This is a genomic window from Clostridium gasigenes (genome assembly GCF_900104115.1).
Classification (GTDB): Bacteria; Bacillota; Clostridia; order Clostridiales; family Clostridiaceae; genus Clostridium; species Clostridium gasigenes.
In genome coordinates, this window is sequence record NZ_FNJM01000007.1 from 1 (window position 1) to 115343 (window position 115343).

A 115343-nucleotide genomic window follows, 5' to 3' on the forward strand; every position below is an offset into this window, starting at 1 on the left:
TTTTTTCTAACTGTCCTTGACATAGGGACCACTTTATTATAATATTTTATTGCAGTTTTTTTATTTAATAATAGATTATAGTTCTAGTTAATATAATATTAACTAGAATAGATTAAATTATAAAAATATAGTATAATTATGGTATAAATTATAAATAATAGCATTGAAGTGGGATAGGGGAAAACATTTTAAACTAAGTGGGAGGGTTTTATTATTATGTCTAAAAAGTGTGATTTGAAGAATCTTTATGAGACTATACCAGATTTTCACGATACTAAAAAGAGCTATGAAGCTTTTATAGATGCTGTGGAAAAGGATAAAAAGGGAAGAGTGGCATTTTGCCTTGATGATATAGCTTTTGCTATGAAAAGAGCTAAGGATACTGAACTTTTGGTTAACATGCTTGCAGAGGGGGAATTGCCTTTAAGAGTTACTCATAATGACACAAAATTTAATAATGTTATGACAGATGATATTACAGGTGAAGGAATTGTTTTAATAGATTTAGATACATTGATGCCTGGGTTAGCATTATATGACTTTGGCGATGCTATTAGTTTTGGAGCAACAACTGCGTTAGAAGATGAAGCTGATTTATCAAAGGTAAACTTTGATATTAACCTTTATGAACATTTTACAAAAGGATATTTAGAGTCTGCTAAGTACACTCTTACAAAAAACGAAATAGAATATTTACCATTCTCAGCAAAACTTATAGCACTTGAACTTGGAATAAGATTCTTAACTGATCATTTAAATGGGGATAGTTATTTTAAAGTGAATCGAAAAAATCATAACCTAGATAGAACTAGAAACCAATTTAAACTAGTTGCTGACATGGAAGAAAACATGGATGCCATGAAAGCTATAATCCAAAAATATTGTGTAATGGAAACTGTGTAAGAAAATTACTTAATTATATGATATAATACAAAGGCATAAAGACTACAGGTAGAGATAAATTCTTTACAAAAGAGTAGTTAGTTTAAGATTTATTAAGGAGTAGGTTATGAGTAATAAAGTTAGAAAAGCAATTATACCAGCAGCGGGGCTTGGTACTAGATTTTTACCAGCAACAAAGGCTCAACCAAAGGAAATGTTACCTATAGTTGATAAGCCGACTATTCAATATATAATAGAAGAGGCAATAGCTTCAGGAATTGAAGAAATTCTTATTATAACTGGTAGAGGCAAGAAATGTATTGAAGATCATTTTGATAGATCAATTGAGCTTGAAATTGAGCTTGCTAAAGCTGGTAAGGACGACCTTTTAGAAATAGTTAATGATATATCTAATATGGTAGATATTCATTTTATTAGACAAAAGGAACCTAAAGGACTTGGACATGCTATATATTGTGCAAGAGCTTTTGTCGGGGATGAACCTTTTGCAATTCTTTTAGGTGATGATATCGTTTATAATGATGAAAAACCTTGTTTAAAGCAACTTATTGATTGTTACAATGAATATAAAACTACTATTTTAGGTGTACAAACTGTACCAAAAGAACATGTTTCAAGATATGGTATAGTTGAGGGAATTGAAATAGAAGATAGAGTTATGAAAGTTAAAGGTTTAGTTGAAAAACCTAGCATTGAAGAAGCTCCATCAAATGTTGCGATACTTGGAAGATACATAGTTACACCAAAGATATTTGAAATATTAGAAAACACAAAGCCTGGTAAAGGAAATGAAATACAACTTACTGATGCATTATTAACGTTAATTCAAGAAGAAGCAATGTATGCGTATAATTTTGAAGGTAGAAGATATGATGTTGGAGACAAGCAAGGGTTCTTAGAAGCTACTATAGAGTATGCCTTAAGGAAGCCAGAACTTAAAGATGGGTTAGTAGAATATTTGAAAACAATTATATAAATATGATAAACGTTTACTTATTGGGATTTTAGGTATAGTATTAGAAATAGATGAAGATGAGTTTAGCGATATAGAGTTATTAGGGAGAAGATTAGTTATTTTTTCAAGCTCCCTTAGGCATCTTAAGAAACAACTAGCATTGACTAGTTGTTTTTAAAGGTGTCTTAATTTTATTTAAGATATAAATAAACATATTCTATGGAGCTATACTTTTTGAAATTTAAAAAACTAAAGATAATACAGTATAAATAAACTAAAAAAATCCAATAATACAATGGATTATGTTTATTAGAAGCAAAAAGCAGGGGGGCATTAGATAATAAATTTGTTGCTAGTTGAACAGGAGTTAGTATTAAATAACTAAATCAGGGAAACTAAAATTAATAATTGATATTAATATTAATAATAATTAATATTAAATGGGGAGAGATTATAATGAAAATAACAGTTGTGGGTGCGGGTAATGCGGGGACTACTGTAGCAGCAGATTTATCGTTAAAGGGTCATGAAGTAACAATTTTAAAAACTTCTAATAGTTTGCATAATGAAAATTTTAATACTATATTAAATAATGGTTATAAAATAAATTTAATTAGGAATAATGAGTCAAGAGAAGCTAAATTGCATTTAGTTACTACTGATTTTAAAGAGGCATTAGAAGGATCTGAATTGATAATATTATATGTACAAACTAATTATCAAGAAGATGTAATAAAAAGAATGAGTAAATATTTATATAATCAAATTATTTTAATAGAACCTGGATATTTGGCTACTTTATTCTTTTTAAAGGAATGCAAGGACAAGCCTTTAATATATGCAGAAGCGGAAAGTTCACCTATTGATTGTAGGATAACTAAGCCAGGGGAAGTTACTGCTATGTTTGAAAATGTTAGAAATCCTATAGGTATATACCCTAAAAGTAGGACTAAGGAAGCTCTAGAGAAGTTGGAATTGCTACAATATAATTTTATTCCTACAAAAAACATAGTGGAGGCTGCATTGCATAATCCTAATTTAATTGTGCATACAATAGGAGCCTTTATGAGTATTCCAAGAATAGAGTACACAGATGGAAAAGAATATTGGATGTATAAAGAAGTATTTACAAAATCTGTGTGGAATATGGTAAATGGCCTTGATAAGGAAAAAATGGACATAATGGAGACTCTAGGTTGTGAGAGAATATCTTACGTGGAAGCTTGTAAATTTAGAAATTCTTTAATTAGTAATATGGATGCTGAAGCTGTGTTTTTTGATTATGCAAAAAACCATTCTACAAGTGGACCATATACATCTGATTCAAGATATATAACAGAAGATGTACCAGAGGGATTAGTTCTTATGGAATCTTTAGGAAAATACTTAGAAATTGATACTCCAGTATGTACTTCTTTAATAGAACTATCATCAAGTTCTTTAAATAGAGATTTTAGATCTGAGGGTAGAACTATAGAAAGAATAGGAATAGAAAACTTTAAAGCCATATTAGAGATTTAATATATAAGTAAGCTTAAAAAAATAACATTCTGAATATGTAAATAAGCTCTTCACTAAATAAATTAGTGAAGGGCTTATTTTTTCATTTATATAAAAAAAATGTCGAATGACATGAAATATAAACCAATTTTAAAAAACAAAATCAATTCTAAATAAAATTTTAATTTAATTAAATATTATGTAGTTTTAAAATATAAAAATGTAATTTTTTTCTAGACAAGAAAACTATTATAGTATAAAATATAAAAGGTTATATAAAACAGATAGATATATATAGTGGGGGATTTAAATGGTAGATTTAAATGCGAATATTTTAGGGAAAGTGGAATGTCTTGAAGCGGATTATAACTTAGCAATAGAGGCAGTTGAATACGCTTTCAAGAAGGGTGTTAAAGAAATGGTTGTAGCTACAAAGTGTGGCGTGCAAGATGTAGCTGCATCTATAGAAGAAATGGAAATTAGGTTGGATATTTTAAAAAATAAGTTAGAAAAAAATAATATTGATGTGAAACTTTATTTAGCCGAAAGCATCAAATTATCAGAAAGTAATATTAAGGATTGTTTGAATGGAAAATTTGGAAGTATAAATAAATCTAAATATATGCTTATAGATTTGGATGAAACAATGACAAATCAACAAGTTGACATGGTATTTGAGTTAACATTAATAGGAATAGTTCCAATTATAGTTCATCCAGAAAGATGTAAAGAAATAATAGAAAAGATAAGTAGAATAGAAAAACTTAAAGATCTTGGATGTTTATTTGAATTAGATATAAATAGTTTGACTGGTTTATATGGTAAAGAAATTAAACGTATAGCTAAACAATTATTAAGAGCTAAAGTATATAATTTCGTTGCAAGTGAACTAAACGGTCAATTAACTAGAAACACAAGGTATAGTTATTCAGCACTATCTAAATCACAAAAGGATACTTTTAAAGGTAATGGGTTAAAGGTATTAAGAAATGAAGATATAATAAATCATATAGGAACTGCAAAAATTAAAAAGAAATTATTTGCAGTATAAGAATAGCCATTATAATGAAGCAATTAAATAAAAACACTATAAAGTTATTGAATTTCAATAATTTTTATAGTGTTTTTATAATTGTAGTAATATAAATAAATTTTAGTCTTCTAATGAATGGAGGCTAATATTATTTGATTTATATGAGAAAGAATTACATGCCAATTAGTATTTATTTTGCTATATTATAATTAAGATTATAGTACATTTTAAAATAGACTTAATACAAATAGGACAAGATACATAATTAGATAACATAATATAATTGGAAATATAGGACTAAAGTCACATGAATATAAAAACTGAATGACAATATTCGACTTGAAATTAATTTGAAAACTTAATTTTTTAAAATTTAAATAGGTAGATACAAAATAAAAAAACCTTTATATTACATTAAATCAAATTAAATTACATTAATATCGCAAAAAGTCGTTTGGAAGAATGAAGAAGAATGGATACTTGGTTTTTAGAAAGAATTTTAAGTTTAATATAAAAAAAATGTATGATATAATGCTTGTGGTTATAATAAATAATATTTATGAAACTCACCTAATATGAAGATACTTATAATAATGTGTTAAAATTAGTATAAATATATTAAAGAATAGATGAGTTTTATAAAAAAATAGTACAAGCAAAAGAAAAATAAAATTTTAAAAATTTTTTAAACACATTTTAAGTTAGGGGATGAAAACGTGGGAAAAGGTAAAAAAATAAAATGCTTATTATTGATATTAATAGATATATTTTTAATCAATGTAGCTTATTTACTTAGTTTCTATATTAGATATGAATTTAATGTAAGATCGGAACACATTGATATATATATAAAGACATTACCTGTAATTATAACTATTTATGTCGTGTCACTATCGGTTTTTAAAATGTATAAAAGTATGTGGAGAATAGCAGGAATAGATGAAGTAATACATGGTGTAACTGCTTGTGCTTTGGCTGGGGCAACAAATTTTTTATTTATGGAATTATTACCTCATAGAGTTCCAAGAGTTGTAACAATGCTTGCCTGTTTATTTATAATAATATTAATACTTGGATTAAGACTTTCTTATAGAGTTCTTGGAAGACTTATAACATATGTTAATGCATTTAAAACAGATGGAAAAGAAAATGTGCTAATTATAGGGGCTGGGCATTATGCGCAAATTCTTATTGGAGAAATTAGAGGTGCAAAAGCATCACAATATAATTTAATTGGATTAGTTGATGATAATAAAAATAAAATTAATACATACTTAAATGGATTTAAGGTTTTAGGAAATATAAATAACATTTTAGAAATAATATCTAAGAAACATGTAGATTTAGTTCTTATAGCAATTCCAACATTAGATGTTGAAACTAAAAAAGAAATAATAAATATTTGCCAAGAAGCTAAGATTAAAATGAAAATAATGCCAAGTGTAAGTGAACTTCTAGATGAAGAAGTTAAGCTTAATCAAATGAGAGATGTTGATTTAAGAGATTTACTTGGAAGGCCGGAAATTGAACTAGATAAAGATGGTATTAGTGAATATATAAAAGATAAAGTAGTACTAGTAACTGGTGGAGGGGGATCTATAGGGTCAGAACTTTGTAGACAAATGGCGAAATTCTCGCCTAAAAAGTTATTAATATTAGATATATATGAAAATAGTGCTTATGACTTACAAAATGAGTTGACAAGAAATATGAAAGATTTAGATAAAGATGTTTTAATAGCATCTGTAAGAGATAAAAATAGGCTTGAAGAAATATTTAAAACATATAAACCAGAAGTGGTTTTTCATGCAGCAGCACATAAACATGTGCCGTTAATGGAGTTTAACCCACAGGAAGCTATAAAAAACAATGTTGTTGGAACATTGAATTTAGCAGAATGTGCAGATAAATATGGAGTAGAAAGATTTGTACTTATTTCTACAGATAAAGCAGTTAACCCAACAAATGTTATGGGAGCTACTAAACGATTATGTGAAATGATAGTACAAGCATTAAATAACGAAAGTAAAACAGAATTTGTAGCAGTAAGATTTGGAAACGTTCTTGGCAGTAATGGTTCTGTTATACCATTATTTAAAAACCAAATTACAGCTGGTGGTCCAATAACATTAACACATGAAAACATAACAAGATACTTTATGTTAATTCCAGAAGCAGCTCAGCTTGTGCTTCAAGCAGGGGCTTATGCAAATGGAGGAGAAATTTTTGTTTTAGATATGGGGAAACCAGTTAGAATATATGATTTAGCAGAAAACCTTATAAAATTATCGGGCTTCGAGCCACATAAAGATATAAAAATAGAAGTAACTGGACTTAGACCAGGAGAAAAACTATACGAAGAGCTTCTTATGGATGAAGAAGGATTAACACAAACAAAACATGAAAAAATATTCATAGGAAAACCAGGGGGATTTGAAATAGAAACTATTAGAAAGCTAATAGCTGAATTAGAAGAAATAAGTAAAACAGATGATAAGGAAAAATTGAGAGATAAGTTATCGGTTGTAGTACCGACGTACAAAAGAATAAATATATAATTAAAGGGATAAAGGGGGATGACGTAAAGTGAAAAGAGTTTTTGATTTTATTATGAGTATAATAGCAATTATAGTTTTATTGCCAGTAATTTTAGTTGTAGCAATATTAGTAAAAACTACATCCAAAGGACCTATTTTATTTAAACAAAGAAGAATAGGAAAAGATAATGTAGAATTTAATATTTATAAATTTAGAACAATGAGATGCGATACACCAAATGTTGCAACACATTTATTAAATAATACAGATAGCTTTTATACACCAATAGGAAAAGGTCTTAGAAAATTAAGCTTAGATGAATTACCACAATTGTTTAATATATTGAAAGGTGAAATGAGTATAGTTGGACCAAGACCTGCACTGTATAGTCAATATGATTTAAAAGAAGCTAGAAGCTCAAAAGGAATTCATAAGTTAGTCCCAGGTCTTAGTGGATGGGCACAAGTTAATGGTAGAGATACAATAACACTAGAAACAAAGGTGAAGTTTGATAAGGAATATTTAGATAAACAAAGCTTTATTTTTGATTTAAAGATAATATGGTTAACGATATACAGAGTAGTAAAAACAGAAGGGGTTACTGATGGCGTTATAGAAAAAGATGTTATAGAAAAAAAAATTACAGTTACTAGCGGGGAAGCAAGTAATATTACTGAATTATAATAATAGAAAGTATATAAATATAGATGTTTAGGCGGGAATAAGATGAAAATATTAGTTGTAACACAGTATTTTTGGCCGGAAGAATTTAGAATAAACGATATATGTGAAGGTTTAATTGAAAAGGGCCATGAGGTAGAAGTTCTAACGGGAATACCTAATTATCCTTATGGAAAATTTTATGACGGGTATTCATTTTTAAAAAAAGGAAAGAGAGAATATAAAGGAATAAAAATAAAAAGGGTTCCTATAATACCTAGGGGAAAAGATGGATTTATAAAGTTAGCATTAAATTACATGTCCTATACGGTATCAGCAAGCATTGCTACAGCGAGGTTGTTGTTTAATAGGTATGATAGGGTATTTGTTTTTCAATTATCTCCTATAACTTTAGCTATTCCAGGAATTATAATATCAAAAATTAAAAAAATACCATCTACTATATATATACAAGATTTATGGCCAGAAAGCTTATATTGTATAAAAGAAGTTAGTAGCGAGAAGGTTAAATCTATTCTTGATAGATTATGTATGAAAATTTATAATTCATTCGATAATGTATTAATTACATCAAATGGATTTAAGGAAAAGTTAATTGATAGAGGTATGGAAAAAGAAAAGATAACCTATCTACCTCAGTGGGCAGAAGAATTTTATAGAAAAGAAAATGAATATTATAATATGGAATTAGAAAGTGAAGTATTAACAGTAACATTTGCTGGTAATATAGGAAAGGCACAAAGTGTAAGTACAATAATAGAAGCTGCAAAGCTAGCTAAAAATAATAAAAAAATTAAATGGCAAATTATCGGAGATGGAAGTGAATTTGAAAATATAAAAGACTTAGTCAAAAAGTATTCATTAGAAGAAACAGTTTATATATTAGGAAGAAAACCTGCCAAGGATATGCCAATGTATTTTTCAAAGGCTAATGGGTTAATAGTTACACTGGCTAATGAGGATATATTGAAAGCTACTTTGCCTGCAAAGGTTCAATCATATATGGCTTCAGGTAAACCAATAATAGCAGCAATTAGCGGTGAGGGTAACGATGTTATTAAAGAAAGTTGTTGTGGATTAGTTGGTGAAGCTGAAGATTATAGAAAATTATATGAAAATGTTATTGAATTATATAACATGAACTTAGATCAACGGAAAAAACTTGGTGATAATGGAAAGAAGTTTTTTGAAGAAAACTTTACTAGAGAGATATTATTAAATAAATTAAATGAAATTATTAATATATAATAAAGGGAGATATAATATTATGTTTAAAGATAAAATTTTATTAATAACTGGTGGTACAGGTTCTTTTGGAAATGCTGTGCTTGAAAGATTTATAAATACTGGTATAAAGGAAATAAGGGTTTTTTCAAGAGATGAGAAAAAACAAGATGATATGAGAAGAGTTATAAAAAGTGATAAGGTTAAGTATTACATAGGTGATGTTAGAGATTTAGATAGTTTAGATTATGCTATGAAAGGTGTTAACTATGTTTTTCATGCAGCTGCATTAAAACAAGTTCCGTCTTGTGAATTTTATCCTATGGAAGCTGTAAAAACTAATGTAAATGGTTCTGATAATGTGTTTAAATCAGCTTTAAATAACAATGTAGAAAATGTTATATTATTAAGCACTGATAAAGCTGTTTATCCTGTAAATGCAATGGGAATTTCAAAAGCTATGGCAGAAAAAGCTATGATAGCAAGAGCAAGAACAGCAGCAGAAGGCGAAACAGTATTCTGTGGAACTAGATATGGTAATGTAATGGCTTCAAGAGGTTCGGTTATTCCTTTATTTGTTGATTTAATGAGAGAAGGAAAAGATTTAACTGTAACAGATCCAAATATGACTAGATATATGATGTCACTTGAGGAATCTGTAGATTTAGTTTTATATGCTTTTGAACATGGACAGCAAGGAGATATATTTGTTCAAAAAGCACCAGCTTGCACAGTGTTAGAACTTGCAACTGCATTAAAAGAATTATTTAACTCAAAGGTTGGAATAAAGGTAATTGGAGCAAGACACGGGGAAAAGGCTTATGAAACTTTATTAACAAAAGAAGAGTTTGTTAAAGCTGAGGATAGAGGGAATTATTTTAGAATTCCATCAGATAATAGAGGATTAAACTATGCTAAGTATTTTACAGAGGGAAATGAAGAGATAACTTATCAAGAAGAATATAATTCAGATAACACAAACAGAGTAAATGTGGAACAAGTTAAAGAAATGTTATTAAAACTTTCTTATATTCAAGAAGAGTTAGCTAAATTTAATAAAGATGGTTTAATGGAAGTACAAGCAGATAAATTAGTATAAAAAGAGGTGAAGACAATGAGAGTATTAATAACAGGGGCTAATGGATTTATAGGGAAAAACTTAGTTGAAAAGTTTAATGAATTAAAAGACTATGAAATAATTACTATAGATAAAGAAAATTCAAAAGAAGAATTAGTTAATGGTGTATTATCATCAGATTTTATATTTCATTTAGCAGGGGTCAATAGACCTAAAAATGAAAAAGAGTTTTTTGAAGGTAACACAGGGTTAACAGAAGAAATAATAAGTATCTTAAAAGATAATAATAAAAACACACCTATATTAATAACCTCATCTATACAAGCAGATTTAGATAATGCTTATGGGAAAAGTAAAAAAGCTGCAGAAGATGCTCTTTTAAATTATAGTAAAGAAACAGGGGCAAAAGTATTTGTTTATAGATTGCCAAATGTATTTGGTAAATGGTGCAGACCAAATTATAATTCAGCTGTAGCTACTTTCTGTCACAATATAGCTAGAGGAGAAGATGTAGTTATATCTGATCCAAGTATAGAAATGACTTTGGTTTATATAGATGATGTAGTTAGAAACTTAGTTAATACTATGAATAATAGGTCATCTAAATGTGGATATGTTAGTGTAGATACAGACCATAAAATAACATTGGGTGAAATAGTTGACTTACTAAATTCATTTAAAGAAAGCAGAACAAATTTAATGATTCCTAACATGGGTAGCGAAATTACTAAAAAGTTATATAGCACTTATTTAAGCTATCTTCCAGAAGATAAGTTTAGTTATCCATTAAAGATGAATGTTGATAATAGAGGATCATTTACAGAAGTTTTAAAAACTGCTGATAGAGGACAAGTATCTATAAATATATCAAAACCAGGAATAACTAAGGGAAACCATTGGCACAACACAAAAAATGAAAAATTTTTAGTTGTTAGTGGAAATGGAGTTATTAGATTTAGAAAACCAGGTTACGAGGAAATTATAGAATATAGAGTAAGTGGAGAAAAGCTAGAAGTAGTTGATATTCCAGTAGGATATACTCATAGCATAGCAAATGAAGGAAAAGCAGATATGGTAACAATGATGTGGGTTAATGAAGTGTTTAATCCAGAAATACCTGATACAATTTGGTTGGAGGTTTAATTATGAAAAAACTTAAAGTAATGACAATAGTAGGAACAAGACCAGAAATAATAAGACTTGCAGAAACGATTAAAAAGTGCGACGAGTACTTTGAACATATATTAGTTCATACAGGACAAAATTGGGATTATACTTTAAATGATGTGTTTTTTAAGGAGTTAGAGCTAAGAGAACCTAATCATTTCCTTGGTGTTGTAGGAGATGATCTTGGATCAACAATGGGAAATATAATAGCGCAAAGTTATAAAATATTAGCTGAAGAAAAGCCAGAAGCTTTAGTAATATTAGGTGATACTAACAGTTGTTTAGCTGCAATATCAGCTAAAAGACTAAAAATACCTGTATTCCATATGGAAGCTGGAAATAGATGTTTTGATCAAAATGTACCTGAGGAAATAAATAGAAGAATAGTTGATTGCACAAGTGATGTTAACCTAGCTTATACAGAACATGCAAGAAGATATTTATTATCAGAAGGAATGAGAAAAGAATATACTTTTGTAACAGGTTCACCACTTCCAGAAGTGTTCCATAAATATATGGATAAAATTGATGAAAGTAATGTATTAGATACATTAGGATTGGAGAAAGGAAGGTATATTTTAGTAAGTGCTCATAGAGAAGAAAATATTGATAATGATAAAAACTTTGTAAGCTTAACTAATGCATTAAATGAAATAGCAGAAGAGTATAATATGCCAATTATATATTCAACTCATCCAAGAAGTTGGAAGAGAATAGAATCAATGAACATTAAGTTCCACGAAAACATAAAGCAACTTAAACCATTTGGTTTCTATGATTATAATAAACTTCAAAAAGATTCCTTCTGTGTATTATCAGATAGTGGATCACTTGCAGAAGAATCAAACATAATGGGATTTGCCGGAGTATCTATAAGAACAAGTACTGAAAGGCCAGAGGCTGTAGATAAGGGGTCGTTTATAATCGGTGGAATAACATCAGATAGCATAACACAAGCAATGGAAGTAATAACTAGACAAAAAAGACTAGGTGAAGAGATTGTTAAAGTTCATGATTATACTGATATAAATGTAGCTATGAAAGTTGTTAATATTATTCAAGGATATACATCTGTAATTAACAATTTTATATGGAGAAAGTAACTAATATTTTTAGGGGGAAGTCATTGATGAATATAAAGCCATTGGTTAGTGTTATAATACCGTTTTACAATGGTGTTGATTGGTTAATAGAGGCTGTAAATAGCGTATTAAATCAAACATATACAAATTATGAAATATTAATCATAAATGATGGCTCAAAAGAAAATATGGATAGTTTTTTATTAGAGTATGAAGAAAAAATTATTTATATTAAAAAAGAAAATGGTGGACCAGCTTCTGCAAGAAATTTAGGTATAAGAAAGGCAAGGGGGGAATATCTTGCCTTTTTAGATTCAGATGATTTATGGACATCAGATAAATTAGAGTATCAGATTAGTGAAATGATAGAAAAAAATTCATCGTGGAGTCAAACTTCTTATGAGTTATTTGGTAATAGAACTGATGGGAAAAAAGTTAATGCAATATTAGAGCCTAAGTTATTTAATAAAATGTTATTTATATCAAATGGAATTGCAACTCCAACAATAATGATAAAAAAGTCTAGTTTTAATGAAGAAAAACTATTTTTTATGGAAAATAGAAGGTATGGAGAAGATACAGAACTTTGGGTTAGATTATCAAAGAAGAGTGATATATTAAGTGTTGATAGAGTATTAACTAAGGTTAGGATAAGAGGTAGTAATGCTGGATTAACAGTAATAGCTCAACTTCAAAATAGAGCTGAGATATATGATGATATTAAAGGACGAAAAGAAGTTAGTTGTGGATTAATTATAAATTATAAACTTTGTAATATTGTATATAAAATAATAATTTTTATAAAAACAAATATATCTGATAATAAGTATCTTATAGATAGTCTTGCAAAGGTTGGTTATATTATTCCTTATAGTATATTTAAAGTGTATAAGAAAATTTATATAAGAAAGTATAATTAAAATAGAAGAGGGTTATTGAGTATGAAGGTTTTATATTATGGATTAGCATGTGACAAGAAGTACTTTGAAAAGAATTCGAAAAAAACTAATGCTCCATATATTGTGGCACAGCAAATGTTCGAAGTGGCAATGATAGAGCAATTAGAGAAAGATATAGATATAGAGTTAGATTGTAATTATATACTTCAAGATAAAAGTTTTCCAAATTCAGAAAACTTTTATATTAAGAGTAGCATAAAAAAATTAACTGAAAAAACTAATGTTAAGTATCTTTCATATCTAAATTTACCAGGGATTAAATTTATATCTTTATTTGTTTCAACGTTTATTAGATCATTTAAATGGTGTATGAAAAATAGAAGAAATAAAGAAAAGGTGATTTTATCATCAGTAAATTATTTGCCTGTAAGTTATGCCAATATGATAGTTAGTAAAATTTTTGGAGTGAAAAATACATGTATCTTTACTGATACAACATCATTTATAGCTCTAAAAGAACGCATTAGTAAAATGTCTTTTGTTAAAAGAAAAATAATGCCTCTATATATAAGATTAGTGAGTCAAACGGAAACTAACTATGATGGATATGTATTTTTTTCAAAGTATATGGATGAAGCGATAAATTTAAAGAACAAACCGTATTGTGTAATGGAAGGTATTTTCAATTCCAATAATATTAATTATTCTGAGTTAAAAAAAGAAAAGGCGATAATGTATGCTGGGTCATTATTTGAACAGTATGGAATTAAATTATTTTTAGATGCTTTTAAACTAATAGAAGATCCTGATTTGCAACTTTGGATTTTTGGTGGAGGAGAAATGGTAGAGACTATTGAGGATTTATCAAAAGAAGATTCAAGAATAAAGTATATGGGATTTAAATCTAGAGATGAGGTTTTTAATTATGAAAAGAAGGCTACGCTTCTAATAAATACAAGATTTTCTTCAGATTTATATACAAAGATGTCATTCCCATCAAAGACATTTGAATATATGGCATCTGGTACGCCATATTTGACAACTAAAATAGAGGGTATTCCAAGTGAATATTATAAATACTTGTACACGGTTGAAGCTGAAACTTCTGAAGGTGTAAAAGATAGTATTGAAAATATAATAAATAAATCTGAATCTGAATTAAAAGCGTTTGGATTAAATGCTAGAGAATTTATAATAAATAAAAAAAATTCAGAGGTTCAAACAAAGATAGTATCAGATTTTTTAAAGGAAAGAGTAGTCTAAATAGTAGAGTTACTATAGATTTGAAATTATAATAATATTAATGAATAAATCATAAAGCATAAAAGGGAGATAAGAATGGAATTAATTATATTAGGCGTATTTATTTGTTTATTTATAATAACTAATAAAATATGTGAGAAGAAGAGCTTGAGTAAATTAATTGGCAATATGTATTTGTTGTGGTGGTTTGTATGGCTTGAATTATCAATTGATACAAAAAAAGGTACAATGATGGAAGTTAGCAATAAAACATATTGGATTTTAATTATAAATGTTGTAGCATTTATAATTATGTATTTATTAGTAGATAAAAAATACTCAGGTAATAGTATTAATTTATTAAATAAAAAAAAGTCTAAAGATAAGGTAATTAGTAAAAGTAATTGCTTTGATATAAAAACATATCAATCTGGATTTATAGTTTGGATAATTGGAATTTTAATGATGTTTATTCTTATATTTTATTTAAGAAGATATACGGTTTTATTAGATCAATATGGGATGAGTCATGCTAGAATAATAAGGTTTGAATTAGGGTATATGTTAAAATCACCATTTGAATTATTATTTTATAATTATATAATTCAATCAATATTAACGGTTATTTCAATATTAGTTCCTATACATATTATAAATGGGAAATTTAAAAACCCAATAATATATATAGGGATAATTAATGTTTTACTTAACTCTCAAGTTGGAAAAGGAAGAATGATAATTTTTGAATTATTGTTATACTTCATGGTAGCCTTTATAATTTATTTTTATAATGAAATTTGGAAATATGTAAAGAAATATTGGTATATTATAATAATTATTATAGGAATTGGTGGAGCTGGTATGACATTCTTGACATTGGTTAGGCTAAATACTGACTTTGCAAGCATGGAATCAATTAAGGGTAATTTAAAGGAAACATTTGATCAAGTTATACTATACTTTACTGGATCAATTAGGGCATTTGATTATTCTTTGATTAATAATTATAGAGATACCATTATTAGTCAATATGGACATACCTGGGGAGGGGCTACTTTTGCAGGTATTAATGAAGTAATAATTATGTTCTTTAGGGCATTAGGAATGGAGATTTCAACTGTTAATATGGCGATAGGAGCACTGACTCAGCCTGCTATATTTATAGGGGAAAATGTTCAATATAATGCATTTTATTCAGCTGCTTTTAATTATTATATAGATTTTGGAGTTGTTGGAGTTGCATTATTTAGTGGATTATTTGGAGCATTTAGTTCATTACTTATCAAAAAGACAATAAAAACAAAAGATGTATATTATAATATGATTTTAATTTTAAATTTATATATAATTTTATTTTCTTTATTGAGATGGGAGTATCAAGCTCCTTCGACATGGATAACAATTTTAATAATATTAAGCGTTCGTGCTATTCATAAGAAGTATACTTATTATTATGAAACAAATAAGAACGTTAAACATTTGGGAGAAGTAAATAATATTTTTGTTAAAAAGGTATTGTTTGTATATAATTGGCTTTTAGGGCAAAATACAAAAAAAATATAATAAGTTACGTAATATCTAAGCTTTAAATTCAATTAAAGCTTAGATATTAAACTTTAATTGAAAGAGGAGCAAATAGTATGAAAGTAATGTGGGTTTGCAATATGTTATTACCAGAGTTTGCCGAAAAGATAAATGAACCTGTTTTGGCAGGAGGAAGTTGGATGGTTGCACTAGCTAAAGACATGAAAACATGTAACGAGATAGAATTAGTTATTTGCGCCCCGTATAATGGAGATACGATAAAGGATTTGAAAGTTGATAATATCACTTATTATGCAATTCCTAAAAAAAATATGGGTGAATATTGGAGTAGCGTAACAAAAAAAATTAAGCCAGATGTAATACATATACATGGAACTGAGTATGAACACGCTAATATATTAATTAAGTCGTGTCCTAATGAGAGGTATGTAACATCTATACAAGGGTTAACATCCATATATGCTAATCATTATTTAGCTAATCTTCCATATAATGTTGCTAAAAAATATTCTTTTAAAGATATTATAAAAAGAAAAAATATAATTAAAACTCAAAAAGATTGGTTTGAAAATGGTGAAATAGAAAAAGAGATAATTTCAAATGTTAATAATATAATAGGGAGAACTACATGGGATAAGGCTTGTGTACATATGATAAATCCTAAAGCTAAATATTACTATTGTAGTGAAAGTCTAAGAGATTCATTTTATAAAACAAAATGGAGTTATGACGAATGTGAAAAGAATTCAATATTTATTAGCCAAGGAACATATCCAATTAAAGGACTACATATGGCTATAGAGGCATTGCCACAACTAGTTAAGGAGTATCCTGGTGTTAAGATATATGTTGCGGGAAATAATATTAGCAAAGCAGATACTTTTATGGCAAAACTTAAGCGAGGATACTATGGCAGATATATAGAGAAGTTAATAGAAAGTAAGAATTTAAAGGGGAAAATTGTGTTTTTAGGACCTTTAGATGAAAAATCATTTTGTGATAGAATGAAAAAATCACATGTTTTCTTATCAGCATCTAGTATAGAAAATAGTCCTAACTCTGTTGGTGAAGCTATGCTTTTAGGAGTGCCATGTGTATCTTCAAATGTTGGAGGTGTTAGTGATATGGTTAAAGATAAAGAAGAAGGATTTCTTTATCCATTTAATGAAACATATATGATTTCTTATTATGTTGGTAAGATATTTGGGAATAAAGAACTAGCATTAAGTTTATCGGAAAAATCAAAAGAAAAGGGTGAAATTATTTTTGATAGAAAAAATAATTTAGAAACTACAATAAATATATATAAAGAAGTTATTAATAAATAATAGTATCTAATATAATGGAGAAGGTGTATGGGTAATATGAAATTAAAATTTTCAGAAAAAATGAGTAGTTTTTTAAAGAATTCTGGTTGGCTTATAGGTGAAAGAGTTTTTCAAATGATATTTTCTTTAGTTATTGGAGCCATAACAGCAAGGTATTTAGGCCCTGCTAATTATGGTGTCATAAATTATGGTATGTCATATGTGGTTATAGTTGGGGTTGTATGCTCGTTAGGTCTAGATAGTATAGTAATAAGAGAAATAATTAGTGAACCAAAGAAAAGTGGAGAAATAATGGGTACTGTGATGGTAATGAGATTAGTTACAAGCATAGTATCTATAGTGATATTATTCATATTTATCAGAGCAATAGAGCCGAATAATGTAGTATTACAATGGGTATGTTTATTAGAATCAATATCACTTATATTTAAAATGTATGAAATTATAGATTTATGGTTTCAATCAAAATTAAAATCAAAATATTCAGTAATAGCCAAATGTATTGCTACTTTTTCGGTAGGAGTATGGAAAATATTACTGGTTGTTAATAATGCTTCTGTAGAATGGTTTGCATTATCAGTTACTATAGAAGCAATGATTTGCTTTGTATTTATAGGTATATTATATTTAAGAAATAGAGAATACAAGTTTATTTTTAAACTTAGTATAGCTAAAAGACTAATAAAGATGAGTTACCATTTATTATTGGCGAGTTTGATGGTAGTAATATACACTAGAATTGATAAAATAATGTTAGGGATCTATATGTCGGAAGAATCGGTAGGAATATTTTCGGCAGCAGTAGCTATAGCTGATCTATGGATATTTATTCCGTTAGCTGTAATTAATTCAGCAAGACCAATTATTATTGAAAGTAAGAGTATAGATAAAGAAACTTATGAGAAAAGAATTACACAAGTGTACGCATTGGTTATTTATATGGGAATTTTTGCAAGTTTAGCTATATCGATATTTGCAAAATTAGGCGTTACAATTTTATATGGAAAAGATTATATTAAAGCCGTACCACCACTATTAATAATAGTATGGGGAAGTATATTTTCTATATTAGGAGCAGCAAGAGAAGTTTGGATTGTTTGTGAAAATCATAATAAATATTTAAAGTATTTTGCTGGAATGGGTGCGTTAATGAATGTACTTTTAAATTTATTACTAATAAAACCATTTGGTATAATAGGAGTAGCTATAGCAACACTTATTTCTCAATTTGTAGTAGCTATAATTGCACCAGCTTTTTTTAAGGATGTAAGAGTATCACTAAAACATATGTTTAATGCTTTATGTCTTAAAGGTGTATTTGAAAGAAAGTAGTTTTTGAGTAGAGTTATTTAATATATAAATTATGTTATGGAGTTGAAATAAATGAAAGTAACTTTTTTTTCTAATTTCTTAAATCATCATCAGTTACCTTTTTGTAAGGAAATGTATAGATTGCTTGGGGAAGATTTTAAATTTATTGCAACTGAGCCTATAGATGAAGGTAGATTAAAAATGGGATATAGGGATATGAGTAAAGATTATCCTTTCTCTATAAATACATATGATAATGAACAGCTGTATAATCAAGGGATTGCCTTAGGAAATACTAGTGATGTTGTAATAATTGGATCTGCACCAGATAAATTTATAGAGCAGAGATTAAAATATAATAAGCTTACTTTTAGATATTCAGAAAGAATATTTAAAGAAGGTCAATGGGAAATATTAAGACCTAGGGTTATGGGAAGCTTGGTAAAAAAGCATACTATACATTATGGAAAGAATTTATATATGCTTAGTGCAAGTGCGTACACTCCTATTGATTATGCACTTGCTGGAGCATATATTGGGAAAAGTTATAAGTGGGGATATTTCCCCGAAACGAAAATATATAATCCAGAAGAACTATTCAAATTTAAAAAAAATAAAGATGTAGAGATATTATGGGTAGGGAGGTTTCTAGATTGGAAACATCCAGAGAAGGCTATAGAAATTGCAAAATTATTGAAAAATGATGGGATAAATTTTAAATTGAGAATTATTGGAATAGGTGAACTAGAAGATGATTTAAAAGGGCTGCTTAAAAAATATAACATCGAAGATAAGGTTGAATTTTTAGGAAGTATGCCACCTAATAAAGTGAGGGAATATATGGAAAAAGCAAATATATTTCTTTTTACAAGTGACTACAATGAGGGCTGGGGAGCAGTTTTAAACGAGGCTATGAACAGTGGATGTGCAGTTGTAGCTAGTCATGCGATTGGTTCTGTAGGATATTTAATTAAACATAAAGAGAATGGATTAGTCTATAAAGATGATGATTTTGAGGATTTATACAATATTGTAAGGGAATTGGCGATAGATGGCGAATGTTGCAAGTATATTGGTATGAATGCATACAATACTATATTGAATAAATGGAATGCCTCTATATGTGCTAATAATTTTTTAAACCTATCAGAATCATTATTAAATAATAAACAGCTAGTTATAAAAGATGGGCCTTGTAGTAAGGCAAAAATCATACCGCAATCAAGGATGTATGATAATATTATTAATAAGAAGTCTATATAGAGGTTGTATATAAATAATATAGAATTTTATTATTTACAATAAGAGGAGCGTATATATGGTAACCAATGTAGAAGATAAAGTAGATAGTTTCAATAACAGATATAAATGGATTGATGTATTAAAATTCTTGGGAATATTCGCTATATACTTAGGACATTGTGGTGAGGTATCAGGAAAATTATACAAATTTGTTTTTCTATATCATGTACCGTTATTTTTCTTTGTATCAGGTTTTTTTGCACTGAATAATATGAATATGAATATACGTGAATATATTTTAAAGAAGTTTAGACAGTTAATTATTCCATATATGTGTTTTGCTTTGATAAACATAGTTTCCTTTGCAATATTAGAGAATTATGACATAAGTGATATATTACCAATAATTAAGAGTTATGCTTTAGGAATTAGAAATACATTAAGAATGGGATCATTATGGTTTATACCATGTATTTTTATAGTAAATATAATCTATTTTATAATAAATAAAATTTTCAAAAATAAATATATTATATGCATAATTATATTAATGTTATTTATAGCTACTCAAACACTTCTTTCAAATAACCCTCTAGAAGAACCGTCATGGTTCATGAATATAGATAGTGCTATGTATTATATTCTTTACTATGCTCTTGGTAATATATTATTTGAAAAGATTAAATCATTTAGATTTAAAGAATTAACTTTAAGAAGAAAGGGTGTATTTGTGGTAATTACAATAGTAATGTTTATATTTACAGCAGTAACATACTTTATGGGTATATCAGCAATTACAGATTTTTTATGTAATAAATATAATTTTTTCAATTACCTATATTCAAAAAATATTAAAGTAATACATCCTATTTATTTGGTAATGAGCGCACTAATAATAATATATATAAATATTTTAGTTGCATATGGATTAAGAAATATAAGATTATTTCAAACTATAGGATCAAATACACTAGTGCTATGTGGAATAGAAAATGTTATTAAAATATATATTAATACAACGATTATAGTGTTAGGGTCATATATAAATCAAATTAATCCTCTTACCTGTGTTATTTACACGGGAATATCTATATGGGTAGCTAATTATATTGTTGAAAACATTATAAAAAGATACTTTGTAGTTTTAACAGGAAAATAAATTGAATTAATAGGGTTATATATATTAAAATTATAAAAAAGGATGTTGCAAAATAATTTTGCAACATCCTTTTATATAAGGTAAGTATTAACAGAGTATGTTATTTTAATCTTCTTAATAAATTTCTATATTTCATTTTAATGAGCTTCTTTACTGGCATTTTATAATTAGGAAAATCGAATTTTTTAGCACAAGATAATAGTTCAGGAAATTTTCTATGTTTTATGTAATAATCATAAAGCCATAGTATTCCGGTTTCCTTTTCTTGAGGTAAATGCCAAATGTCAACAGCATTATTCATATAGTTAGTTGAGACTAGATAAAAGTCACCGGTCCAGTATCTATATATATATCTATTAGCTCTTATCAATTCATTTTTAAATTCATCAGCTACTATTGATATAAGGAATTCATCACCCAATGTTTTATCTAATTCTATACAATTTTTCATTTTAATATATTCATTATATAATGAAGTGGTGAATCGTAGTAATACTTCTTTATTACCGGCTATAAACTCTCCACCATAATGGTTAATAGGATTAAAATCTGATCCATATTTACTTAAATTATTATAGATTTCCATTCTATGAGGATGAGATATTTTGTGGTCTAGATCATAAAGGACTACTCCGTGTGTACATTCTAACCATAAATCATTAAGTGAATTCACAGTAAACGTATCAGTATCTAACATTAAATAATTATCATAATTAAGATTTTCAACAACATATTTAATAGCCTTTAATTTGAAAAATGCTAGACTCCATGTGAATTCCTTAGGAAGATTGAATTCATCGAAGTCTATCCTTTGAACAATAATATTATTTTGTTCAAATAGATTTTTGTATTTAATAGGTAAATCTATATTGGTCAATAAGCATACGTCGCAGTCTTTATTTTTAGACTTACAAGACACTAAGGATACAAAAGAGTTTTTTATATAAGTTTCAATTTTATTTGATATATTCTCTATTTGTGTGGATGTTTGAAATCCATCCTTAAATGCTAATGCATTGAAAATTAAGTTTCTCATATCGAAGCTCCTTTCTATTTTATATAAATATTTTCATTATTATTTATCGCTAAATATATAATCTCTCATTTGATTAATAGTATCTTTAATATCAAATGTTAAATAATAAATTTCATCAATAGTAGTGCCTTCAGAAGCTCCATCTCTTGGGAATCTTTCTTGTATTAAAGTTCCATTACCTATTCCTAAAACTTTTGTTCCTAGGGATAGTATAGTTGTTGGAGAAAGACTAGTTTGAACATGAGGTAATACATTTGTTAATATTGAATTGTATGATGATGGTGATGTTTTAATTAGCTTGGTAAATAATGATTCTAGAACTGTTCTTTGTCTTTCAGTTCTTTTATAATCTCCGCCATCTGTATATCTAATTCTTGAATATGCAAGTGCTTGAGTTCCATCTAAGTGCTGAGGCCCAGTTGCATATATATTAGGTGAATTAGTACCATTAGCAGTATTATGGGTTGCAATAGAAGCATTTAAGGAATCAAGTTCTTCAGCCATAATTTCAATATCAACTCCACCTATTAAATCTATAACAATTGGAAGTGAAGAAAAATTAACTGTTGCAAAATCTTCTACATTTAAACCAAAGTTTTCATTTATTGTTTTAATTGCTAGCTGAGGACCTCCAAATGCATAAGCATGATTAAGTTTGTCCATTCCGTGGCCGGCTATGTTAACGTAAGAATCTCTCATTAATGATGTTACTTTAAGTTTGCTATGAATAGGGTCTATAGTTACAATCATCATTGAATCTGATCTTCCTGCACCACCGTCTTCAGCATCAACACCAAATAAAGCTATGTTTTTTATATCTGTATAGTTATCATATTTTGAAAATTCATCAGTAGATGAAATTCCTAAATCTTTATTATCTAATTTAACATTATCTAATTTGAAAAATAAACCATATAAGTAACCTCCGCCTATTGCCATAGATGCAATTAATATAGCTAAAAATCCCATTAATATTTTAAAACCTATAGATTTTTTCTTTTTCTTTTTAATATTTTTATTATTAGTCTGTTTAATACGTGACATTGTATACACCTCTTTCATTTAGGATTTTATCATAATAGTATATAAGCTTGCAAATGGAAAGTGAAATTACTGTTAAATATTGAAAAAAACATCCAATAAGTAAAGGCTATAGGATAAATCCTATAGCCTTTACTTATACATATTTGCTAAATTCTAATAATTTTCAATAAACTTATAATTGTTTTATGTAAATCTATAATTAGTTTTGCAAATCGGTAACTAGTTTTCGTAAATAAATTGTTGCATTTGAGTTTTGGTAGCTTCTTCATCAAAGGTTAAGTAGTAAATCCCATTTATAGTCTCACCTTTGGAGAAGTCATCTCTTGGGAATCTATCTTCTATTATTTTAGAACTACCTATTTGTGAAATTGTAGTTCCAAGACTTAAAAGTTCTGATGTTGAAAAGCTAGTCTGTACAAATGGAAGAAAGTCATTTAATAAACTTGGAAATTGTGTTGCAGGAGTATTGTTAACTTTATTAAATACTGCTCCAAGTACAGTTCTGTGCCTTGACGTTCTTTCATAATCTCCTCCAGCTGTATATCTAATTCTTGAATAGGCTAAGGCTAAATCTCCATCTAATAGTTGGGGACCAGCAGAGTCTATGCTAGATGTGCTACCTCTTGATGCTGCGTATTTATTCATAAGTGGAATTTCTTCAGCTGTTAGATTAATAGTTACACCTCCAAGCTTATCTATTATTTTAGGTAAGTTTGAGAAATTAGTTGAAATAAAGTTATCTACATTTATATTAAAGTTTTCATTTAAAGTTTGAAGTGCAAGTGTAGAATTTCCAAAGGCAAAAGCATGGTTTAATTTATCCATACCGTGATCTGGAATATTCACATAACTATCTCTCATTATTGATGATAATTTTAATTTGTTGTGAACAGGGTCTACGGTTAATACCATTATAGAATCTGAACGTCCAAACTCGTTGTCCCCAGCATCGATTCCAAATAGTGCTATGTTAATGATTTTGTCATAAGATGCATATTTAGATAAATTTTCAGTAGTTTCATTAGTTATTCCTATATTGTTTTTATCTAAATCTACTTTATCTAATTTGCTTGATAAATATAGGGAATAAAGTCCGCCTCCAATAAGTGTAACTAATATTATTATTAATAAAGTAATAATTGTTATCTTTAATGGCGATTTTTTCTTTTTATTTCTTTGTGATTTATTCACACTCTCACATCCTTTCAAAAGTGAATTTTACCATTTTAATTTAAATAAGTAAATAATAACAGGAAAATAGTAATATTAAAGTAATTACTATATAGCATGTTTATGAATTATATATTATAATAATTGTTATGATATTATTATTAGATGGTATATAAGGAATGGTAAAATAAATAACTAGTTATTTATTTACGATCCTTAACAACGAAATAGTGGAGGAATTTAATTATGAAAGACTTATATAAGTTAATAGAAGCTAAAAAAGAAAAAATAGCAGTAGTGGGGCTTGGATACGTAGGAATGCCTTTAGCAATAGCATTTGCAAAAAAAGTTGATGTAGTTGGATTTGATATTAATAAGGGGAAAGTAGATAAATATTTAAATGGAATAGATGTAACTAATGAGGTTGGAAATGAAGCTATAAAAACATCAACTGTTGAGTTTACTTGTGATGAAAGTAAACTAGCAGGGTGTAAATTTCATGTAGTAGCTGTTCCTACACCTATTAATGATGATAAAACACCAGATTTAAGACCTGTAATTGGATCAAGTGAATTAGTTGGTAGGAATTTAACTAAGGGTTCAATAGTAGTTTTTGAATCAACAGTTTATCCAGGAGTAACAGAGGAAATTTGTGTTCCGATTTTAGAAAGAGAATCTGGACTAAAATGTGGAATAGATTTTAAGGTTGGATATTCTCCAGAAAGAATTAATCCAGGTGATAAAGTTCATACATTACAAACTATTGTTAAAATAGTTTCAGGTATGGACGATGAAAGTTTAGATACTATAGCAAAAGTTTATGAACTTATAATAGAAGCTGGAGTGTATAGAGCAGAAGGTATAAAAGTAGCAGAAGCTGCTAAAGTTATTGAAAATTCTCAAAGAGATGTTAATATAGCTTTTGTTAATGAATTATCTATGATATTCCATAAAATGGACATTGATACAAAAGCAGTATTAGAAGCTGCAGGAACTAAATGGAACTTCCTTAAGTTTAATCCCGGTTTAGTTGGAGGACACTGTATAGGAGTTGATCCATACTATTTAACTTATAGAGCAGAGCAATTAGGTTACACATCACAAATTATTGCATCTGGAAGAAAAGTAAATGATGGAATGGGTAAATTTATTGCAGAAGAGACTATTAAACAGTTAATAGAAGCAGATAAAAAAATAAAGGGAGCTAGAGTTGGTGTACTTGGAATAACATTTAAGGAAGATTGTCCTGATGTTAGAAATACTAAAGTAACTGATATAATAAGTTCACTTGAAGAATATTCAGTAAACTGCTTAGTTGTAGATCCAATAGCAGAACCTAGTGAAGTTGAAAGAGAATATGGAATAAAAATGACGAAGCTAGAAGATTTAAAAGATTTAGATGCAATTATAGTAGCTGTATCTCATACGGATTACAGAAAAATGCCATTAAGCAATTTATTAGAATTATATAAAGATGAAAATAAAATTATAATAGATGTAAAATCTATAGTAGACAAAAATGAAGCTAAGGAAAACAATATAGCTTATTGGAGTTTATAATACAAGAAAGCACCCTCAAAGTGTAAAAATACCATTAATGGTATTAATTATGCTTTGGGGGTGTAATTTATTACAAGTTTTTAGAAAATTAGTTGAAAAAAGAATATAACATTGGTAAACTATAGAATGAAAAGGTGGTGGGATTGTGTCATTAAATAAAATAAAAAGAATTATATCACAAGTCATAATTGTAGCGATTATGTTACCTAGTGTAAGTGCACTTGCAGATGGTGGACAAGCTGGGGAAAATACCATGGCAAGAATTTTGAAACATGTTAATGGTAGCGCTTATGGTGGAAGTGATAAAAATACTAATTTATATTCGGATGCAGGTCTTACTAATGCAGTTACGTATATTAATCATTCATATGTAGATGATGCACCGATAATTGCAGATAGTGGTAGATCAGCACAAATAGTAGTTTCAGGATATCAAGGGTGGATAAATAAAGATACTAGTGCTAGTGAATACGATATGATTGTTGTGCCAGTTAGCAAGGCAGTTAATCCAAGTTACTATTACTCTGAAAATGGAGAATTAAAGCATTATATTTCTTCGAACTTAACAGGTAGTGGTGGATATTCTATAAGCATAGGACGAGCACCTACTTATTTACAAGCAGGTGTTAAATATTTAAGTTATGATGGTGTATATTTCTATGATGGAAGTAATATTCAAAATGGATTAAATAATTTAATAAATGATTATAAAAGAGGTGGAAGAGGAAATGCTATAAATGCAGGAAATCCACAGTACACTTATTATAATTATTTACCATTTAGAAGCAAAACTGTTTATTCAGCAGATGAGCTTAATAGATTTATAGATAACAATACAGCTGGAAATTCAAAACTTAGAGGAATCGGAGGAGCACTTAAAGATGCAGAACAAAAATATGGGGTTAATGCCATATTAACTTTAGGTGTTGCAATGAATGAATCTGGAAAGGGTATGTCAGCTATATCTCAGAGTAAAAATAATCTTTTTGGAATAAAGGCTTTTGACTCTGATGTAAGTGGAGCAAGTTCTTTTGCTAGCCCATCTGAATCTGTTTATGAATTTGCTAAAAATTATATCTCAAGAGGATATGCAGATCCAGTAGATTGGAGATATTTTGGTGGGTTCTTAGGAAATAAGAAACATGGTTCAAATGTGAAATATGCTTCAGATCCTTTCTGGGGTGAAAAAGCAGCTCAGCATACATTTGCTGTAGAAAAATATTTATCAGGTTCAGTAAATAGCTTAAGAGATACTGATGTACACCAAATAGCTATGACAACTTCAAGTAATAAAGTTATAAATGGCAATGGAGGGTTTTTATATAATAGTAATAAAAATAATATAGAAACACCATTTGTAGTAGCTAAAAAAGGAAAGGTTTCAGTAGCTGGTCAAAGTTCTTATGAAATTTATTCAGAAAGAAACACAGATGTTTCTAGCGGTAAATATGAGGGGTCTTATGATTGGCAGAATAGAGGATATGTTTCAGATGCAAATGTGAAGTTCTTAAATAAAGCTAGGGATATGGTTGTTTATCAACCTCCTGTTGATATTAAAGCAGGTATAGATAGATATGCAACAGCCGTCGAACTTAGCAAGAGTCAATTTGAAAAAAATGAAACAGTTGTAATAGTTAATGGGTTAGCTTTAGTTGATGGATTAACTTCAACTCCGGTAGCAAGTCATTATAATTCGCCATTATTATTAGTAGAAAAAAGTGGTATACCAGCGGTTACTAGTGACGAACTTAGAAGACTGGGTACTAAAAATGTAATAATAGTTGGCGGAGCTAATGTTGTTTCTGATAGAGTAGAACAACAACTTAGAAATCTTGGTATAAATTCAATTACAAGATTACAAGGTAATGATAGATATGATACTTCTTTAGAAGTTGCTAAATATATAGATTCAAATTTATATGATGTATCTAATATAGTTGTGGCAACAGGACTTGGACAAGCAGATGCTATGTCTATAGCGCCAGTAGCTGGAAGAGATAAAATGCCTATACTTTTAACTAGAAATGATGAAATTCCTTCGAATGTTTATGATTGGTTAAGTGGAGAAGGCATAGATAATGGGTATATTATTGGTGGAACAACTGCTGTAAGTGACAATGTTTTAAATAAAATCAATAGTATAACTGCAAAAAATGTTATGGGAAATAGGCTTGGTGGAAAAAATAGAGCCGAAACGAATGCCATAGTAATTAATAAATTCTATGGTGATACTTATGGTGTATATATAACTAAAGAAATGACATTGGTTGATGCCTTAGCAGCAGGACCAATAGCAGCTATAACAGGGAATCCTATTGTTTTAGCAGGAGATGATTTAAGTGGAGAACAAAAGGATGTATTATCTCAAAAGAAAATAAAGAGAATAATACAAGCAGGACATGGAGTTCCAGCTACAGCTATTAATACGCTTAAGCAATGTTTAGAGACTTTAGAATATTAAATATAAAAGTAGAGAGTATTTTGTATAACTCTCTACTTTTTTGCTTTATTTTAACAAAAACAAAAAAATATTGAAGTATGTTGTCAGCTAGTATATAATTTTATTATTAGGAATATTTTAAAAGATAACTAATTAATATGCATAGCACTTTAAAAGGTTGTTTTTTTTTGATTACTTAAGTAAAAAATGAAGGGATGGGATATTTTGACTAAGAGAATCAGAGTTATAAGTAGTGCTCTAATTATGATGTTTATTTTTACTACTATATCACCAAATTTTACAAAGACTGTGAAAGCTGATACTGTTTCAAGTGAAGTTGAACAAATGTTAAGTGAAATAGTTCAGGAACATGGAATTGAAAATGTAGTTTTTGAAAATGGTATAATTATAAACGTTAACGAAGAGGTGAATTTAAAAGAAATTTCACAATATGAAAACGTAATATGGAGCGTTAAAGATTATAGCGTAGCTAATCTTAATGAAAATGTATCTTTAAGGGGACTAAAAGAAGGAACTACATTTTTAGTGGGACAAGTAGGCGGGAAATATCATTTAAGAGAATTATATGTAGCACAACCAAAGCAAGAAGAGCAAAAAGCTGTTTCAAGTGAAACAGTAAATACACAATTAGCTACAGATAATGGTTCTAAAAAAATAATAAATAAACGATTAGCATTTGCTCCACCAGTAGCAAAATCTAAATATGTAGTATATTTAGATCCAGGTCATGGTGGATTAGATTCAGGAGCTACTGGGAATGGAGTAATAGAAAAACAAATAGTTTTAAATATAGCTCTTGACACTAAAAGACAATTAGAGAACGCTGGAGTCGAAGTTATAATGAGCAGAACTTCAGATGTATATGTATCTTTAAAAGAAAGAAGTGATGCTGCAAACGCAGCGAATCCAGATATATTTGTATCCATACACATTAATTCAGCAGAGGATAGTAGAGCATATGGAATTGAGACCTTTTATATGAAGGATATAGATTTTAAATTAGCAGGAAGTATGCAAAATAGATTAATGCAGTATATTCCAACTAAGGATAGAGGGGTTAAATATGCAGATTTTCATGTAATGAGAGAAACAACAATGCCTTCTACTTTAGTTGAATGTGGATTCTTAAGTAATCCAGCTGAAGCAGATAGATTAAAACAACCATCAACTCAAAGTAATTTAGCAGAAGCTATAACAAATGGTGCTGTAGATTATTTAAGAAGTAATGTATCATTAACACCAATAAATGGAGAAAGAATTTACGGAAATGATAGATATGAAACATCTTATAAATTATTTGAAAAGGGATGGCAAACAGCAGAAAATGTAGTTTTAGCATCAGGTATTGATTATCCAGATGCGCTAACTGCAGCTCCCCTTGCTAGTAAAAATAATGCACCTATACTTTTAACTGAAAAAACTAGTTTAAGTAATCAACCTAAGTTAAAAGAAATATTAGTTAACAAAGGCGTGAAAAATGTATTTATAGTAGGTGGAAACACTGCTATTCCTTCAGTAATTGATGGAGAATTAGCGGCTATGGGTATAACTGTTAAAAGACTGGGTGGAAATGATAGATATGAAACATCAGTGTTAATTGCAAATGAAGTAGGGGTACATAACGGAGAAGTATCTCTAGTTAATGGATTAAGTTTTGCGGATGGTTTATCAATGTCACCAATAGCTGCAAAAAATAGAAGTCCTATTTTATTAACAAGAAATAATGAAGTTCCAGCAAGTACAAGAGGATTTTTAAATAACAATAATATAACAAAAACATTTATAATAGGAGCAACAACTGTTATAAATGATGCTGTTTCTGCAAGCGTAAGCAATCCAGAAAGATTAGGCGGTAGTGATAGATATGATACTAATAAGAAAATATTAGATAGATTTAAAAGTGAATTAGATTTAAGTACTATATATATTGCATCAGCATTTACTTTCCCAGATGCACTTTCATCATCTGCTTTAGCTGGTAAAGATAATAACTTTGTTTTATTATCTAATACAGTGGTAGCTGATAATACAGTTAAATCTGAAATATCACAGAATAAACAATTAATTAAAAAAGCATATATACTAGGTGGTAATGTTGTAATTTCGGATGAAATTATAAGAAACTTAGGAATAAGTAATATTAATTAATATTAAGGAGTAGCATTTGTTTAAATGCTACTCCTTTTTTTATCTTGTTTCAGGCTCATGTAAGTAAGATGTTACATTAGGATCATTTGTTAAAATATTAAATAATCTTTCAACAGATTTATAACCAATACCTTCTCTCACCATATCCTTATTATCTAATGAATATTCAAAAGCTGCAGATAATACTCTTTGTTTTTCTAGATTAGTATCACATACGCTTTCGATTAAGAAATCTGTGTTTAACCTTGATACATCCTCAGATGTTGTGAAAAATCTACAATCTTTTATTACTCCATCATTATATAAACTATAAATTAACTGTCCAGATGTTAAGTGTTGGGGATGAGTATCGTACTTATAAGAATGTGCCACATGGGTTACATTACTATAAGTAGTTTCAAAATAATTTACTGTTTGTCTTAAGGAATCATAATTAATATTATTTTCAGGTTGGTTTAAATATATAACATTATTTAGATTAACCCCAAGTTTTGATAGAGAAGCATTAAATTCATTATTTCTTAAAGCTACTTTTTCTGAAATAGGATAGTTAATGTATTTAGGCCAGTTAAATACTTCAGAACCAGAACCGTCTGTAATTAATACAATATGAACATTTTCAGAGCCAACAGATTCAATTGCATCTACAATTGCACTTCCGGCAAAAAGTGTTTCATCATCTTGGTGTTGTGAGTAGAATACAACTTTTTCTCCATAAATATAACCTTTGGCACGGTTAACAGCAATTTTATTTATGTTTCCAAATACAGTAGCGCTTTGGGCTCCAGCTATAGCTGTTTTATTTGACGTGTTTGAAATTAGTACTACAGGTTCTTTTAAAGCAGATGCAGTTAATGCGTCAATTAAAACATCAGATTTGCTTAGGTTTACGTGAGTTTTATTTGGAAAAAATTTATTAATAACATTTTTATTTGTTTCAAATCTATCAATTCCAGTAATTCTTTGTGCAAAATTATCAAAAGATCTATCTAAAACTTGAAATCCACCTATTGAATAGGCTTGTACATTTTTCTTGTAAGAAGTTGAAGACCCATCTGTAAGTATAACTGGGTTACCAGTTTTTGCTGCAACAGGTGATATACTCATAGCATCAGCTTCACCACGTGCTCCATTTACATAATATATTTCTTGCACACCTTTTAGAGTTTCAATTTGGTTAGCAACAGTGATAGATGTTAAATATCTATCTAAACCACCAAGTCTAACTATTGATTTGCCCATATTACGCAGAGTGTTTTCAATTTCACTAGAAACAACAGTTGGTCCACCTACTATATAAATAGTGTTTGCAGATTGTAATTTAGCTAATGTAGAACTTGGAATTTTATTTTTTTCAGTTAATAAAATTGGAGCGTTTAAAGCACCACTTAATCCACTAGCTGAAAGCCCATCTACAATAGAAAGTCCATTTACTAATATAGCAGAAGAATATTGCATCTTTGATGCGATCATGCTTGCAGTCTCATAACGATCACTTCCTGCAATATAATCTAGAGTTAGTGCGTGTGCACTACTGGTAGAAATACCAAAGAGTAATACAGTTGAGAGTAGACATTTTAAAAAATTGTTTTTCATAAGTATAAACCCCTTTATATAATATTTAGATAGTTCTATACTATAATAGCATATTATAGTAAAAAAAAAAAAGTCGCTATTTGTTTAATTAAATTTTACAATAGTATATAATAAGAATGAAAAATAAAATGTAATAAGAATAGGAGTAACATTATGGATATTAATTTAATCGGAGTACCACTTTATTATGGGTGTGACAAAAAAGGAGTTCAAGAGGGTCCTAGGGTTTTAAGGGAAAATGGAATTGCTGAAATCTTGAGGACTGAAGAAAATAAAGTTTATGACTTGGGTGATATATATATAGATAATTCTATTGAAAAAGAGGCTTTTTGCGCCGGGGTAAATGCTAAATATATTAACGAAATAGTAAGTATAAACAATAATTTAGCACATAAAGTATATTCTGCATTATCTGCAGGTGGATTTCCTTTAGTTATAGGTGGAGATCATGCATTAGCAGCTGGAAGCATTTCAGGTGTGGCTAAATATTTTAAAGATGATTTAGCTGTGATATGGGTAGATGCACATGGTGATATGAATACATTTGAAACAAGCCCTTCAGGAAATGTACATGGCATGCCTTTGTCAGCGTTATTTGGAGTGGGGGATAAGAGCTTAACTGATATATATTTTAAAGGTGTAAAGGTTAAGAAAGAGAATGTTTTCATAATTGGAGCTAGAGATTTAGATAGCGGAGAAGTGGATTTAATTAATGAACTTGATTTGAAAGTGTGGACAATGGATAGAATTAAAGAAGTAGGAATTGGAAGTGTATGTGTTGAACTATATAAATGTTTAGAAAATAGAGGTATAAAGAATATACACTTGAGTTTTGATATAGACTCAATAGATCCTTTATTAATGAAGGGTACTGGAACACCGGTTCCTAATGGGATAAATATGGATGAAGCTAAAACTATATTAAATAGAATATTTGAAACAAGATTAGTTAAATCAATGGATTTTGTAGAGTTTAATCCAATGTTAGATAAAAGTGGTTTAACAACAAAAATGTGTATTGAATTAATGGAAACATTAAAAACATTAATATAGGTGAGTTTTAAAAAACAAAAAATATTGATTAGGGGTTGTAAAACGTGGAAGAACAAATAATTAAATTTGAAGATGTTTTAATAGGTTGTGTAAGGAAGTGGAGGTCTATTTTAGTATTTACAATTTTAACAACTGTATTAGCAGCATTAGTTAGTATTGTTTCAAATGATGTGTTTATATATGAGGGATCTGCTAAGTTATATGTTAAAAATGAAGCTACTGTAATAGAAAATAATATAGAAGTTAAAAAAGATAAAAATTTAATACAAAATTATATACAATTAATGAAAACTAAGGATTTTGTCACTAAATCTTTATATACTGTAGATTCTAAATTAAAGCCTGAAGAGGCATTAGGAAAATTAACGGTTACTAATATTGTTAATACAGATTTTATACAAGTAAAATATTCAAGTTTAAATAAAAATGAAACAGCAGAAGTCCTGCAAGGAGTTATAAATGAATTTACAGCAGTAGCTCCAAATTATAATAAAGATGTAGAGATTATAGTTGAAGAAAGTATAGGAATTGCCCAAAAACAGGAAATGAGAAGTGCTAAAGTTCTTATTGCTATGGGATTAATTGGTGGGCTATGTATGTCGACTGCTATTGCATTTATATTAGAATGTATAAATAAGACATTTAAGACTAAAGGTGAACTTGAAAGAGAATTAAAGATGCCTATAATTGCAAATGTTCCAAAAGTGAAAAAAAATCAAATTAATATTAATAAAATTAAGAATAATCAAGGAACAATATTAGGAGAAGCTTATAATAGTTTAGCAACTACTATAAAATATTCAAAGGAAAATTTCAATAATAAATCTATATTAATAACAAGCTCTATAGTAGGAGAAGGAAGTACTACAACAGCATCAAGCCTTGCAGTATCATTAGCTACTAGTAATAAAAGAGTAATATTATTAGAAGGCGATTTAAGAAAACCATCTCTTCATAATGTTTTTGAAGTAAAGAATGATATTGGATTAAGTGAAGTTATATTGAAAAAAATAAATCTAGATAATGCAGTTAAAAAAATTAATGATAATCTTGATTTATTAACAGCTGGAGAATTAGTTTTAAATCCAATAGAAATAATAGATTCAAAGGATATGAATTTATTATTAGAAGATTTAAAATCAAAATATGATTATATAGTTATTGATACACCTCCACTACAAGCTGTAACAGATGCACAAATATTATCAACTAAGGTTGATTTAACTATACTTGTAGTTAGGGCAGAAGAGGTTAAAAAAGATACTGTTAAAGAATCTATAGCATTAATAAATAGGGTAGATAGAAATATAATGGGAATAGTATTTAATGCAGGAGATACTATTAGAAATAAATATCATAAGTATGGTAATTAAATAAGATGGTGTAAAATAAATAACTATCTAAATTACTAAGTATTAAAATTTGGAGGCGGATATAGTGAGGGGTACAACTTTAATAGTTACAGAGAAAAGTTTTAATAAAGATAAGTTACGTTCAGCTGATTATATTGAATCGGATAATTTTTTAATATATAAAGAATTTAATAAAAAGTTCACTAATGAAAAGATATTTAAAGAAGATGATGAACTTTTAATTGTTATAGATGGTGTTATATTAAATGATAAAGAACTAAAAAATAAATATGTAGCTACAGATAATTTTAGCTTAATAAAAAATATGTATAAGTCTTTGGGTATTAACCTTGTTGATAGCTTAAGAGGAAATTTTTATGGGATTATATATGATAAAAAGAAAAATGTGTGGAGTGTGTTTACAAATCATTTAGGAAATAAGCCTCTTTATTATTTCTTTGATAAAAGTAAAGGTAGTTTAGTTGTAAGTAGTGATTTGTTTGATTTAGTAAAATCATTACGAGAACTTGGAATTAGAGCTAACATAGATGAGATAGGTGCTTATTATATGTTAACCTTTGGATATATGATTGCTGATACAACTCTTATAAAAGATGTTAAGCGAATAGAACCAGGAACAATACTTACATTAGAAGACAAGAAAATAAACTTGAATCAATATTATTTCTTGGATAATGAAAATTACTTAACTGATTCAGAAGATAAGATAATAGATAATATGTATGAGTTATTTAATGATTCAATTGATAAATCATTTAGAAAAGATAGAGAAAATGGTTATAAGCATATTTCATATTTAAGTGGTGGCTTAGATTCTAGAATGATTGCAGTTGGTGCTAAAAAGCTAGGTTATGATGATATAACAACAATAACTTTTTCAGAAAATTATTCTAGAGATGAAAAGATAGCTAGAGATATTGCAGCTGATTTTAAGCTTAATAGTATATTTAGAAGTTTAAATAATGGTAATTTCTTAATGAATATAGATGAGGCAGTAGAAGGTAACTTTGGACAAAATATTTATAGTGGAGCTATTCATTTAGTTTCAACAAATAATTTAGTTAACTTTGATGAATTTGGATTTATTCATAATGGAAATTTAGCAGATGTAATGCATGGGGATTATATAGATGCTCCTAAACATACCCCTCCCTCAATTGAAAATTGGATGTATTCAAGAATACTAAAGGACAAGGTTGATTTTATATCACCTATGATAAAGGAAAAGTATTCAAATGAAGAAAAATTTGCAATTTACAATAGGGGAATTAATGGTATGTATAATGGGTCAGTAAGTGCTTTAGGCATTTCAGAAACTTGTGAACCTTTTACAAACCAAGATGTAATAGAATACTGTAGTAGAATGGAGCCTAAACATAAATATAAAGAGGCAGTGTTTTTAAAGATGATACAAAAATATTATCCGGAAGCTACTAATTACAAATGGCAAAAATGGAATATTAACCCTACAGAATTTAATGCTAAATTTATGGGAACTGTTTTTGGAAAAGCCTTTAGAGTATTAGACGGTCAAATTCAAAGATTTGGATCTCAAAGCAATAATATGAATCCCTTTGAAAAGTGGTACAGTACTAACGATAATCTTAGAAACTTTATTACAAAGTACTTAAAAGAGAACTTATATTTATTAGATGGATATAGTGAACTTAAAAGTGACTGTGAGAAGCTGATAAATAGTAATAAAGTAATAGAGAAAACTCAAGTAATGACATTACTTAATTTCATAAAAAGGATAAATGATATTTATGAATAAACATATTAATAAAGATATGATTAATTCCCTTCTTAAAAAGGGTCTATTACAGATATTTAGTGCAAATATTATAAATAAGATTGTACAGTTCGCAACTATTATTTTTTTAACTAGAATTATTTCACAAACAGAGTATGGATTATTTTCTTATGCCCAAAATACCATGAATATAGCTATGTTATTAGAAGGCCTGGGGGTAACAGCTGGGATACTACAATATTGTAGTGTTGAAAAAGAAGATGGAAAGAAATTTGTTTTTTTCAACTATGGAACTAAGGTTGGGATACTAATTAATTTAGTAACTAGTTTAGGCATTATGGCATGGGCAGCATGGGGACCGTTAGCGATGGAAGGTAGCAGAACATTCTTGTTTATAATGTCATTTATTCCATTGCTTAGTATAACCTATGGTTCAATACAAGCATATTTAAGATCAACTCTTAGAAATAAGGAGTTTAGTAGGCTAACTGTATTTAATACTGTTGCATATTTTGTTTTCACAGTTGGATTTTCAGCGATAATGGGTGCAAATGGATTAATATTAGGAATGTATTTAGCATATTTATCAACAGTAATACTTGGTGCATTCATTATAAGAAAAGATATATTTTTATATAAAAATACTAAGATGGAAAGTAAGGATAAAAAAATACAGTTTTTAAAGTATTCAATTATTACTGTGCTTAGTAATGCTATGTCACAAATATTATATTTACTTGATACTCAGTTAATAGGAACTTTTACTAAAGATCCTATAATAATTGCAAATTATAAAAATGCAACAACAATACCATTTAATTTAACGTTTATACCCCTATCACTAATTGTATTTGCTTATCCATACTTTGCACAAAATAGAAATAATAAAGTTTGGATGAAAGAAAAACTGTCTTTATTAGTAAAGGGCTTAGGAGTAGTAAACTTATTTATAACTATATTTGGATTAGTATTTGCAGAACCTATATTTAAAATAGTATTTCCAAAGTATATGGATGCAATACCATGCTTTAGAGTTTTAATGGTTGGTTATTTTGTATCAGCTACATTTAGGATACCTTATGGAAACATATTAGCAAGTGTAGGAAATGTTAAAGCTAATTTAATAAATGCTATTTTTTCAGGAGTATGCAATGTTATATTAGATATAATTTTAATAATTAAATATGGAAGTATTGGTGCGGCCTATGCAACACTAATAGTATTTATTATATCATCAATGATTCATTATATATTTATAAGACGGTATATGAATAGTATAGATGTTACTGAAATAGTTTAAAATTAAATTTTTAAAATATCTATAGATAATAAGGAGAAGTTATGAAAGTATTAGTATTACCTTCTTGGTACCCTGATAAAAAAACACCATTAAACGGAATATTTTTTAAAGAGCAAGCGGAAGCTTTGGTAAAAAGTAATGTAGAAGTTATAGTTTTGAGTATAGCTGTAAAAAGCTTTAGAGAGTTTGATAAAGAAAATAGAATTAATAAGTTAGAGTTTTCAGAGGAAAATAAAGTAAAGGTATATAGATATACTACTTATAATTATTTTCCTAAATTAACAGAACTTTATTTGAAGTATTATTCGATAATTATGAAAAAGCTGATTAAAAAAGTTATAGCTAAAGAAGGTAATCCTGATTTAATACACATTCATTCAGCATTAGATGCTGGGATAGCATTTGTTAAGGCAAAAATAGATATACCTTATGTGGTAACTGAACATTCAACTAAATATTCAAGAGGGATGGTCGGTAGCACAGAGGGGAAATATTTAAGAAAGCTATTTCAAAATGCTAGTAGAGTAATGGTTGTAGGAAATGGATTAAAAGAAGAATTATCAAAATATATATCAAAGGATAAACTACAGATTATATATAATCCTGTAGTTATGCCAAATTATGAAATCAAAGAGGATAAAAATAAAAGTAAGTTTAGATTTTTTAGTTTAGGTTTTTTAGCAAAGAAAAAAGCTATGGATGCTTTAATAGAAGCATTTAACTCAAATAAGGAAAAAATTAAAGATGTAGAGCTATTTATAGGTGGGGATGGAGAGGAATTTAATAATCTTAAAAAATTAATAGATGACTATGAATTAAATGATAAGATATTCTTATTAGGTAGTTTAAATAGAGAGGAAGTTGCTTTTAATATGAAAAATTGTGACTGCTTTGTATTACCAAGCAGGTTTGAAACTTTTGGAATAGTATATGTTGAAGCAATGAACTATGGAAAACCTGTAATAGCAACTAGAACAGGAGGTCCTGATACTTTTGTTAATGAAAAATGTGGAGTTTTAATTGATGTGGATAATAAAAATCAACTTATAGATGCAATGGAACTTGTAATTAATAATTATGATAAGTATGATTCTAAGGAAATTAAAAAGTATTGCAAGGAAAATTTTTCTGAGAAAGTTATTATGGAAGAGCTAAAGAAAATTTATAAAGAGGTAATAGGTGAAAGCAATGTTAAATGAAATAACATTTAATAATAAATATTTTAATATATTTATATTATTTATAAATACTTCGATTAGTGATGCTCTTTTTAAATCATTTTTAATACCACCAAGCTTAATTAGTATAATAAGGCTTTTAAGTAATATTATTTTTGTTTTAATAGTTTTTTATTATTTGTTAACAAAAAGAATTAAGATGAAAAGATATGCACTTGCTATAGTATTTATAATATTTATTGGAATTACTCTGTTGTGGGCACCAAATAAATTTGAGGCTATAAAATTATATATTAACTTTATAGGGCCTTGTAGTTATTTTATTATAATTTTTTGTATGTTAGATAAGGGTGAAATTATTGATATATTAAAAAAATATTGTAACTTAGTAATTATTATGGATATACTGACACTTACTATATTATCAAAGGTAGGATATATGGGTGAGAGTGCATTGGAACATGTGGGAAGAGGTATACATTTAAGTAGAAGTACGATGATTATATATTTAAATTTTTGTATATTTATATATATTTATTTTTTAAGTTATAATAAAAAAGATTATAAACAGAGGAACACTGCTATATTAATGTTAGCATTAAGCGTTACATTGATAGTGTTTTCTAAAAGTTCTACAGGAATAGTTACTATTGGTTTATTTTTACCATTATTGTTAATAGTAAAAAGTAAAAGAGCTTCTAAATCATTAGTTAAGATCTGTATTATTATAGGAGTGGCATTGCCTATAATAAATTTTACATCGCCAATTATAAATAATATATTAGAATCTATTTTTCATAAAACATTAACATTTAGTGGAAGAAGATATATATGGGATTATGCTTTGGATAAATTAACTGATAATCCTATCTTAGGAAATGGATTTGAATCTACAAGCTATCTATTAAATAACAAAATTGTACCTATATACGATAGGGTAGCGGCACATACTCATAATGGATTTTTAGAATTATTTCTGCAAAGTGGTTTAATAGGATTAATTTTAGGGGTGCTTATATTAGTTATAACATTTAGATATACATTTAAATTAGATCGAAAAGAAGCTAATGTAATAAGAGTGTACTTTATTATATTTATAATATTTAATTTTATGGAACCCTATATAATCAATAGTGCTTCCATAATTACAATGTGGTTACCTTCGATATATGTAATTACACTTACAAATAAAAAAATGAGGTTGAATAAAAATGGATAATACAAATATTCTTTATATAACATTTGTAGACTTTGATGAACAAAAAAGTGGATCATCTGTAAGACCTAAAAAAATATATGATGCTTTTAATAGTATTGGTGTAAATGTTAAATTGCTTGAAGGACAACAAAATAATAAGAAATCAAGATGGGAAAAAGTTTGGAAATATTTTAAAGAGATAAAAAACAAAAAATATGATTTGTGTTATGTAGAGCCACCGTCAGGAGTTATATTTAATATTTGTGATCATTTATTACTACTATATATAAGTAAAATAAAAAAGGTTCCAACAGGTGTATTTTATAGAGATGCATTTTGGAAATTATCAGAGGATTACCCTAAAAAGGGACTTAAAACTAAGATAATAGTACTTATGCATAAATTTGATTGGAATATATTCAAAATAACAAGTAAGGTAATATATTTCCCGTCAGAGTCATTTGCGGAACACTTTCATCACGATAAAAAAGTTATATTGATGCCAGGAGCTGAAAAGATAGAGGGATTATCAAATGGAGATGATAATACTTTTATCTATGTAGGGGGAATAGAGGGTGGATATGGCGCAGATCTATTATTATCATCTTTCAAAAGTGCATATAACATAAATAAGGATATAAAGCTTAATTTAGTATGTAGAAATGAAAATGATATTACAAATAAATATAAGGATGAAGAATGGCTAAATTTATTTATAGGTAAGTCTGGAAAAGACGAGCTTAAGGAGATTTATGATAAATCTAAATATTCTATAGTAACCTTTAATAAGGGTGGTTATATGGACTTGGCAGTACCTATAAAGTTATTTGAATATATATCTTATGAAAAACCAATTTTATCAACTGATTGCAAGGAAATTTCAAAGATAATTAATAAATACAATATAGGAAAAGTAGCTAAGCATAATAGTGAAGATTTAAGTAAGGCTATTATAGAGATGATATCTGATGAAAAATCATATATTATTTATAAAGATAATATAAAAAACAAGGTTTTAAAAGACTCTTTATGGGTAGATAGAGTTTTAGTTGTAATGGATACACTTTTAGATTAAGAGGACATATAGATACTTTGATTTTAATGAATTTGAAATAGGGATAAAGAAAGTGTTTATTAAAGTTTCAGTTTAATAAAATTCTAGGATAGAGTAAATATATGTTGTTTGTTTATAGCGGGGGGAATGGAATGAAATTATTAACTAAAAGGCAAATAGGGGAAATAATAAGATTTGGATTTGTAGGTGGGTTAGCTACATTAATTCAATATACTATATATATAATTTTGCTAAGATTTATAGGAGTAAATTTTTCTTATACCGTAGGTTATCTGGGAAGTTTATTCTTTAATTTTATATTAACAAATTATTTTACATTTAAGACTATTCCAACTAAGAAAAAAGGAATGAGATTTTTATTAGCACATGGGTTCAACTATTTATTACAAATGGGATTGTTAAACTTATTTGTTAATATAAATATAGAACCTAAAATTGCACCATTTATTGTGTATTCAATAAGTATACCAATAAATTTCTTTTTGGTAAAAAAGGCATTGAAATAAAATTATGAGGGGTATAAATATGAGTTCGAAAGTTAAAGGGGTTGCAAAAGTTAAAGGGGTTGCAAAAGTTAAAGGGATTGCAAAAGATATAACAATATCAGGAATAATAGCGATAAGCACTTTTTTTATAATGTTTTTATTTAAAAAAAGTGTTCTAATAAGTGATTTGTATAGTCAAGGTTTAGATTTTTTAGAATTTTATAAAAATCACTTAAGTTTTAAAGATAATAGCTGGTTGTACAGCTGGAATATTGCACTTGGGGATAGTACATATGCACAAGCATTATATTATTTACTTAGTCCATTTAATGTTATACTGTTATTTTTCAAAAAATATAGTATGCTAGCGATATTACCTTATTTTATGACTTTAAAAATGACAGTTTTAGCATATATTACATCCTTATATTTTAGAGAGATAAGCAAAAATGGATATAAATGGTTAGGAACTATAATATATATGTCTTGTTACTACATAATAATATATGGATCATATCAAGTTATGTGGTTAGATACATTTATATTTTTACCATTAGTGTTGCTTGGAATAGAGAGGGTTATAAAAGATAAAGGTAAAAAATTATTTGTTATAAGTGTATTCTTATTTATTTCTTCAAATTATTATATGGCAATTATAATGATTCCGCATATAGCCTTATATGGAGTAATAAGATATATTTATTTAAAGGGAAAAACAGGTATATTTAAATATATATTAAATATGGCATTATTAGCTATTATTTCAATAGCATTATCTTCCTTTGTTCTTATACCAGCTATTGATATTATGTCATCATCAGCGAAAAGCTCTAATTCTGTAGTTACATTTTTAAATAGTTATAAGCGTGTTGCTTATATTTTCACACAGAATTTCATTGGATTTACAGCATCACAAAGTGATACATACATAACGATATTTGGGATGATTACAAGTGTTGCTTATTTGATCTTTGGAAATATAAAAAAATCTAGATTATATTTAATACCAATAGGTGTAATAGTATTTGCAATTTTTAACGATAAATTAAATTATATATTTAATTTTGCATATTCACCAGCAGGAGGCAATTATAGGTATAATGTAATATTAAATATATACATTGGAATTATTGCATGTATGGCAATAAAAGAGCTTGTTGAAGAAAATAATAGAAAATTAAAGTTAGGTATAATAACTGTAGGATGTGCAAATTTAATTATTTTAATATTACAATTAAATAATTTAGGGCAAAATCTTATACTAATAAATATAATATGTTTAGTTGCATATTTAGCTATTTTATTATTATTAAATAAAAATAGAAAGTGGTTAGTTGTATTACTTTCTATATTGGTTTTGGCTGAATTAACAGGGCAAATATTTATAACTTATACTAAAAAGAATATGATTCCAAATGAAACAAGATACGAATACACGAGATTACTTAATTATATGAAAGATAATTATGGAGATCAGAATAGAATTGAAATAAGAGATACTGTTTCAGAAGCAAATATATATTTAGCTCATAATATTGAAGGGGTTTCAGGATATAGTTCTCTGATTAATACTATGTACTCTGGAATAGGAAAAGTTTTAGGTAATACTAGTGAATATTTAGTTAGACAAGAGTTTAAAGGGAGAAATATTATAGCGAATTTAGTTGATACAGAATATTATATTTCTAAATTTAATTACTCTCCTTATACTAACTCAAAGTTAATTGATACATTTGTAGATAATAATACGTATTATATTTTTCAAATAGAAAATAGTTATATAAAATATTTTGATAAAGAAAGTTTGATTGAAGGCGGGTTGGATAAACATGTGACTCAGAGAGATGCTTTATTATATAGTAATCTAATAATTCCAACTGAAGGAGAAAAAGTTGATATAGAGAAATTAGAAGGAGATATAATAAAAAGTATTCCAATAGAGTCCAATATAATTTCAATAACTCAAAGTGGAGAATACTATTTAATTACGCCAAAAGATGATAAAAATATACAAAGTGTAGATTTTTCAATAAATGGGAACTATGTAGAAAAAAATCTGCAATTGCCATACTTACAAGCCGATTATATGGAGAAAAATGAAATATATCTAGGCAATTTTTCAAATGGAGATATATTAGAATTGCCCGAATCATTAAAAAACTATGGTGAATTAGAGTATATTGATGGTGAATATATTGAAGGATCAATAAAAGAAATGAATAGGATAGAGACTAATAGTTTAATTAGGAAAAATGGATGGCTAAAAGCAGAAGTAGAAACTAGCACAGAGGGATATATCTTCTTCCCTATTGCTTATGATAAAAACTGGAATATTATTATGGATGGTAAAAAAGTAAATCCTATAATAGCTAATGGAGGATTTATGTCACTTGAAGCTAATAGTGGAAATCATGTAATTGAAATGACATATAAATCAAAAGCTATTAATTTAGGAATTTCAGTCTCCTTGATTACATTAGTATTAATATTTGTATCAAAAAGTAAAAAAATAGGTTATTATATATATAATTTACTAAAAAGGAGATAAATTATGAAACCTGTTGATATAATAGTACCTTGTTATAATGAAGAAGAATCTATAGAAATTTTTTATAAAGAATGCACAGATATATTAAGAAACATAAAAGATTATAATTTTAATTATATTTTTATTAATGATGGTAGTAAAGATAATACATTAAAAATAATTAAAAATTTGTCTGAGAAAACGACAAATGTTAAGTATATATCTTTTTCAAGAAATTTTGGTAAGGAATCTGCGATTTTAGCAGGTTTAAAAGAGTCTACAGGAGATTATGTAATATTGATGGATGTTGATTTACAACATCCACCGAAACTTATTTTAGACATGATGCCTCTTATAGAGGAAGGCTATGACTCAGTAGCGGCGAAAAGAGAAGCAAGAAAAGGTGAAAAAAGATATAGGGAATATTTTTCTATAAAATTTTACAAACTTATTAACAAAATATCTGATGTGAATATACCTGAAGGAGCAACAGATTATAGAATTATGTCGAGACAAATGGTTGATTGTGTACTAGCATTAGAAGAATCCCAAAGATTCACAAAAGGAATTTTTGAGTGGGTAGGATTTGAGACTAAGTGGCTTGGCTATGAGAGTGAAGAAAGAGTAGCAGGTACTACAAAATGGTCTGGTTTAGCTTTATTAAAATATGCTTTGGAAGGAATTGTAGGTTTTTCAACAGCGCCGTTAAGAATTGCAACAATTATAGGATTAATATTTTCAGGTTTTAGCTTTATTTATTTTGTTATAACTTTAATTAAAACTTTGGTAATAGGTATTGATATGCCTGGATATGCATCTATAATTTGCTTTATTACTTTTTTGGGTGGAATACAATTAATAGTATTAGGAATACTAGGTGAATATTTATCAAAAACATATTTAGAAGTGAAAAGACGTCCAAATTATTTTGTTAAAGAATCTAATATATATAAAGAAAAATAATAGATATATAGATAAAATTTTAAGAACTACAATTTAATAATATTGTAGTTCTTTTTGTTATTTTAACATACATAGTGATATAATTAAAAATAAGTAAAGAATTTAGGAGAAATAGTATTTTTAAGTAAGAGGAGAAATATATGCATATTTTAGTGATTCCATCTGCATATCCTACAGAGGATGTTCCTTTAAGGAGTAGTTTTTTTAAAGAACAAACTATTGCAGTTAAAAAAAGCGGAAAAAAAATAGGGCTAATATATAGTGAGACTAGAAGAGTAACAGGAATAAATAAAAGTACAATTGTTAAAAATCATTTCCAAATAACTGATAATTGTGAAGATGAAATAAATACTATAAGATTACATGGGTGGAATATTCTTTTAATGAGGAATAGTTTTGGGGTGAATCTTTGGGTTAGGCAAAGTATTAAATTATTTAAAATATATATAAAAAAATATGGTTTGCCGGATATTATACATGTACATTGTGGATTGTATGGTGGATTAGTTGGAAAGTATATAAAAGAGGAATACAACATTCCATATATAATTACTGAACATTTATCAATAGTAATGAATCATAAAATGGATAATTATCATAAAAACATATTAAGAGAAGCTTATAATAGTGCAAGCGCATTGATAAGTGTAGGAAGTAAGCTTAAGAAATCTATGGAGGTATATACGAAAGTAAATATAGTTGTTATTCCAAACATAGTAAATACAAGTGTTTTTAATTATGTTAAAAGTGATATGCCTAGAAATTTCAAATTTATTTCAGTATCAAATTTGAAATTAGATAAAAGAGTAAACTTAACAATTGAAGCTTTTAGTAGCGAGTTTAAAGGTGAAGATGTAGAGTTAATAATTATTGGAGATGGCCCTGAAAGAAATAACTTGAAAATGTTATGTAATAAGTTAGAAGTAGAAAATCAGGTGAAATTCATAGGAGCTATAAAAAGAGATATTATTAATGAATATTTAAATAAGTCTTCGGCTTTTGTGCTTCCAAGTAGCTTTGAGACTTTTGGAGTTGTGTATATAGAGGCTTTAGCTTGTGGTTTGCCAATAATTGCAACTAAATGTGGTGGCCCAGAAGATTTCTTTGAAAAATATATGGGATATTTAATTGAAGTAGATAATGTAGAAGCTTTATGTAAATCAATGAGAAGCATGATAGAAAATTATAGTGATTTTAATAAGGAGAAAATTTCTAATTATATTAAGGAAAGATTTAGCGAAGATGTAGTAGTAAAGAAAATAGATAATATATACAGAGAAGTTTTGAATAATAAAATTATGTAATAACTCATCTAAAATAAAAGACGGAAAATAAAAGATGATTAAGATTATATAAAAATATTTGAATGTGTGTTGGGAGATAGTGATAGAGTGTGAAAGAATTATTAAAAAAATTTATGGAATTTGCTCTGGGAAATGGAATAGTTTTAATTATAGGGCTTATTTCATCTCCATTAATAACAAGAATTATATTGCCAGCAGAATATGGTAAAGCATCTATGTTTATTACAGCTACAAGTTTAATAATAGTTATAATGACATTAGGGAGAGACCAAGCATATATTAGATATTATAATGATGAGAAAGAATATAATAGAGGGAAACTATTAAGAAAAAGTATTAAATTACCTTTGATTTTAAACTTAATCTTAGGATTAATATTAATTATATTATATAAACCTATTTCTAATATGATAATTCAAGAAGTATCATTTACAATAGTTCTACTTATGTTAGTACATAGTACATTTAGTATAATATCAAATTTTGCATTATTAAACATAAGAATGAAACAAAAGGGGAAAATATATTCAATATTTACAATATTAAATAAGGTATCATACTTAATATTTATAGTGCTGATATTTACTATATTTAAGAATAGTTATATGACAATTGTATTAGCAACTATTATATCAAATGTAGTTATGTGTGGAGTAGCATTGGTATATGATAGGAGAGAATGGTTTGACTCTAAAAAGGGAGAAGAACTTAATACAAAAACTAAAGAATTATTTAAATACGGAACACCATTTGTTTTTTCAATGTCAATTATATGGATATTTCAATCAATAGATAAAATATCATTGAGAATGTTTTCGGGATATGAGGAAATTGGATTATATGGAGGAGCTATGAGCATAATAGCATTATTAAATATAGTTCAAGGTACATTTACAACATTTTGGACACCGGTAGCTTATGAAAAATATGCTAAGGAACCAGAGAATACAGACTTTTTTATTGAAATAAATGAAATAGTAACTGTAATTATGTTATTAATTTCAATAATTATAATAGCTTTAAAGGATATTATAATTATGTTTATAGGTTCCGAATATGCAGGGGCAGAATTTATATTCCCATTTTTAGTTTTAATGCCAATAATGTATACTATATCAGAGACAACTGTTATGGGTATTAATTTTAGTAAAAATACAAAATCTCATATTTATGTTGCAATAATATCAGCAATAAGTAATGTTATAGGAAATTTAATACTAGTACCTAAATATGGTGCTAAAGGAGCTGCTATTTCAACGGGTTTAGCGTATATATTATTCTTTATAGCTAGAACATATTATTCAAATAAATATTATAAAGTTAAATATAAATTGAAAAAATTCTGGGTATGTATAATAGCGGTATATATATTAGCGGCATATTCTAGTGCTTATAAATTTAATAGTATAATTTTATATTTAACTATAGGATCATTAGCAATAGTATTAATAATGTACAGGAGTATAATTATTAATAGCATAAAAAAAATAAGGAAATAAGAAAATAAGGAAATAAAAAAATAAGGAAATAAGAAAATAAGGAAATAAGAAAATAAGGAAATAAGGAAATGAGGAAATGAGGAAATGAGGAAATGAGGAAATAACACATTGTTGTATTTATAGACAATAATATGGGTTTAGTAGTATAATTAAAGTAATTAAATATACTATTGTATATATTATATCTTCTAAGGCAGTAGAAGAGAAGGAGCAAAAATGAATAAAATTAAAACTTTGATACTTATTGTAATAGATATTTTTTTAGTTAATATGGCATATTTATTAGCTATTAATATTACGTTTTTTGATAGGTTTACAGAAATAGCAACTATTTATCAAGAAGATATAGTTATTGTAACTATTATATATATTATATGTTTTGCAGCATTTAAAATGTATAGTTCTCTTTGGCATTTAACAGGAACAGATGAGTTTCTTTTAGGAGTAGGTGGCGGAATCCTAGCAGGTGGTCTTGTTATAATTTATACAAGAACATTAGGGTCTACAATACCTCTAAATGTGTCTGTAATTGGTACTATGTTAACTTGTATTTTTGTACTTGGGTATAGAATATTATATAGAGTTTACAGAAGAATGATGTTGTACCTTCCATATAAATATTCAGGTGATCAGGAAAGGGTTATGATAATAGGAGCAGGATCGGCTGGAACAATGATAATTAATGAAATGTTATCTAGAAGAAATTTAAAACTAAACCCTATATTGCTAATAGATGACAGAGAGTACAAAAAAGGAAAACGTATTAGTGGAGTAAAAGTTGAAGGTGGTCGCAAAGATATAGTAAGATTAGCTCAAGAAAAAGAGATAAATACAATTATATTAGCTATACCATCAATAGATAATGAAAACAAAAAAGAAATTCTTGAAATTTGTAAAAGGACTAATTGTAAAGTTAAAATAATTCCAGGAATTTATGAAATAATTTCAGGGGAAGCTACTGTTAGTAAAATTAAAGACGTAGAACTAGAAGATTTATTAGGTAGAGATCAAGTTGTATTAGATAGCAGAGGTATTTCAGAATACTTAAATAATAAAGTTGTTTTAGTTACTGGTGCTGGAGGTTCAATAGGATCTGAACTTTGTAGGCAAATAGTAACATTTGGACCTAGAGTACTTATTTTATTTGATATATATGAAAATACTATCTATGATATACAAAATGAATTAAAAGTTAATTATCCAGATTTAAATATGAAAGTTTTAATAGGATCAGTAAGAGATAAAGATAGACTAGAAGAAATATTTGAAAAATATAAAATTCAAGTTGTATTCCATGCAGCAGCACATAAACATGTGCCTCTAATGGAAGATTCACCTAAAGAAGCTATAAAAAATAATGTTTTTGGAACATTTAACTTAGCAGAAGTTGCAGATAAATATAAAGTAGAAAAGTTTGTAATAATATCTACAGATAAAGCAGTTAATCCAACTAATATTATGGGAGCTACTAAAAGATTATGTGAAATGATTGCCCAAGCCTTTAATTCAGTAAGTAAAACAGAATTTGTAGCTGTTAGGTTTGGAAATGTACTTGGAAGCAACGGTTCTGTTATTCCATTATTTAAAAAGCAAATAAAGAATGGCGGACCTGTCACAGTTACACATAAAAGTATAACTAGATACTTTATGCTTATACCAGAAGCTGCTCAACTTGTGTTGCAAGCTGGTGGGTTTGCTAAAGGTGGAGAAATATTTGTATTAGATATGGGTGAACCTGTTAAAATATATGATTTAGCTATAGATTTAATAAAATTATCAGGATTTGAACCTAATAGGGATATTAAGATTAAAGTAACAGGACTTAGACCTGGTGAAAAGCTTTATGAGGAGCTATTAATGAGTGAAGAAGGTTTACTAGAAACAACTCATAATAAAATTCACATAGGTAAGCCAACTTTTGACGATATGGAAATTTTGAAAGCTAAGTTAGAAGATTTAAGAAAGATATTATTAGAAAATGATGAAGAAATTGTTAAAAGTAAAATGAAGCAAATAGTACCTACATATAAAGAACCTAAAGAAGTAAATGAGGTTGCTATTACAAAGTAAGTCATATTGTTTTATTTGATTTTAATAAGTTTAAAAGTCTATAAAAATAAAATACTAAATAGAGGTATATATAATGAAAAAAACTAATCAGTTTATAAAAAGAATTTTTGATATTATTATGTCTTTAATTGGAATAATAATATTATCTCCAATATTTATAATAGTAAGCATTATTATTAGTATAGGTTCATCAGGAAATATATTGTTTTTACAAAAAAGAGTTGGTAGAGATGAGAAAGAATTTAATATATATAAATTTAGAACTATGATAAATGATGCTGAAAAGTTAGGAAAACAAATAACAGTAGGTGATGATTCTAGAATAACAAAGGTTGGATCTATTTTAAGAAAATTTAAAATAGATGAATTACCTCAGTTGTTTAATGTTTTGAATGGAGATATGAGCTTGGTTGGACCAAGGCCAGAAGTTCCTAAATATGTAGCATTATATACTGAAAAGCAAAAAGAAGTATTATCTATAAGACCTGGAATAACAGATATGGCATCTTTAAGATATAAAGATGAAAATGCTATTTTAGGAAAAGTTGATAACCCAGAAGAATATTATATAAATGTTATAATGCAAGATAAGTTAAGCTTAAATTTAGAATACATTGAAAAAAGCAATATAATATTTGATATATCATTAATTTTAAAAACTATTATAAAATGTATATAAGGTGGTATTAAGATGAAAAAACTAAAATTTGCACTAATCGGATGCGGAAGAATATCTTATAAAAATGTTGAAGCACTTGTGAAAAATAGAGATAGTTCTCAATTAGTAGCTACTTGTGATGTTAAATTAGATAGAGCAATAGCTAAAAAAGATGAATATATAAATAAAATGCAAGATGAAAATTTAGAAGTTAAAATTTATGAAGATTATAAGGAAATGTTAGAAAATGAAGATATTGATGTTGTAACTATAGCGACAGAAAGTGGATATCATGCAGAAATAGCTATTTATTGCATGAATAAGGGGAAACATTGTATAGTTGAAAAACCAATGGCTATGTCAATTGATGATGCTAATGAAATGATAGAGGTAGCTAAAAAGAATAATGTTAAACTATCTGTATCTCATCAAAATAGATTTAATGCTCCTATACAAAAGTTAAGAGAAGCTGTTGAAGGAAATAAGTTTGGCAGAATGATGAATGGAACAGCAAGGATTTTATGGAGAAGAGATGAGGGTTATTATACTCAAGCGCCTTGGAGAGGAACTTGGGATTTAGATGGCGGAACTTTAATGAATCAATGTATACATAATATTGATTTGCTTCAATGGATGATGGGTGGAGAAGTTGAAAGAGTTTATGCTGAATGTGATACTTTTAGAAATCCAATTGAAGGTGAAGATTTTGGAGCTATATTAATTAGATTTAAAAATGGAGCAATAGGTATTGTTGAAGGTAGTGCAGTTGTGTTTCCTAAAAATTTAGAAGAAACATTAAGTATATTTGGAACTGAAGGAACTGCTGTAATTGGTGGTTTAGCAGTTAATGAATTGAAAACTTGGAGATTTGAAGGTGAAGATGAGGATTCTGTAAAATCAAGTTTACAGGTAGAAATAGATAATGTATATGGAGAAGGTCATACTCCTTTATTTAAAGATGTAATTGAAGCTATTAATGAAGATAGAAAACCTTATGTAAGTGGGGAAGATGCAATAGTACCTTTATCAATAATATTAGCTGCATATAAATCAAGAAAAACAGGAATGCCTGTACAATTTCCGTTAGAGAACTTTTCAAGTTCAGATATGAAATAATTTATATAAATAATTAACAGGATAGGTGATTGGATGAAAAAAAAGGTTTGTCATATTTCCACAGCACATCCTGAAAATGATGGTAGAATATTATTTAAACAATGCAGTAGCATAAGTAAAGCAGGGTATGAGGTATCGTTAATAGTAACGGCTGATAAAGAAAAAATTATTAATGGAGTTAAAATTATACCGTTAAGTAAAAATAATAATAGGATCTACAGAATGTTTTATAAAACCAGAGAAGCTTATAACAAAGCTGTAGATGTAGATGCTGATATATATCATTTTCATGATCCTGAGTTGATTCCTTTAGGTAAAAAGCTTAAAAAGATAGGTAAAAAAGTAATATATGATGTGCATGAAGATATGCCTAAACAAATACTCTCTAAAAAGTATTTAGGTAGTATGAAAATAAGGAAATTAATATCTAAAGCTTTTAATAAATATGAAAAAAATAATTCTAAAGGATTCGATTCAATTGTAACAACTCAAGATGAATTCAAGGAGAAGTTTCTTGATTACCATAATAATATTGTGGTTGTTAAAAATTTTGCTATGAAAGATATTATAGATGAAACAGTCCCTATTATTATAAATGAAGCAAAAGGGAAATTTATAATAATATACATAGGTTCCATTACCAAAATAAGAGGTATTAAAGAAATGATTAACTCAACTGAAAGCTTTAAGGGTAAAGTTGAATTATGGGTTATAGGGGGCTGGGAAACGGAAGAATTATTTAAAGAATGCACTCAGTTAGCAGGATATAAATATACTAGATACTTCGGTAAATTACCTATTTCGGAGCTCTATAAGTATGTTAAAGCAGCAGATTTAGGAATGAGTATATTACATCCGACCCCTAATTATAAAGAGGCTATTCCAACAAAGGTATTTGAATATATGGCTTGTGAATTACCTGTAATATTATCAGATTTTCCATTTTGGGCAAGGTTATTTGGTGATATAGGTACATATGTTAACCCTTTAGATCTTGATGAAATTATTAGAACTATAGAGTATTATAGAACTAATAAAGAAATAATAAATGCTAAAGGGAAAGAAAACAGAAGAGTTTTTGAAAATAAGTTTTGTTGGGATACAGAAGAAGCGAAACTTATAAAATTATATGATAGTATATCTAAAAACTAAAAAAGACGGATTTTTTAAATCCGTCTTTTTATATTTTCTATGAAAAAGGAGCTGTTATATAACTAACTTATTTAGTTAGTTATATAACAGCTCCTTTTTTGAAAGTGACTAAAGAATGAACTTTTTTATTTATTTTATATGGTTTGGAATTATATATCCAATTATTATAGCAATAACTGTAGGAATTACCCAACCAAATCCTATGTTAGCTAATGGAATTAATGTTAAGTTTAAACCCGGAATAGCAAGTAGTATTCCAAATATTAATGAAGTATAAACACCTAGTCTAACAGCTTTAATATTTTTTAAGTATTTGCTTAATAATGTTGTTGCTATTAATGTTATTGAAACTGGATACAATACATTTAATATTGGTACAGATAATACAATTATTTTATCAACACCTAATAGAGCTATTCCTAAACTTATTAAGGCTAAAAATATTGCATTGAAATTATAAGATAATTTACCTTTTGATATTTTTTCAAAGAAAGTAGCACCAGCTGTTAACAATCCAATTGAAGTTGTTAAGCAAGCGAGTCCCATTGCAATACCAATTACTACAGGGCCCAAGCTACCAAGTATTGATTTAGATATTAATAATAATAAACCTGTTTTTGAGATATCTGCTGGCGCTAAGGTAACTGTTTGAGCACCTATGTACATTAACCCTCCATAGACGAAAGCTAGCCCTAAAACAGCAACTGAGCTTGATTTTAATATCATTGAGGACATTTCTTTAGTTTTATAGCCTTTTGTTTTTAGTGATGTAGTCACTATTCCTGCAAATAATAGAGCAGCTAGTGCATCCATAGTTTGATATCCTTCAAGTAAGGATTTTGATAATACGGATGAAGAATTAGTAGTTACTATTTCTCCTATTGGGAAGAAAAATCCTTTGAAAATAATTACTGATAATATAATCAAAAGAGCTGGAGTTAAATATTTTCCTATTACATCTATTATTGAGTCGCTTCCAAGTACAAAGAACATATTTATTGCAAAGTAAATTGCCATTGCTACAAATGGTGAAATACTTGGGAAAAACGGGTGAATTGTAAGTTCAAAAGTTGTTGCAGCTGTTCTTGGAATACCAAGCATCGGTCCAATTGCAATAAATAGTGCAGCTGTACAAATAATTGCAAACTTAGTATTTATTTTGCCGGCTAATGTTTCAAAAGTACCATCACCTTTACTACAAGCAAGTATTGCAAGAAGTGGCAGACCTACTCCTGTTATTACAAAACCTATTATTCCTATAAAGAATTCTGCTCCTAAAGTTTTACCAAGAAATGCTGGGAAAATTAAGTTTCCAGCTCCAAAGAACATAGCGAATAAGGCAAAACCTATTACAATTGCGTCTTTTGTTGATTTTTTCATAAAATACCTCTTTTCTAAATTTGTAAATAATAATAATTGATATCATCTTTTTGTAGAATTAAAATTAAGTTAATTCTGCAAAGAACTAAATTAATACTTTTTATTTTGAATTGATAACAAATTGATATAATTTATATAATTTTATTAAAAATATAGCAAATAATATATTAATTATAATAACATGAATCATCATTTTATTCAATAAATTATTACATTTAAATAGTTGTTAATTATTGATATAATATTAGTAATTAAGGGTCTGAAAGAATATGATTAGTTATTTCTTAAAAACTCCCTTAGTATAGAAAAGTTTTAGGGGTTGATTAATATGAAATTAAGCAATATTTGTGAATTGATTGAAGGAGCTATACTTTTAAATGATGGAAATTTTACATCTATGGGGTTAGCAGTTTCTAAATGCGAAGAAGAATTACTTTCTTTTATTGAAAATGAAAAGTATATTGAAGGGTTAGGTGATAATATAACTTGCCTTATAACTACTAAAGAAATTGGAGAAAAGTTAAAGGGGAGATATGGAATATTAATTGCAGCCGTTCCAAGAATGGCTTATTTTAAATTACATAATAAACTAACAAGTAGTAATGATTATATTAGAAAAGAATTTGAAACTACAATAGGTGAAAATTGCTTAATAAGTAAATTGGCATCAATAAGTGATAAAAATGTGATAATAGGGAATAATGTTAAGATAGAAGAGTTTGTAGTTATTAGAGAGAATACTATAATTGGGGATAATTCAATTATAAGAGCAGGTTGTATTTTAGGTGGAGAAGGTTATGAATATAAAAGGGTTGATGGAATTATAATGAACGTTGTTCACACAGGAGGGGTTAAAATAGGCGAATTTGTAGAGGTTCAATATAATAGTTGTATTGATAAGGCTTTATACACATGGGATAATACTGTAATTGGAGATTATACAAAGCTTGATAACTTTGTGCATATTGAACATGGAGTTAAAATTGGTGAAAGAAATCTAATTGCATCTAATACTACTATAGGCGGAAGAACTATAGTTGGAGCAGATTGCTGGATCGGACTTGGAGCAATAATATCTAATGGGTTAACAATTGGTGAAAAATGTAGTATAAGTTTAGGCTCGGTTGTTACTAGAAGTTTAGAAGATAAAGAGAGTGTTTCGGGTAATTTTGCTATTAATCATACTAAATATATAGAATTTATAAAAACAATAAGATAATCATAATTATAAAGTAGTATTTCATTGAAAAAGTTTTTAATTATGGTAATATTAAGGTAAGTATTAATATTATGTATAGGGCGTTTTCAAAATGAATAGACCTGAATTTGACTAGTTATTTTTTGAAAATCGCTTATGTATAATCAGTGTGAAGAGAGGAGTTAAATTTATGAAAGTAAGAAAAGCTATTATACCAGCAGCTGGCCTTGGTACAAGGTTTTTACCAGCGACTAAAGCTCAACCTAAGGAAATGTTGCCTATAGTTGATAAACCAACTATACAGTACATAATAGAGGAAGCTATAGCATCAGGAATTGAAGAAATTCTAATTATTACAGGAAGAAATAAAAAATGTATTGAAGATCATTTCGATAAATCAATAGAACTAGAAATGGAATTAGCTAAAAGTGGTAAGGAAGACTTATTAGAATTAGTTAAAGATATATCAGATATGGTAGATATTCATTATATAAGACAGAAGGAACCTAAGGGGCTTGGTCATGCTATTTATTGTGCTAAGGCATTTGTTGGCAATGAGCCTTTTGCAGTATTGCTAGGTGATGATATCGTTGATAGTGAAAAGCCATGTTTAAAACAGTTAATTGATTGCTTTAGTGAATATAAGACTTCTATACTAGGAGTACAAACGGTACCAGCTACAGATGTTAATAAATATGGAATAGTTGATGGAATTCATATAGAAGATAGAGTTTATAAAGTAAAGGATTTAGTTGAAAAGCCATCACTTGAAGATGCGCCAAGTAATGTAGCAATTTTAGGAAGATATATAATAACACCACAAATATTTGATATATTAGAACATACCAAGCCAGGAAAAGGTGGAGAAATTCAATTAACTGATGCTTTAAAAACGTTGATATCAAATGAGGCAATGTATGCCTATAACTTTGAAGGCAGAAGATATGATGTTGGAGATAAGCTTGGATTCTTAGAAGCGACTGTTGAGTATGCAATGAAGAGAGAAGAGTTAAGAGAACCGTTTATAGAATATTTAAATTCAAAACCTTGGGAAAATAAATAAGTTTATTTAATATCCCTAGGTATATGAAAAAATAAAACCTATGTTATGAAATCATAACATAGGTTTTATTATATTAACAATTAAAGGCATCTTAAAAAATAGATTAGTTAGTTTCATATCTCTAAATTTATAATGCTGAGTAGTAGTTAGATTTTTTTATATGTTTATAACTATTGGCAATTCCTAAAATAATAAACATTGAAATTATTACTTTAGGGGAACCGTAGTAACTATCTATTAAATTCATAAATTGAAAAACTAAAAAGCTTATAGTTATACCAATGAAAATTGATTTGCTAAACTTATCATTAGTTGAATTTATAAGTTTATAAAGTGTAAACATTGATACTATAAGAAAAGCAATAAAAGCAATGGTTCCAAAAATCCCAAGTTCAACCTGGAACTTAAGAAAAATATTATGTGGATGAACAGCTTGTAAACTTTCTCTTACAAAATAAGTCTGATTACTGTTTACATAGATTGGATAATTTAATCCGAAATTTTCATAACCTATACCAAATAGTTCATTTTTGTTTTTAATCATTATTTCTGTTATTTTCCATATCTTAATTCTAGAGCTATTTTGAGAAAAATCAAATATACCTAAAAGTCTTACTCTGCTTTGAGGTATTATAAAAAGAATTATAGGGAGTATAGCAGAAAAAATAATATATCTCTTATCATATAATATAGAAATAAGTAAAACACCCAAAATAAGGGCTAATAAGGCATTTCTAGATTGTGATATTATTATATTACATAATAGAAGAATAACAAGGCTTCCATATATATTTTTTGAAACTCTTTCTTTAGAGTTTATCAGTAGCATTATACAAATGAATATAGAAAAAATACTGTAAGCTCCTAGATTATTAGGATTTTCCAAAGTGGAAGAAACTCTATGAAAAAGATCTATATTATCACCTGTTAATTTTATAGTAATTACTTGAATAAGTGTAATTATTCCAATTAGACCTGAAGTGAAAATAAAAGTATTCAAAACTATTTTAATATTTTTTTTAGTAGTAATTTTATAGGATATTACATAGAATATAAATAAATAAAAACTAAAACGAATACTGTGAGTAATAGAAATTCTTTTATCTAATGCTACAAAAGCAGATGTGTACATAATTATATTAAGGAATATTAAAGTTAAAAACATTTTATCCTTTAATATTTTTTTCAAATTTGTTATGGTTTGATTTCTTTCGTCTTTAATAAATATAAACCCAATAATTTGTAAAAATAATAACATATAAATTATCAAATCTGAAGTTATCTTTCCGTATGTTGGAAGAATAGGAGATAATAAAATGAATAATAATAATAAAATATTATTTAGCTTTCCATATAAATTCATAAGTCTACAACCTTTCATAGGAACAGTTTATTTTAATTATAGTTTTTTGGGGATTTGATGTCAATAATATATAATTATATATTATTAAATTTGTTTAATTAAGTATTTAAAAGGAAGTAGTAGTCATTAAAATAAATAGCAAATTAAGTATGATATTTGATTTTAATGTAACTAAAACTCGGAAAAGAATAATTGTAAATTTTTATAGTTATAGTATATAATAATAGATATATTATTAATAGAATAAGAGATGGTGAAGATAGATGAAAATATGCTATTTAGCAGATATAAAGAGTCAACATACTGAAAAGTGGTGTAAGTATTTCTTAGGGAAGGGATATGAAATTCATGTTATATCTCTAAGATCTGGAGAAATAGAAGGAGTTACGGTTCACAGTTTAGATATAGATAATTCAGTATCACAAAAAGAAAATAGTTCAGATAAAATAGGATATCTTAAAAAAATTATAAAAATTAGAAAATTGGTTAAACAAATAAATCCGGATATATTACATGCTCATTATGCGTCTAGTTATGGATTATTTGGAGCATTATGCAATTATCATCCATATGTTATATCTCTATGGGGAAGTGATGTATTATTATTTCCTAAAGAAGGTTTAATTCAAAAGAGTATATTAAAATATAATTTTAAAAAAGCTGATGAGATTTTTTCAACATCAGAGTATATGGCAAGAGAAGCTAAAAAATATACTAATAAAAATATTTATATTACCCCTTTTGGAATTGATATTAATATATTTAATGATAAAGAAGAAAGAAGTAATGATGAAGTAAACATAGGTATAGTGAAGTCTTTAGAAAAAGTTTATGGAATCGATTATTTAATAAATTCATTTAATGTTATAGTTAATAAATATCCAGAGAAAAAAATAAATTTATATATAATAGGAAAAGGAACACAAGAAAAAATATTAAAAGATTTAGTTATAAAATTAGGTTTAGAAAAGAAAATTAAGTTCCTAGGAACAATGCCATTAGAGAAAATAGGAGAATTTTATAATAAAATGCATATAGCAGCAGTGCCATCCTTATCTGAGAGTTTTGGGGTTACAGTTCTAGAAGCACAGGCTTGTGGAATTCCTGTAGTAGTATCGGATATAGAGGCTTTTGAAGAAACTACTATAATAGGACAAACATCGCTAATGTGTAAAAAGAAAGATGTTAATTCATTAGTAGAATGTTTAGAAAAGTTAATTATAAATGAGGATCTAAGAATTGAAATGGGTAGAAAAGGTAAAAAATTTGCTAGGGAAAATTTTGAATCTAATACTATATTTAATGATATAAATAAGTTATATGAAAAGATAAATAGTAAAAATAAATAAGTGTTTTTACTAATATAGATAATTAAAAGGCATTAAGTAATAAATAATTACTTAATGCCTTTTAATTAGCGTGGAATTAATCCTATTTTCTTTTGCATTTTTCTTAGAGTTTTATTTGCAGTGTAAGAAGCTTTTGCTGCTCCTTCTTTATATATTTCTTCAAGTTGTTTTTTATCACCTAGAAGTTCATTAATTTTTTCCTGAACAGGGGATAACTCATTAACTATTATTGTTGCAACCTCACTTTTAAAGTCTGCATATCCTTTTCCTATAAAGCTTTCAACAACTTCTTCTGGAGAAACACCCTTTATAGCGCAAATTATATTAATTAGGTTTTTAACACCTGGTTGTTCATCTGTATAGTTTACTACACCTATGCTATCAGTAACTGCTCTTGAAATTTTCTTTCTTATAACCTCTGGTTTATCCATTATAAGTATATAGCAGTTAGGATTTTCTTCTGATTTAGACATCTTTTTGCTAGGATTTTGTAAATCCATTATTTTAGCACCTTCTTTTGGTGTATATCCTTCTGGAATTACAAATGTATCGCTATAAGTATTGTTAAATCTATTTGCAATATCACGAGCAAGTTCTAGATGTTGTCTTTGATCTATTCCAACTGGAACTAAATCAGAGTTATATAAAAGTATATCAGCAGCCATTAAAACTGGATAGTTAAATAACCCTGCTGAGATTGAGTCTCCAGATTTTTGGGATTTGTCTTTATATTGAGTCATTCTACTAAGTTCGCCCATATATGTAGAACATGTTAATAACCATGAAGCCTCACTGTGTGCAGGAACATGGGATTGTATAAACAATGTATTTTCTTTTGGGTTAATTCCACAAGCTATATATATTGATAAAAGATCTAAAGTTCTTTTTCTTAAATCTTTAGGCTCTTGTTTAACAGTTATAGCATGTAAATCAGCTATACAAAAATAACATTCATATTCATTTTGAAGAGTTACCCAATTTTTTATTGCTCCTAAGTAGTTTCCAAGGGTTAATTCCCCAGAAGGCTTTATTCCGCTAAATATAACCTTTTTCTTTTCTATAGTATTATCCAAAAAAGACACTCCTTTCATTTTCACTATAATTAGTATAGTGATTTAGTAGATATCCAAAAAAATATCAAGTAAGTAGGTTAGTTTATTTATTTGAATCTCCGTAAAGTTTTAAATTTATTAAAACTACTATATCCATTATAGAATTTTCGGATTTTTATGTCAATAAAATCAAAGTATGTACCTTTTAAAAAAAAGAGGATGCTGCAAGATGATTTTAAAAATCCTTTTGCAACATCCACAGAATATTTAACTTGTTATTTTCTTTTGGCTCTCTTAGACTTTTTATTATTTGTTTTTAAATAATGAAGAGTAAAAATTATTAATGGAAGTACTAAGAATAATAGTAGATTAATTATTTGATAGTATTTTAATAAATCATATAATAAAAGATTACTTCTTCCAATTATAGTTCCAAGTGCAAATATAATTGAAGTATATAGTAGTATGAATACTTTTTTGTATGAAATATATTTTTCATATATAAGCATTATCCCATAGGAACACAATATATACTTTATAAAGCTTCCAACTACAGTTTGATATAAAAAAAATAATTCTCCGAATTCTAAAAACCCTGCAAGTTCAATTCTTTGACCCATAATAAATTCTGGATAAAATATGTTTGAACCTCTTAGTGGGCCAAAGAAAGTAATAACTTCTAGTATTGAAATCACAACAATTATAGAAACAATAATTGCAGCAGTAATACTATGTTTTTTTATGGATTTAGTTTCTTTTACATTTTTAAGGAAAGGTAGAACTATTACAAAAGAACACATAGAACCTAATATAAGTAATGTAGTAATTATAAAATCTTTAGTTATGCCAGAAGATAATACAGGTAACATATAATCTATATTTTTATATTTTTGTGTTAAAACAAAAAATAATATTTCATTACACAAAAGTGATGAAAGACTAATTAAAATAAATATAAGTAGTGTTCTTATATTTTTTAAAAGTAAGAATACTGATGGTAGAAGAAAGAATATTAATACATACCATACCGGTGTTTCTATAAAGAAAGTTGAATGTATAGCATTAGCCTCTACGGTTGCAGCTTCTAGTGCGGCTAAAAATAATCCAAGAGCAAATACAAATAAAAATACATTACCTAATAGTTTAGGTAATGAGGACTTGAAAATATGATTTATATTATATGTATTAGTAACGGTGCAAATATTAATTATGTAATAAACATAGAGAATAAAAATTAAAGAAGCAACTAATGCACAAATCCAAGTATCTCTTCCCCCTAAATTAATAAAGATGGAAGGGTAGGTTTTTAAAGATATAAAAGCCACTCCAATAATAAAGAATATAAAATGTTTTGCAGATAATTTGTTCATTTTTTTCCACCTCATAAATTAATTTCAGCTCTTTAGGAACTTTAAAAAAATAATAGAATAATTTGCTAGGCAATTATTTTTTTAAAGTGCCTTATAAAAGAAAATAATAGCAGACTCTACTATTATTTTTTTTAAGTGCTTTATATAACTAGTATTAGCAAAAAAGTGAATATTAAACCTCGTTTGTGGAATAATATTCTTAGATGAGGTGAGAAAGTGAATGATTTAAAATATATTGAAGAAAGACTAAAAGATTCTTTTGATGTAAAAAACAGAAGAATTGATACTGTACTAGGAAAGGCAACTTTAATATTTATTGATGATTTATCAGGGGCAAATGCAATAAGTGAATATGTAATTCTTCCATTAAGAGGTCATGGAGATATAGAAGGAGCAAAGAGTAATGTAAAAACTCCAAATGATGTAGTTGAAAAACTTATAGATCTAAATGCAAGTGGAATTGCAAAAGATAAAGATGATGCAATTACTCATGTATTATCTGGAGATCCTATAGTTGTTTTTGATGATTTCGAAGAAATTATTTATTGTGAAGCTAAAAACTTTCCAAGAAGAGGAGTTGGAATTCCAGAAACTGAATCAGTTTTAAAGGGTCCAAGGGAAGGATTTAATGAACTTATAGTAGATAATGTAGCATTAATTAGAAGAAGGATTAAAAACCCAGATTTAAAATTTGAAACATTAATAGTAGGAGAAAAAACTCAAACAGCAGTAGCTATAACTTATATTAAAGGAATTGCACCACAGGAAATAATAAAACAAGTAAAAGAAACAATTAAAAATTTAGATATAAGATTTATATTGGATACAAACTATATAGAAGCAAGCCTTAAAAAGCAAGAGAGCTTTTTTGATACTGTAGGATATACAGAAAAACCTGATGAAGTATCTGCAAAATTATTAGAAGGAAGAGTTGGAGTAATTGTAGATGGAACACCTTTTGTTATTACTGTTCCTTATTTCTTTTTAGAGAACTTCCAGATGCCAGACGATTATTATTTAAATAAACATTATACAAATTTAAATAGAATATTAAGATGGGTGGCATTTTTTATAGCAGCATTTGCACCAGGAATTTACGTAGCGACTATCACGTATCATTTTTCAATGATACCATCATTATTTATATTTAGACTAGCGGTATCAAGGGCAGGTGTTCCATTTCCAACAGTTTTAGAAGTAATAATAATGATGCTTGCATTCCAACTAATAAAAGAGGCAGGACTTAGGATGCCAAAACCAATTGGCGGAGCTATGAGTATAGTTGCAGGATTGATTTTAGGTGATGCAGCAGTAGGAGCTGGGCTTGCATCAAGAGTAACAATAATAATTGTTGCAATAAGCACTTTAAGTTATTTCCTAATTCCAAAACTTTATGGAGCAGTATCATTTTGGGCAATGGTACTAGTGATATTTGCAGCGCTTTTTGGGTTGCCAGGTCTTATAGCAGGGCAAATGATTTTATTAACACAAATAGCACAATTAGACTCAGTAGGATATCCTTATCTTTTCCCAGTTGGAAGCATAGAAGAATATAAGTTTAAGGATATAATTCTTAGAGGCCATCTAACAAAAATTTCACAAAATATTATAGGAAGAGGTAAACGAAAATGAAAAAATTAATTAAAGTTTTTATAATACTTCTAATTCCATTAATATTGACTGGCTGTTTTAATTATCAAGATATAAATAAAGTAACATTTGCAACAAGTGTTATATTTGATACTGATGATTTTGGAAATGCAGTAGTATACCTTGATTGTATAAAGCCTTACAGGAGCACAAATGAGAGTTCAGATAAAGGTAGGCGCATAATTTATAAAGGTGTTGGAAAAACAACATTAGAATCAATAAGGGATATAAGTGTAGCATCAAGTTTTAATATTAACTATAGCCAAAGTAGAGCCTATATATTTACAGAAAAAGCGGCTAGAGGTGGTATAAAAAAATATTTGGATTTAATAAACAATAATCAACAATTTCAAATAAAGCCTAGTATGTTTGTATATTATGGTAACGTACAAGATTTACTAGAAATAACCTCAGGAGATGAAGAATATTTAGGTTTATATTTAAATGATTTATCTCATAAAAATAAATATAACCCAAGGGCCATGGAGGAAAATGTTAATGAATATTTAAATGAGTCATTAATGGGAAGTAATACTAATATACTTGGTGTTATACAAATAAGAAAGGATGTTCTTGATAAAAAAGTAGAAATTAATGGTGGAGCCATAATGAAAGATAATGTTTTAATTAAAAGAATTGAGGCGAAAGATAGTTTAAGTTATAACTTCTTAATTAATGAGGTAAAGGGAGGAACTTTAGAAATGGCTAATCCACAGTCTCGAGATGGGTTCATAACTTTAGAAATTTTAGAAAGCAATACAATAAGTGACATAGAATATGATGGTGAAAATATAAAACTAATAAAAGATATAGATATGAGAGTATCTATAGGAGAAGCCCAAGGGAATTTGATATTAGATAAAGATCTTTTAGATTATATAAAGGATAATAAAGAAGAAGAGATAAAGAGTCGTTTAACTGAAGTATTTGAAAAATATAAAACCGAAGATTTAGATATATTTAATATTGAGAGATTAATAGAAATAAAATATCCCCATAAAGTAATAGAAAACCCACTTTCTAAAACAAAATTAGACCTAAACATAAATTTAATGATTGATGGAAGTGGAACAGTTAAAAATAGTTTGTAAATAGTAAGAATATTTGACTTATTATTATCCTCAGCGTTAAAAAAAAACCCTAATAATAAAAGAGATGGAAAAAAATGTTGAAATTGAAAGGTAAATAAAGTAATATTAATAAAGGGGTATTAATATTACTTTATATAAATATATTAAAATATAAATGTTATTAATAAGAAAAGTGGTTAATAGTTATAGTTAAATGTACTTATACTATTTTGGTTTTTAAAGGTAGGGGATTAATTATGGGAGAAGAGGATTTAAATTATAAAGATATTAAGATGGAATTTCAAATGTATCAGCAAGTAACTGAAGGTAAAATTCAACAATTAAGTGAGTCTAATATGAAATTAGAGAAAAGTTTAAATGCACTTTCTAATATTGTTGAAGTAAGTAATTATGTTAATTCATTTTTAAGTAATGAAAATTTAATTCCGATGATAAATGATATGATAATAGGGATTTTAGGGGTAACACATTGTACTATATATATATTAGAAGATAATGAATTAGTAGTTAAAGCTACTAATGGGGGTAAAGGAACTGCTTGGTTAACAGGGCAATGTAAGAAATATATGAAAGAACATCAAACTTTCACAATAAATTCAAATCAGGCAATTATGATATGTAAACAAATTGTTAAGAGTGGAATAGAAATTCATTCTAGAATGGGAGTGCCAATAAAAATAAGAGATAAGTTTATAGGATATATAATTTTAGACCATACGCATAACAATTTTTTTAATGGAGATCACGAAATATTTGTGAACGCTATATCTAATCAAATAGCAATAGCTATAGAGAATTCAATCCTTTATAGGGAAATTAAAAATGCTGCAAAGGTTGATCCTCTAATAGGCATATATAATAGAAAGACTTTCTTTGAAATTATAGAAAATAAAATAAAAGAAGAAAAGGAAGCAAGTAAAAAATATGCAATTATAATGATTGATTTAGATGATTTTAAAACTGTTAATGATACTTTAGGGCATCAATTTGGTGATACAGTCTTAATAAACACTACAACATTAATTAGAGGGAAATTAAGTTATGGAGATATAATAGCTAGATATGGTGGAGAGGAAATTATAATATACATAGATGACGCAGAAGATGAAGATAAGGTGTTTTCTAGAGTAGAGAGAATTAGAAAAGCTGTAGAGTTTAGCATAGTAGAGAGAGAAGGGATTACTAAACATATAACTGCTAGTTTTGGGTTGAGCTTCTATCCACAAGATGGTAATAACTTATTAGAAATAATAAACTCAGCAGACAAGCTATTGTATAAAGCAAAATATGCTGGGAAAAATAAAGTAATAAGTTCACATTTAGAGAGATGAAACAAAATAGCAAGTCAAATATTATAGGATATTTTGCATCAAGGAAGGAGACAGAACCCATTGATATGTACTATCAGCGGGTTCTGCTTACAAAGTATGATGCGAAATAGGCTAGCATACTGACTTGTTATTTATTTTTAGCTTCTTTAGATAGATAAAGAACATTATTAAGTAGAGATAATAGGTAAAAAAAGTTGATAATTTCCCATAATATAGCTATACTATAGTATGTATATAATCTTTTGAAAATAGTAATTCAGTATACTGATATATTATTTTAGAAAAGATGAGTAAATATAGTAGGAGGTATGAAAATGGCTAATGTTTTAGATGAGTTATTAGATCGTGGCTACATAAAGCAATTTACTCATGAAGATGAGACAAGAGAATTGCTTGAAAGGGAGAAAATAACTTTTTATATAGGCTTTGACCCAACAGCAGACAGCTTACATGTTGGTCACTTTATTGCAATGATGTTTATGGCACATATGCAAAGAGCAGGACATAGACCAATAGCACTACTTGGTGGTGGAACTGCAATGGTAGGAGATCCAAGCGGTAAAACTGATATGAGACAAATGTTAACTAAGGAACAAATTCAACATAACGTTGATTCTATAAAAACACAAATGGAGAAATTTATAGATTTCTCAGATGATAAAGCTTTAATAGTAAACAATGCAGATTGGTTACTTGATCTTAACTATGTAGATTTCTTAAGAGAAGTAGGTTCACATTTTTCAGTAAACAGAATGCTTTCAGCAGATTGTTTCAAACAAAGATTAGAAAAGGGACTTTCATTCTTAGAATTTAATTATATGTTAATGCAAGGCTATGATTTTTATGTTTTAAACCAAAAGTATGACTGTAAAATGCAATTAGGCGGAGATGATCAATGGTCAAACATGATTGCAGGTGTTGAACTTGTACGTAGAAAAGCAAGAAAAGATTCATTTGCAATGACTTGTACATTGTTAACAAACAGTCAAGGACAAAAAATGGGTAAAACTGTAGGGGGAGCTTTATGGCTTGATCCAAAGAAGAAATCACCATTTGATTTCTACCAATACTGGAGAAATGTTGATGATGCAGATGTGGAAAAATGTTTAAGTTTATTAACATTCCTGCCAATGGATGAAGTTAGAAGATTAGCAGCACTTGAAGGCTCTGAAATTAACCATGCAAAAACAGTACTTGCATTTGAAGTAACTAAACTAGTACATGGCGAAGAAGAGGCAACAAAGGCTAAAACAGCAGCTGAGGCACTGTTCCAAGGTGGAGCAGATATGAGTGATGTTCCAACTGTTACTATTTCAAAAGAAAAGATAGGAACATCAATTTTAGATATTATGACAGAAACAAAGATAATACCATCTAAAAGTGAAGGTAGAAGACTTATTCAGCAAGGTGGATTATCACTAAATGGAGAAAAAATTACTGATATAAAAAGAGAACTTTTAGAATCAGATTTAGAAAGTGGATCAGCTCTTCTTAAAAGAGGAAAGAAAAACTACAACAAAATAGTAGTAGAATAATATAAAATAAAAAAAGATTTCCTAGGAATTTAGTTCCTAGGAAATCTTTTTTTATTTTGAAAGCATGTATGAGGTGTTTTACTATTAGTCTATATAGATATTTTTATATAATAAACAGGATTAAGGAGTATATACATAGCTTACATCATAAACAACGTTATTTTTAAATTTAATTAAACAAAGATTAGGTCTATAATCGCCATTAATGTGGGATTTTATATAGGATTCAAATCTATCATAGGGAACTGGTACTGTAATAGTTCCATTGGATGATGAATTTGGATAAATATGAAATTCTGCAAGATTAAATGTTGAATTTTGGCTTACTTCGTAGGTTATTTGTGTATGAACGTTATCTCTTATATAATAACTATCAGGTACGAATTTTGAACCATCATCATTTGTACCAACCTTACTATTATTATCTTTTATTGCTCCTTCAAGAGCAGCATTACCCCTTAAAAATTCAACTAAATCTACATCTATATAAGTTTTTCCATTAGATTTATAAATATTTTTAACATAGCAATGTTCTTCATCAACTACAGATGGAATTACCGGTGCCACTACAGGTGGAACAACAGCTGAAACTATAGGTGGAACCACAGTTAAGGTAGCGTTAAATTGTCTACTATACTCTTTATTTGTGCCTAGATATGAGAAGGTGCCAGCAGTAGAAGTATTAATAACAGAATTATTCCAAGTAACAGGTATACTAACATTTTCATTATTTATTTTTGTTGATAATTCTGAAGGAAGTGTATAAGATTCACCTTCATATAAACTTTTATCTATACTAGTTATTTCAAATTTAGATTTAATATTATCTGAAATAATTTTCATATTATCTATATCAGTATTATTATTAAGTGCAAGTTGCACAAAATAAAGAGCATCATCAAACCTAGTAAGCTCTAAATATTTATCTTTTATTTGTAGATAAATATCTTTATTTACTTTATCTATTGATGTTGCTTTTTCATAGGTTAATTTAGCATTTGCAAAATCATTATCATTTAAATAGCTATTACCTTTTTCAAGAGTTACTTTAACTTCATTTTCTTCAACTTTTATATCCTCAGTAACATTTGGTGATAGGATAGTTTCTTTATCTATTTTACTACAGGAAACAAATGTTGAAATTAATAATAATGACAGAAATATTGTTGATTTTTTTGCTTTGAATTGTTTAACCATAAAAATTCACTCCTTTCTTTCTATATTTTTAATATATGAGAAAGAAATTTCTAAGTATCATAGAGTTGTTTCCAAGTTGTTTCTGCAATAAGGAATTTTAATTTCAATAGTAATTAACTCACAATATTTGAAGGTTCAGAAATTAACCATACAAAAACAGTACTTGCATTTGAAGTAACTAAACTTGTACATGATGAAGAAGAGGCAACAAATGCTGAAACAGCGTCTGAGGCTCTCTTCCAAGGTTGAGAAGATATGAGTCTACCTAAAATTTTAATTGATTATTTCATATAATTATTAACTAAATAATTGCATCTGTCCTCGGTTAAGTCTCCTAATGTACAAGAATACGCAACTTTATATTGAGATCCGCCCTCAAATTTTTTAGCAGATTCCTTAGCTTTAGGATCTTTGTCATTAATCCACTTAATTTGTTCATTTTTCAACTTTTCAAAATCTTCAGTTGACATTTGTTCTTTTAGAACGCTATATATTTCATTAAGAAGATTGTCCCACCTTAAATACTCTTCACTAGCTCCAAAGTATTGATCAAGTGTTGTTCCAGCAAAAGAAGCTGTTAAGTCAGACATACTAGCCTTTACTTGGCCTATTTTTTCTATATATATATCCTTCTTATTTTCAACTGGTTTTGTAGCTTGAACTAGATCAGTAGAGGAAACCTTACTAGTTGGAAGTACTGTTAAGATAGCCGTAAATTGTCTACTATACTCTTTATTTGTTCCTGTATATGAGAAGGTACCGGCAGTAGACGTATTGATAACAGAATTATTCCAAGTAACAGGTATACTAATAGTTTCATTATTTATTTTTGTTGATAATTCTGAAGGAAGTGTATAAGATTCACCTTCATATAAACTTTTATCGATGCTAGTTATTTCAAATTTAGATTTAATATTATCTGAAATAATTTTCATATTATCTATATCAGTATTATTATTAAGTGCAAGTTGTACAAAATAAAGAGCATCATCAAACCTATTAATCTCTAGATACTTATCTTTTATTTCTAAATAAATATCTTTATTTACTTTATCTATTGATATTGCTTTTTCATAGGTTAATTTAGCGTTTGCGAAATCATTATCATTTAAATAGCTATTACCTTTTTCAAGAGTTACTTTAACTTCATTTTCTTCAACTTTTATATCCTCAGTAACGTTTGGTGATAGGATAGTTTCTTTATCTATTTTACTACAGGAAACAAATGTTGAAATTAATAATAATGACAGAAATATTGATAAGTTTTTTGTCTTGAATTTTTTATTCATAAAATTCACTCCTTTCTTTCTATGTTTTTAGTATATAAGAAAGAAATTTCTAAGTATCATAGAGTTATTTCCAAGTTGTTTCTGGAATAAGGAATTTTTATTTCAACAGTAATTAACTCACCGTTTGTTATATTTATTTCTCCATTGTGCTCTTTTATAATTTCATTACATAAATATAAGCCGAGTCCAAGGCTTTGATTTTCTTTAGAATCATTTATTTTTACAAAGGGTTCAAATATTGAATTATAAATATTAGCTGGAATAGGATTAGATTCATTTTCGATATATATATAATAATAATTTAATTCACATATACTATTAACCTTAATAGTATTACCTGTAGTATATTTTATTGCGTTATCAATTATATTAATTAGTAATTCGCGGAGTTTGTTTACTTGTCCAAATAGTAGTCCTGGCTTAGTAGATATATTAATGGTTAAGCTGTATTTGTTCGCTTTAATTTTCATGTCATCACAAACTTGTTTAATTAAAGATTCTATATTAATTTCCACTTTATTTTCTTTAATGGTAGAAAGTCCTTTAGATACTTCCATTAAATCTAATATTAATAAATTAAGACGTTCACTTTCAGAATGAATTCTTTCAATAGCTCTTTGTTTAAAATCTTCATCATCTGAAATATTATCTTTAATCATTTCAGCATAACCTGTAATTGTAGTTAGTGGAGTTTTTATTTCGTGGGTTACATTATCAAAAAATAGCTTTCTACTTTTCTCGAGTGTATAAACTTTATCTTTTTCAGCTTCGATAGTATTAATTTGCTCTGATATTTTATCTTTCATTTTAATAAATTCATTTGATAATATTGATACTTCATCTTTTCCTTTTGATGAAATAGGAATATTATAATTACCATTACTAATTTCTTTAACAGCTTCTGTTAATGCTGAAATAGGTTTAGTTATATTATTAGTCATAAAATATGATAGTAGAAACATAATGAAAAATATAATAAGTTCTATACCGGTTATAAAATTAATAGTACTTGTATAATCTAAATATGTTTCATTATAATCCTTTGCAATATTCAATATTGCAAGATATCTTCCATTAATATAAATTGGATAAGATACTATGCTAGTAATACCACTTTTAGTATATTTTATAGTTGAAGTAGCTTGGCCAGTTTTAGAAGATGTAATACCTTTAGCAATTTCTTCAGAAAATCCAGTTATATTTGTAGAAATCATGTTACCATTAATAGCATTTAGCTGAGCCATACATTCGTAATTTAAAGATATGTATTTTATTAAATAATCTGATTCTCTAGATAAAAGATCTTCTTTAGTTAAAGAGTCGTTAAGTGTTAATCTATATTTTACTGCTTCACGAGTACTGTTCATTATCTCTTTCAAGGAGTTATTTATAGTAATTTCCATGTTTGTAGTTAGTACATTTTTAATTGATATATTAAGTATTATTCCAAGTATTATTAATATAGATGTAATTGCTAGGGTAAGTTTAAACTTTATCTTCATAATATCACCTCATTACATATCCTATTCCAAAGACTGTTTCAATAATTGATTTCAAACCGTCTATATCTAATTTACTTCTTAATCGTCTAATATGAATATCTATAGTACGGGGGTCGCCATCGTAGCTGAATTCCCAAACATTATTTAAGATTTCATCTCTTGAAAAAACTCTGTTTTTATTTTGGGATAAAAATTCTAATAACTCATATTCCTTAGGTTTAAGAATAACTTCAGTATCTTTTTTGTAAACCAGTCTGCTTTCATAATTAATTTTTATTATTGAATTAAGTGGAATAAAGGTTGATTTAGAATTAGTAGCATATTTATCAATTCGTCTAAGTGCAATTTTAATCCTAGTTAAAACTTCTTTTATATGAAAGGGTTTTGTTATATAATCATCTGCTCCAAGCTCAAGGCCTAAAACTTTATCAAATACATCATTTCGTGCAGTTAACATTATAATTGGAATGCTATATGTACTATTAATGAATTTGCATAAATCAAATCCACTTTCATCTGGTAAATTTACATCCAGTAGAGTTAGGTTTGGGTTGAAAGTATTTAATAGTTCTCGAGCTTCAGCGCCGTTAAAAGCACTTCTAACTAAATAACCTTCAGATTTTAAAGCTGTAGTTAGAATATCATTTATATAAGATTCATCTTCAATAACAAGTATTTTTTTATTCATAATTAAGTTCCTTTCAAAGTAAATATTGTTGATTTATAGTTAAGAGGATTTATTTAGTAAAAATATAACATTAAAACTAATGATTATATTATATAGTAAAAAGTATTAAAAATGTAATATAATAAATTATTGGTTTGGTATAGTTTATTATATCTAGATAAAGAACATTAATAATTAAATACAATATATAATAGTAATTAGTAGAATAGAGCTTCAAAAAACTGTTACTGTTGCTAAATAAATTACAAAAAATTACGATAGTTAAATTAAGAACTTGAAAAAAATAATAAACATAATAGTTTGTTGCTTTTGGAAAGTGTATTAAGAGTAAAAAATGCTAGGATGGTGGACACAATGCCAGCAATTTGGAATGTTAATAATTCATATAATGTTAATAATAGTAACAAGAAGGTAGCTAGTAAGTTAGCCTTTAATGTTGGAGAAAAATTTTCAGGTAATGTTATCAAAAAAGGTGATGGAAAAGAAGTTTCTATTAAGCTTACAGATGGATGGGAGTTTTCGGCAGAAGTAGATGGAGATTTAGACTCTTTAGAAAAGGGTTTTCAGAGATTTGAAGTTGAAGGTTTTGAAGACGGGAAGTTAAAGCTTAAGATTGTAAATAAAGAGAATGGGGCAAACCAGACTAACAAAGGTGAGCTTAATGATATTATAACTAAAGAGGGTCTAAGCAAAAAAGACATACCAATATTAGAAGCTATGCTTAAATATGATATTCCTTTAACTCGGGAAAATATTAAAATGGTAAAGGGATTAATTCAAGTTAATGAGAAGATACAAGGAAATCCTAAGGAAATAGAAAAATTTATTTCTAAATATTTAGAAAGTAGAGGGATAGATCCAAGCTCAACAAAGGGACAAGCAGTTACTCAAAAGTTACAACAGTTTTTAGATGTATTTAAAAACTTATCTAAGGAAGAAGTCTTGTTGTTTTTAGAGAATGATATTGAATTTACTAAGGAGAATATAGACAGTTATAATAAACTTTTTAAAGGACAGGGTAAAGTCTCAAATATTATAAATGAAATAAAAAGTGAATTTAAAAACCTAAATCTATTAGAAAATGTAGATATATCTGAAGCTGAATCATTAAACTTAGGAAAAAATATGGGTAATAGTGAAGACATTAAACAAAATAAAGATATTAATAATAAGTTTAATAATGTTAATATACAAAATGGAGAAGATAGTAGAGCACAAGTTGCAAAGGAAACTATTCCTGTAAGTATAGAAGGTAAAGTTACAGTCGAAGAAAAAAATGGAACTAAGGTAGAGAATAAAAATCAATCTAATCCAGAAAACAAAAATGAATTTAAGTTAGAAGAAAAAAATATACAAGCTTTAGAATCTAAATCAGGGACTATACAAAATGATAGTAGTAAGTCAGATAACTCAAACAATAAGTTAGTAACTGGGACTTATGAGAAAAACGATGCAGTCCAAAATAAAGTTAGTGTGCTAGCAGTGCTTAAATCCTTAATGGGTGGAGGGGAAGAGCTGTTAAACATTGAGCTAAAGGATTTAATAAATAATAGAAGTTCAGACTTTACAACTAAGGGTTTTGAAAAGGCCTATAATGCTATAAATAAAATTGATGATACCAGCTTTATTTCTATGTTAAAGAATGAAATAGGTGAATATAATAATAGCCCTCAAAAAACTGAAAATAATCTTAATGATTATATAAATAAAAAAATGGACGATGCAAAGTTTGGAGGCGGAGAATTATCTTTTAATAAGATAGAACTGGAAAGTGTATTATCAAAAGTAATAGGTAAAGATATAGTTCTAACAAAAGAGGAATTTACTAAAATAAAAGATATTGTTAATTTAAAGATTACAGAAGGCGAGAATAGCGATAAGCCAATTACAGTAGATCAGCCTAAAAATGAAGTAGCAATTAAAGATGGAAACTTGGTTAAAGGTGAAAAAATTAATGAATCTTTAAATGGTAAAAATATCCTTAATGAATCGCAAAATGATAAAAGTACTATTAATTTAAAGCTAGATAATACAGAAGTATTAAAAGGATTAGTAAAGGATAAAATTTCTTTCCAAGAAGAAGTTAAAAATAATATTTTATTAAAAGCTGAAGAAGGAAAAGAAATTATAAAAAGTATATTATCAAGCATTAAAAATGAAGGAGAAGTACCTGGAAAAATATTGGATATAATTAAAAATAATATAAGTGATATAAAATTATTTAATAAAATAAATCAAGAGTATTATTATTTAGATGTGCCAGTAAATATTAAAGAGCAGGAGTACCCTTGTAGGTTAATACTTAAGGATAATAGAAAAGATGGCAAAAAAGTAGATAGTACAAATGTTAAAATGGTTGTAACAGTGAAAACAGTTAACCTTGGAGTTGTTGATGGATATATAAAAGTATTGGAAAAGAAAATAGATATAGATTTAAAATGTGAAGATAGTTTTGTTAAAATATTAGATTTAGGAAAAGAAAAACTAGTTTCTAATATAAAAACCTTAGGATTTAATATTTCCGTAAAGGTAAGTAAAAAAGAAGATGAAGTATCCTTAACAAATTGTAGAGAGTTTTTTAATGAAAATAATATGGCAAATATAGATATTAAGGTATAATAGATTTATAAGAATTAAACTAGTAAGGAGGGAAAATTTTGAGTCAAAGAAAAAAGGCAGCAGCTTTGAAATATGAACAAAATAGTGCTGCACCAATTGTTACCGCAGTGGGTATGGGACAAATTGCTGATAATATAATTGAAAGAGCAGAGGAAAATAATGTTCCAATAGTGTATAATAAAGAACTAACAGACCTACTTTGCAATGTTAATGTAGGTGATGATATTCCCTCTGAACTATATGAAGCAGTTGCTCATGTAATTGCATTCGTAACAGATTTAGATAGAATAGTAAGGAGAAACTAATGGCTTTATATGCTATTTCAGACCTTCATCTTGCTTTAACAACAGACAAACCAATGGATATATTTGGTGATAAGTGGTTAAATCACGATGAAAAAATAAAGAATAATTGGATAAAGAAAGTTACAGAAGAAGACACAGTACTTATTGCAGGAGATATATCATGGTCAATGAGTGCAGAAGACAGCATCGGTGACTTAGATTGGATAGATGCTCTTCCTGGAAAGAAAATAATCTCAAAAGGAAATCATGATTATTGGTGGGGAAGTATATCTAAATTAAATAGGATGTACAAGAATACAAAGTTCCTTCAAAATAATTTCTATACTTATGGAGAATATGCTATTTGTGGATCAAGAGGATGGATATGCCCAGGAGTAGATAGATTCACTGAAAAAGATAAAAAAATCTATGATAGAGAAGTGATAAGAATAAAATTATCTCTTGATTCAGCAAAAAAAGCTGGATATACTAAATTGATAGTAATGATACATTACCCTCCAACTAACGATAAATATGAAGATTCAGCTTTTACAGAAATATTTAAAGAATACAATGTAGAAAAAGTTATATACGGACATCTTCATGGCCCATCACTAAGTCATGTATTAACTGGAGAAAGAGATGGAACAGAATATATAATGACAAGTTGTGATTATATTAATTTTGACCCTATAGATATCACCCCAGGGGTGTAAATTTTTCCAAATGAATAACAAGAATACGAATTAATTATTTATTTTAAAATGTCTAAAGAAGGCTGTAGCATGCAGAATAATTGCTATAGCCTTCTTTGTTTGTGTACTTAAAATTATTAAAGTGAGTATTTGCTAATTTTTTTTGTTATGATCGTTATATAGGGTGTAAGAGCTTTTACAAATAAGTTAGGCATAGTAAAATAAATAATCAAGGATACTGGTCTATTATTTATTTGGATATGCCTTATTAGAAGAAAGAGTATAGTTTGAGCTATATCATGAAATGTAATTTAAATAAAATATTATTGTATATAAATTATATTTAAAGTGATTATGCAAAATTAATAGCTATTTTGAAGATGGCTAAAATTAAGAGGGGAAAAATATGGGGATAAATTCGAAAAATTATATAAAGAAACTGCAAAGTGGAAATGAACATGCTTTAGAATATGTTTATGATAAGCATATTCCACTTGTTAAAAGTATTATTTATAAAGTAATTGGAAAATTTGATGATAATGGATTAGTTGAAGAATGTATAAATGACGTATTTTTATCTGTTTGGAACAATTCAAATAAGTTTAAAGGTGATGAAGTTAACTTTAAAAATTGGGTTTGTGCTATAGCAAAATTTAAAGCTATAGATTATTACAGATCAACAGTTAAAAAGTCAGAAATAATTTTAGATACAATTGAAATAAAAGATAAAAATACTTTTAGAAGAAGAAATTTTAATAGCTGAAAATAGAAGTGAAGTAATTAATTTATTAAATGAATTAGAGCCTTTAGATAGAGATATATTTATAATGAAGTTTTTCTTAGGGGTAAAGGCAGAGGATATTGGAAGAAAGATTGGGCTTAGTAAATCTGCTGTAGATAGTAGGATTTATAGGAATAAAAAAAATCTTAAAGAATCTGCTAGAAGTTTAAAGCTGGGGGTAGTTTAAATGAAGGATATATATGAGTTGTTAAATGAAGCTAACATAGATGTTACAGAAATAGATATTAATAAAATAGAAGAAATGGAAGTAAGTGAACTAGAAAGAAAAAGAGGAAAGAAAAAATTAATGGCATCAATAAAAACTAAAAAAAGAACTAGTAAAAAAATAGCTATGGTTGCATCATTAGTAATTATTATGGGGATGTCATCAATAGTTATAGCAAAACCAGCATGGGCAATGGATATACCTCTTATAGGAGACTTAATTCAAAATAATTTAATAAATAATAATAGTAAATATAAAGATTATATACAAGCAGTTGGACAAACTAAATCAGACCAAGGAATAGATATAACATTTGAAAGTGCTATTGCAGATAATAATGTGTTGAATTTAAGTTTTGTAGTTAAAAATAATAATGAAAGCATAGAGAATAATATTGTAGATGCAATGGTAATTCCAACATCATTGGAGGTTAATGGAGAAAAAATTAATGCATCATCTGGAGGAAGTCATGAAATTATAGATGCAAATACTATTAGAGTTTTGAAAAAAATAAATTGGGATTATAATAAAGTATATGACAAATTAGATGTAGGTATAGAAATATCAGAGATGTACGGTAAAAAAGGAAATTGGAGCGTTAACTTTGCATTAGATACAAAAGAAATTGCAAAGAATACTTATGTAGAAAAATTAGATAAAGTAATTAAGGTTGATGGAGTTGATATTAAATTAGATAAATTGACAATGACACCATTGACTATAAATATTAATTATTCAGCTGAATATAAAGATAAAGAGGTATATTTGAATTTCCTTATGTTTGATGAAAATGGAGTAGAAGTTATAAATAATGGCAATCGCGGTAGCAGCAGTAGGGTGAAAAAAATAATTGAAGGAAGTTGTAAGTATATTAACAATACAAATGCAAAACAATTAAAAATAATACCTTTTTATGATAAATATAGAATGGAAGAAAATAATGAGATTGAGAAGAAGTTGCCATCAACTAAGATAAATATAGAAAAATACTCTCCACTTAACTTAAAGATAAATGAAGATGCATCAATAGATATAAATGATTGGATAGTAGATGGGGAGTTTCTAATAGTTAAATATTCATATAGATATTTAGATACAGAACTGACTAACACAAGCTTAGCTAAAATATATATAAATGTAGATGGAGAGGATGTATCAAAAGTACAGAGTTGGAATGAGGAAGATGAAGAGAAAAAAAATAATTTATATAGTAAATATAATGAAAGCAATAGAGATGGCCTTATGAGAATAGAAAAAATAGGAGATTCTAAAAATATAGAAATAGGTTGCTATGATGGAAGTTCAATAGAAATTTTTAATGATCAAGCATTTACAGTAACAAAAAAATAGATAAAGAGTGAAACAGATATAGTACAAAAAAATATTGTACTATATCTGTTTTTTTATTAATCAAAATCTAGATTATAGATAAATAGTAATAAATAAAAGAAAACGATTTTTAATTAATGAAAAGTATATATTTAATTTACTATTAATATGATATACTAAAAAAAAGTATAAAAAATAACATATGAATAAGTGAGGAATACAATATGAGAATTAAAAAGATATCATTATTATTAGTTACAGCAGTATTAACATTAGGACTAGCGGGATGTATGCCAAAGGGCAAAGTTAAGTTGCCAGAAGGTGATGTTAAAATAGCTAAGCAACAAATTCAAGGTGTATTAGATTTTATGTTGCAATCAGCAGAGTATGGACCAGATAAAAGTATAATAGCATCCATGTTATTACCAGAAGATGCAGCTTATGATTTAATATTATCTAGAGAACAATATAAAGATGGAAATCTGGTTGAAACCAAAGAAATAACTACGTACACAACTGGAACTATAGCTAAAGATGATATGATTCATATGGTAATTAATGCAGGAAAAATTAGCGAAGATGAATCAATTAAAACAATATATTCAGTAGCAGAAGTAGATTCAGAAAAAACTACAAAAAAAGAGCAGCCAGTATATAAAGTTGCCAAAGTTAAGGAAGCCGCTTTAAATTATGATTTAAAGAGTGATGTAGCTCAAGTAGGTAAAAACCTAGATGAAGAAGTTGTATTAACTGGATATGTTAAATTTAAAGACGCTGATACAGAAAAAGTAGCTATTAACTTAGACACATATAAAGAAGAAGTTTCTAAATATGCAGAGGTTAATATTGTAAAAGTAAAAGTAACAAAGAAATAATTACCGCAGGGGTGTAAATATTTCCAGGTGCAAGTAATTAAAAATGAAAACACTATAGATTCGTTCTATGGTGTTTTTGCTATGAAAATAGATAAATAGTAGATGGTAATCTTCGACTCAATGTTTAATAACACAATTTATTGGTATATAATATAAATATGTAAGGTGTAGTTTGACACCAAAGGTGGGCAGCGCCAAAATACAAGAATACTGACTTGTTATTTATTTGGATATGCCTAAATAAGAAAATAGGTGCGGTGATTAAAATAGATAAGAATATTAAAAATATAAAAGAAATTCTGAGATTAGGTGAAGCAATTAATATTGAGTTTAAAGAAAGTAAAGAAAAATTGAATAGGGATGTTTTCGATGCTGTATGTGGATTTTTAAATAGAAATGGTGGAGAGATAATTTTAGGGGCAAAAGATGATGGTAGTATTGTAGGAATATCTAAGGACTTCGTAGATAAGATAAAAAAGGAATTCGTTACGTCAATGAATAATCCTAATAAAATAAATCCAACTTTTTATTTGTCTGTAGAAGAGTATGAGATAGATAAAAAAGTTATATTATATATTTATGTTCCTGAAAGTTCACAGGTACATAGGTGTTCTGGAAAAATATTTGATAGGAATGAAGATGGAGATTTTGATATAACTAATAATACAAATTTGGTGGCGGATATGTATTTTAGAAAGCAAAGAACGTATACCGAGAATCAAATATACCCATTCATAACATTAGATGATTTAAAAATTGAACTAATAAAACGTGCAAGAAAGTTAGCTGTAAATCAAAGAGCCAATCATCCGTGGCAAGATTTAAATGATATGGAATTGTTAAAGAGCGCAGGTTTATATATGAAAGATTACCAAACTGGTAAAGAAGGTTTTACTCTAGCAGCAGTATTATTACTAGGTAAGGATGAATTAATTACAGCTGTATTACCACATTATAGAACTGATGCAATATTAAGAGTGGAAGATATTGATAGATATGATGATAGGGATGATATTAGAACAAACTTAATAGAAAGTTATGATAGGCTTATGGTATTTGTTGAAAAACATTTAAGTGATAAATTTTTCTTAGAGAATGATCAAAGAATTAGTTTAAGAAATAGGATATTTAGAGAAGTAATTTCTAATATTTTAATTCATAGAGATTACGCAAATTCATTTCCAGCTAAATTTATTATTAATAGAGATGTAGTTATAACTGAAAATAGTAATAAGCCACATGGTCATGGAGCTATAAATCCAGAAAAATTCTCACCATTTCCTAAAAACCCTATGATAGCTAAATTTTTCAAGGAAATAGGATGGGTAGACGAGCTAGGTTCGGGAGTAAGGAATATTTATAAATATAGTAAGGCTTATTCAGGTAGAGAACCGGGTCTTGTAGAAGATGATATTTTCCAAATAGAAATACCTATACCGAAGATTATTCAAGATAATAAATATAAGGCCCAAGATAAGGTACAAGATAAGGTACAAGATAAGGTACAAGATAAGGTACAAGATAAGGTGCAAGATGGAAATTTAAGTGGTTTTAATGGTACAGAATTGAAGATCATTGAGGTATTAAAAGATAATACTATGTCTAGAAAGGAAATAATTAAAGCGCTAGGGTATAAATCTATAACAGGTAATATTAGAAAGGCTATAGATCGATTACTTGAAAAAGGATTAATAGAATATACTATTCCTGATAAACCAAGAAGTAAAAATCAAAGGTATAGGATCAACAGTGGGGTGTAATTATTTCCAGGTGCAAGTTCTAACATAATATTAGTATAGGCATAGGATAGATATTTAAATACAATATCTATCCTATGTTTTTTTTATTGACATCTTAGCAACTATATCGTATTATTTGAATATAGTAATGTATAGAAATTAAAATTTGAAATAAAGGTGTGGAACAGATGGATAATAATTATAAACAGTATGAAGAAACAGCAGAGCTTTTAAAAGTTTTAGCTCATCCAATTAGATTGTGTATTGTTAGCGGCCTTTTAGAGGTTGGTTCCTGTAATGTAAGCAAAATGCAAAATTGTTTGGGAGTTCCTCAATCAACAATTTCTCAGCATCTTCAAAAATTGAAAAGTGTAGGAATAATTATTGGAGAAAGAAATGGTCTGGAAGTTTTTTATAAAATTGCAGATGAAAGAGTAGAAACAATTATAAAAGCATTATTATAAAGTACAAAAATATAGAAATTTTATTTTGAATTTCTATGAATTATATATTTATAAATTTGAATATACAGATTAAAAGATTAATTGATTTTAAATAGTTTATAACAATAAACGTAATAACAAATAGAGTTAACAATAAATAAAATTGATAAATTTAGTATAAAAGAATGGAGGATTTAAAATGAAAAATAAAAGAGTGTTAATAGTTGGTGGGGTAGCAGGCGGTGCATCTACAGCTGCAAGACTTAGAAGGTTAGATGAAAATATTGAAATAATTATGTTTGAAAGAGGGGAACACATTTCATTTGCGAACTGTGGTTTACCTTATTATATAGGAGAAACAATTAAAAATCGCGATGCATTACTTCTACAAACACCTAAGAAAATGAATGATAGATTTAAAGTTAATGTAAGAATAAATAGTGAAGTTATTAGTATAGATACAGATAATAAAACTGTTAAGGTGAAGTCAAAAGCTGATGGAGAATATGAAGAAGGGTATGATTATTTAGTATTAGCGCCAGGGGCTAAGCCGATTAACCCAAATATTACAGGTGGGAATAGTGAAAAAATATTTACTCTTAGAAATGTCTGGGATACGGATAAAATAAAAAAATATGTTGATAATTCGGAGATAAAATCTGCGGTAGTTATTGGTGGAGGTTATATCGGAGTTGAAATGGCTGAAAATTTAAAGGAAAGGGGATTAGAGGTTACTTTAATAGAAGCGGCGCCTCATGTACTTGCTCCTTTTGACTCTGAATTTTCTGCACTTGTTGAAAAAGAATTAAATGATAATGGTATTTCAATAATCTTAAATGATAAGGTTAAAGGCTTTAAGGATACTCAAGATGGAATAAATGTTATTTTAGATAGTGAGAAGGAAGTTCAAACTCAAATTGTTATTTCTGCAATTGGAGTAATTCCAGATACAGGTTTCATCAAATCATCAGGTATTGAACTTGGTGACAGAGGTCATGTAAAAGTAGATGAGCATATGAAGACAAATAAAGAAAATGTATTTGCAGTAGGGGATGCTATTGTAGTTCGCGATTATGTAAATGGGGAAGATGCATTTATTCCACTTGCAGGACCTGCCAATAGACAAGGAAGAATAGTTGCAGATAATATTGCAGGTATAAATTCTATTTATAAAGGAACACTTGGAACTTCAATAATTAAGGTTTTTGATATGGTAGCAGCATCGACAGGTAATAATGAAAGAACTTTAAATAGATATAATATAAAATATAAAAAAGTTTATTTATATCCAATGTCACATGCAAGTTATTATCCAAATGCAACTCAATTATCAATTAAGGTTTTATATGATTTAGAAGGGAAAGTACTAGGAGCTCAAGCTTTAGGATATGAAGGCGTAGATAAATTTATAGATGTTATTGCAACAGTTATTAAGTTTGGTGGAACTATGGAAGATTTAACAGAGCTTGAACTAGCTTATGCACCACCATTTTCATCAGCAAAATCTCCAGCTAATATGGCAGGGTTTATAGCTCAAAATGAAATGAAGGGTTTAGAAGAAATAATAACTTTAGAAGAATTAGTTAATTATGATGAAAATAAGCAAATATTCTTAGATGTTAGAGAAAAAACAGAAATAGATATAAATGGAGAAATTCCAAACTTTATAAATATACCAGTAGACAAGTTAAGAGATAATTTAGAAACCTTAGATAAAAATAAAGAAATAGTAGTTTCATGTGCAGTAGGAGTAAGAGGTCATATTGCTTCAAGAATACTAATTCAAAATGGATTTAAAGTTAAAAACTTAACTGGTGGATATAAGGTATATAAAAACTGGGACTATAAAGCAGAGGTATTAGATAATAAACCTAAAGTTTGTCCTGTTATGGAAGATTTAGATAGGGAAATAAACTTAGGGAATAATACAGAAGATAAATCTAAAATAGATATTAGAGAAGAAGCGGCAATAGAGAAAGACCTTGCACCAAGAGTAACAAAAGAGCTTGATGCTACAGGATTATCTTGCCCAGGTCCATTAATGAAAGTTAAAACAATTATGGATGAAATGAATAAATGTGATATATTAAAAATAAAAGCATCAGATCCTGGTTTCTATAGAGATATTCAATCTTGGGCGAAGAAGACAAATAATACTTTATTAAACATAGAAAAAAACAAAGGTATTATAGAGGCTACAATTCAAAAAGGAATAGCTTTAGAAGAATCACTTTTAACAGTAGCAGATGAAAAATCATTAGTAAAAAAATTAAAGGGCCAAACAATAGTAGTGTTTAGTGGAGATTTAGACAAAGCCATAGCAGCATTTATAATAGCAAATGGAGCAGCAACTATGGGTAAAAAAGTTACAATGTTCTTTACATTCTGGGGATTAAACGTAATAAGAAAACCAGAGAAAATAAAAATAATTAAAAACCCTATAGAAAAGGCTTTTGGAATTATGATGCCAAGAGGAAGTCAAAAACTAGGCTTATCAAAAATGAACATGGCAGGAATGGGCGGGAAAATGATAAGAGGAGTTATGAAAAATAAAAACATCCAATCATTAGAAGACTTAATAGAAGCAGCACTAGAAAGTGGAATAGAACTAGTAGCATGTACAATGTCAATGGATGTTATGGGAATTAAAGAAGAAGAAATAATAAAAGGTGTAACTTATGGTGGAGTAGGATACTACCTAGGTGAAGCTGATGATTCAAATATAAATTTATTTATATAAGTCATACCAAATAAATGATATAAATAACAAGTCAATATGCAAAATATATAGCATATTGGCTTGTTATTTTTTTGAAATTAACTTTTATGTCTTAGTATTTTTAAGAGGTAATAATGAAAATTCTGGGCATGGGCTTGGACTATATATTGTATCCTATTATTCTAAGTTGTTAAATTATAATCTTGATATTAGAAATATTGAAAATGGTGTTGAGGCAATAGTCTATTTTTATAATACTTAAATAGTAGTGAGGATGTTATTCATAGGAAATAACTAAATTAATTATGTATAGATAAATTAGATAGAGTATTGTTTAAGAATATGTTTTAAAAACTCCAATACAGGTAAGTATACTTGCATTGGAGTTTTTTAGTTTCTATAAGTATTAATATGTACATGTTTTAAAACTTACTATTTGTTAATATGATGTTTAAAAATAGTAGTAGGGTTTATAATGTATATTAATTAAAGCTCTTTAATTTTATCTCTTCCCTCACGAGCAAGTTCTTTAATCTTATGTGTGGAGCCTACAGATGTTAGAGTTTTAGAGTACCATTTTAGAGCATCATCATTCCTATTTAAACGTCTTGATAACTCACCAATTAAATACATAAGTGAAAATTTATCCAATCCATACACAGGAAGATCCTCATTAAGAAAAACTTCTTGAAACCCATCAAGAGCTTGTTGTAAAAGAATGTTTTCATTTTTAGTATCATCTAATAATCTATAAATCCAAGCTATTTTTAAGCATATCATAGATTTAGTACTTGTTTTTGAATCTGTTAATACTGCTGTGAGTAAAGCTAATTTATATCTTTGGATAGCAATTTCCTCAGTAAATACATTAGGATAAAATTTGCATTTCCATTTAGGTGTAATTCTATTTTTAACTAGATCTATTTGGGATTTTTTTATTTTATTAAATTCTGACTGCATACTACTATAACCGCAACTACTGCATATTAATACATCATAAAAATAAGGATTAATAACTGAATAGCGTATAAAAAAATCACTATCCCTAGAAATAATTCTAGAAGTCTTTGCTTTAACTGAAATAAATTCAAAATTATCACCGCAAACGGGACAAGTTATAGTATTCATAAAAGTATAATGTGGAATTTCCATTTATTAATCACCTCTGAATTATTGATTACTGTACGTCAAAAAGTTGTTTTTTAGAAGGATAGCCCTAATATCAATAATATAGAGCTATCTCGAATTATATTTTAGCATAGTAGTGCACTGATAGCTATAAAAAAAATGTGGGAATTATTTAATGAAATTTTTATAGATTTAAAAAATGTTTTAAGTGAATAAGTTGAGGAGATTTTTGAAATGTATTAAAAAAACTCCAATTCAAGTAATTATACTTGAATTGGAGTTTTATGAATTATTTTAAAATAACAATTTAATATGATAATTTATTTTGCATATTTATTAGTTATTCTCTTATATGTCTTATTTTAAAGTGTGTTATTAAGATTCTTAACTGTTTCATCAAATTCTTCAATATTATTAGATTGTATATCCATATTAGCAGCAATTTCTTGGCAAAGAGCTGAATGCTCTTGTGAAATTGTGGATACTCTTTCCATAATTGATATAACTTCATCCTTTTTAGAAGAAGAATTTACTAAATTAACAATACATTCATCTATTTCAACATTAGCCTCATTAATTGATGATTTTATATTAGTAAAGCTATTTTTAGTGTTTAAAAGTGTAGCTTGTTGAGTGCTTAAAGCGATGTTACCAGTTTTAGTTGCTTTTGATGTATCTAATATATCTGATTTTATATCATCTAATATACGTGTGATACTTTCAACAGATTGCTTTGAGTTTTCTGCAAGCTTTCTAACTTCACCAGCAACTACTGAGAAACCACGTCCAGCTTCTCCCGCACGAGCAGCTTCAATAGCAGCATTAAGTGATAAAAGATTAGTTTGGCTAGCAATTTGACTTATAGAATCTGTAATTGTATTAACTGATTCAAGTTTAGAAACTAATGTGTTAACTGTAGTGCTAACAATACTAAAAGCTTGTTGAAGTGATTTTAAAGAGGCATCTAAATCAACAAAGGTATTAAGCCCTTCATCAGCTACATCGCCTGTATCTAAAACTTTTATTTGAACATTAGTTATGTTATAAGCTAATTGTTCCATATTCTTATTGAAATTCTCTAAAATAGAAGTAGCATTTGTAACTTCTTCAGCTTGTGTAAGAGTTGCAGATGTTAAATTACTTAAAGAACTATTAACCTCTTTTATAGCTAATGATATGTTTGTACTATTTTCATTTAATAATCCTACTTGAGATTTTATCTCGCTAGAATTAGAGTCTTCAATTGCCTTAGATGCTATGATATCTCTTGTAGTTGGGGCAGAAGAAACGATTTCTTTTTTTTTCAATGTGGAAAATAAGCCCATGTTATTGCCTCCTAAGTTTTATTTTTTCAATTGACTAAGGGATTTTCAAAAATAACTAGTTAATAGGATAGTTTGTTTTTGACTATTCCTTAGAGATATTTTAAAAAACAACTAATCATATTGCGGTATATTTTGAGCTATGTCTTATTACCACAACCTTTACATAATTTATTATGCATAGGTTATAGCTATTAGCCTAAAACAAAATATTCTCACAGCTTTTGACATGTTATTTTCTTTTAGCTCACTTAAAATGTTTTAGTAAATACACTTTAGTTATATATCGTCCATAATAACCTAATTCTTTAATTTTTTGTTATTAAATTAAAGAAAATTATCATTATTTCCATTATATTTCAATTTTGTTGATATGTAAAATAAAAGATATAGAAAAAGAAAAAATATTATTGTAAGAATTTAATTACACTTTTAAAAAAATTTGATATAATGATAAAGTGAAACTTGTGAAGGGTGATAATATGGCGATATATGATTGGAAAAGTTTTCTAATGCCTTATGAACAGGCTGTAGATGAACTAAAAGTAAAAATTAGAAGTATAAGAAAAGAATACAGAAGAAAAAATGAATATTCACCAATAGAATTTGTTACGGGAAGAGTAAAGGATATATCAAGTTTACTAGAGAAAGCAAATAAATTTGAAATTCCTTTAGATAGAGTTCAATATGAAATGGAAGATATAGCAGGGATAAGAATTATGTGTCAATTTGTTGATGATATAGATAAGGTTGTAGAACTTTTACGTGCAAGACGTGACATGCAAATTCTTTATGAAAAAGATTATATAAGAAGCGTAAAAACAAGTGGGTATAGAAGTTACCACCTTATTATTAAATATCCTGTTAATATGGCATCAGGTCAAAGAGATATTTTAGCAGAATTTCAAATAAGAACTTTAGCCATGAATTTTTGGGCAACTATTGAACATTCATTAAATTATAAATATAAACAACAAATGCCAGGGGATATTAAAATAAAATTAAAAAAGGCAGCAGATACGGCTTTTGAGTTAGATGAACAAATGTTAGAAATTAAAGATGAAATTAAAGATGCACAAAAATTATTTGAAGTTAAATCAGATATTGTTTCAAACATAATGAATAGCATTTTGACATTAATATCACTAGGAAAATCAGCAGAAGCTAGTAGATATGAAGTTTCATTAAATAAGTTAATAGAAGACGGCGGAATTTGGGAATTGACTAGTATTTTAGAATCAATAAACCATGATATTGACAGATATAGAGAATAAATATGGAGTTTAAAGAAGACATTAATCTTAAATTGGTTAATGTCTTCTTTTATTTTTAATATTGTATTTGATAATATATATTACTTGATGATATTTATCCGTAAATCCTGTATAATAAAAGTAGATAGAGTATACAAATTAAATTAGTTAGGGAACTTTTAAAAAATAGCAAGTCAAGAGACTGTGTATATTTTTGAAGATGCCTAAGGGAAGAAGGAGTTTTAATATGGAAGATTTAGATTTAAAGAAGATTTATAATAATCCTTTTAATATACAAAATATAGAGAACCCAACTGAAGAAGTTCAATTAGCAGCTGTTAAGAAAAATGGACTAACTTTAAAGTTTATAAATAACCCAAGCAAAGAAGTTCAAAAAGAGGCTGTTAAAAGTAATCCTTTAGCAATAGAATTTATAGAAAATCCAAGTGAAAATTTAGGAATACTAGCAGTACAATCTTTATGGAATTCTTTAAAGCTTATAAAAGATCCTACAAATAAAATTATAGAAGAAGCAATAAAAACAAAAGGTTGGGCGATTCAATTTATTGAAAATCCCTCAGAAAAAATGAAGCTACTAGCAGTAAAGAAAGATTATGATGCAATAAAATATATTAAAGAAACTTCAGAAGAAGTTAGCCTTGAAGCAATAAAAACTTATTGGGGTGCAATAAGATATATACATAATGCAAGTTTAAATGTTAAAAGAGCAGCAGTTATTGAAAATGAGGAAGCTATTAATTACATTGAAAGTTATGATTTAGATGAGCTAAAGATATTAATTGGAGATAATATAAATGTAGTTAAGTATGTATATGATTCAATTGATGTAGATCTAGTTATAGATGTTTTAAGAGATAAACTTATAAATGAAGATATAGATTCTGAATATATGAAGAATTTTTTTAAACTAGAAATTTTAGAAATGGATAAGATTAATTTTATAAGAGAGCAAGGAAGTAAAAAAGCTAAAATGCTATTAGTGGATTATAAGCTTTCTATGTAAGTAAGCTTAGAGAACTTCAAGAAACAACTAGCATGGGCTATTATTAAAAAAAGTGACTTATAGGAGATATAGAAGAAAGGAAGACAGTATAATGAGATTTTCAGAAACTTTAAATACAGTAGATTTAATTTTAGAGGCAAAAGATGTTCCCTTAATTATAGGAGAAGCTGGAATAGGAAAAACAGCATTAGTTAAGGAATTAAGTAAAAGAACAAATAGTCATTTAGTAACAATAGATGCTAATCTTTTAAAAGAAGGAGAAATAGGTGGGTTACCAATAGTAGAGAATAGAAAAACTGTTTATGCAATCCACAATAAACTTGCAGAAGTAGAAAAATTAGCAGGTTTAGAAGATGATAAAAATGTAATATTATTTATAGATGAGTTAAATAGATGTGAACATGCAGTTCAACAAGAACTTATGAACTTAATTTTAAATAGAGAAATTAATGGATATTATTTAGCAGATAAAGTAAGAGTAATAACTGCAATGAATCCATCTAATAAATATGAATCATTTGAAAGTAGTGATTACCAAGTTGTAGATATGGATGCAGCTCAAGAAGATAGATTTGTTTGGGTTGAAATGGATGCAGATGTTAAGGAATGGATAAGATGGGGTATGGGACAAGGGGATAAGGTTCATGGGAATATAATTGAGTTTATATCAACATTTCCAGAATATCTACACACTCCATATTCAAGAGAAAGTATAAAAGCAACTCCAAGAAGTTGGGAGAGAGTATCAAAAGCTTATAAAGTATACAATGATAATAAAGATAAATTTTCAATAGATATCTTCTATAATGTTGTAAAGGGAAATGTAGGAGTAAGTATTGCAACTGATTTTATGAACTTTATTAAGAATATAAAGAATCCTCTAATAAAGGCAGAAGAATTATTTTCATATGAGGTTTTAGGGGTTGAATTAAAGGATAGAATAAAAAGGGAGAGCCAATCAAGATTATATATTATGGCAAAAAATTCTTTAAGTTTCTTAGAAAAAAATATAAATGAGAAAAATATAAATATATTTGCGAATATTTTAATGAACTATCCAAAGGATTTAAGGCTTGGAATTATGAAAGAAATAAAAAGCGATTATAGTACTGAACTATATAAAGAATTATTAGAAGCAGATACTTTCTTAGATGCATTTTTTAGTATATACGAATAAGGGATATTAAAAAAATAACAAGTCAGATTCTTTGACTTGCTATTTTTTTAAGGTACCTAATATTTTATAGTTTTGAAAAGGAGGTGAACTTTAGTGAGGAATACTTATAAGATAATCGCTCACTAAAGATGAAAGATGAGATTTGATGATAAACGTAACGAGTTATTAAAACAAGCTTTAGGTTTTCAAACTAAGGATGATTTAAATAGTAATTTTAAAAAAGAATTTTTCTATTTAGTTGAAAATGTTGTTATAGACATGCTTGAGAAAGAAGATGATTTCTTTGGACAGTTTATGATAAAAATTAAAAGAGATATAAAATTAGATATAACATGGCCTCTTGCAACATTGCCAAGGCTTGATGGCTTCCTTATGTATTTTAACCCTATATTATTTTTAATGCTTGATAAAAAAGAAATGTCAGCATTATTTAAACATGAAATATATCATATAATGTACTCACATTATGACAGAGAAAAAAGACTTAAAAATAAATATGAACCATTAGCAGTAAATTTGGCATTGGATATATCAATAAATCAATTTATAAAAAATCTTCCAATGAATTCTCAAAGAATTGATACAGTGATAATAGAATATGATGTAAATATAAAAGAGGATATGACCTGTGAGATATATGCAGAAAAAATAGAAAAGGCTATTAAAAGAAAATCTAAGAAGATTATAAATAATTCAAAAGATGATTCCATTTGTAGAGTTATAGATTTGTCTAAAGCTCATGATATTTGGAGCAAAATTGAATTAAATAAAGATTCTCTTAAAGATTTAACTAAAAAAATAGCTATAAATTCTTTTAAAGGAAAAGGTCCAAAAGATATAGAAGGTATAATAAATTCATATACAGAAAAACCTGAAATATCTTGGCAAGATATTTTAAAGAAATTAATACCCTCATTAAGAGCAGGACAAAAAAAGACTATTACAAGAAGAAGTAGGAGACAACCAGAAAGGTTAGAACTTAGAGGTACATTACCTAGAAATCTACCAGAAATTTTAGTGGCTATAGATATTAGTGCATCTATGAGTGATGAAGAAGTTTATAAAATAATGATAGAAATACTTGGAATAACTAAGATAAGAAGCCATAAGATTACTGTGATTGAGTGTGATAACGAAGTAAGAAGAGTATATGAAATAAAGTCTAAAAATGATATCAAAAAAAGACTTTCCAGTACAGGCTCCACATTATTTACACCGGTATTTGAATATATAAAGAAAAATAACTTAAGAAACCATGTGCTAATTTATTTTACTGATGGAGTAGGGGAAAAAAGACTTGAATTAAGACCAATAAATGCAAATACAATATGGGTATTAACGGGGGATGAAGAATTATCTTTAGAAAAATCATATGGTGAAGTTAAGAGGATTAATGGAAAAGATAAAAAGCAAGAAGTAGAAAATTCTCCTCTGAATTTAATGAGAGAATTTATGCACGATTGGGCGAGGTAGCAATATTAGAGGTTATATGATATAATATTTTATATATGGAGGTGTTTTATGAAGAAAATTAAATTAGATAAAAATAACAGTGTAATGGTTATAGTAGGAGTACTGATGGTAAGCTTATTATTAAATATTTATACATCTGTTATGAACTCCAAATATAAAATGAAAGCTGGAAGAGAATCATATAGATATATAGAAGAAATTAAACACAGGAATGAAAGTGCATTAGTTATATTAGATCAAAGTATAGAAACTAAAAGTATATCAAATGAAGAATTATTAAGTCTTTATAAAAGTTATAATTCTATTTTAGATTCAACCGTACAATTATGTGATTCATATTCAACCTACAAAAATAGCAATTTAATAAGAGAATATAAAGAAGATGAAAAAAATAAAATAAAACAAAGTGAAGTATATTCAAGAATAGAAAACTTAGTTTTTGAATATTTAAATTTAGAAATGAAAAATGAACAAGCTAAGATAGTATTAGATGGTAAAATATTAAATGATTTTATTAAAATGAAAGAAGTATCAAATGATGTACAAGACTTCTTTAATGAATTTAATGAACAATACTTATCTAATTTAAAAGATGAAAAAAGAGAAGAAAAAATTATAAAGAAAGATTATTGGATAGATATGTATCTTGGAGTTAACAAGGCTACAGAAAAAAATATAGATTATCCATTTATTATTAAAAGTAAGAACTAAAAAATAGAAACACCTAGAAATATTCAGAATGATGGATATATGTTTTTAGGTGTTTTAATTATAAAAAAAAAGTGCCTAAGCACTTTTTTTTAGTGGCATCCACCACCGCATGAGCCGCATCCGCCGCCTTCTGATTCTATAATAGGTTTAAGTGATAAGCCTCTACCTTCGTTTTCTTCTGATGATAATAATTTAAAACCACCAAATTCATCAATTAGCTTGCTTTCAATTACAAAAGTTATGTCGTTAATTTTTTCAACAACATCACCTTCTTTAACTTCGTCAACAGCTATGTTAAAAGCTGGACCACTACATCCAAAACCGCCTAAATTAATTCTTATTGTATAATCTTTAATATCATTTTCGTCTAAGAAAGATTTAAATTCATTGTATCCTGATTCACTTATTATTACTTTTTCCATAATGTACTTCACTCCTATACTGTTGATAATTTATATCAATAGTATATCATAGTATATTTAAATAGCAAGAAATATTTTAAGCAAAAAGGAAAAAATAAAGAAAAATAGTAATTATATTGAAATTTCAAGTTATTACCAATATAATTATCTATGTAGTTGTAAATACTATAATTATAAGTAAATAACAAAGAGTGTTAAAATATTAGTTATCAGTTAAAAAGAATATATAATTATGTAATGTATTGTATATCAAATCACTTAAGTAAAGTGATTAAGTAACGATAAATATGTGAGAATAATAATGAAAGGAATTGTTAATTTTGAAGCCATATAACAAAAAATATGTATTAGATGTAATAACGGAATATAATAATAAAATTAAAATTAAAAAAGTAGGAGATTTTGAAATTAAAAAAAATTATGGTATTCAAGGAATTGTTAAAGGATATATGTATGAAATAGAAGATGGGGTTAATATAGATATTTTAGAATTACAAGGTCCAGATAATGTATGGATGAGATTAACTCCACTAGAAATAGAAAGTTCATATATGCCAATAAAATTTTCCAAAGGTAAAGTTGGATTAGTGGGACTAGGTCTTGGTTATGTTGCACAGGAAATGGCAAAAAGGAAGGAAGTAAAAGAAGTAATTGTTTATGAAATAGACCAAGATGTGATAGATTTATATAATAATAGTTTTAATAAAAATAAGAAAATAAAAATATTATGTGAAGATGCCTTTAAGGCAGAATCAAATAGTTTTGATTTCTTTTATGTTGATATTTATGAATATAAGTTAACTAAAAAGGTAGTAGAAGATTATAAGATTCTAAATAGTTTGCATAAAATAGAAGAGTATTCATTCTGGGGAATGGAACATTTCCTATTAAGTTGTAGATATGAAGAAATAGTGTGGGTATATATACCAGAAAATTGGATGGCTATGACTAAGCTGTTATCAGAGAGGTTAGAAGAGTCTGGATATATTAAACATTATAAAGCTCTAGATGAAAAATTAGTAAGTGAAGTAATTGCAGATTTTAAAATAGTATTAGAGTAATAAGGCATAGTAAAATAAATAGAAAGATAGTATGGTAGTCTATTTTTTGAAAATAACTAAATAAGTAGAGACTTAATGATTAAATTAAAATCATTAAGTCTCTTTAGGGTAAATAATACAACTAAGTAAGGGAACTTTAAAAAATTAGTAGGATTTTTAAAGCTCCCTAAGTTTAATTATATAATTTTTATTTTACAACTATATTTACAAGTCTTCCTTTTATAACTATAACCTTAACTATAGTTTTTCCTTCAGTTGAGGCTAAAACATCTTCATTTTCAAGAGAAGCAGCTTTTATGCTTTCTTCAGATAAATCAGAAGCAACGTTAATTCTAGCTTTTATTTTACCGTTAACTTGAATAGCGATTTCAACTTCATCCTTAACTAAAGCATTAGGATCAAATATTGGCCAAGGATGGTTAAAGATTGAGTAATCAAGTCCTAGTAAGTTCCATTGTTCTTCAGTAAAGTGAGGAGCAAAAGGAGCTAATATCTTTAAGAAATCTATAATAGTTTCTTTTAAGAAATCTAAATTAAGAGTATCTTCTTGAAGATATTTAGATAATGAATTTACTAGCTCCATCATTCTAGCAATGGCAGTATTGAATTGCATTTTATCAGCATCTTCACTAACTCCTTTAATTGCAGTATGTCTCCAGAAGTTTAATTCTTTTTCAGCTTTATCCATAGTAGTTTTATTATTTTTACCACTTAAAATAGATTCTCTTGCAGTGTCTAAAGCTCTTTCAATTCTATCGACAAATCTTGAAACAGATTTAATTCCATCATCACTCCAAGCTCCACCTTCAACATATGAGAAACCAAACATTAGGTACATTCTAAATACATCAGCACCATACTCTTTTATATAAGAGTCAGGTGAAATTGTATTTCCTTTTGATTTACTCATTTTTAAACCATCAGGTCCAAGTATTAAACCTTGGTGAGTTAATGATTTAAATGGTTCATCAAAATCTAAATATCCCATATCACGAAGTGCTTTAGTAATAAATCTTGCATATAGAAGATGCATACAAGCATGCTCTGGTCCACCAACGTATTTGTCAACTGGAAGCATTTTATTAATTAGGTCACGATCAAAAGCAATCTTAGTATTTTTATTATCAGGGTATCTCATTTGGTACCATGATGAACATACAAAAGTATCTAATGTATCACATTCTCTTTTTGAAGGAGCTCCACAAGTTGGACAAGATACATTAACAAACTCTTCACATTTTGCAAGTGGTGATTTACCATCTGGTGCAAATTCAACATTGTATGGAAGTTCTACTGGTAATTGATCTTCAGGTACTGGAACAGTTCCACATTTTTCACAATGAATAATTGGAATTGGGGCACCCCAGTATCTTTGTCTTGAAACTAACCAATCTCTTAATCTATAGTTAACTTTAGCAGTTCCAAGAGTGTCTTCTGCTAGTTTTGCAACTACCTTTTCTTTAGCAACTTCAGTAGTTAATCCATCAAATTCAGAGGAGTTAACTAAAACGCCATATTCACAGTATGGAAGCTCGTTGTTTTTACCATTTTTACTAGTTATAACTCTTTCTACTTTTAAATTAAACTTTTGTGCAAAGGCAAAATCTCTTTCATCATGACCTGGGACTGCCATAACAGCACCTGTTCCATAAGTTGCAAGAACATAATCTGCAACCCAAACTGGAACTTCACGTCCGTTTATAGGGTTTATAGCGTAAGAACCAGTGAATACACCAGTTTTTTCTCTAGAAATAGATTGTCTTTCAATATCTGTTTGTACTTTAGCAGCTTCCTTGTAAGATTCAACAGCAGCTTTATTTTCAGCAAGTGTTAAGGCATCTACTAAAGGATTTTCAGGAGCTAAAACAACATAAGTAACTCCATTTAAAGTATCAACTCTTGTAGTAAACACATCAAAGTTTATATCTGAATCTTTAACTTTAAATGTAACTTCAGCACCAGTAGATTTACCAATCCAATGCTTTTGCATAGCTACAGTTTTTTCTGGCCAATCTAAAGTATCTAATTTTTCAAGAAGTTCATCTGCATAATCAGTTATTTTTAAGAACCACTGAGTTAAATCTTTTTTAGTAACCTCAGTTGAACATCGCTCGCAAGAACCATCATGAACTTGCTCATTAGCTAAAACAGTGTTGCAAGATGGACACCAATTTACAGGAGCCTTTTTTCTATAAGCTAAACCTTTATTATAAAGTTTAACAAATAACCATTGAGTCCATTTATAATAATCAGGGTTACATGTTACAACTTCATTTTCCCAGTTAAACATAGCACCCATTGCTCTTAATTGTTTTTCCATATTAGCAATGTTTTTAACTGTTGAATCCTTAGGATGGATACCAGTTTTAATTGCAAAATTTTCAGCAGGTAAACCAAAAGCATCAAATCCCATAGGTTGAAAAACGTTAAAACCTTGCATTTTTTTCATTCTAGCCCATGAATCTACAGGCCCATAATTAAACCAATGACCAGCGTGAAGTTGACTACCTGATGGGTAAGAAAACATTTCTAAAACATAAAGTTTTTCACCAGGATTTTCTGGGTTAAATTTATAAAGATCTGTTTCATCCCATTTGTTTTGCCATTTAGTATCAATACTAGTTCCATAATTACTCATTTTTTATTCCTCCTGTTATTTAGTGAATTAATTGGTTTGTCACGCAAAAAAAGCTTTCATCTCTATACAAAGAGACGAAAGCTTGTAGTTTCCGTGGTACCACTCTAATTAGAAGATTAATAATCTTCTCACTTAAAAATTTAACGATTTCCCGTACTTGCTTTTAAACAAGTAAGCTCATAGATAAGTTCCTATAATTGCAACACTGTTTTACACCAAACAACAGCTCTCTAAAGGTTACGTTTTTATAGTACTACTTCTAATCAAAGCATATTATATTTAAATTATTATTTATAAGTATATCCTAAATCAACATAAGTAGTCAACAGGATTAAAGAAACAAATGATTGATAGCTGACTAGTTATTTATTTAGAAGCGATCAAGGTGAGTTAATTAGAGTGAAATATGAAATAGTAATCATATTAAATATTATTAAAAGAATAAAAAATAGTTTGATAAAATAAATTTTTATTGTTAAACAATAACAAATGGGGTATTATACTTATATAGTAAAATTTAAGAATGATTATGTGCTTATGGCTATATTTAATGGAATATCTAGATGCTTACAAGAAATCTTATCAGAGATAGTTATATTTATAGGAATGATTTCTTCTATGGAAAGTAGATATTTATGAATTAAAGGGATCATAAAGTAGGTAAAAATTCTTCTGCAAGGATTAATCAATTATTATGGGGGGACTTTTTATGTGGAAAATGATTATAAAAAATAATAAAGTGAATTTAAGTATGTGTATTATATTTTTTATATTAGGGTATTTAAATTTAATAATTAACAATAAGATGTGTAGGTTTTTTCAACTTAATAATATTGTTATAGCATTTATACCATTTTTAGTAGCAAGTATTTTATTAATGATATTCTATAAGAAGGAAATTAGAACAATTACAATGATTATTATAAATACTATAGTGATTAGCTTAAGTATAATATTATTAATAATTAATTTTGGTAAATTAATTGTTAGTGAAACATTTGATAGAAATACTGATGTGAAGAATTATCCTAGAATAAGAAAACTATATTCCGATAATGAAATGCAATATTTCCCTTCTGAAATTCCTAAAGATGCAGAAAATATTGAGTTTGAAGAATGGGCTGCATTTATGCAGGGGGGATCAGGATTATACTTATCCTATGATATTGATAGTGAAAATGAAGAGAAAATAGATGAAGAATTAAGAGGTAAAAGTAAATATGTACTTGAGAGTATTGAAGAAATTAAAATAGCTGGTGAAAATATATGCGTTTTGGCGGACAGTGAAATTTCAGAAGCTATAGATTACAAGAGTTACCCAGAAAGTAGTGATAAATTTATAATATATATATCAGAGGCTAGGAAAGCAAGTGGAGATGGTTACTGGAATCATGGAGTTCAATATGGGGTAATAATAAATAAAGATAAACATAGAATAATATATTTTCATGAGTATTGGTAGATGTTATTAACTATGAAAGAATTTATTTTTGAAGAATAAGAATAAAAATGGTGAGTTTTGAAAAAAATACTGACTAATGGAATACAATAGTAGGGAATATTTAAATATAGTATAATATTAAATAATTATGTTTAAATATTTAAATTAATAAGGAGGAAGAAATATGGAAGCAAAAGAATTAATTAAGGAAAAAAATTGGATTGTAATTGGAGATGTTACAAATTCAACTAAATATGCATATAAAATTTTAGAAAAATTCAAGTTAAAAGGTCATACAGTAGTAGGTGTTCATCCAAAGGGTGGAGATGGAGTTTATAAAACTTTAAAAGAAGTCCCATATAAAATAGATTCTATAGATTTATGTATAAATCCAAAACTAGGATTAGAATTTATAAAAGAAGCTAAGGAAATTGGAATAACTAAAGTTTTAATTCAACCAGGGGCAGAAAGTATTGAAATAATAAATTATTGTAATGAAAATAATATTATGGCAATTAGAGGTTGTGCATTAGTAGAATTATAGAAGTGGCGTATAATAAAATAGTTACTAGCATTTAGAAATTTTTAGGAATGTCTAAATAAATAACAGACATGTATTCTAGCTTTTTAAAATTAAGAATATTTGGTGTGTTATTTATTTACTATGCCTTAAATAAACCTTAAATATGACAAAATTTTACCTGTGAACAAAATAAAAGGTTTATAATAATATATATAGAAAATTAATAACAGTTACAATATAGAATTGTTATTAAACTATTATTTTAAATTATAAGTGAGGTAAAATAAATGAGTTGTTTAGGAAATATTATTTGGATTATATTTGGAGGTTTAGTTGCTGCGATAGCTTGGGCTTTCACAGGAGTTTTATGGTGCTTAACAATAGTTGGAATTCCAATAGGGTTACAATGCTTTAAAATGGCAGGGTTACAACTAGCTCCATTTGGAAAAGAAGTTATAACTGTTGATACAGGTGATGGTAGTTTAATACTGAATATATTATGGCTTATTTTTGGTGGATTAGAATTATGTATAGCTAATTTGATAAGTGCATTCTTTTTATGTATTACTATAGTAGGTATTCCATTTGCAAAACAATCATTAAAACTTGCAAGATTATCATTAATGCCATTTGGTAAAGAAGTTAGATAAAAAATAGAGGAAAATTTAATAAAGTAGTTTACAAACGATAATAATTATTATATAATAAAGCCAAGCAATAAAACAAAACAATTTAGAAAACTAATTAAAGTAGTAAAACAAAATAATATAAAAACTTAAAAAATAAAATAAATTATGGTCTAAATAAGAGGAGGATTTTAATATGAAAAAGTTTGTATGTACAGTATGTGGTTATATTCACGAAGGAGAAACAGCTCCAGCACAATGTCCAGTATGTAAGGTAGGAGCAGATAAGTTTATAGAACAATCAGGAGATTTAGCATGGGCTGATGAACATAGAATCGGAGTTGCTAAAGATGTTGATGCTAGAGTGATCGAAGGATTACAAGCTAACTTTATTGGAGAATGTACAGAAGTTGGAATGTACCTAGCAATGTCAAGACAAGCAGATAGAGAAGGTTTCCCAGAAGTTGCGGAATCTTATAAGAGAATTGCCTTTGAAGAAGCAGAACATGCAGCTAAATTTGCAGAAATGCTTGGAGAAGTTGTAGTAGCTGATACAAAAGCGAATCTACAAGCAAGAGTAGATGCAGAATACGGAGCATGTCAAGGTAAGAAAGATTTAGCAACATTAGCTAAACAATTAAACCTAGATGCAATTCATGACACAGTACATGAAATGTGTAAAGATGAAGCTAGACACGGAAAAGCTTTTAGTGGATTATTAAAGAGATATTTTAACTAAGAGATCTTCAAATAAATATAAAGAAGGATTTGCATAATGCAGATCCTTTTTTCTATATGTTAATAATATATAGGGTGAGCGCCTAATTATATTTATGTTTTTAATTTAGGTATCTTTAAATAAATGATATTAGGAATATAATAGATGCTTAACTTTTAAGTTGTTATGGAAAGGGTTATAATGGATTATGAGGGAAAGTTTCTTATAAGATAATAATTTAAATTGGTAGGAGGGAGATTTTATGTGTAGAAATATAATATTTGATATTGGAAATGTGCTATTAGATTTTAATCCTAAAGAATATCTTAAATCAAAAATGAAAGAAGATAAAGTTGATTATGTTCATAAAGAGATATTTGAAAGTGAAGAATGGATAATGCTTGATAGAGGTACAATTTTAGAAGAAGAGGCTATAAAAATTATAACTAGTAGAAGTAATGGGAATGAAGAACTTATAAAAATAGCTTTTGAAAAGTGGTATGATATATTAAATCCTATTGAGAAGACTGTAGATATTTTAAAGAAATTAAAGGAATCAGGATATAAAGTTTATTACTTATCCAATTTTCATTTAAAAGCATTTGAACATGTAACTAGTAAATATAATTTTTTTAATATTTTTGATGGTGGTGTAGTTTCATATGAAGAAAAAATTATTAAACCAGAAAAGGAAATATACAATAAGATTATAGAAAAATATAAACTTAATGTTAATGAATCAATTTTCATTGATGATATGGAATGTAATATTAACAAGGCGAGGGAAGTTGGATTTAAAACTATACTTTTTAAAAATCCAGAAGAGCTAATGGTAAGCTTAAAGGAATATGGTGTTAAATGCTAATATTAATGCCTGATTTAATATATATAAGGCATATTTAAATAAATAACAAATTAGTATCAGTGTATTTTAACTTGTTAATCATTTTACAATGGCTAAACAAGTTGAAATTAAAAAAATAAGTAAGTTTATTTTAAAAAAGTATTTACAAATAAGAATAATTATTATATAATAATTATAGAAAGTTAAACAAAACAATTTAGAAAATTAATTAAATTAGTAAAACAAAAGATTATAAAAGAACTTAAGAAAAATTAAATTAAATAAATTATGGTCTAAATAAGAGGAGGATTTTAATATGAAAAAGTTTGTATGTACAGTATGTGGTTATATTCACGAAGGAGAAACAGCTCCAGCACAATGTCCAGTATGTAAGGTAGGAGCAGATAAGTTTATAGAACAATCAGGAGATTTAGCATGGGCTGACGAACATAGAATCGGAGTTGCTAAAGATGTTGATGCTAGAGTAATCGAAGGATTACAAGCTAACTTCATTGGAGAATGTACAGAAGTTGGAATGTACCTAGCAATGTCAAGACAAGCAGATAGAGAAGGATTCCCAGAAGTTGCAGAAGCTTATAAGAGAATTGCCTTTGAAGAAGCAGAACATGCAGCTAAATTTGCAGAAATGCTTGGAGAAGTTGTAGTAGCTGATACAAAAGCTAATCTACAAGCAAGAGTAGATGCAGAATACGGAGCATGTCAAGGTAAGAAAGATTTAGCAACATTAGCTAAACAATTAAACCTAGATGCAATTCATGACACAGTACATGAAATGTGTAAAGATGAAGCTAGACACGGAAAGGCTTTTAGTGGATTATTAAAGAGATATTTTAACTAAGATAGATATATAAGACTTGCATAATGCAGGTCTTTTTTGTCGTATTCAAATATTATTATATAAATTAAGTTAAGGCACTATTTAATATTAGATATAATTATATTTAATAAGTGGAAAAAAATCCATTAAAAACTTGTGTTGGAAATTGTTGTATAGTATTATAATATATGAAATAAATGAAAATGGAGGAATAATAATGAAAAACGCTTTGAAAAAAGTTGCTACTATTCTACTAATTATATTTGCAACTAATTTTATGCCGGTACAAGCTTATAATGGACAAGGCAGTAATGAGAGTTATATTAATGGTAGTGGATTTGGGTTAAGTACAATAGAAAATGTAAAAGATAAAGATGGAAATAGAACTATAAAAATAGGTTTTATAGATGGGATTATAGAAAATATAAAGAGCTTAAAAGTTTATACAAAGGTGAAACAATATGAGGGAAATAATTATCAACCAAATAATTATGGACCAGGTAAAGAGATAATATTGGATGGCTTCTCATTAGAATTAACTAATAAAGAAGGTAACAAGTTTACTGGAGAAGTTAAAGAAGAGTACATAAAAGAATTTGGAGAATATTATTTTGATAAAATAGAAATAACATATAATGATAATAGTAAAAAAGTATCATTTAATAATAAATTCTATGATTCTATAAGTGATAACGATAAGAATAATGGCGAACTTGTAAGTTCATATGCTTATAGTGAGGAAAGCCAACATTTAAGTGCTAATGAATGCAAATTTAAGAGTAAAAAAGTTAAACTTAACGAAGAACAAGTATTTAGATTTAATGTTGCGACTACTTCAGCTAAAGTAGAACCACAAAAAGTATTTATTACATTTAAAAATACTACAAATGAAAGTTCAAAAGAACAGATAAGAGAAGCTGAAAAAGTAGATACTTTAAAATATGAGACAAAATTAAAGTTAACAAATAGTTTAGATACAGGTGACTGGAAAGTATCTAAGATTGAGTTTGTTGATAATTATGGGAGAACATATAATTCATTAAATAATTTTTATGAATCATTTAATGTAGTATCTGAAAATACAGATATTGATGCACCTAAGATTATAAAAAGTAGTATAACATCAAAAATTTATGATGCTAAAAGTGAAACAAAACCTAATTTTCAATTTGAAATAACAGATGATATTTCAGGGATTGAAAGTGGAAATATTACAATAGTGAATAAAAAAAATATAGAGGTAACAAAAAATTTCAGTCTTAATAATTATAGCAATAAGGATGTATATACAACAAACTTATATGGATTAAATACAAATGGAGAATATGAAGTTAGTCAGGTAGCTTTAACTGATAAGGCTGGAAATAGCGTTACTTATATTTCAGATAAATATTATAAGGATTATATGAAGAATAGTAGTTATATTGTAGCAGATTTTTCAAAACTTGATGTTGAAGTAATTAATAATGATAAAGAAGTAGAAGTAGAAAAAGAAAATATTCAAATTATTGAAATAGTTAATAATAATAAGGAAATATCTAATGGAATGGATATAGATATGGATCTTAAAATAAAAAGCAATAAAATTGTAAAAAATTTATATGTAAATATAAAGGATAAGCGAAAAAATGTAAATAATACAAATAATGTATATGGGCAACAAGTAGGGGACACTACTGAAGATGGGATAAGTACTTATAAAATTAGAAGTAAGGATAGTAGTTTAGCCTACTTAGAATCAAGTGAATATATGATAGCAAATATTCACTTATCATATAATGAGAATAATAAATATAATAGTAAAATAATATATGACCTAAGATATAATAGACCGGAAGAAAATGCAGGGAAATATGATTTTAGTCATACTGATTTTATTTGTAAAAATCCTAATGAAGATCTAAAAAAACCAGAAATTTTAGATATAGTTATGGATAAAAAAGTAGTACTTCCAGGAGATACTATTAATTTCACTATAAAGGTGAAAGATGATAAGTCGGGTTTTGAAGGTTATGCATCTAATTATCTAAGCATGGATTATTCAAATGCTGGAATTAGAGAAAGTCTAAACGTTAGTAGTTATAATAAAGAAACTAATGAATTTAAAGGGACAATAACTATTCCTAAATATGCATCAACAGGAAAATATAAGATAAGTAATTTAAATATAAGAGATGTATCACGTAAGTCAAAGTATTATGGATGGAATGATGAAGCGGATAAGGAATTGCTAGGAAAAGGAACAATACTTGTTAAAAAAGATTTGAATGAAATGCTACCTCCAGAAATAAGTGTTAAGGTTAGTAAAGATAAAGTTGAGACATTTAAGGCTCCATTTGTGCCAAGTGTAAGCGCAGATCATGGAACTATAGAAATGAAATTAAATGATGAAGTTTATAAGAGCGAGCCAATTAATAAAGTAGGTAGCTATCATTTATATATAACAGCTACAGGGGTTGATGGTTCAGTTTCAACAGATAAAGTTTATTTCAAAGTAATTGCTGAAATAACTAATGAAACTACTCCAGATATAATAATTGATCAAATACTTAATTCAACTGATAAAAATATAGAAATAGAAGTTAATAGTGATAAAAAAGAGATAGATTCATCTATATTTAAAGCTATAAAGGGAACGGATAAAACAATTTCATTAACTCAAGAAGATGGAACTGTTTGGACCTTTGAAGGTAAGGATATTAAAGATGAAAATATAGGTAGTATTAATATAAGGGTTAGCAATGTAGTCGATGAAAAAAATAAAGATAGTATAGATAATATAGATCAAGGTGCTAAGATAATACATTTTGATTATCATGGAGCATTACCAGGAAAGGCTACAGTTAAAGTAAAGGTTGATAACCCAGAGGATGTAAGAGGAAAAGATTTAACATTCTACTATTATAATCCAGAAACTAAGAAACCAGAAAAGGTACAAGGTCCATTATCAATAGATAGGGATGGTTATGTAACTGTTCAAATAGAACATTGTAGTGATTATTTCTTATCTGTTGATGATAAACTAGATGAAAATACAAAAATTCCAGTTATAACAGTGGATAAAACAGATATTAATTTAAAAGAGGGCGAAAAGCTGCAATTAAATGCAACTATTGATCCAATAATAGTAGTGCCAGTATATTCATCATTAGATGAAAAGGTAGCTACAGTATCTAATACTGGAGAAATAAGAGCAATATCTTTTGGGGAAACTCAAATAAAAATTACAGCTAAAGATTCTGTTGCTTTTGTAAAAGTAAATGTAAAAAAGATTGAAGAAATTAAACCAGAACTACCAAAAGCTCCAGTAATAACAACAAATAAAGAAATAATAGCACTAAAAGAAGGTAAAGAAGAGCAACTTGAAATTATTGTAGACCCAGCAGATACAAAAGTTACAATCTCATCATTAAATGAAGAAATTGTTAAAGTATCTAAAGTTAAAGACTTAAAATTAGAAGGAAAGACTATAATAAATATAGAGGCTAAGAATATTGGAGAAACTTTTGTTAAAATAGATGCAGGAACTGCAACTAAGACAATAAAAGTAACTGTAGTGAAGGATGCAGAGGTATCAATACCAAAGATTCCAGTAACACCGGAATTACCAGTAATCCCAGAGGTTCCAGTAAAACCGGAAGTGCAAGAAATACCTAAAATACCAGAGCTTCCAGTAACACTAGATCTTCCGGTAAAACTAAAGCTTCCAGTAAAATCCGAAGTATTAGTAACACCAGTGGTTCCAGTAAAACTAGAAGTGCAAGAAAAACCTCAAATACCAAATACAGGTGATTTGGTTGGGTCAAAATCTAAAATAGTATTTGCTATATTTTTAACTGTAGCAGGAGTAATGCTATTTATAAGAAAAAAGGTTAACAATTAATATTATTAAATATTTGGTGACATCTTTAAAACAAAGATGTCACCTTTTTTTATTCAAAATAATAGGTAACTGTAAAATATATTTAGTAATAAATTAATAATAGTTAAATAAAATAAAAATAATAAATAATAATGAACTTTAGTTAACTCTTATAATATTATATAAAGATATACAATCTAATTTGTACATAAACAAGAAACACTACATAATTGATATATTATGTTATAATTAATTAAAAGATGTCTAAAATTAATGGAAAGTGAAATATACCAAAAGGAGAAAAAAATGAAAATAACCAGTGTATGGAGTATCCTTATTTTTATAAATGCATTATGTGCAATTTCTTTGATTTTTATTGAAAGACGTGAGCCAACTACAACTTGGGCATGGCTTTTAATATTTTTGCTACTACCAGGATTTGGATTTGGAATATATTTAATATTTGGTCAAAATTTAAGTAGACAAAAAATATTTAGAGAAAAAACTGTAGTTGATGAAAAGAAAACAAAAGAATTAATGATGAAGTTTAAAGATGAAAAAAATATACATAGGATAGCGCAAGAATATGAAGGGTTAGTTAGAATGAATTATAATAATTCTGGTTCACTTTATACTACTGGAAATAAAGTAAAGACATATACCAGTGGTGAAGAGAAGTTTAAGGATTTATTTGAAGATATAAAAAATGCAAAAAGTTTTATTCATATTGAATATTATATTTTTAGGTTAGATAATTTAGGAACAGAAATATTAGAGGCACTTAGGTTAAAGGTTTTAGAAGGTGTAGAAGTAAGACTTTTAGTAGATGGAATGGGATCTAAATATATTAGGAAAAAAGAAATTAGATTAATAAATAATTTAGGAATTAAATTTGCAATATTTTTCCCGGGAATACTACCTTATGTTAACGTCCGTATTAACTATAGAAACCATAGAAAAATAGTAATTGTAGATGGACATACTGGATATGTAGGAGGCTTTAATGTTGGAGACGAATATATAAATAGAGGAAAGCAATTTGCTTTTTGGAGAGATACACATATAAGAGTTCAAGGAGAAGCTGTTAATGAACTTAATAAGAGATTTATACTAGATTGGGATTATGCTGCAACTGAAAATTTAGTTGATTCTGAAAAGTATTTTATAAAACAAGAGGTTTACGATGATGTAGGAATACAAATAGTATCTTCAGGACCAGATCATGAAGAAGAGTATATTAAAAATGCATATATGAAAATGATAAATGATGCTAAAAAATCAGTATATATACAAACTCCATATTTAGTTCCAGATGAACCTATGTTAGAAGCTTTAAAAATAGCATCATTATCTGGAGTAGATGTAAGACTTATTGTACCAGGAGAACCGGATCATTTTTATATGGAATGGATGCTAAGTGCTAATATGGGTGAACTTATGAAATTTGGAGTTAAAATATATAGATATCAAAAAGGATTTATTCATGCTAAAACAATTGTTTCTGATAGTAAGGTGTGCAGTATTGGGACTTCAAATTTAGATATAAGAAGTTTTAAGCTTAATTTTGAAGTAAATGCTTTTATATATAATGATGAAATTTCAAAACAACAAGAAGAAATTTTCTTTAAAGATCAAGAAGATTGCAGACTTGTTACTAAAGAGGAATATGATAGCAGGTCTACAAGTCTTAAAATAAAAGAAGCTATTATAAGACTTGTATCACCAATACTATAATTAAATTTGACATATAAAATTATATGAGAAATTTAAATTCAAAAATATATTGACAATAAAATTTATATTGTTATAATTAAAAAAAGACGTAAAAAGCTTTTTAATATTTTATTTAGGAGGATATTATGGAATCATTAAGAAAAGAATTATTAGCAAAACTTTATAGCTTTATATACTTTACATTCTGGGGCTTTTATTTTAGCGCTGGCTATTTATTTTGCAAAAAAGAATATAAATCTTTTCGAATGAGTGTGTAAAATCTAATCCTAAAAGAAATTTTATTTTAATTAGGTATTTTATCAGAGAACTCATAAGAGTTCTCTTTTTTTTATAGTTATTTAGTAAATTTCTAATATTTTAGTAAAATATAGAATAATTTTTATGATAACTAAGAAAGCTTTTAAAAATAATTAGTTGAATTATTTGACTTAATATTTTTAAAAGCCTCTTAATAAAAAGTGATAAAGTTAAAAATAAAGAGGGGGCAACAAAAATGGTAATAATTTTAAAAGCAAAAACAACACAAGCAGAGGTAATAAAATTAACAACGGAATTAGAAGCAAAAGGGGTTATAGTTAGCCCAGTAATTGGAACTGAATTAATGATACTCGGATTAGTAGGGGATACAAGTAGAATTGATCCACTTCAAATTGAAGCTAATAATATTGTTGAGAAAGTAATGCACGTACAAGAGCCTTTCAAAAAGGCTAATAGATTATTCCATCCAGAAAATACAATAGTAGATGTTTGTGGGCAGAAAATAGGTGGAAAGAAAATAGCAATTATAGCTGGACCTTGTTCTGTTGAAAGTGAAGATCAAATTACATTGATTGCAAATGAAGTTAAGAAACTGGGGGCAGGTTTTCTAAGAGGCGGAGCATTTAAACCAAGAACTTCACCATATAGTTTCCAAGGTCTTGAACATGATGGTTTAGAATTGTTAAAGAAAGCTAGAGCAAAAAGTGGATTACCAATAGTAACAGAAATAATGTCACCATACGATGTTGAACTATTTGCCAAAGATGTAGATATTATTCAAGTTGGTGCAAGAAATATGCAAAACTTTGATCTTTTAAAAGAATTAGGAAAAATAAATAAGCCTATTTTACTTAAGAGAGGCTTATCTGCAACAATAGAAGAATTATTAATGAGTGCAGAATATATAATGGCTGGTGGAAATGAAAATGTAATTCTTTGTGAAAGAGGAATAAGAACATTTGAGACATACACAAGAAATACTTTAGATTTAAGTGCTATTCCAGCGATTAAGAAATTAAGTCATCTTCCAGTAGTTGTTGATCCAAGTCATGCTACAGGAAAGAGATTTATGATAGATCCATTATCAAAGGCGGCTATTGCAGTTGGAGCAGATGGATTAATTATAGAAGTTCATAATGATCCTGAAAAAGCTTTATGCGATGGTCCACAATCAATAAAACCAGATCAATTTGGAAAATTATTCAAAGATCTTAAAGCAATAGCAGAAGCTGTAGGACGTGAAATGTAATTAAATAAATTTAACTATAGACAGTGTAAAAACAAATATTCTAGTAGCTATGAAAGGAGAAGATGTTTTGGAGTTAATAGTAGATTTAAAAGAAAGAAGTTATCCTATTTTAATAGAAAAAGGATTAATTAATAAGGTAGCTTATGAGGTACAGAAGGTTTTTAAAGGTGAAAAAATATTTATATTAACTGATGAAAATGTTAATAGCTTTTATGGTGAAAAAGTAATGTCCTTATTACAAGATGTAGGTTATGAAGTTAAAAAGCTTGTGTTAAAACCAGGTGAAGAAACTAAGAATTATAGATGCGTAGAAGGTATTTATAATGAATTATTAGATTTCAAACTAACAAGAAGTGATTTAATAATTACTTTAGGTGGTGGAGTTATAGGTGATTTAGGTGGCTTTGTAGCTTCTACATTTTTAAGAGGTGTTGATTTTATTCAATTCCCAACATCATTGCTTGCTCAAGTAGATAGTAGTGTTGGTGGAAAAGTTGGGGTAGATATAGCCCGTGGGAAAAATCTAGTAGGAAGTTTTTATCATCCAAAAGCAGTGCTTATAGACCCAGAGGTTTTAAATACATTAAAACCTAGATTTTTTAATGATGGTATGGCAGAGGTAATTAAATATGGTTGCATAAAGGATAAGGAATTTTTCTATGAATTAAAAAAATATAAAAATAAAGAGGAAGTTATTAACAATATAAGCACAATAATCCACAGCTGTTGTAGAATTAAGAGAAATGTTGTGGAGAAAGATGAAAAAGATAAAGGTGATAGAATGTTACTTAACTTCGGACACACTTTGGGGCATGGAATTGAGCAATATTATGAATATAAAAAACATACCCATGGTGAAGGGGTAGCGATTGGAATGTATGCTATTACTAAAATAAGTGAAGCTAAGGGATTAACTAAAGTCGGTACAGCAGAAGAAATAAAAGAATTATTAGTTCAATATGAACTTCCTTTTGAAACAGATGTAAAAATAGCTAATATAATGGAAGCTATTTCTTTAGATAAAAAGAATATAGATGGAAAACTAAATGTTATTTTAATTAAAGAAATGGGAGAATCATTTATTTATAAAACTGATACTAGATTTTTCAACTAAAAAATTAGGGCTCTGAAAGAAAATAATAAGACAATTGGAGATATGTATTTTCTTTTAGGTCCCTTAAAGAAACCAATTATAAAGAGAGGTATATATGGGAAGTTTAAAAATAGACTCAAGTAAGCTAAAAGGTGAAGTTAAAATACCACCATCAAAAAGCATGGCACATAGAGCTGTTATTTGTGCATCTCTATCTAGAGGGGTTAGCATACTAGAAAATATAGATTACTCAGAAGATATTATTGCAACAATTGAGGGAATGAAAACACTTGGAGCAGTAATTACTAAATATGATGATTATATAGAAGTACAAGGAATATTTAATGAGGAAAATAAAAGAGAATCTTTAAGAACTATTAATTGTAACGAATCAGGATCAACACTTAGATTTCTAGTTCCTATTTCTCTATTATTCAATGGAATGACAAGATTTATAGGAAAAGGAAATCTAGGTAAAAGACCTTTGAAGACATACTATGATATTTTTGAAAAACAAAAAATAAACTATAAGGCAGAAGAGGGGAAGCTTAATTTATTAGTAGATGGAAGACTGAAAAGTGGAGATTTTGAAGTTGAAGGTAATATAAGTTCACAATTTATAACAGGGCTAATGGTTACATTGCCATTGTTAAATGGAGATTCTAAAATATTAATAAAGACAGAGATGGAATCTAAAGGATATATTGATTTAACTATAGAGGCTATGAAGGATTTTGGTATTGAAATAATAAATAATAATTATAAAGAGTTTATAATTAAGGGAAATCAAAGTTATAAGCCTAGAAATTATAGAGTTGAGGGGGATTATTCCCAAGCAGCATTTTTCTTAGCCGCAGATGCTTTAGGAAGTGAAGTTATTTTAAAAGATTTAGAATTAAATTCTCTTCAAGGAGATAGGTTAGTTATTGAGATTTTAGAAAAAATGAACGTAGAAATAACAGCTACTAAAGAGGGGATAATAGGAAATGCTAAATCAGCTTTAAAAGCTACAGTAATAGATGGTTCTCAATGCCCAGACATTATTCCTGTTTTAGCTGTTGTTTCAGCATTAAGCAAAGGAACTACTAAAATAATTAACTCATCAAGACTTAGAATTAAAGAGTGCGATAGGTTAAAAGCAATTACTACAGAATTAATTAAATTAGGAGCAAATATAAAAGAAACAGAAGATGGATTAATTATAGAAGGAAAAGAAGATTTTTTAGGTGGGGTAGAAGTTTGGAGTTGGAATGATCATAGAATTGCTATGAGCCTTGCAATAGCTGCAACTAGATGTAAAAATCCTATAATAATTAATGACTTTGAATGTGTTTCTAAATCATATCCTAATTTCTTTGAAGATTATAAAAATCTTGGAGGTGGAGTGAATGAGTGGAGTTTGGGGAAATAGCATAAAGGTATCTATTTTTGGAGAGTCTCATGGAACTGCAATTGGAATTACTATAGATGGGCTTCCATCAGGATTTGAAATAGATATGGATAAAGTTAATGAAGAAATGGAAAGAAGAGCACCAGGAAAAAGCAATATATCTACATCTAGAAAAGAAGCTGATATACCAGAAATATTAAGTGGTTTTTTTGAAGGTAAAACAACAGGAACACCGCTTTGTGGAATAATTAGAAATGGAGATACACGCTCTAAGGATTATGGTAAAACTAAAGATTTAATGAGACCAGGACATGCAGATTACACAGGTAACATTAGATATAATGGTTTTAATGATTATAGAGGTGGAGGTCATTTTTCAGGTAGAATAACAGCACCGCTAGTGTTCGCAGGAGCAATTTGCAAGCAAATATTAGAAAGAAAAGGTATTTTTATTGGAGCACATATTAACTCTATAGGAAATATAAAAGATGAAAAGTTTAATGAAGTGAAGCTTGAAAAAGAAGAATTATTACCCTTAAGAAATAAAGAAATGCCATTAATAAATAAATCTTTAGAAAGTAAAATGCGAGAAGCTATATTAGAAGCTAAAACTAAGGGTGATTCACTAGGTGGAACTATAGAATGTGGTGTCGTAGGAATAAAAGCTGGTGTTGGGAATCCATTTTTTGATTCAGTAGAATCTACATTAGCACATTTAATATTTTCGGTGCCTGCAGTTAAGGGAATAGAATTTGGAAAAGGCTTTGAAGTTGCTACAATGAAGGGATCAGAGTGTAATGATGAGTATTATTATGAAAATGAAGTTGTAAAAACTAAAACAAACAATAATGGTGGAATATTAGGTGGAATAACAAATGGAATGCCATTAATATTTAAAGTTGCTATAAAACCAACAGCTTCTATATTAAAAGAGCAAAATACAATAGATGTTAATAGTAAAGAAAACTCAGTTTTAAAAATAAAAGGAAGACATGATCCTTGTATAGTACAAAGAGCATTACCTGTAATTGAAGCAGTTACAGCAATAGGGTTACTAGATTTAATCATTTAAAAAATATGATTGAGTATTTTTAAAATGAGGCATTGTTGAATGGTTATTTTTTGAAGATGCATTAATGAATAGGAGAAGATTAATGAAGGATTTGAATCAATGTAGAAAAGAAATTGATAAAATAGATAAAGAACTTGTTGTCTTATTTGAAAAAAGAATGGATATTGCAATTAATGTAGCTGAATATAAAAAAGAAAATAATTTGCCTATTTTAAACTCTACAAGAGAGAAAGAGGTAATAGATAAAAATATAGAAAAGCTAAAAAATAAAGAATATGCAAATAGTGCAAGGAAGTTTTTTGCAGGCATAATGGAAGTAAGCAGAAGTATACAAGGTAAGTTTATTTCACAAGATGATGAAGCAAAGATTGAAAATATAGATATAGATAAAACTAAGAAACTTGGATTCCAAGGGGTTAGAGGGTCGTTTAGTGAAGAGGCATTGTTAAAATATTTTGGAGAAAACACAAATGTAACACCATATGAAGAGTTTGAAGATGTTTTTGAAGCACTTAAAAATAATAATATAGATTATGGAATACTCCCAATAGAAAACTCATGTACAGGGTCAATTAGGGATGTATATGATTTATTAAGTAAATATGGATTTTATATTGTAGCAGAAGAATGCATAAAAATAAATCAACATTTAATAGGAATAGAAGGCGCAACAATTGATAGTATAGAAGAGGTATATTCACATCCACAAGGGTTTGAGCAAAGTAATGAATTCTTAAAAAATTATCATAATTGGAAGCTGATTCCTTACCATAATACTGCTACAAGTGCAAAAATGGTTCATGACTTAAATGATAAAACTAAGTCAGCAATTGCAAGTGAAAGAGCTGCAAAAATATATGGATTAAATATAATAAAAAAAGCTATTAACAATAATAAAGATAATCATACTAAATTCATAATAATAGCAAGAGATCTAATAGTAAGGGAAAACTGTAATAAAATAAGTGTAGTATTTTCCCTGGAAGATGAAGCTGGAACATTATATAGATTACTTAAATATTTCGCAGAAAATAGCATAAATATGATAAAAATAGAATCAAGACCAAACAAACACACTTCGTGGAAGTATTTATTATATGTAGATTTTGAAGGAAACTTATATAATGAAGAAGTTCAAAATGCTATTAAGCTAATAAAGAAAAATAGTGGCTACTTTAAACTACTTGGAAATTATAAAAGTTTTAGTGCAATATAAAAAGGTGGTGAGATCAAGTGGAGTTTTACGGGTTACTAGGTGAAAAACTTTCACATAGTTTATCTCCTAAAATACATGATTTAGTTTTTAAGGCAATAGGGGTAAGTGGTGGATATAAGTTATTTGAAGTAGACAGAAATAACTTGGAAAAATTCACTATGGGGCTTAAAGTTTTAAATATTAAAGGCTCAAATGTTACTATTCCTTATAAGGAAGAAGTAATTAAATATTTAGATGAGGTTTCATATGAAGGAAAAAGGATTGGGGCAGTAAATACAATTTCATTAATAGATGGAAAACTTTATGGTTATAATACAGATTACTATGGTTTTGGATATATGCTAGAAGCACATAATATTAAACCTAATAATAAAATAGCCGTTATTTTAGGTAATGGTGGAGCTTGCAAAGCAGCATTATATTATTTACTTGATAATGGAATAAAACATGTTTATGTAGTAAGTAGAAATCCAAAAGTAAAAACTACCTTTAATGAAGAAAAAGTATCTTTAATAAGTTATAATGAACTTAAGGATTTAAAAGGAGATATATTAATAAATTCTACACCAGTTGGTATGTATCCTAAAGTAGATGGGTGTCCAGCCTGTGAAGAGGTTATTTGTAATTTTAGTACACTTATTGATTTAATTTATAACCCCGGGTTAACTACATTTTTATCTAAAGGAAAAGAGTTAGGTAAAGTTACTGTAGGTGGATTATATATGCTTGTGGGGCAAGCAATAAAAGCTCAAGAAATATGGCAGGGTATAAGCATAAATAAATCTATTATTAATGATATATATATTGAGATAAATAAAGAATTTTAATAAAGGATAGTATTTTAAAATGAGTGATTTAAAAGATAAAGTATTATTGATTGGTATGCCAGGTTGTGGGAAAACTACAATAGGAAAGCTATTAGCAACAAAATTAAACTATAATTTTTGTGATATGGATAAATATATAGAAGATATTTCTGGAGAGACAGTTAAAGAATTATTTGAAAAAGGCGAAGAAAACTTTAGAAAGTGGGAAAACAAGGCTTGTGTGAAGCTTAGTAAAAAGAGAAGAGTAATAATTTCATCTGGTGGTGGAGTTATTAAAAATGAAAAGAATATAGATTTATTTAGCGAAGAGAGTATAATTATATTTATTGATAGACCTTTAGATAATATTATTGAAGATGTTGATATAGAAAAAAGACCTTTGTTATCAAGTGGAAGAGAAAAATTATATAATATTTTTCAAGAAAGATATGAACTATATAATAAATACTGTCATATAAAAATAGTTAATAATGGGTTTATAAAAGATATAATTTTTGAAATACAAAAAGAATTAAAAGAAAGAATAAGGAAATAGGATTTGGGAGTTTTTGGGAAAATAGCTGGTATATATATAGCATCGTGAGAAGCTATATGACTTAATCAAAAAAAGTAGGTGAACTTACATGAAGGTTATGCTTATAAATGGACCTAATTTAAATATGGTTGGAGTAAGAGAAAAAGATATATACGGAAGTAAAGATTTTAATGATATATGTGAATATATTAAAAAAGAAGCAAAGATAAAAAATATTGATATAACACTTCTACAAAGTAATGTTGAAGGTGAAATTATCAATTTTATTCATAAAGCATATTATGAAAAATATGATGCAATAATAATTAATCCAGGAGCTTATACTCACTATAGCTATGCAATATTTGATGCAATAAAAGCAGTTAATATAAAAACAGTTGAAGTTCATTTATCCAATATACATGCAAGAGAGGAATTTAGACATAAATCAGTAACAGCACCAGCATGTATTGGACAAATTTGTGGATTTGGTGAGAAAGGCTATGTTTTAGCAATGGAAGCAATATTAAATTAGAATATGCTTAAGATGAAAAAAGTAGTATGGAGTGATGGTAGAATGATTATAGTAATGAATCCTAAATGTAGTAAAGAAGAAGTATTGAAAATTAAGAAGGCAATAGAGGAAAAAGGTGTGCTTACGCACCTATCTCAAGGAGAAACTTATTGTATATTAGGAGTTGTAGGTGAAACTAGAGCAATAGATTCTAATAAACTATTAAGATTCCAAGGTGTTGATAAAGTTTTAAAGGTGGAAGAACCTTTTAAAAAAGCTAATAGATTATTTAAACCAGAAGATACAATAATTGATGTTAATGGATCAATTATTGGAGGAAAAAACCTTGCAGTTATGGCAGGTCCTTGTTCGGTTGAAAGTGAAGAACAAATTATAGAAATTGCAAAAAGTGTAAAAGAATCAGGAGCAACTTTCTTAAGAGGGGGAGCATTTAAACCAAGAACATCACCATATAGCTTCCAAGGTTTAGAACTTGAAGGTTTAGAATTACTGAAAAGAGCAAGAGCTGAAACAGGGCTTCCAATAGTGACAGAAATAATGTCAACAGATTATATAGATCAATTTGAAAGAGACGTTGATATAATTCAAATTGGGGCAAGAAATATGCAAAACTTTGATCTTTTAAAACAAATAGGTAAAACTAGAAAACCAATTCTTTTAAAAAGAGGGTTATCAGCAACTATAGAGGAATGGCTAATGTCAGCAGAATATATAATGGCTAGCGGAAATGAAAATGTAATTCTTTGTGAAAGAGGAATAAGAACTTTTGAAACATACACAAGAAACACTTTAGATTTAAGTGCAATTCCGGTAGTTAAAAGGCTATCACATTTACCAGTAATAGTTGATCCAAGCCATGCAGCAGGATACTGGTATTTAGTAGAACCACTAGCAAAAGCCGCAATAGCAGCAGGAGCAGATGGATTAATGATAGAAGTTCATAACAACCCACAATGTGCCTTAAGTGATGGACAACAATCCATTAAACCAGAATCTTTTAAAATTATGATGGATAAAATT

Annotated in this window: 93 protein-coding genes, 1 pseudogene and 1 other annotated feature (1 of these 95 running past the window's edge); of the genes and pseudogenes, 78 read left to right on the forward strand and 16 right to left on the reverse strand. The window is 27.6% G+C overall.

Going from position 1 to position 115343, the window contains the following annotated elements; genetic code table 11:
* Positions 1-216: 216 nt before the first annotated feature.
* From BLS77_RS12085 to BLS77_RS12165, 17 genes are all read left to right on the forward strand, one after another.
* Entirely contained in the window at positions 217-903 is a 687-nt protein-coding gene (locus BLS77_RS12085) for a phosphotransferase enzyme family protein (RefSeq protein ID WP_089970106.1), read from the forward strand.
* Between the two features lie 106 nt (positions 904-1009).
* Entirely contained in the window at positions 1010-1879 is an 870-nt protein-coding gene (gene galU, locus BLS77_RS12090) for a UTP--glucose-1-phosphate uridylyltransferase GalU (protein ID WP_089970110.1), read from the forward strand.
* A 435-nt stretch (positions 1880-2314) separates the two neighbouring features.
* Positions 2315-3379 carry an NAD/NADP octopine/nopaline dehydrogenase family protein gene (locus tag BLS77_RS12095; protein ID WP_089970112.1) on the forward strand — a complete coding sequence of 355 codons (1065 nt, stop codon included), beginning with the start codon at positions 2315-2317 and terminating at the stop codon, positions 3377-3379.
* A gap of 289 nt (positions 3380-3668) precedes the next feature.
* Positions 3669-4409, forward strand: a complete 741-nt coding sequence (locus tag BLS77_RS12100; RefSeq protein WP_089970114.1) for a CpsB/CapC family capsule biosynthesis tyrosine phosphatase — start codon at positions 3669-3671, stop codon at positions 4407-4409.
* A 698-nt stretch (positions 4410-5107) separates the two neighbouring features.
* Positions 5108-6949, forward strand: a complete 1842-nt coding sequence (locus BLS77_RS12105; RefSeq protein ID WP_089970117.1) for a polysaccharide biosynthesis protein — start codon at positions 5108-5110, stop codon at positions 6947-6949.
* 28 nt (positions 6950-6977) lie between these two features.
* Entirely contained in the window at positions 6978-7613 is a 636-nt protein-coding gene (locus BLS77_RS12110; RefSeq protein ID WP_089970121.1) for a sugar transferase, read from the forward strand.
* A gap of 42 nt (positions 7614-7655) precedes the next feature.
* Positions 7656-8858, forward strand: a complete 1203-nt coding sequence (locus BLS77_RS12115; RefSeq protein ID WP_089970124.1) for a glycosyltransferase family 4 protein — start codon at positions 7656-7658, stop codon at positions 8856-8858.
* A gap of 19 nt (positions 8859-8877) precedes the next feature.
* Positions 8878-9933, forward strand: coding sequence for a polysaccharide biosynthesis protein (locus BLS77_RS12120; protein ID WP_089970455.1), 1056 nt, complete (start codon positions 8878-8880; stop codon positions 9931-9933).
* 15 nt (positions 9934-9948) lie between these two features.
* Entirely contained in the window at positions 9949-11055 is a 1107-nt protein-coding gene (locus BLS77_RS12125; RefSeq protein WP_089970127.1) for a capsular polysaccharide biosynthesis protein CapF, read from the forward strand.
* Positions 11056-11057: 2 nt separating this feature from the next.
* Positions 11058-12182, forward strand: a complete 1125-nt coding sequence (wecB, locus tag BLS77_RS12130; RefSeq protein ID WP_089970131.1) for a non-hydrolyzing UDP-N-acetylglucosamine 2-epimerase — start codon at positions 11058-11060, stop codon at positions 12180-12182.
* 26 nt (positions 12183-12208) lie between these two features.
* Positions 12209-13081, forward strand: coding sequence for a glycosyltransferase family 2 protein (locus BLS77_RS12135; RefSeq protein ID WP_175490847.1), 873 nt, complete (start codon positions 12209-12211; stop codon positions 13079-13081).
* Between the two features lie 21 nt (positions 13082-13102).
* Positions 13103-14323 carry a glycosyltransferase gene (locus tag BLS77_RS12140; RefSeq protein ID WP_207648691.1) on the forward strand — a complete coding sequence of 407 codons (1221 nt, stop codon included), beginning with the start codon at positions 13103-13105 and terminating at the stop codon, positions 14321-14323.
* Positions 14324-14398: 75 nt separating this feature from the next.
* Positions 14399-15865 carry an O-antigen polymerase gene (locus BLS77_RS12145; protein ID WP_089970137.1) on the forward strand — a complete coding sequence of 489 codons (1467 nt, stop codon included), beginning with the start codon at positions 14399-14401 and terminating at the stop codon, positions 15863-15865.
* A 77-nt stretch (positions 15866-15942) separates the two neighbouring features.
* The gene (locus BLS77_RS12150) at positions 15943-17175 is read left to right on the forward strand and encodes a glycosyltransferase family 4 protein (protein ID WP_089970140.1); all 1233 of its coding nucleotides are present in this window, start codon (positions 15943-15945) and stop codon (positions 17173-17175) included.
* A gap of 27 nt (positions 17176-17202) precedes the next feature.
* Complete coding sequence (locus BLS77_RS12155; protein ID WP_089970144.1) at positions 17203-18507, forward strand: flippase; 1305 nt, start codon at positions 17203-17205, stop codon at positions 18505-18507.
* Between the two features lie 51 nt (positions 18508-18558).
* Entirely contained in the window at positions 18559-19749 is a 1191-nt protein-coding gene (locus BLS77_RS12160) for a glycosyltransferase family 4 protein (protein WP_089970148.1), read from the forward strand.
* Positions 19750-19804: 55 nt separating this feature from the next.
* Positions 19805-20887 carry an acyltransferase family protein gene (locus BLS77_RS12165; protein ID WP_089970151.1) on the forward strand — a complete coding sequence of 361 codons (1083 nt, stop codon included), beginning with the start codon at positions 19805-19807 and terminating at the stop codon, positions 20885-20887.
* Positions 20888-20987: 100 nt separating this feature from the next.
* Here BLS77_RS12165 and BLS77_RS12170 read toward each other — a convergent pair whose 3' ends face one another.
* From BLS77_RS12170 to BLS77_RS12180, 3 genes are all read right to left on the reverse strand, one after another.
* Complete coding sequence (locus BLS77_RS12170; RefSeq protein ID WP_089970154.1) at positions 20988-21923, reverse strand: hypothetical protein; 936 nt, start codon at positions 21921-21923, stop codon at positions 20988-20990.
* A 39-nt stretch (positions 21924-21962) separates the two neighbouring features.
* Positions 21963-22967: an LCP family protein gene (locus BLS77_RS12175; RefSeq protein WP_089970156.1), complete on the reverse strand. Its 1005-nt coding sequence runs from the start codon at positions 22965-22967 to the stop codon at positions 21963-21965.
* A 219-nt stretch (positions 22968-23186) separates the two neighbouring features.
* Complete coding sequence (locus BLS77_RS12180) at positions 23187-24158, reverse strand: LCP family protein (RefSeq protein ID WP_242873976.1); 972 nt, start codon at positions 24156-24158, stop codon at positions 23187-23189.
* 225 nt (positions 24159-24383) lie between these two features.
* On the opposite strand from BLS77_RS12180, the gene BLS77_RS12185 reads away from it, so the two are divergent.
* The 3 genes from BLS77_RS12185 (at position 24384) to BLS77_RS12195 (ending at position 30306) form a co-directional block, all read left to right on the forward strand.
* Positions 24384-25697: a nucleotide sugar dehydrogenase gene (locus BLS77_RS12185; protein WP_089970162.1), complete on the forward strand. Its 1314-nt coding sequence runs from the start codon at positions 24384-24386 to the stop codon at positions 25695-25697.
* A 145-nt stretch (positions 25698-25842) separates the two neighbouring features.
* Positions 25843-28158 carry a cell wall-binding repeat-containing protein gene (locus BLS77_RS12190; RefSeq protein ID WP_089970165.1) on the forward strand — a complete coding sequence of 772 codons (2316 nt, stop codon included), beginning with the start codon at positions 25843-25845 and terminating at the stop codon, positions 28156-28158.
* 204 nt (positions 28159-28362) lie between these two features.
* The gene (locus tag BLS77_RS12195; RefSeq protein ID WP_242873977.1) at positions 28363-30306 is read left to right on the forward strand and encodes a cell wall-binding repeat-containing protein; all 1944 of its coding nucleotides are present in this window, start codon (positions 28363-28365) and stop codon (positions 30304-30306) included.
* A 39-nt stretch (positions 30307-30345) separates the two neighbouring features.
* Here BLS77_RS12195 and BLS77_RS12200 read toward each other — a convergent pair whose 3' ends face one another.
* Complete coding sequence (locus tag BLS77_RS12200) at positions 30346-31902, reverse strand: cell wall-binding repeat-containing protein (protein ID WP_089970171.1); 1557 nt, start codon at positions 31900-31902, stop codon at positions 30346-30348.
* Between the two features lie 153 nt (positions 31903-32055).
* On the opposite strand from BLS77_RS12200, the gene rocF reads away from it, so the two are divergent.
* The 16 genes from rocF (at position 32056) to BLS77_RS12280 (ending at position 52606) form a co-directional block, all read left to right on the forward strand.
* Positions 32056-32955 carry an arginase gene (rocF, locus tag BLS77_RS12205; protein ID WP_089970174.1) on the forward strand — a complete coding sequence of 300 codons (900 nt, stop codon included), beginning with the start codon at positions 32056-32058 and terminating at the stop codon, positions 32953-32955.
* 44 nt (positions 32956-32999) lie between these two features.
* A complete protein-coding gene (locus BLS77_RS12210) occupies positions 33000-34328 on the forward strand; it encodes a tyrosine-protein kinase domain-containing protein (RefSeq protein ID WP_089970175.1) in 1329 nt (442 codons plus the stop codon).
* A 64-nt stretch (positions 34329-34392) separates the two neighbouring features.
* Entirely contained in the window at positions 34393-36102 is a 1710-nt protein-coding gene (locus BLS77_RS12215; protein WP_175490848.1) for an asparagine synthase-related protein, read from the forward strand.
* Complete coding sequence (locus BLS77_RS12220; RefSeq protein WP_175490849.1) at positions 36095-37381, forward strand: oligosaccharide flippase family protein; 1287 nt, start codon at positions 36095-36097, stop codon at positions 37379-37381. Before BLS77_RS12215 ends, BLS77_RS12220 begins: the two co-directional genes overlap by 8 nt.
* 41 nt (positions 37382-37422) lie before the next feature.
* The gene (locus BLS77_RS12225) at positions 37423-38580 is read left to right on the forward strand and encodes a glycosyltransferase (RefSeq protein WP_089970184.1); all 1158 of its coding nucleotides are present in this window, start codon (positions 37423-37425) and stop codon (positions 38578-38580) included.
* Positions 38570-39778, forward strand: a complete 1209-nt coding sequence (locus tag BLS77_RS12230; RefSeq protein WP_242873983.1) for an O-antigen ligase family protein — start codon at positions 38570-38572, stop codon at positions 39776-39778. Before BLS77_RS12225 ends, BLS77_RS12230 begins: the two co-directional genes overlap by 11 nt.
* The gene (locus BLS77_RS12235; RefSeq protein WP_089970187.1) at positions 39771-40832 is read left to right on the forward strand and encodes a glycosyltransferase; all 1062 of its coding nucleotides are present in this window, start codon (positions 39771-39773) and stop codon (positions 40830-40832) included. Before BLS77_RS12230 ends, BLS77_RS12235 begins: the two co-directional genes overlap by 8 nt.
* A 131-nt stretch (positions 40833-40963) precedes the next feature.
* Positions 40964-41338 carry a GtrA family protein gene (locus BLS77_RS12240; protein ID WP_089970189.1) on the forward strand — a complete coding sequence of 125 codons (375 nt, stop codon included), beginning with the start codon at positions 40964-40966 and terminating at the stop codon, positions 41336-41338.
* Between the two features lie 19 nt (positions 41339-41357).
* A complete protein-coding gene (locus BLS77_RS12245; protein WP_175490850.1) occupies positions 41358-43865 on the forward strand; it encodes a YfhO family protein in 2508 nt (835 codons plus the stop codon).
* Positions 43866-43868: 3 nt separating this feature from the next.
* Positions 43869-44807 carry a glycosyltransferase family 2 protein gene (locus BLS77_RS12250; RefSeq protein WP_089970194.1) on the forward strand — a complete coding sequence of 313 codons (939 nt, stop codon included), beginning with the start codon at positions 43869-43871 and terminating at the stop codon, positions 44805-44807.
* A gap of 140 nt (positions 44808-44947) precedes the next feature.
* Positions 44948-46111, forward strand: coding sequence for a glycosyltransferase (locus BLS77_RS12255; protein WP_089970197.1), 1164 nt, complete (start codon positions 44948-44950; stop codon positions 46109-46111).
* An 89-nt stretch (positions 46112-46200) separates the two neighbouring features.
* Positions 46201-47610, forward strand: coding sequence for an oligosaccharide flippase family protein (locus BLS77_RS12260; protein ID WP_089970199.1), 1410 nt, complete (start codon positions 46201-46203; stop codon positions 47608-47610).
* 216 nt (positions 47611-47826) lie between these two features.
* Entirely contained in the window at positions 47827-49680 is a 1854-nt protein-coding gene (locus BLS77_RS12265) for a polysaccharide biosynthesis protein (protein WP_089970202.1), read from the forward strand.
* 73 nt (positions 49681-49753) lie between these two features.
* Positions 49754-50359, forward strand: a complete 606-nt coding sequence (locus tag BLS77_RS12270; protein WP_089970204.1) for a sugar transferase — start codon at positions 49754-49756, stop codon at positions 50357-50359.
* A 12-nt stretch (positions 50360-50371) separates the two neighbouring features.
* Positions 50372-51454: a Gfo/Idh/MocA family protein gene (locus BLS77_RS12275; protein ID WP_089970206.1), complete on the forward strand. Its 1083-nt coding sequence runs from the start codon at positions 50372-50374 to the stop codon at positions 51452-51454.
* Positions 51455-51487: 33 nt separating this feature from the next.
* On the forward strand, positions 51488-52606 hold the full coding sequence (locus BLS77_RS12280) for a glycosyltransferase (protein WP_089970209.1): 1119 nt from the start codon (positions 51488-51490) through the stop codon (positions 52604-52606).
* A gap of 129 nt (positions 52607-52735) precedes the next feature.
* Here BLS77_RS12280 and brnQ read toward each other — a convergent pair whose 3' ends face one another.
* A complete protein-coding gene (gene brnQ, locus BLS77_RS12285; RefSeq protein WP_089970212.1) occupies positions 52736-53986 on the reverse strand; it encodes a branched-chain amino acid transport system II carrier protein in 1251 nt (416 codons plus the stop codon).
* A gap of 328 nt (positions 53987-54314) precedes the next feature.
* Between brnQ and BLS77_RS12290 the strand changes: the two genes are divergently transcribed.
* Both BLS77_RS12290 and galU (BLS77_RS12295) read left to right on the forward strand, forming a co-directional pair.
* Complete coding sequence (locus BLS77_RS12290) at positions 54315-55205, forward strand: UDP-3-O-(3-hydroxymyristoyl)glucosamine N-acyltransferase (RefSeq protein ID WP_089970224.1); 891 nt, start codon at positions 54315-54317, stop codon at positions 55203-55205.
* Positions 55206-55374: 169 nt separating this feature from the next.
* Positions 55375-56247, forward strand: a complete 873-nt coding sequence (galU, locus tag BLS77_RS12295) for a UTP--glucose-1-phosphate uridylyltransferase GalU (protein ID WP_089970227.1) — start codon at positions 55375-55377, stop codon at positions 56245-56247.
* 127 nt (positions 56248-56374) lie between these two features.
* Here the strand turns inward: galU (BLS77_RS12295) and BLS77_RS12300 are convergent, their stop codons facing one another.
* Complete coding sequence (locus tag BLS77_RS12300) at positions 56375-57505, reverse strand: O-antigen ligase family protein (protein WP_207648692.1); 1131 nt, start codon at positions 57503-57505, stop codon at positions 56375-56377.
* A gap of 368 nt (positions 57506-57873) precedes the next feature.
* Between BLS77_RS12300 and BLS77_RS12305 the strand changes: the two genes are divergently transcribed.
* Complete coding sequence (locus tag BLS77_RS12305) at positions 57874-58959, forward strand: glycosyltransferase (protein ID WP_089970233.1); 1086 nt, start codon at positions 57874-57876, stop codon at positions 58957-58959.
* Positions 58960-59024: 65 nt separating this feature from the next.
* On the opposite strand, the gene trpS is transcribed toward BLS77_RS12305, so the two are convergent.
* A complete protein-coding gene (gene trpS, locus BLS77_RS12310) occupies positions 59025-60050 on the reverse strand; it encodes a tryptophan--tRNA ligase (RefSeq protein ID WP_089970236.1) in 1026 nt (341 codons plus the stop codon).
* A gap of 236 nt (positions 60051-60286) precedes the next feature.
* Positions 60287-61381 (reverse strand): endospore germination permease, encoded by a 1095-nt coding sequence (locus BLS77_RS12315; protein ID WP_089970239.1) that lies wholly within the window; start codon positions 61379-61381, stop codon positions 60287-60289.
* A gap of 216 nt (positions 61382-61597) precedes the next feature.
* Here BLS77_RS12315 and BLS77_RS12320 point away from each other — a divergent pair, with 216 nt between their 5' ends.
* The 4 genes from BLS77_RS12320 to tyrS all read left to right on the forward strand — a co-directional run bounded on the left by BLS77_RS12320 (position 61598) and on the right by tyrS (position 66988).
* Positions 61598-63013 carry a spore germination protein gene (locus BLS77_RS12320; protein WP_089970242.1) on the forward strand — a complete coding sequence of 472 codons (1416 nt, stop codon included), beginning with the start codon at positions 61598-61600 and terminating at the stop codon, positions 63011-63013.
* Complete coding sequence (locus BLS77_RS12325) at positions 63010-64122, forward strand: Ger(x)C family spore germination protein (protein WP_089970245.1); 1113 nt, start codon at positions 63010-63012, stop codon at positions 64120-64122. Before BLS77_RS12320 ends, BLS77_RS12325 begins: the two co-directional genes overlap by 4 nt.
* 236 nt (positions 64123-64358) lie before the next feature.
* Positions 64359-65453 (forward strand): sensor domain-containing diguanylate cyclase, encoded by a 1095-nt coding sequence (locus tag BLS77_RS12330; RefSeq protein ID WP_089970248.1) that lies wholly within the window; start codon positions 64359-64361, stop codon positions 65451-65453.
* Between the two features lie 314 nt (positions 65454-65767).
* The gene (tyrS, locus tag BLS77_RS12335) at positions 65768-66988 is read left to right on the forward strand and encodes a tyrosine--tRNA ligase (protein WP_089970250.1); all 1221 of its coding nucleotides are present in this window, start codon (positions 65768-65770) and stop codon (positions 66986-66988) included.
* A gap of 120 nt (positions 66989-67108) precedes the next feature.
* On the opposite strand, the gene BLS77_RS12340 is transcribed toward tyrS, so the two are convergent.
* Complete coding sequence (locus BLS77_RS12340; protein WP_089970253.1) at positions 67109-68185, reverse strand: tetratricopeptide repeat protein; 1077 nt, start codon at positions 68183-68185, stop codon at positions 67109-67111.
* Positions 68186-68302: 117 nt separating this feature from the next.
* Between BLS77_RS12340 and BLS77_RS19515 the strand changes: the two are divergent.
* Positions 68303-68425 (forward strand): annotated as a pseudogene (locus BLS77_RS19515) (tyrosine--tRNA ligase); the annotation flags it as partial.
* A gap of 41 nt (positions 68426-68466) precedes the next feature.
* Here BLS77_RS19515 and BLS77_RS12345 read toward each other — a convergent pair.
* From BLS77_RS12345 to BLS77_RS12355, 3 genes are read right to left on the reverse strand one after another with little or no spacing between them, the layout of a single operon-like run.
* Complete coding sequence (locus BLS77_RS12345) at positions 68467-69474, reverse strand: lysozyme inhibitor LprI family protein (protein ID WP_089970256.1); 1008 nt, start codon at positions 69472-69474, stop codon at positions 68467-68469.
* A gap of 56 nt (positions 69475-69530) precedes the next feature.
* Positions 69531-70976, reverse strand: a complete 1446-nt coding sequence (locus tag BLS77_RS12350; RefSeq protein ID WP_089970259.1) for a sensor histidine kinase — start codon at positions 70974-70976, stop codon at positions 69531-69533.
* 4 nt (positions 70977-70980) lie between these two features.
* Positions 70981-71664, reverse strand: a complete 684-nt coding sequence (locus BLS77_RS12355; protein ID WP_089970262.1) for a response regulator transcription factor — start codon at positions 71662-71664, stop codon at positions 70981-70983.
* A 354-nt stretch (positions 71665-72018) separates the two neighbouring features.
* Between BLS77_RS12355 and BLS77_RS12360 the strand changes: the two genes are divergently transcribed.
* From BLS77_RS12360 to BLS77_RS12400, 10 genes are all read left to right on the forward strand, one after another.
* On the forward strand, positions 72019-74283 hold the full coding sequence (locus BLS77_RS12360; RefSeq protein WP_089970264.1) for a hypothetical protein: 2265 nt from the start codon (positions 72019-72021) through the stop codon (positions 74281-74283).
* 38 nt (positions 74284-74321) lie between these two features.
* Positions 74322-74588: an EscU/YscU/HrcU family type III secretion system export apparatus switch protein gene (locus BLS77_RS12365; protein ID WP_089970267.1), complete on the forward strand. Its 267-nt coding sequence runs from the start codon at positions 74322-74324 to the stop codon at positions 74586-74588.
* Positions 74588-75283, forward strand: a complete 696-nt coding sequence (locus BLS77_RS12370; protein ID WP_089970270.1) for a metallophosphoesterase — start codon at positions 74588-74590, stop codon at positions 75281-75283. The genes BLS77_RS12365 and BLS77_RS12370 overlap by 1 nt, the downstream gene beginning before the upstream one ends.
* 385 nt (positions 75284-75668) lie before the next feature.
* On the forward strand, positions 75669-76025 hold the full coding sequence (locus tag BLS77_RS20330; protein ID WP_242873978.1) for a sigma factor: 357 nt from the start codon (positions 75669-75671) through the stop codon (positions 76023-76025).
* A gap of 64 nt (positions 76026-76089) precedes the next feature.
* Positions 76090-76230, forward strand: coding sequence for a hypothetical protein (locus BLS77_RS20335; RefSeq protein ID WP_242873979.1), 141 nt, complete (start codon positions 76090-76092; stop codon positions 76228-76230).
* Positions 76231-77619, forward strand: coding sequence for a DUF4179 domain-containing protein (locus tag BLS77_RS12380; protein WP_089970273.1), 1389 nt, complete (start codon positions 76231-76233; stop codon positions 77617-77619). It abuts the gene before it with no gap.
* Positions 77620-77822: 203 nt separating this feature from the next.
* On the forward strand, positions 77823-78473 hold the full coding sequence (locus tag BLS77_RS12385; RefSeq protein ID WP_089970275.1) for a hypothetical protein: 651 nt from the start codon (positions 77823-77825) through the stop codon (positions 78471-78473).
* Between the two features lie 257 nt (positions 78474-78730).
* Positions 78731-80233 carry an RNA-binding domain-containing protein gene (locus BLS77_RS12390; protein ID WP_242873980.1) on the forward strand — a complete coding sequence of 501 codons (1503 nt, stop codon included), beginning with the start codon at positions 78731-78733 and terminating at the stop codon, positions 80231-80233.
* Between the two features lie 167 nt (positions 80234-80400).
* Positions 80401-80676, forward strand: coding sequence for an ArsR/SmtB family transcription factor (locus BLS77_RS12395; RefSeq protein WP_089970278.1), 276 nt, complete (start codon positions 80401-80403; stop codon positions 80674-80676).
* A 178-nt stretch (positions 80677-80854) separates the two neighbouring features.
* Positions 80855-83395, forward strand: a complete 2541-nt coding sequence (locus BLS77_RS12400; protein WP_089970281.1) for an FAD-dependent oxidoreductase — start codon at positions 80855-80857, stop codon at positions 83393-83395.
* A gap of 465 nt (positions 83396-83860) precedes the next feature.
* Here BLS77_RS12400 and BLS77_RS12405 read toward each other — a convergent pair whose 3' ends face one another.
* Together BLS77_RS12405 and BLS77_RS12410 are read right to left on the reverse strand one after the other, a co-directional pair.
* On the reverse strand, positions 83861-84526 hold the full coding sequence (locus BLS77_RS12405; protein WP_089970284.1) for a DUF2225 domain-containing protein: 666 nt from the start codon (positions 84524-84526) through the stop codon (positions 83861-83863).
* Positions 84527-84864: 338 nt separating this feature from the next.
* Positions 84865-85827, reverse strand: coding sequence for a methyl-accepting chemotaxis protein (locus BLS77_RS12410; RefSeq protein ID WP_089970287.1), 963 nt, complete (start codon positions 85825-85827; stop codon positions 84865-84867).
* A gap of 479 nt (positions 85828-86306) precedes the next feature.
* Here BLS77_RS12410 and yjbM point away from each other — a divergent pair, with 479 nt between their 5' ends.
* From yjbM to BLS77_RS12435, 5 genes are all read left to right on the forward strand, one after another.
* Positions 86307-87098 carry a GTP diphosphokinase gene (yjbM, locus tag BLS77_RS12415; RefSeq protein ID WP_089970289.1) on the forward strand — a complete coding sequence of 264 codons (792 nt, stop codon included), beginning with the start codon at positions 86307-86309 and terminating at the stop codon, positions 87096-87098.
* Between the two features lie 226 nt (positions 87099-87324).
* On the forward strand, positions 87325-88101 hold the full coding sequence (locus tag BLS77_RS12420) for a hypothetical protein (protein ID WP_089970292.1): 777 nt from the start codon (positions 87325-87327) through the stop codon (positions 88099-88101).
* 91 nt (positions 88102-88192) lie between these two features.
* Positions 88193-89278, forward strand: coding sequence for an AAA family ATPase (locus tag BLS77_RS12425; protein WP_089970295.1), 1086 nt, complete (start codon positions 88193-88195; stop codon positions 89276-89278).
* 135 nt (positions 89279-89413) lie between these two features.
* Positions 89414-90751, forward strand: coding sequence for a vWA domain-containing protein (locus BLS77_RS12430; protein ID WP_089970299.1), 1338 nt, complete (start codon positions 89414-89416; stop codon positions 90749-90751).
* A 48-nt stretch (positions 90752-90799) separates the two neighbouring features.
* Positions 90800-91462, forward strand: a complete 663-nt coding sequence (locus tag BLS77_RS12435; protein WP_089970302.1) for a hypothetical protein — start codon at positions 90800-90802, stop codon at positions 91460-91462.
* Between the two features lie 89 nt (positions 91463-91551).
* On the opposite strand, the gene BLS77_RS12440 is transcribed toward BLS77_RS12435, so the two are convergent.
* Positions 91552-91884, reverse strand: coding sequence for a HesB-like protein (locus tag BLS77_RS12440; protein ID WP_089970304.1), 333 nt, complete (start codon positions 91882-91884; stop codon positions 91552-91554).
* A gap of 320 nt (positions 91885-92204) precedes the next feature.
* On the opposite strand from BLS77_RS12440, the gene BLS77_RS12445 reads away from it, so the two are divergent.
* Positions 92205-92945 carry an rRNA adenine N-6-methyltransferase family protein gene (locus tag BLS77_RS12445; RefSeq protein WP_089970307.1) on the forward strand — a complete coding sequence of 247 codons (741 nt, stop codon included), beginning with the start codon at positions 92205-92207 and terminating at the stop codon, positions 92943-92945.
* 187 nt (positions 92946-93132) lie between these two features.
* Here BLS77_RS12445 and leuS read toward each other — a convergent pair whose 3' ends face one another.
* The gene (gene leuS / locus BLS77_RS12450; protein ID WP_089970310.1) at positions 93133-95583 is read right to left on the reverse strand and encodes a leucine--tRNA ligase; all 2451 of its coding nucleotides are present in this window, start codon (positions 95581-95583) and stop codon (positions 93133-93135) included.
* A gap of 67 nt (positions 95584-95650) precedes the next feature.
* Positions 95651-95859 (reverse strand) — a binding site (T-box leader).
* A 433-nt stretch (positions 95860-96292) separates the two neighbouring features.
* Here leuS and BLS77_RS12455 point away from each other — a divergent pair.
* From BLS77_RS12455 to aroF (BLS77_RS12540), 18 genes are all read left to right on the forward strand, one after another.
* Complete coding sequence (locus BLS77_RS12455; RefSeq protein WP_089970312.1) at positions 96293-97045, forward strand: hypothetical protein; 753 nt, start codon at positions 96293-96295, stop codon at positions 97043-97045.
* Positions 97046-97208: 163 nt separating this feature from the next.
* Positions 97209-97568 (forward strand): CoA-binding protein, encoded by a 360-nt coding sequence (locus BLS77_RS12460; protein ID WP_089970314.1) that lies wholly within the window; start codon positions 97209-97211, stop codon positions 97566-97568.
* Between the two features lie 266 nt (positions 97569-97834).
* Complete coding sequence (locus BLS77_RS12465; protein WP_089970316.1) at positions 97835-98197, forward strand: YccF domain-containing protein; 363 nt, start codon at positions 97835-97837, stop codon at positions 98195-98197.
* 172 nt (positions 98198-98369) lie between these two features.
* Positions 98370-98912 (forward strand): NADH peroxidase, encoded by a 543-nt coding sequence (locus tag BLS77_RS12470; RefSeq protein ID WP_089970318.1) that lies wholly within the window; start codon positions 98370-98372, stop codon positions 98910-98912.
* A gap of 241 nt (positions 98913-99153) precedes the next feature.
* On the forward strand, positions 99154-99756 hold the full coding sequence (locus tag BLS77_RS12475) for an HAD family hydrolase (protein WP_089970321.1): 603 nt from the start codon (positions 99154-99156) through the stop codon (positions 99754-99756).
* Between the two features lie 295 nt (positions 99757-100051).
* Positions 100052-100594, forward strand: coding sequence for an NADH peroxidase (locus tag BLS77_RS12480; RefSeq protein WP_089970322.1), 543 nt, complete (start codon positions 100052-100054; stop codon positions 100592-100594).
* 196 nt (positions 100595-100790) lie between these two features.
* Positions 100791-104456 (forward strand): Ig-like domain-containing protein, encoded by a 3666-nt coding sequence (locus tag BLS77_RS12485; RefSeq protein ID WP_089970325.1) that lies wholly within the window; start codon positions 100791-100793, stop codon positions 104454-104456.
* A gap of 285 nt (positions 104457-104741) precedes the next feature.
* Complete coding sequence (gene cls, locus BLS77_RS12490) at positions 104742-106169, forward strand: cardiolipin synthase (protein ID WP_089970326.1); 1428 nt, start codon at positions 104742-104744, stop codon at positions 106167-106169.
* A 125-nt stretch (positions 106170-106294) separates the two neighbouring features.
* A complete protein-coding gene (locus BLS77_RS20575) occupies positions 106295-106426 on the forward strand; it encodes a hypothetical protein (RefSeq protein ID WP_278336670.1) in 132 nt (43 codons plus the stop codon).
* A 236-nt stretch (positions 106427-106662) separates the two neighbouring features.
* Positions 106663-107676, forward strand: coding sequence for a 3-deoxy-7-phosphoheptulonate synthase (aroF, locus tag BLS77_RS12500; protein WP_089970331.1), 1014 nt, complete (start codon positions 106663-106665; stop codon positions 107674-107676).
* Between the two features lie 67 nt (positions 107677-107743).
* The gene (gene aroB / locus BLS77_RS12505; protein ID WP_423231035.1) at positions 107744-108790 is read left to right on the forward strand and encodes a 3-dehydroquinate synthase; all 1047 of its coding nucleotides are present in this window, start codon (positions 107744-107746) and stop codon (positions 108788-108790) included.
* Between the two features lie 94 nt (positions 108791-108884).
* Positions 108885-110180, forward strand: coding sequence for a 3-phosphoshikimate 1-carboxyvinyltransferase (gene aroA, locus BLS77_RS12510; protein WP_089970335.1), 1296 nt, complete (start codon positions 108885-108887; stop codon positions 110178-110180).
* Positions 110158-111231: a chorismate synthase gene (gene aroC / locus BLS77_RS12515; protein WP_089970337.1), complete on the forward strand. Its 1074-nt coding sequence runs from the start codon at positions 110158-110160 to the stop codon at positions 111229-111231. Before aroA ends, aroC begins: the two co-directional genes overlap by 23 nt.
* Positions 111232-111313: 82 nt before the next feature.
* A complete protein-coding gene (gene pheA, locus BLS77_RS12520; RefSeq protein WP_089970339.1) occupies positions 111314-112447 on the forward strand; it encodes a prephenate dehydratase in 1134 nt (377 codons plus the stop codon).
* Between the two features lie 17 nt (positions 112448-112464).
* A complete protein-coding gene (gene aroE, locus BLS77_RS12525) occupies positions 112465-113274 on the forward strand; it encodes a shikimate dehydrogenase (RefSeq protein ID WP_089970341.1) in 810 nt (269 codons plus the stop codon).
* Positions 113275-113293: 19 nt separating this feature from the next.
* Entirely contained in the window at positions 113294-113809 is a 516-nt protein-coding gene (locus BLS77_RS12530; protein ID WP_089970344.1) for a shikimate kinase, read from the forward strand.
* An 88-nt stretch (positions 113810-113897) separates the two neighbouring features.
* Positions 113898-114323, forward strand: a complete 426-nt coding sequence (gene aroQ, locus BLS77_RS12535) for a type II 3-dehydroquinate dehydratase (protein WP_089970347.1) — start codon at positions 113898-113900, stop codon at positions 114321-114323.
* A 42-nt stretch (positions 114324-114365) separates the two neighbouring features.
* On the forward strand, positions 114366-115343 hold the 5' portion of the coding sequence (aroF, locus tag BLS77_RS12540) for a 3-deoxy-7-phosphoheptulonate synthase (protein WP_089970348.1). It continues 36 nt past the right edge of the window; only the first 978 of its 1014 coding nucleotides appear in the window; the start codon lies at positions 114366-114368; its stop codon lies off the right edge, out of view.

Coding starts and splice junctions, on each gene's coding strand:
- BLS77_RS12305 (WP_089970233.1), top strand. CDS start 57,874: ATGAAAATATGCTATTTAGCAGATATAAAGAGTCAACATACTGAAAAG.
- BLS77_RS12120 (WP_089970455.1), top strand. CDS start 8,878: ATGTTTAAAGATAAAATTTTATTAATAACTGGTGGTACAGGTTCTTTT.
- BLS77_RS20335 (WP_242873979.1), top strand. CDS start 76,090: ATGAAGTTTTTCTTAGGGGTAAAGGCAGAGGATATTGGAAGAAAGATT.
- BLS77_RS12280 (WP_089970209.1), top strand. CDS start 51,488: ATGAAAAAAAAGGTTTGTCATATTTCCACAGCACATCCTGAAAATGAT.
- BLS77_RS12275 (WP_089970206.1), top strand. CDS start 50,372: ATGAAAAAACTAAAATTTGCACTAATCGGATGCGGAAGAATATCTTAT.
- BLS77_RS12470 (WP_089970318.1), top strand. CDS start 98,370: ATGAAAAAGTTTGTATGTACAGTATGTGGTTATATTCACGAAGGAGAA.
- aroA (WP_089970335.1), top strand. CDS start 108,885: ATGGGAAGTTTAAAAATAGACTCAAGTAAGCTAAAAGGTGAAGTTAAA.
- BLS77_RS12475 (WP_089970321.1), top strand. CDS start 99,154: ATGTGTAGAAATATAATATTTGATATTGGAAATGTGCTATTAGATTTT.
- BLS77_RS12485 (WP_089970325.1), top strand. CDS start 100,791: ATGAAAAACGCTTTGAAAAAAGTTGCTACTATTCTACTAATTATATTT.
- BLS77_RS12430 (WP_089970299.1), top strand. CDS start 89,414: ATGAGATTTGATGATAAACGTAACGAGTTATTAAAACAAGCTTTAGGT.
- BLS77_RS12135 (WP_175490847.1), top strand. CDS start 12,209: ATGAATATAAAGCCATTGGTTAGTGTTATAATACCGTTTTACAATGGT.
- BLS77_RS12245 (WP_175490850.1), top strand. CDS start 41,358: ATGAGTTCGAAAGTTAAAGGGGTTGCAAAAGTTAAAGGGGTTGCAAAA.
- BLS77_RS12290 (WP_089970224.1), top strand. CDS start 54,315: ATGAAATTAAGCAATATTTGTGAATTGATTGAAGGAGCTATACTTTTA.
- BLS77_RS12410 (WP_089970287.1), bottom strand. CDS start 85,827: ATGGGCTTATTTTCCACATTGAAAAAAAAAGAAATCGTTTCTTCTGCC.
- BLS77_RS12115 (WP_089970124.1), top strand. CDS start 7,656: ATGAAAATATTAGTTGTAACACAGTATTTTTGGCCGGAAGAATTTAGA.
- BLS77_RS12175 (WP_089970156.1), bottom strand. CDS start 22,967: ATGTCACGTATTAAACAGACTAATAATAAAAATATTAAAAAGAAAAAG.
- BLS77_RS12155 (WP_089970144.1), top strand. CDS start 17,203: ATGGGTAATATGAAATTAAAATTTTCAGAAAAAATGAGTAGTTTTTTA.
- BLS77_RS12300 (WP_207648692.1), bottom strand. CDS start 57,505: ATGTTATTATTTTTACAAATTATTGGGTTTATATTTATTAAAGACGAA.
- BLS77_RS12200 (WP_089970171.1), bottom strand. CDS start 31,902: ATGAAAAACAATTTTTTAAAATGTCTACTCTCAACTGTATTACTCTTT.
- leuS (WP_089970310.1), bottom strand. CDS start 95,583: ATGAGTAATTATGGAACTAGTATTGATACTAAATGGCAAAACAAATGG.
- BLS77_RS12150 (WP_089970140.1), top strand. CDS start 15,943: ATGAAAGTAATGTGGGTTTGCAATATGTTATTACCAGAGTTTGCCGAA.
- yjbM (WP_089970289.1), top strand. CDS start 86,307: ATGGCGATATATGATTGGAAAAGTTTTCTAATGCCTTATGAACAGGCT.
- pheA (WP_089970339.1), top strand. CDS start 111,314: ATGAAGGATTTGAATCAATGTAGAAAAGAAATTGATAAAATAGATAAA.
- BLS77_RS12455 (WP_089970312.1), top strand. CDS start 96,293: ATGTGGAAAATGATTATAAAAAATAATAAAGTGAATTTAAGTATGTGT.
- BLS77_RS12095 (WP_089970112.1), top strand. CDS start 2,315: ATGAAAATAACAGTTGTGGGTGCGGGTAATGCGGGGACTACTGTAGCA.
- BLS77_RS12125 (WP_089970127.1), top strand. CDS start 9,949: ATGAGAGTATTAATAACAGGGGCTAATGGATTTATAGGGAAAAACTTA.
- BLS77_RS12325 (WP_089970245.1), top strand. CDS start 63,010: ATGAAAAAATTAATTAAAGTTTTTATAATACTTCTAATTCCATTAATA.
- BLS77_RS20330 (WP_242873978.1), top strand. CDS start 75,669: ATGGGGATAAATTCGAAAAATTATATAAAGAAACTGCAAAGTGGAAAT.
- BLS77_RS12435 (WP_089970302.1), top strand. CDS start 90,800: ATGAAGAAAATTAAATTAGATAAAAATAACAGTGTAATGGTTATAGTA.
- BLS77_RS12265 (WP_089970202.1), top strand. CDS start 47,827: ATGAATAAAATTAAAACTTTGATACTTATTGTAATAGATATTTTTTTA.
- galU (WP_089970110.1), top strand. CDS start 1,010: ATGAGTAATAAAGTTAGAAAAGCAATTATACCAGCAGCGGGGCTTGGT.
- BLS77_RS12465 (WP_089970316.1), top strand. CDS start 97,835: ATGAGTTGTTTAGGAAATATTATTTGGATTATATTTGGAGGTTTAGTT.
- BLS77_RS12170 (WP_089970154.1), bottom strand. CDS start 21,923: ATGAGAAACTTAATTTTCAATGCATTAGCATTTAAGGATGGATTTCAA.
- BLS77_RS12420 (WP_089970292.1), top strand. CDS start 87,325: ATGGAAGATTTAGATTTAAAGAAGATTTATAATAATCCTTTTAATATA.
- BLS77_RS12250 (WP_089970194.1), top strand. CDS start 43,869: ATGAAACCTGTTGATATAATAGTACCTTGTTATAATGAAGAAGAATCT.
- BLS77_RS12395 (WP_089970278.1), top strand. CDS start 80,401: ATGGATAATAATTATAAACAGTATGAAGAAACAGCAGAGCTTTTAAAA.
- BLS77_RS12530 (WP_089970344.1), top strand. CDS start 113,294: ATGAGTGATTTAAAAGATAAAGTATTATTGATTGGTATGCCAGGTTGT.
- BLS77_RS12425 (WP_089970295.1), top strand. CDS start 88,193: ATGAGATTTTCAGAAACTTTAAATACAGTAGATTTAATTTTAGAGGCA.
- BLS77_RS12100 (WP_089970114.1), top strand. CDS start 3,669: ATGGTAGATTTAAATGCGAATATTTTAGGGAAAGTGGAATGTCTTGAA.
- BLS77_RS12185 (WP_089970162.1), top strand. CDS start 24,384: ATGAAAGACTTATATAAGTTAATAGAAGCTAAAAAAGAAAAAATAGCA.
- BLS77_RS12480 (WP_089970322.1), top strand. CDS start 100,052: ATGAAAAAGTTTGTATGTACAGTATGTGGTTATATTCACGAAGGAGAA.
- wecB (WP_089970131.1), top strand. CDS start 11,058: ATGAAAAAACTTAAAGTAATGACAATAGTAGGAACAAGACCAGAAATA.
- BLS77_RS20575 (WP_278336670.1), top strand. CDS start 106,295: ATGGAATCATTAAGAAAAGAATTATTAGCAAAACTTTATAGCTTTATA.
- BLS77_RS12405 (WP_089970284.1), bottom strand. CDS start 84,526: ATGGAAATTCCACATTATACTTTTATGAATACTATAACTTGTCCCGTT.
- BLS77_RS12145 (WP_089970137.1), top strand. CDS start 14,399: ATGGAATTAATTATATTAGGCGTATTTATTTGTTTATTTATAATAACT.
- BLS77_RS12350 (WP_089970259.1), bottom strand. CDS start 70,976: ATGAAGATAAAGTTTAAACTTACCCTAGCAATTACATCTATATTAATA.
- BLS77_RS12440 (WP_089970304.1), bottom strand. CDS start 91,884: ATGGAAAAAGTAATAATAAGTGAATCAGGATACAATGAATTTAAATCT.
- BLS77_RS12160 (WP_089970148.1), top strand. CDS start 18,559: ATGAAAGTAACTTTTTTTTCTAATTTCTTAAATCATCATCAGTTACCT.
- BLS77_RS12240 (WP_089970189.1), top strand. CDS start 40,964: ATGAAATTATTAACTAAAAGGCAAATAGGGGAAATAATAAGATTTGGA.
- BLS77_RS12315 (WP_089970239.1), bottom strand. CDS start 61,381: ATGAACAAATTATCTGCAAAACATTTTATATTCTTTATTATTGGAGTG.
- BLS77_RS12085 (WP_089970106.1), top strand. CDS start 217: ATGTCTAAAAAGTGTGATTTGAAGAATCTTTATGAGACTATACCAGAT.
- aroC (WP_089970337.1), top strand. CDS start 110,158: ATGAGTGGAGTTTGGGGAAATAGCATAAAGGTATCTATTTTTGGAGAG.
- BLS77_RS12140 (WP_207648691.1), top strand. CDS start 13,103: ATGAAGGTTTTATATTATGGATTAGCATGTGACAAGAAGTACTTTGAA.
- BLS77_RS12355 (WP_089970262.1), bottom strand. CDS start 71,664: ATGAATAAAAAAATACTTGTTATTGAAGATGAATCTTATATAAATGAT.
- brnQ (WP_089970212.1), bottom strand. CDS start 53,986: ATGAAAAAATCAACAAAAGACGCAATTGTAATAGGTTTTGCCTTATTC.
- trpS (WP_089970236.1), bottom strand. CDS start 60,050: ATGAAAGGAGTGTCTTTTTTGGATAATACTATAGAAAAGAAAAAGGTT.
- BLS77_RS12165 (WP_089970151.1), top strand. CDS start 19,805: ATGGTAACCAATGTAGAAGATAAAGTAGATAGTTTCAATAACAGATAT.
- aroF (WP_089970331.1), top strand. CDS start 106,663: ATGGTAATAATTTTAAAAGCAAAAACAACACAAGCAGAGGTAATAAAA.
- BLS77_RS12360 (WP_089970264.1), top strand. CDS start 72,019: ATGCCAGCAATTTGGAATGTTAATAATTCATATAATGTTAATAATAGT.
- BLS77_RS12230 (WP_242873983.1), top strand. CDS start 38,570: ATGTTAAATGAAATAACATTTAATAATAAATATTTTAATATATTTATA.
- rocF (WP_089970174.1), top strand. CDS start 32,056: ATGGATATTAATTTAATCGGAGTACCACTTTATTATGGGTGTGACAAA.
- BLS77_RS12460 (WP_089970314.1), top strand. CDS start 97,209: ATGGAAGCAAAAGAATTAATTAAGGAAAAAAATTGGATTGTAATTGGA.
- cls (WP_089970326.1), top strand. CDS start 104,742: ATGAAAATAACCAGTGTATGGAGTATCCTTATTTTTATAAATGCATTA.
- galU (WP_089970227.1), top strand. CDS start 55,375: ATGAAAGTAAGAAAAGCTATTATACCAGCAGCTGGCCTTGGTACAAGG.
- BLS77_RS12270 (WP_089970204.1), top strand. CDS start 49,754: ATGAAAAAAACTAATCAGTTTATAAAAAGAATTTTTGATATTATTATG.
- BLS77_RS12225 (WP_089970184.1), top strand. CDS start 37,423: ATGAAAGTATTAGTATTACCTTCTTGGTACCCTGATAAAAAAACACCA.
- BLS77_RS12370 (WP_089970270.1), top strand. CDS start 74,588: ATGGCTTTATATGCTATTTCAGACCTTCATCTTGCTTTAACAACAGAC.
- BLS77_RS12380 (WP_089970273.1), top strand. CDS start 76,231: ATGAAGGATATATATGAGTTGTTAAATGAAGCTAACATAGATGTTACA.
- BLS77_RS12345 (WP_089970256.1), bottom strand. CDS start 69,474: ATGAATAAAAAATTCAAGACAAAAAACTTATCAATATTTCTGTCATTA.
- tyrS (WP_089970250.1), top strand. CDS start 65,768: ATGGCTAATGTTTTAGATGAGTTATTAGATCGTGGCTACATAAAGCAA.
- BLS77_RS12330 (WP_089970248.1), top strand. CDS start 64,359: ATGGGAGAAGAGGATTTAAATTATAAAGATATTAAGATGGAATTTCAA.
- aroQ (WP_089970347.1), top strand. CDS start 113,898: ATGAAGGTTATGCTTATAAATGGACCTAATTTAAATATGGTTGGAGTA.
- BLS77_RS12400 (WP_089970281.1), top strand. CDS start 80,855: ATGAAAAATAAAAGAGTGTTAATAGTTGGTGGGGTAGCAGGCGGTGCA.
- BLS77_RS12235 (WP_089970187.1), top strand. CDS start 39,771: ATGGATAATACAAATATTCTTTATATAACATTTGTAGACTTTGATGAA.
- BLS77_RS12255 (WP_089970197.1), top strand. CDS start 44,948: ATGCATATTTTAGTGATTCCATCTGCATATCCTACAGAGGATGTTCCT.
- BLS77_RS12385 (WP_089970275.1), top strand. CDS start 77,823: ATGAGAATTAAAAAGATATCATTATTATTAGTTACAGCAGTATTAACA.
- BLS77_RS12220 (WP_175490849.1), top strand. CDS start 36,095: ATGAATAAACATATTAATAAAGATATGATTAATTCCCTTCTTAAAAAG.
- BLS77_RS12340 (WP_089970253.1), bottom strand. CDS start 68,185: ATGGTTAAACAATTCAAAGCAAAAAAATCAACAATATTTCTGTCATTA.